General features: G+C 59.5%; 85 protein-coding genes, 12 pseudogenes and 1 riboswitch. Of the genes and pseudogenes, 29 read left to right on the plus strand and 68 right to left on the minus strand.

Annotated elements, in window-relative coordinates; all coding sequences use genetic code 11:
* The coding region (locus tag AC0L30_RS22395) for a transposase (RefSeq protein ID WP_473405241.1) at window positions 1-201 on the minus strand (201 nt) is incomplete at its 3' end.
* Window positions 202-300: 99 nt separating this feature from the next.
* Here AC0L30_RS22395 and AC0L30_RS22400 point away from each other — a divergent pair.
* Window positions 301-723: pseudogene (locus AC0L30_RS22400) on the plus strand (integrase core domain-containing protein); the annotation flags it as partial.
* A 504-nt stretch (window positions 724-1,227) separates the two neighbouring features.
* Here AC0L30_RS22400 and AC0L30_RS22405 read toward each other — a convergent pair.
* The 5 genes and pseudogenes from AC0L30_RS22405 to dctA all read right to left on the minus strand — a co-directional run bounded on the left by AC0L30_RS22405 (window position 1,228) and on the right by dctA (window position 6,070).
* The gene (locus AC0L30_RS22405; RefSeq protein WP_473309149.1) at window positions 1,228-1,617 is read right to left on the minus strand and encodes an IS4 family transposase; all 390 of its coding nucleotides are present in this window, start codon (window positions 1,615-1,617) and stop codon (window positions 1,228-1,230) included.
* Between the two features lie 14 nt (window positions 1,618-1,631).
* On the minus strand, window positions 1,632-2,642 hold the full coding sequence (locus tag AC0L30_RS22410) for an IS4 family transposase (protein ID WP_473309150.1): 1,011 nt from the start codon (window positions 2,640-2,642) through the stop codon (window positions 1,632-1,634).
* A 557-nt stretch (window positions 2,643-3,199) separates the two neighbouring features.
* The gene (locus AC0L30_RS22415; RefSeq protein ID WP_473309151.1) at window positions 3,200-3,610 is read right to left on the minus strand and encodes a hypothetical protein; all 411 of its coding nucleotides are present in this window, start codon (window positions 3,608-3,610) and stop codon (window positions 3,200-3,202) included.
* A gap of 636 nt (window positions 3,611-4,246) precedes the next feature.
* A pseudogene (locus AC0L30_RS22420) lies at window positions 4,247-4,414 on the minus strand (GntR family transcriptional regulator); the annotation flags it as partial.
* A 342-nt stretch (window positions 4,415-4,756) separates the two neighbouring features.
* Window positions 4,757-6,070 (minus strand): C4-dicarboxylate transporter DctA, encoded by a 1,314-nt coding sequence (gene dctA, locus AC0L30_RS22425; RefSeq protein ID WP_473309153.1) that lies wholly within the window; start codon window positions 6,068-6,070, stop codon window positions 4,757-4,759.
* A gap of 447 nt (window positions 6,071-6,517) precedes the next feature.
* Here dctA and AC0L30_RS22430 point away from each other — a divergent pair, with 447 nt between their 5' ends.
* A complete protein-coding gene (locus AC0L30_RS22430) occupies window positions 6,518-7,228 on the plus strand; it encodes a hypothetical protein (protein ID WP_473309154.1) in 711 nt (236 codons plus the stop codon).
* 175 nt (window positions 7,229-7,403) lie between these two features.
* Here the strand turns inward: AC0L30_RS22430 and AC0L30_RS22435 are convergent.
* The 4 genes and pseudogenes from AC0L30_RS22435 to AC0L30_RS22450 form a co-directional block, all read right to left on the minus strand.
* Window positions 7,404-7,823 (minus strand): annotated as a pseudogene (locus AC0L30_RS22435) (TlpA disulfide reductase family protein); the annotation flags it as partial.
* 5,104 nt (window positions 7,824-12,927) lie between these two features.
* Window positions 12,928-13,176 (minus strand): annotated as a pseudogene (locus AC0L30_RS22440) (tyrosine-type recombinase/integrase); the annotation flags it as partial.
* 77 nt (window positions 13,177-13,253) lie between these two features.
* Entirely contained in the window at window positions 13,254-13,508 is a 255-nt protein-coding gene (locus AC0L30_RS22445; RefSeq protein ID WP_473309152.1) for a hypothetical protein, read from the minus strand.
* 299 nt (window positions 13,509-13,807) lie between these two features.
* Entirely contained in the window at window positions 13,808-15,364 is a 1,557-nt protein-coding gene (locus AC0L30_RS22450; RefSeq protein WP_473358237.1) for an ISL3 family transposase, read from the minus strand.
* A 237-nt stretch (window positions 15,365-15,601) separates the two neighbouring features.
* On the opposite strand from AC0L30_RS22450, the gene AC0L30_RS22455 reads away from it, so the two are divergent.
* The gene (locus AC0L30_RS22455) at window positions 15,602-15,838 is read left to right on the plus strand and encodes a hypothetical protein (protein ID WP_473405242.1); all 237 of its coding nucleotides are present in this window, start codon (window positions 15,602-15,604) and stop codon (window positions 15,836-15,838) included.
* Between the two features lie 147 nt (window positions 15,839-15,985).
* Here AC0L30_RS22455 and AC0L30_RS22460 read toward each other — a convergent pair whose 3' ends face one another.
* Window positions 15,986-16,942 carry a response regulator gene (locus tag AC0L30_RS22460; RefSeq protein ID WP_473304830.1) on the minus strand — a complete coding sequence of 319 codons (957 nt, stop codon included), beginning with the start codon at window positions 16,940-16,942 and terminating at the stop codon, window positions 15,986-15,988.
* A 1,203-nt stretch (window positions 16,943-18,145) separates the two neighbouring features.
* On the opposite strand from AC0L30_RS22460, the gene AC0L30_RS22465 reads away from it, so the two are divergent.
* Both AC0L30_RS22465 and sugE read left to right on the plus strand, forming a co-directional pair.
* Entirely contained in the window at window positions 18,146-19,018 is an 873-nt protein-coding gene (locus tag AC0L30_RS22465; protein ID WP_473304832.1) for a radical SAM/SPASM domain-containing protein, read from the plus strand.
* Window positions 19,019-19,110: 92 nt separating this feature from the next.
* Window positions 19,111-19,425: a quaternary ammonium compound efflux SMR transporter SugE gene (gene sugE, locus AC0L30_RS22470; RefSeq protein WP_148744154.1), complete on the plus strand. Its 315-nt coding sequence runs from the start codon at window positions 19,111-19,113 to the stop codon at window positions 19,423-19,425.
* Window positions 19,426-20,082: 657 nt separating this feature from the next.
* Here sugE and AC0L30_RS22475 read toward each other — a convergent pair.
* From AC0L30_RS22475 to nifH, 10 genes and pseudogenes are all read right to left on the minus strand, one after another.
* A complete protein-coding gene (locus AC0L30_RS22475; RefSeq protein ID WP_473304835.1) occupies window positions 20,083-20,604 on the minus strand; it encodes a thermonuclease family protein in 522 nt (173 codons plus the stop codon).
* The gene (locus AC0L30_RS22480; protein WP_473405243.1) at window positions 20,592-21,794 is read right to left on the minus strand and encodes an energy-coupling factor ABC transporter permease; all 1,203 of its coding nucleotides are present in this window, start codon (window positions 21,792-21,794) and stop codon (window positions 20,592-20,594) included. The genes AC0L30_RS22475 and AC0L30_RS22480 overlap by 13 nt, the downstream gene beginning before the upstream one ends.
* Window positions 21,795-23,361: 1,567 nt before the next feature.
* A complete protein-coding gene (locus AC0L30_RS22485) occupies window positions 23,362-23,778 on the minus strand; it encodes a hypothetical protein (RefSeq protein ID WP_473405244.1) in 417 nt (138 codons plus the stop codon).
* Window positions 23,779-24,467: 689 nt separating this feature from the next.
* The gene (locus AC0L30_RS22490) at window positions 24,468-24,764 is read right to left on the minus strand and encodes a ferredoxin family protein (RefSeq protein WP_007600062.1); all 297 of its coding nucleotides are present in this window, start codon (window positions 24,762-24,764) and stop codon (window positions 24,468-24,470) included.
* 40 nt (window positions 24,765-24,804) lie between these two features.
* A complete protein-coding gene (locus AC0L30_RS22495) occupies window positions 24,805-26,112 on the minus strand; it encodes an FAD-binding protein (RefSeq protein ID WP_473304847.1) in 1,308 nt (435 codons plus the stop codon).
* A gap of 11 nt (window positions 26,113-26,123) precedes the next feature.
* Window positions 26,124-27,239 carry an electron transfer flavoprotein subunit alpha/FixB family protein gene (locus tag AC0L30_RS22500; RefSeq protein WP_473304850.1) on the minus strand — a complete coding sequence of 372 codons (1,116 nt, stop codon included), beginning with the start codon at window positions 27,237-27,239 and terminating at the stop codon, window positions 26,124-26,126.
* A 1,148-nt stretch (window positions 27,240-28,387) separates the two neighbouring features.
* Window positions 28,388-28,720 (minus strand): nitrogenase stabilizing/protective protein NifW, encoded by a 333-nt coding sequence (gene nifW, locus AC0L30_RS22505; protein ID WP_317245383.1) that lies wholly within the window; start codon window positions 28,718-28,720, stop codon window positions 28,388-28,390.
* A gap of 106 nt (window positions 28,721-28,826) precedes the next feature.
* Window positions 28,827-29,256 (minus strand): annotated as a pseudogene (locus AC0L30_RS22510) (homocitrate synthase/isopropylmalate synthase family protein); the annotation flags it as partial.
* A gap of 160 nt (window positions 29,257-29,416) precedes the next feature.
* Complete coding sequence (locus AC0L30_RS22515) at window positions 29,417-30,145, minus strand: nitrogen fixation protein NifQ (protein ID WP_473304855.1); 729 nt, start codon at window positions 30,143-30,145, stop codon at window positions 29,417-29,419.
* A gap of 66 nt (window positions 30,146-30,211) precedes the next feature.
* On the minus strand, window positions 30,212-31,102 hold the full coding sequence (nifH, locus tag AC0L30_RS22520; RefSeq protein WP_007600043.1) for a nitrogenase iron protein: 891 nt from the start codon (window positions 31,100-31,102) through the stop codon (window positions 30,212-30,214).
* Between the two features lie 531 nt (window positions 31,103-31,633).
* Here nifH and AC0L30_RS22525 point away from each other — a divergent pair.
* Complete coding sequence (locus AC0L30_RS22525) at window positions 31,634-32,188, plus strand: peroxiredoxin (RefSeq protein ID WP_456766229.1); 555 nt, start codon at window positions 31,634-31,636, stop codon at window positions 32,186-32,188.
* 1,703 nt (window positions 32,189-33,891) lie between these two features.
* On the opposite strand, the gene AC0L30_RS22530 is transcribed toward AC0L30_RS22525, so the two are convergent.
* The 10 genes from AC0L30_RS22530 to AC0L30_RS22575 all read right to left on the minus strand — a co-directional run bounded on the left by AC0L30_RS22530 (window position 33,892) and on the right by AC0L30_RS22575 (window position 39,940).
* On the minus strand, window positions 33,892-34,134 hold the full coding sequence (locus AC0L30_RS22530) for a hypothetical protein (protein ID WP_473405245.1): 243 nt from the start codon (window positions 34,132-34,134) through the stop codon (window positions 33,892-33,894).
* Window positions 34,135-34,166: 32 nt separating this feature from the next.
* On the minus strand, window positions 34,167-34,526 hold the full coding sequence (locus AC0L30_RS22535; RefSeq protein WP_456766230.1) for a DUF3024 domain-containing protein: 360 nt from the start codon (window positions 34,524-34,526) through the stop codon (window positions 34,167-34,169).
* Window positions 34,527-34,537: 11 nt separating this feature from the next.
* Window positions 34,538-34,777, minus strand: a complete 240-nt coding sequence (locus tag AC0L30_RS22540) for a nitrogen fixation protein NifZ (RefSeq protein WP_456766231.1) — start codon at window positions 34,775-34,777, stop codon at window positions 34,538-34,540.
* On the minus strand, window positions 34,774-35,094 hold the full coding sequence (locus AC0L30_RS22545) for a nitrogen fixation protein NifZ (RefSeq protein WP_007600033.1): 321 nt from the start codon (window positions 35,092-35,094) through the stop codon (window positions 34,774-34,776). The genes AC0L30_RS22540 and AC0L30_RS22545 overlap by 4 nt, the downstream gene beginning before the upstream one ends.
* Before the next feature lie 126 nt (window positions 35,095-35,220).
* Window positions 35,221-35,445 carry a 4Fe-4S binding protein gene (locus AC0L30_RS22550; RefSeq protein ID WP_007600032.1) on the minus strand — a complete coding sequence of 75 codons (225 nt, stop codon included), beginning with the start codon at window positions 35,443-35,445 and terminating at the stop codon, window positions 35,221-35,223.
* A gap of 15 nt (window positions 35,446-35,460) precedes the next feature.
* Window positions 35,461-37,014, minus strand: coding sequence for a nitrogenase cofactor biosynthesis protein NifB (gene nifB, locus AC0L30_RS22555; RefSeq protein ID WP_473304863.1), 1,554 nt, complete (start codon window positions 37,012-37,014; stop codon window positions 35,461-35,463).
* Between the two features lie 860 nt (window positions 37,015-37,874).
* Window positions 37,875-38,099, minus strand: coding sequence for a putative nitrogen fixation protein NifT (gene nifT, locus AC0L30_RS22560; protein ID WP_473304865.1), 225 nt, complete (start codon window positions 38,097-38,099; stop codon window positions 37,875-37,877).
* Window positions 38,096-39,307, minus strand: a complete 1,212-nt coding sequence (nifS, locus tag AC0L30_RS22565; protein ID WP_473304870.1) for a cysteine desulfurase NifS — start codon at window positions 39,305-39,307, stop codon at window positions 38,096-38,098. Before nifS ends, nifT begins: the two co-directional genes overlap by 4 nt.
* The gene (locus tag AC0L30_RS22570; protein ID WP_473304874.1) at window positions 39,308-39,580 is read right to left on the minus strand and encodes a NifU family protein; all 273 of its coding nucleotides are present in this window, start codon (window positions 39,578-39,580) and stop codon (window positions 39,308-39,310) included.
* A 39-nt stretch (window positions 39,581-39,619) separates the two neighbouring features.
* A complete protein-coding gene (locus AC0L30_RS22575) occupies window positions 39,620-39,940 on the minus strand; it encodes an iron-sulfur cluster assembly accessory protein (RefSeq protein ID WP_473265628.1) in 321 nt (106 codons plus the stop codon).
* Window positions 39,941-40,264: 324 nt separating this feature from the next.
* On the opposite strand from AC0L30_RS22575, the gene AC0L30_RS22580 reads away from it, so the two are divergent.
* Entirely contained in the window at window positions 40,265-40,855 is a 591-nt protein-coding gene (locus tag AC0L30_RS22580) for a hypothetical protein (RefSeq protein WP_473255564.1), read from the plus strand.
* Window positions 40,856-41,596: 741 nt separating this feature from the next.
* On the opposite strand, the pseudogene AC0L30_RS22585 reads toward AC0L30_RS22580, so the two are convergent.
* The 10 genes and pseudogenes from AC0L30_RS22585 to AC0L30_RS22630 all read right to left on the minus strand — a co-directional run.
* Window positions 41,597-42,460, minus strand: a pseudogene (locus tag AC0L30_RS22585) (aspartate-semialdehyde dehydrogenase); the annotation flags it as partial.
* A 1,131-nt stretch (window positions 42,461-43,591) separates the two neighbouring features.
* Window positions 43,592-43,876, minus strand: a complete 285-nt coding sequence (fdxB, locus tag AC0L30_RS22590) for a ferredoxin III, nif-specific (RefSeq protein WP_473255563.1) — start codon at window positions 43,874-43,876, stop codon at window positions 43,592-43,594.
* Between the two features lie 13 nt (window positions 43,877-43,889).
* On the minus strand, window positions 43,890-44,090 hold the full coding sequence (locus tag AC0L30_RS22595; protein ID WP_369726381.1) for a CCE_0567 family metalloprotein: 201 nt from the start codon (window positions 44,088-44,090) through the stop codon (window positions 43,890-43,892).
* Window positions 44,091-44,097: 7 nt separating this feature from the next.
* Window positions 44,098-44,568, minus strand: coding sequence for a NifX-associated nitrogen fixation protein (locus AC0L30_RS22600; RefSeq protein WP_473255562.1), 471 nt, complete (start codon window positions 44,566-44,568; stop codon window positions 44,098-44,100).
* A 10-nt stretch (window positions 44,569-44,578) separates the two neighbouring features.
* Window positions 44,579-44,974: a nitrogen fixation protein NifX gene (gene nifX, locus AC0L30_RS22605; protein ID WP_473304876.1), complete on the minus strand. Its 396-nt coding sequence runs from the start codon at window positions 44,972-44,974 to the stop codon at window positions 44,579-44,581.
* 22 nt (window positions 44,975-44,996) lie between these two features.
* Entirely contained in the window at window positions 44,997-46,379 is a 1,383-nt protein-coding gene (gene nifN, locus AC0L30_RS22610; RefSeq protein WP_473304878.1) for a nitrogenase iron-molybdenum cofactor biosynthesis protein NifN, read from the minus strand.
* A 5-nt stretch (window positions 46,380-46,384) separates the two neighbouring features.
* Window positions 46,385-48,028, minus strand: coding sequence for a nitrogenase iron-molybdenum cofactor biosynthesis protein NifE (gene nifE, locus AC0L30_RS22615; protein ID WP_473304880.1), 1,644 nt, complete (start codon window positions 48,026-48,028; stop codon window positions 46,385-46,387).
* A gap of 115 nt (window positions 48,029-48,143) precedes the next feature.
* Window positions 48,144-49,703, minus strand: a complete 1,560-nt coding sequence (gene nifK / locus AC0L30_RS22620) for a nitrogenase molybdenum-iron protein subunit beta (protein WP_473255578.1) — start codon at window positions 49,701-49,703, stop codon at window positions 48,144-48,146.
* An 81-nt stretch (window positions 49,704-49,784) separates the two neighbouring features.
* On the minus strand, window positions 49,785-51,287 hold the full coding sequence (gene nifD / locus AC0L30_RS22625) for a nitrogenase molybdenum-iron protein alpha chain (protein ID WP_473304883.1): 1,503 nt from the start codon (window positions 51,285-51,287) through the stop codon (window positions 49,785-49,787).
* Between the two features lie 2,686 nt (window positions 51,288-53,973).
* The gene (locus AC0L30_RS22630; RefSeq protein ID WP_473304885.1) at window positions 53,974-54,243 is read right to left on the minus strand and encodes a hypothetical protein; all 270 of its coding nucleotides are present in this window, start codon (window positions 54,241-54,243) and stop codon (window positions 53,974-53,976) included.
* 2,467 nt (window positions 54,244-56,710) lie between these two features.
* On the opposite strand from AC0L30_RS22630, the gene AC0L30_RS22635 reads away from it, so the two are divergent.
* On the plus strand, window positions 56,711-57,778 hold the full coding sequence (locus AC0L30_RS22635) for a cytochrome-c peroxidase (protein ID WP_473304887.1): 1,068 nt from the start codon (window positions 56,711-56,713) through the stop codon (window positions 57,776-57,778).
* An 818-nt stretch (window positions 57,779-58,596) separates the two neighbouring features.
* On the opposite strand, the gene metE is transcribed toward AC0L30_RS22635, so the two are convergent.
* From metE to AC0L30_RS22650, 3 genes are all read right to left on the minus strand, one after another.
* Entirely contained in the window at window positions 58,597-60,912 is a 2,316-nt protein-coding gene (gene metE / locus AC0L30_RS22640; protein ID WP_473304890.1) for a 5-methyltetrahydropteroyltriglutamate--homocysteine S-methyltransferase, read from the minus strand.
* Window positions 60,913-61,011: 99 nt separating this feature from the next.
* A riboswitch (cobalamin riboswitch) is annotated at window positions 61,012-61,211 on the minus strand.
* A 731-nt stretch (window positions 61,212-61,942) separates the two neighbouring features.
* Window positions 61,943-62,146, minus strand: a complete 204-nt coding sequence (locus AC0L30_RS22645) for a 4Fe-4S binding protein (protein WP_007600001.1) — start codon at window positions 62,144-62,146, stop codon at window positions 61,943-61,945.
* A gap of 583 nt (window positions 62,147-62,729) precedes the next feature.
* Window positions 62,730-63,944, minus strand: a complete 1,215-nt coding sequence (locus AC0L30_RS22650) for an EAL domain-containing response regulator (protein WP_473405246.1) — start codon at window positions 63,942-63,944, stop codon at window positions 62,730-62,732.
* A 619-nt stretch (window positions 63,945-64,563) separates the two neighbouring features.
* Here AC0L30_RS22650 and AC0L30_RS22655 point away from each other — a divergent pair.
* Entirely contained in the window at window positions 64,564-65,067 is a 504-nt protein-coding gene (locus AC0L30_RS22655; RefSeq protein WP_473304894.1) for a GNAT family N-acetyltransferase, read from the plus strand.
* A 516-nt stretch (window positions 65,068-65,583) separates the two neighbouring features.
* Here the strand turns inward: AC0L30_RS22655 and AC0L30_RS22660 are convergent.
* The 6 genes and pseudogenes from AC0L30_RS22660 to AC0L30_RS22685 all read right to left on the minus strand — a co-directional run bounded on the left by AC0L30_RS22660 (window position 65,584) and on the right by AC0L30_RS22685 (window position 71,251).
* Window positions 65,584-66,485 (minus strand): annotated as a pseudogene (locus tag AC0L30_RS22660) (SMP-30/gluconolactonase/LRE family protein).
* Complete coding sequence (locus AC0L30_RS22665) at window positions 66,448-67,275, minus strand: citryl-CoA lyase (RefSeq protein ID WP_473304897.1); 828 nt, start codon at window positions 67,273-67,275, stop codon at window positions 66,448-66,450. Before AC0L30_RS22665 ends, AC0L30_RS22660 begins: the two are co-directional and overlap by 38 nt.
* 55 nt (window positions 67,276-67,330) lie before the next feature.
* Entirely contained in the window at window positions 67,331-68,596 is a 1,266-nt protein-coding gene (locus tag AC0L30_RS22670) for a CaiB/BaiF CoA transferase family protein (protein ID WP_473304899.1), read from the minus strand.
* A 50-nt stretch (window positions 68,597-68,646) separates the two neighbouring features.
* Window positions 68,647-69,669 carry an ABC transporter substrate-binding protein gene (locus tag AC0L30_RS22675; RefSeq protein ID WP_219682854.1) on the minus strand — a complete coding sequence of 341 codons (1,023 nt, stop codon included), beginning with the start codon at window positions 69,667-69,669 and terminating at the stop codon, window positions 68,647-68,649.
* 33 nt (window positions 69,670-69,702) lie between these two features.
* Window positions 69,703-70,476, minus strand: coding sequence for an ABC transporter permease (locus AC0L30_RS22680; RefSeq protein WP_473304987.1), 774 nt, complete (start codon window positions 70,474-70,476; stop codon window positions 69,703-69,705).
* Window positions 70,460-71,251, minus strand: coding sequence for an ABC transporter ATP-binding protein (locus tag AC0L30_RS22685; RefSeq protein WP_473304901.1), 792 nt, complete (start codon window positions 71,249-71,251; stop codon window positions 70,460-70,462). The genes AC0L30_RS22680 and AC0L30_RS22685 overlap by 17 nt, the downstream gene beginning before the upstream one ends.
* 164 nt (window positions 71,252-71,415) lie before the next feature.
* Between AC0L30_RS22685 and AC0L30_RS22690 the strand changes: the two genes are divergently transcribed.
* The 3 genes and pseudogenes from AC0L30_RS22690 (at window position 71,416) to AC0L30_RS22700 (ending at window position 74,634) form a co-directional block, all read left to right on the plus strand.
* Window positions 71,416-72,105, plus strand: a complete 690-nt coding sequence (locus AC0L30_RS22690; RefSeq protein WP_473304903.1) for an IclR family transcriptional regulator — start codon at window positions 71,416-71,418, stop codon at window positions 72,103-72,105.
* Between the two features lie 427 nt (window positions 72,106-72,532).
* Entirely contained in the window at window positions 72,533-73,393 is an 861-nt protein-coding gene (locus tag AC0L30_RS22695) for a tyrosine-type recombinase/integrase (RefSeq protein ID WP_473405254.1), read from the plus strand.
* Window positions 73,394-73,449: 56 nt separating this feature from the next.
* Window positions 73,450-74,634 (plus strand): annotated as a pseudogene (locus AC0L30_RS22700) (IS91 family transposase).
* Window positions 74,635-75,246: 612 nt separating this feature from the next.
* Here AC0L30_RS22700 and AC0L30_RS22705 read toward each other — a convergent pair.
* Entirely contained in the window at window positions 75,247-75,552 is a 306-nt protein-coding gene (locus AC0L30_RS22705; RefSeq protein WP_007599988.1) for a hypothetical protein, read from the minus strand.
* Between the two features lie 415 nt (window positions 75,553-75,967).
* Here AC0L30_RS22705 and AC0L30_RS22710 point away from each other — a divergent pair, with 415 nt between their 5' ends.
* The 6 genes and pseudogenes from AC0L30_RS22710 to AC0L30_RS22735 all read left to right on the plus strand — a co-directional run bounded on the left by AC0L30_RS22710 (window position 75,968) and on the right by AC0L30_RS22735 (window position 83,906).
* The gene (locus AC0L30_RS22710; RefSeq protein WP_473304989.1) at window positions 75,968-76,174 is read left to right on the plus strand and encodes a cold-shock protein; all 207 of its coding nucleotides are present in this window, start codon (window positions 75,968-75,970) and stop codon (window positions 76,172-76,174) included.
* A gap of 1,213 nt (window positions 76,175-77,387) precedes the next feature.
* Window positions 77,388-77,694: pseudogene (locus AC0L30_RS22715) on the plus strand (transposase); the annotation flags it as partial.
* Window positions 77,695-78,574: 880 nt separating this feature from the next.
* A complete protein-coding gene (locus AC0L30_RS22720; RefSeq protein WP_007599985.1) occupies window positions 78,575-79,780 on the plus strand; it encodes an MFS transporter in 1,206 nt (401 codons plus the stop codon).
* Entirely contained in the window at window positions 79,773-80,165 is a 393-nt protein-coding gene (locus tag AC0L30_RS22725; protein ID WP_473304908.1) for a hypothetical protein, read from the plus strand. The genes AC0L30_RS22720 and AC0L30_RS22725 overlap by 8 nt, the downstream gene beginning before the upstream one ends.
* Window positions 80,166-81,350: 1,185 nt before the next feature.
* Window positions 81,351-82,406: a LysR family transcriptional regulator gene (locus tag AC0L30_RS22730; protein ID WP_456766253.1), complete on the plus strand. Its 1,056-nt coding sequence runs from the start codon at window positions 81,351-81,353 to the stop codon at window positions 82,404-82,406.
* Between the two features lie 99 nt (window positions 82,407-82,505).
* On the plus strand, window positions 82,506-83,906 hold the full coding sequence (locus AC0L30_RS22735; RefSeq protein ID WP_473405247.1) for an aspartate ammonia-lyase: 1,401 nt from the start codon (window positions 82,506-82,508) through the stop codon (window positions 83,904-83,906).
* Window positions 83,907-84,747: 841 nt separating this feature from the next.
* Here the strand turns inward: AC0L30_RS22735 and AC0L30_RS22740 are convergent.
* The gene (locus tag AC0L30_RS22740) at window positions 84,748-85,017 is read right to left on the minus strand and encodes a hypothetical protein (RefSeq protein WP_473405255.1); all 270 of its coding nucleotides are present in this window, start codon (window positions 85,015-85,017) and stop codon (window positions 84,748-84,750) included.
* On the opposite strand from AC0L30_RS22740, the pseudogene AC0L30_RS22745 reads away from it, so the two are divergent.
* A pseudogene (locus tag AC0L30_RS22745) lies at window positions 84,982-85,385 on the plus strand (IS630 family transposase); the annotation flags it as partial. The gene AC0L30_RS22740 and the pseudogene AC0L30_RS22745 sit on opposite strands and share 36 nt — an antisense overlap.
* Before the next feature lie 86 nt (window positions 85,386-85,471).
* Here the strand turns inward: AC0L30_RS22745 and AC0L30_RS22750 are convergent.
* Complete coding sequence (locus tag AC0L30_RS22750) at window positions 85,472-86,890, minus strand: MATE family efflux transporter (protein ID WP_473304914.1); 1,419 nt, start codon at window positions 86,888-86,890, stop codon at window positions 85,472-85,474.
* Window positions 86,891-87,596: 706 nt separating this feature from the next.
* Between AC0L30_RS22750 and queD the strand changes: the two genes are divergently transcribed.
* The gene (gene queD, locus AC0L30_RS22755; RefSeq protein WP_473304992.1) at window positions 87,597-87,956 is read left to right on the plus strand and encodes a 6-carboxytetrahydropterin synthase QueD; all 360 of its coding nucleotides are present in this window, start codon (window positions 87,597-87,599) and stop codon (window positions 87,954-87,956) included.
* A 1,374-nt stretch (window positions 87,957-89,330) separates the two neighbouring features.
* Here queD and AC0L30_RS22760 read toward each other — a convergent pair.
* Both AC0L30_RS22760 and AC0L30_RS22765 read right to left on the minus strand, forming a co-directional pair.
* Window positions 89,331-92,435, minus strand: coding sequence for an efflux RND transporter permease subunit (locus AC0L30_RS22760; protein WP_473304916.1), 3,105 nt, complete (start codon window positions 92,433-92,435; stop codon window positions 89,331-89,333).
* A gap of 588 nt (window positions 92,436-93,023) precedes the next feature.
* A complete protein-coding gene (locus tag AC0L30_RS22765; protein ID WP_473304920.1) occupies window positions 93,024-93,716 on the minus strand; it encodes an RNA-dependent RNA polymerase family protein in 693 nt (230 codons plus the stop codon).
* A gap of 195 nt (window positions 93,717-93,911) precedes the next feature.
* Between AC0L30_RS22765 and AC0L30_RS22770 the strand changes: the two are divergent.
* Window positions 93,912-94,072, plus strand: a pseudogene (locus AC0L30_RS22770) (IS256 family transposase); the annotation flags it as partial.
* A 736-nt stretch (window positions 94,073-94,808) separates the two neighbouring features.
* Complete coding sequence (locus tag AC0L30_RS22775; protein WP_473304922.1) at window positions 94,809-96,512, plus strand: recombinase family protein; 1,704 nt, start codon at window positions 94,809-94,811, stop codon at window positions 96,510-96,512.
* Here AC0L30_RS22775 and AC0L30_RS22780 read toward each other — a convergent pair.
* The 9 genes and pseudogenes from AC0L30_RS22780 to AC0L30_RS22820 all read right to left on the minus strand — a co-directional run.
* Window positions 96,494-96,583: pseudogene (locus AC0L30_RS22780) on the minus strand (4-hydroxybenzoyl-CoA thioesterase); the annotation flags it as partial. The gene AC0L30_RS22775 and the pseudogene AC0L30_RS22780 overlap by 19 nt on opposite strands.
* A complete protein-coding gene (locus AC0L30_RS22785; protein ID WP_007599975.1) occupies window positions 96,580-96,951 on the minus strand; it encodes a type II toxin-antitoxin system VapC family toxin in 372 nt (123 codons plus the stop codon). The pseudogene AC0L30_RS22780 and the gene AC0L30_RS22785, both read right to left, overlap by 4 nt.
* Complete coding sequence (locus tag AC0L30_RS22790; RefSeq protein ID WP_007599974.1) at window positions 96,948-97,139, minus strand: type II toxin-antitoxin system VapB family antitoxin; 192 nt, start codon at window positions 97,137-97,139, stop codon at window positions 96,948-96,950. Before AC0L30_RS22790 ends, AC0L30_RS22785 begins: the two co-directional genes overlap by 4 nt.
* Before the next feature lie 50 nt (window positions 97,140-97,189).
* A complete protein-coding gene (locus AC0L30_RS22795; RefSeq protein WP_219682863.1) occupies window positions 97,190-98,107 on the minus strand; it encodes a metallophosphoesterase in 918 nt (305 codons plus the stop codon).
* A 129-nt stretch (window positions 98,108-98,236) separates the two neighbouring features.
* The gene (gene ruvB, locus AC0L30_RS22800) at window positions 98,237-99,289 is read right to left on the minus strand and encodes a Holliday junction branch migration DNA helicase RuvB (protein WP_219682864.1); all 1,053 of its coding nucleotides are present in this window, start codon (window positions 99,287-99,289) and stop codon (window positions 98,237-98,239) included.
* Window positions 99,286-99,762 (minus strand): hypothetical protein, encoded by a 477-nt coding sequence (locus AC0L30_RS22805; RefSeq protein WP_245285969.1) that lies wholly within the window; start codon window positions 99,760-99,762, stop codon window positions 99,286-99,288. The genes ruvB and AC0L30_RS22805 overlap by 4 nt, the downstream gene beginning before the upstream one ends.
* A 50-nt stretch (window positions 99,763-99,812) precedes the next feature.
* Complete coding sequence (gene ruvA, locus AC0L30_RS22810; RefSeq protein WP_007599970.1) at window positions 99,813-100,430, minus strand: Holliday junction branch migration protein RuvA; 618 nt, start codon at window positions 100,428-100,430, stop codon at window positions 99,813-99,815.
* On the minus strand, window positions 100,427-100,954 hold the full coding sequence (gene ruvC, locus AC0L30_RS22815; protein ID WP_007599969.1) for a crossover junction endodeoxyribonuclease RuvC: 528 nt from the start codon (window positions 100,952-100,954) through the stop codon (window positions 100,427-100,429). The genes ruvA and ruvC overlap by 4 nt, the downstream gene beginning before the upstream one ends.
* A gap of 70 nt (window positions 100,955-101,024) precedes the next feature.
* Window positions 101,025-101,771 carry a YebC/PmpR family DNA-binding transcriptional regulator gene (locus AC0L30_RS22820; protein ID WP_007599968.1) on the minus strand — a complete coding sequence of 249 codons (747 nt, stop codon included), beginning with the start codon at window positions 101,769-101,771 and terminating at the stop codon, window positions 101,025-101,027.
* A 206-nt stretch (window positions 101,772-101,977) separates the two neighbouring features.
* On the opposite strand from AC0L30_RS22820, the gene AC0L30_RS22825 reads away from it, so the two are divergent.
* Together AC0L30_RS22825 and AC0L30_RS22830 are read left to right on the plus strand one after the other, a co-directional pair.
* Complete coding sequence (locus tag AC0L30_RS22825; protein WP_473405248.1) at window positions 101,978-103,726, plus strand: methyl-accepting chemotaxis protein; 1,749 nt, start codon at window positions 101,978-101,980, stop codon at window positions 103,724-103,726.
* 109 nt (window positions 103,727-103,835) lie between these two features.
* A complete protein-coding gene (locus AC0L30_RS22830) occupies window positions 103,836-105,260 on the plus strand; it encodes a methyl-accepting chemotaxis protein (protein ID WP_007599966.1) in 1,425 nt (474 codons plus the stop codon).
* Window positions 105,261-105,950: 690 nt separating this feature from the next.
* Here AC0L30_RS22830 and AC0L30_RS22835 read toward each other — a convergent pair.
* On the minus strand, window positions 105,951-106,199 hold the full coding sequence (locus tag AC0L30_RS22835) for a hypothetical protein (RefSeq protein ID WP_007599964.1): 249 nt from the start codon (window positions 106,197-106,199) through the stop codon (window positions 105,951-105,953).
* A gap of 107 nt (window positions 106,200-106,306) precedes the next feature.
* Complete coding sequence (locus AC0L30_RS22840; RefSeq protein ID WP_007599963.1) at window positions 106,307-106,570, minus strand: hypothetical protein; 264 nt, start codon at window positions 106,568-106,570, stop codon at window positions 106,307-106,309.
* 178 nt (window positions 106,571-106,748) lie between these two features.
* Between AC0L30_RS22840 and AC0L30_RS22845 the strand changes: the two genes are divergently transcribed.
* From AC0L30_RS22845 to AC0L30_RS22865, 5 genes are all read left to right on the plus strand, one after another.
* Entirely contained in the window at window positions 106,749-107,084 is a 336-nt protein-coding gene (locus tag AC0L30_RS22845) for a hypothetical protein (protein ID WP_245285968.1), read from the plus strand.
* 266 nt (window positions 107,085-107,350) lie between these two features.
* The gene (locus AC0L30_RS22850) at window positions 107,351-109,240 is read left to right on the plus strand and encodes a sensor histidine kinase (RefSeq protein ID WP_219682868.1); all 1,890 of its coding nucleotides are present in this window, start codon (window positions 107,351-107,353) and stop codon (window positions 109,238-109,240) included.
* Between the two features lie 448 nt (window positions 109,241-109,688).
* A complete protein-coding gene (locus AC0L30_RS22855) occupies window positions 109,689-110,153 on the plus strand; it encodes a (2Fe-2S)-binding protein (RefSeq protein ID WP_198288264.1) in 465 nt (154 codons plus the stop codon).
* A gap of 8 nt (window positions 110,154-110,161) precedes the next feature.
* Window positions 110,162-112,339 (plus strand): xanthine dehydrogenase family protein molybdopterin-binding subunit, encoded by a 2,178-nt coding sequence (locus AC0L30_RS22860; RefSeq protein WP_473405249.1) that lies wholly within the window; start codon window positions 110,162-110,164, stop codon window positions 112,337-112,339.
* Entirely contained in the window at window positions 112,336-113,679 is a 1,344-nt protein-coding gene (locus tag AC0L30_RS22865; RefSeq protein ID WP_473405250.1) for a c-type cytochrome, read from the plus strand. Before AC0L30_RS22860 ends, AC0L30_RS22865 begins: the two co-directional genes overlap by 4 nt.
* A 158-nt stretch (window positions 113,680-113,837) precedes the next feature.
* On the opposite strand, the gene AC0L30_RS22870 is transcribed toward AC0L30_RS22865, so the two are convergent.
* Both AC0L30_RS22870 and AC0L30_RS22875 read right to left on the minus strand, forming a co-directional pair.
* On the minus strand, window positions 113,838-114,662 hold the full coding sequence (locus AC0L30_RS22870) for a TIGR00282 family metallophosphoesterase (RefSeq protein WP_007599952.1): 825 nt from the start codon (window positions 114,660-114,662) through the stop codon (window positions 113,838-113,840).
* The gene (locus tag AC0L30_RS22875) at window positions 114,640-115,236 is read right to left on the minus strand and encodes a 5-formyltetrahydrofolate cyclo-ligase (protein WP_354159357.1); all 597 of its coding nucleotides are present in this window, start codon (window positions 115,234-115,236) and stop codon (window positions 114,640-114,642) included. Before AC0L30_RS22875 ends, AC0L30_RS22870 begins: the two co-directional genes overlap by 23 nt.
* Between the last annotated feature and the right edge of the window lie 107 nt (window positions 115,237-115,343).

Genomic DNA, 115,343 nt, shown 5'->3' on the forward strand with positions numbered 1-115,343 from the left:
CTTCAGCTTCCCGTTCTCTTCCTCAAGCTGACGCAGCCGCTTCATCTCCGAGGGCATCAAGCCTGCATACTTCTTCCGCCAGTTGTAGAAGGTTGCCTCGCTGATCCCGGCCTTGCGGCAGACCTCGGCCACCGCCGAGCCGTCTTCAGCCTGCTTCAGCACGAATGCAATCTGCGCCTCTGAAAACTTCGATGCCTTCATGGAATTCTCCTCTCCCCCTCAGGGGATCATAAGTGGAAAATTCCAGTTCAAACTGGCCTAATTTGGCGGGGGCACGTCAATCCCACGACGGAAGCCAGAATGATCGTGTCCGACCATGGCACCGAGTTCACAACGCCATGCTTGCTTGGAGCAAGGACGCGGCCATCGACTGGCACTTCATTACTCCCCGAAAGCTGATGCAGAACGGCTTCGCTGAAACGTTCGCCGGGGGCGGATGCGTGACGAGTTGCTCAACGAGCCCCTGTTCTTGTCGACGACGCCCGCACCAAGATTGCCAATTGGGTCGCCGACTACAATCTCCAGCCTCCCCACTCGTCGCTGATATACCTGACCTCCGCGGCCTACGCCGCCCACCTCACCGCAACGGATCATCGGCTGCGCAACCCGGACCAGCTCCGCCGATCGTCCGTTGCTCAACCCGCGCCACTTGGCGTACAAAACCCCGAGACTCTGACTGCCGCTGACCGAAAGTTCAGTGGCAGGTCACCTTGGCGTCAATGATGACGGCCCTCATCAAGCCATCGCGGTTGCCGCGCGCCCACTTCAGAATTTGCTCCGTTCACGCGTGAAAATGGGACTGCGCAATGAATCCATCACGCAAGAAACGGACTCGTCGTGCTCCAAGTAAACCCTACAGGCACGCCACTCGAGCCGGTTGGCTCCTACGTGGGTCCTCTAGAAGCGCGCGTATGCGCGCTGCGATCTTCCGTGCCTCCTGAGGCCCGGGGTCCAGCTTCACGCAATCGAGGATGTGTAGTACCGCCTGGGCCTCCTCAGCATTAAACGTCGCGACTTTTCCGATCTGCCAGGCTCAAAGACTGATCGGCCGCCCGGGCCTGATTGGCTGCAAGCACCGCAAGCGCCTGCGACCGCAGTGAGGTGATATGTCGCTCGAACGTGTGCATTCCGTTGGGCCTGCCAGGTGGCGCCGCAAGCGATAATGGCCAGCCCGTCCTCGAAGACTGAGGCTGCCCACCTTTGCTCCGTATCCGTCCGGTGAAGCTTTCAATTACCCACAAATTCTCCTCCGACCAAGGCGCCTAACGCGATGTCGGTGAGGCGCGACAGCCCGCGCCACATGACCGTGTTGCCAGGGGGCGGATCGCTGGCGCGGGCGAGATAACCGCCGAGCCGGGCGACCTTGATCAGATAGTGCGACAGCGTTTTCCGTCTTGCTTTTGGTCTGTCGTTCACGAGGCGATCGAGCACGCCGATTTCAGTCGCGGTCAATACGAGGGTTGGCGGTGCATCTGGGGCGGAACGGTTGAGCATCGTCATCCAGAAGACCCGCCAACTCAGGATGCAAAAAAGCGAGATCAGATTAGTTAGACGCTGGGCGGTCCAAAGCTTTGACTCCTCAGCTTTGCAGCCTGATTTGAGTATCTTGTGAAACACCTCTATCTTCCATCTCAAAGCATACCATTCGAGCTTCTCAATGGCGTCGGTGCGGGAGCTAACAGGTAGATCTGGATCAGCTTCCACTCAATTTTCTTTCTCTTCTTCGGCGCCACGCGCTCTTCGGCGTGGATTACCGTTAAGGTCAACGCGGGATAGCGCTTCTGTTTTCCGATCGGCGGCAGGACGCGAATCTTGCGATATCTGATCTCGAGGACGGCTTCATCAGGATCGCCGTTGTTGTCTCTGACGTGGATGCGATGCCGTCCTTTGACGGCGACTTCGTCCATTTCGTCAGCGATCGTGTGATCTCCATCCCCAGCCAAACGATCAACGCAAGTCCTGATCACGAAATGCGTTCCAGCTTCTCGAGCCGCGCAGAATAGCTCATAGATATCGCTCTCGCGATCACCGACATGGACGCATCGTCCCGGATCGCCCAACAGCTCCGTGGATTGCCGGACATTGTCCAGCCAGCGAATGCTCTCCTTCTTCTCGATGGGAACGCGCGTCGGATTAATCTTCTTCTTGAGCGCGGCGGTCCCTTTGAATTTCTTCCGGGTCCAGACTTTGACGGCGCTCAGTCCAAGCGGCAGCCCTTCAGTCGTCACCGCCAGGTTCGAGTGCATCAGGATGCCGCAAACCGTGTGCGATCTCAGGCGGCCCGCCTTGTCCCGGCCGCTGTTTATGCTCTTCGTGATTCCGATCGCGTCTGAGTTCTCTCTTTGATAGCTGAACTCGGTCGTATCATGGAGCACCAGAACCGGACCGCCGGCGGCAATCGAGCGCTCATGCGTCGATTGAAAGTGGCCAGCCAGAATGTCCGCTTCGCTGACCCGGTCGTTGGAGAAAAAACGATACGCAGCCTTGGTGTTGGCCCAGTCCTGGCACACCAGCGGAATACTTTCGCCCATGGCGCTCCCGATCTGCGCTACCAGTTTGCGGAGCCGCTTGTTCAGGCGCTCGTCGGCAAGGCTGCAGCCAGCGAGCTCGCGATCAAACCATGCATCGGCTTCTTCGTCCATTGGCACCGCCCCCTGCGAATCGGTGCCAGACAAGGAATCACGGCCGATTCCTGCGATGCAATGGTTTGTGCGCTCCCTCAGCCCGTTCGACTAAATGTGGGTAATTGAAAGCCGGTGAAGGCCGCCGTCTGGCCTTTTCCAGAGCGGTAGTTTGAATTTTTGCTGGCTTTTCGTGAACGTGGGCTCCAGAATCCTCCCATTTGAACTCCATTTCTTGGGGAAGGCTCTGCGTGAATGCAGAACGCAGCAGAGCCCGCGTACGTGAGCGAACAGCCGTTGTAACATCCTGCATCCAAATTCAAGATAGCCATTTACGGTGTAGGTCAAGGTCTATGCAGTGGGAAAGGCGGAATCAAAGAAATGTTAGCGGCCAAGCGGTTGTGAAAGCCTCGTCCGCCCCTCAACAAAAACCGCGCGCTGCTCGCTGCGATTGGCTTTCGGACGACGCTGAGCTCGCACCACCGAAGCGCATTTCCAAGTCGTTGCGGAAATTGCGGGCCGCTCCATTGTGCTCGAAAGCAGCGTGTAAAGCGCACGTTGCGGACCGACAGGAGCTGCTACGCGGCCTTGCTTTGGCCACCCTCGACCACGGTAAACCGGGCGCGCCGATCCGCCGGTGACGCCGGTTGCTCGCTCTGCCCGCCAACTTCCGCTATGTCTGATAGTGATGGATCTACTCGGACGGAGTCCGGCGCGGTCGCTTCCCCCGTCGATTCGATACCCCGCACCGTGGCTCTGGCGCTCTCTTCCATGATCTCAAGCGCAATCGCACCCTTCGCCGTCAACCGCCAGCCGAACGAATATCGCTGCACGAAACCGAGCGAGAAGATGTCCAGCGAAGGAAACGCGGCACCAAGGCGCTTGCTATACTCCGCCCAATCCGAGCCGCAGGTCGCGAGAAATGCGAGGTCGCGCTTAATGTCCGGAAGCCTAGCCAACCCGTTCGGGCAGCTGGCAAGCACCTTCATTATGGACGCTTGGAAATTCACAACCGCAACCCACACCAAAACAACAAGGCCATTCTGCCAGCGATGCACTGCCCAAAGCAACCACTTCCAAGTCGCTGTGCGGTTGATCCGGCTGTTTTTAGCTATCGGGTCGGGGTTTGCCCTGAATTCCCGGCGCCCGAAGGTCGAAGAGCGGTTTCTTCCATTCTCGTGAGCACCCGTCCAAGGATAACGATTCCTCAGGTTCCACAGGCCGACCGCTGGTCAAGGGTCGCATCGTGCCCAATGGCGATCGCAGTCCGAATGGTCGACTATCGATCCCGTTTTCGATTTGTTGATCAGGCGTTCAGCCGGATCGGCGCACGCTTAACTCTGAATGCCGCGGCTCCGTTTGCGGCGTCCTCGATAAGATCAGGGTTCGCAGCAGCTCATCATTTGATGACCGGCGTTGCTCGCGCGCCGCCTCGGCAGCAGTCCTTGAATCCCTCCGCAGGCCGCGTCCGCCCCAAGCTCGGCGTCTTGGAGAGTGGGGTGGGCTCGAACCACCAGCCTCCTATTCAAGAGAGAGGGCGCTCCAATTCCGCTTTGGCGATCCAAGCTAAGTTCCTAATGAGCTCTTTGTTGGCCGCAAAATGCTCCAGCTCCTGCCGTAACTTGTCAAATGTTCTCAGGCGCATCGCCGCTGTACTGTTTACCAAAGCGATCATCGATATAGCGCCTGAGTGCCGCAGCCGCGTTCAGCATATGGGCGCGCATCCGCCGCGCTGCCGTATCGCGGTCACCCTCCGCAATCACCTGCATGATGGCCTCATGCTCGTCTCGGAACGGCGAAGGCCCGATGTCGCAGTTCGTAAACTGATGGACTGTGACCTTCGCCACAGGGTTCTCCCGCTGCCTGATCCTCGGGTTTTGGTCTACGATGGGTTCGCCATGCATGACCATCACCCGATCGGGCGATCCTGGCTACTACGCCTAGATCATGCGTGATCTAAATGATGCTTATAAGGGAACGGTCGAGCCGGCTCGCTTTCGAAATCGAACGCTTAAGCGGAACCATTGGTCTGTGTGGCACTTTCGAATAAAACGAATGTCTCCACCGGATGGTCGCCTGCTACCAGTCAGGATTGAACGGTACGGCTTTGTTGGCCCGCGGCATTCGTCAGCGATCTAGGCTGAGCTCGCACATTTATTTAACTGCGCGTGTAGCGAAATATTATCGAGTTCGCCTTCCCACCAGGACACAAACACCGCGGCAATACCGTTCCCGATGATGTTGGTAAGCGCACGCACCTCGCTCATGAACTTATCGATCGAGAATACGATCGCAATGCCAGGGACAAGTTCAGGACTGACCACAGTCAAGGTCGCGGCCAGGGTGACAAAGCCGGCACCGGTAACACCGCTTGCGCCTTTCGAGGTGAGCATCGCCACAATGAGTATCGTGAGCTGCTGGCCGAAATTGAGATCGACCCCGAGCGCTTGCGCGATGAACAAAGTCGCCAACGTCATGTAAATGTTCGTCCCATCCAAATTGAAAGAGTATCCTGTCGGCACCACTAGGCCAACGACCGCCTTCGAACAGCCGAGCCGTTCCAGTTTTTCCATCAACTGCGGCAGCGCGCTTTCGGACGACGATGTTCCGAGCACGATCAGCAGCTCATCCTTGATATACCCGATGAACTTTAGAATAGAAAAGCCTACCAAGCGCGCGATCAGGCCAAGCACAATGATCACAAAGAGCCCGGCTGTCACATAAAACAGGGCAACCAATCCGAGGAGTTTACCGAGCGCGGACGGTCCGAATTCGCCGATAGTGTAGGCCATGGCGCCGAACGCCCCGATTGGCGCTGCCTTCATTACGATCCTAATGACTCCAAACACCGCTTGCGCAGCATCGTCAACCAGACCGCGCATCCGCTCCCCCCCCTCCCCCAGCGCCATGAGCGAGAACCCGAATAGGATGGCAAACAGTAGCACTTGGAGCACGTCACCTCGGGCCAAGGCGCCAACTACACTATCCGGAATGATATTGAGGAGGAACTCGACCGTCTTCTGCGCTTCCGCCGTCTTGACGTAGTTGGCTACGGCCGCGGCATCCCCCTTGGGAGCGAGCCCATGACCGACCTGAGCGAGATTGCCCATCACAAGACCCAGGATGAGCGCGAAGGTTGATACGATCTCGAAGTAAAGTAGAGCTTTGACGCCGACTCGGCCGACCTTTCGTGCATCCTGAACATGCGAAATTCCGGAGACAACAGTGCAGAAGATGATCGGCGCGATCACCATCTTGATCAGCTTGATAAACCCATCACCAAGCGCTTTGATCCAGCTACTCGTCCCCACAGCGGGCCATAGCCAGCCAACGAGAATGCCAATCAGGATCGCTATGAGTACCTGGACGTAAAGCACTTTGTACCAGGACCCAGATTTCCGGAACAGGGCGGCGGCTTTGGCAGAGCGGCGCTGGCGCTGATTGTACATCATGCTCGACCCGGCGCCGTGCTCGCAAAGAGGCTCATTGAAGGTACAGCTTCGCTCAGTGTTCCTTCACCGGCGGGCGCAGGGGAATCTGACGGCTCCGAACAGCACAGTCCGGAGCCACGGACTGGCGCCTCTCCCGAATCGGCTTGCCGTCCAAGCGGAACGAAGTTCTGAACCGCTTCCAACAGCAGCGATAGAAAGTTGAGAAAGCTTCCTTGAGAGCTGGAAAGCATCAGCGTCACCACCCATTTCTATCTTTTTAGTTGTTCGAAGATGCCATCCAGCATCTTCTAGGACGTCAATCTTAGCAGCCGCCGACCATCTTCACTTCAGCAGGCACTCTCGCCGCTATCGCGTCGGAGGGACCGTGACGGCCACATCGCCTTTATTGGCCATCCGACGCAGCTCGATTATGCCTTGCCCAAAGTTCTGAACGGATCCTGGGCAATGAGCGACGAAGCCAAAGCGCTGGATGCGGAAAGGATAAACACGGGCCGACGCAGAAAGCGTGAACTATCGCAGAAGAGAGCTCTGGTGGAGCCGATCTTTGCCAGACTTGAGCCCGCCATGAAGAGAAAGGATTGGTCGACAGCCCTTTCAGCTATCGAGGAGGCCCTCGCGGCGATGCCGGACGAGGTCACCTTCCGTGGGCTTCACGCGGAATTGTTGCTTCACAAGATACGCGACCTGGGGGCTGGCCTGCCGGTGTTGCGCCAATTAGTTCGCGACGCGATCGAGAAGAAGTCCGTGGTTTGGATGAGCGTCGCGATCCGCCAACTGTTCGACCCCGCGAAAGACTACTCCGATTTTCCACATGCGGAGCGCTTTGCCATGGGCAAGGAGCTCTCCGAACACATCGTGGCTGCGAATCCGCCCCGAGGCAGCGACGGCGCGAAGTTCCTGTCGTACGGGGCGGTCGCTCAGTACTATTACGAGACCGGTAAGAGGGACCGCGCGATCGAATTGGTCGAGGTGGCGCTGAGATGGCTGGATGCAGCGCCTGCCTCGGATCTAGCGAAACGGGACGTCGTGCAGTGCTCTCTCCAGGCTTTGGCGAGCTACAGGAGTGAGAAGCTCTCTTACGAGGAGTGCTGTTCAGCCCCGCAAAACACGGCTCTCGAAAAACCGGAATCGAGATCGCCAAGTGAGGCAGCGTGAGCAATGCTGCTTGGCATGTCTTTTCGGCCTCGTGGTTTTGCGATCGAAATCGAAGCCTCTTGGGAATGTCCGGGCATTCACATGAAGTGAGGACAGGAGCCGCGAGCCGGTGAACGCAGGCGAGGCCGCACCACCATAAGTTCTTTATGGCGAATGTTTCCTCAAGGTTGGTCGCGACGACGAATGACGTGGGAATCCCGACAGAAAAGCTTGGATCCAGCCAAAGCTTGTTCATTTCGCCGGCGTAGTCGAATGCGATCGCATAGTTCAGATTTGACAAGCTTTTTGTCAACCAGGCGTCCAAGCTGGCTCGCGCTTCATTTTCCGTCGAAGCTTGTTCGTGAGCCGCGATGCCCACCACCTCAACTCCGTTGTTCCTGTATTTGTCTTGCAGGACCACCAGATTTGGCATCGAGGCGATACATGGTCCGCACCACGTCGCCCAAAATTTGAGGATATATACTTTCCCACGTTCGAACTTTCTAACGGGCTGGCCGCGTAGCCAGTTCTCCACTTTGATCGAGGGGGCCCGCGAACCGACGCTCAGCAGGTTCGCCGCACCGACTTGACTTGCGCTCTCAGTCAGACTGGTCATTGCTCAAATTCGCTTTACCTGGCTCTGCGGAGAAAATAGCAAGTCGCATGCCAGCCAGCGCTCATTGAAATTACGCATTTTTTGTATCATTCCTGTCGAGCTTGCGACGCATGTCGCATATCCGACCAGCTGCTTGGAGCTTCTCAGGCAATCAGTCGGTCGGAGGTTCTTGACGCGCCTGTTGACCGACGAGGCGGGAAGTCAGGTAGCGCAAGGTCGAGTTCACCACTCCACGTCCTGATCGGCTTCCAGGATGACCATTTCGGCGCTCGGGATCACGACGTGAACTGACCTGCTTTGGCCCGTCGACTTGCGCTTGAGTGCGATCTGAAATTTCCAATAACTTTTTGAGCCAAGGGGGATTGAGAGATAGTGTCCTTCCTTTGCCGGCCATTGCTCGAGAATTCACCCCGTCCCGTACTGGACGAGGAAAGCCCACCCGAAATGCAGAAGTTGAGCACCTGCTCATTCCGATCGATGGCCGCGTAAACAAAAGCATCCGTAGGCGGCCCGATCCAGGAAGCGCTCAAGAGCCGCCTGGACGACGACGCTCTCGCGCATCCCCGGGCGGTCAGCAAAATGCTGTCTGAAACTTGAACCGCTATCTTTCTGGTCCGCGGAGCTTCGCTTGGGCTCAGCTGCGCGTCCACCTCAGCTTCATTCCGACTTGAGCTCGGTTTTTTGCGGCGCTCGGCGCCAATCTGCATACTCCAGCTTGCTTCTCTCTGCGAAAGCATGATGGAGCTGCTGGCGTCGATCGCGCCGCGCTTTCTCAACCACTTCTGCTTCCCACGGAGAGCAGTCTGAGTCGCGCACACGACGCAAATTAAGAATCGCGCACTGGTCAAAGCGCCGGGAAACTGTTGCTCCAATGCTTCGGTGTTGCAGATAATGGCTGCAGATGCAGGTGTTTTGAAGCGGCCTGGACGCGGCTTCGTATCAATGTCGACGCGGGGACGCGCGATTGTTGCATTGAAAGATAGCTATCCGAAGAACTCTCCTTCTCCGCGCGGCCTTCGGGATACGCCGACCAAACCTTCTCGCGTTAGCGGCTTGCAGGCGACGCCTGAGCGTCTGCAGTTGCCCGAATAGTGCGATGAGCTCCTCGACCCGTTCACGCAGAATAGCCGAATAGTTGTAAACCTGACCTCGATTACTCATTACTGCCTCGAACAATGACTATTGAAACAATATGCAGGCCGCAACGGGAAGAGTATGCAATCGGAGGTAGGACCATACAAGCCCCAAAAGACGGTAGCGTGAACTTGGAAGGTCCCAGACACCAGAGGGGTTGTCGCTGCGCGTTCCTTTCGCCTTGTGTTTCGAGTCAGCTCCGTTCGAAGGTTCAGTCGATTGACAAGGCTGCGGGGGCGATGCTGCAATACAAGAACGGGCACACGCGCCGGCACCGGTGTGGCGGTTACTTCCCTACTGATGGGTCTGGTGCTCGCTCAAGAGGCGTGCGAGGCTTGCCCAGCCCCGTGGTCCCGGAGGGAGCCTCGCCACCAGCTGTGGTGCTCCCAACCCGCTCAAACGTCGTGACGAATGCCGCGACTATCACGGCAATCGCGAACAACAGGATCACAGGGTCGGGATTCCGCTCAGTACTCATGAGCAACTCCACTCAGGCGGCCCGGCAGCTGAGCAGCGCCCCAAATAAGCCGCGCATCGCGGCGTATCAGCTTTCGGTCGAGAGCTTCGGGCCCAGCGCTCTCCAAATTATCACGTGCGCTTACAAACCGCGAAGTTTATTGCAGATTCAAAATATTTGTTGGTCAAACCGGGGCGTTTGGTTCAGATGGGTTAGCGCCCCGAACAAGCGGGTGCTCCCGCGAAGCATCATGCCATGTCGGCTGAGTGTCCTGAGCGCCATCGGGGCTGAGGAGCATGGGCAGGTTTGCTGTCGTAACCCGCCAGCGCTGACGGCGCTGCTTCGACGGTTATTGAGGCAACTGCGGTTCCTGGATCCGGAGGCGGCACCATCCACCGCCCGCGAGCAGCACCACGTTTGCGATTGAGGAAGGCCGCCGATCCGAACGGAAGCTAAATCGAACGAAGGCGTGCCGCCCGATGTTAGAGAGGAGCATCCGCCCGCAATGGATGCGAGTAGACTGGCCCCAGCACGAATCAGCCCAGCGGCTGTGGTCTTTGTATGCCGCTGGTGTAGGCCCTGTTGCCCCTCTTGCCGCAACAGGACGTCGCAGCACGCGGCTCGAGGCATTCGCCTCCCGAAAAGCCTATGCTTGGGGCCCGCCTGATGCTCAACAGGACCTCGGACGGCGTATCGTTTTGCACCGTCTTCAGCACCCCATAGATCGGACGTCGGTTCGAGACCGCTTGCCGGCCTGCTGCTCACTATCCTTCCGGCGCTCCAATCAAGCCCGGCGACAGTCCAGTCTGACCCTGCCGACTTGGCTACCATTCGGGATCGTCGAAGCTGCCATACTCCCGCACGATGTACTCCCGCGTGAAGCCTGGGTAGCGACCGCACTTGGTCGTTCGTTCAAGCTGTGTGCCGCCGAATGAGCTTGACGAATGAGCCCGGCATTTGCGCCGGGCTGATCGCCAGTATGGTTCAGGTGCTGAGCAACGAACGAAGTAGAGAAGACCTTCGTGGTCCGTCGGTTCGGATTCCGACGTTGCATGCCCACTCGACCGCTTCGCATGCATGTTGCTGCACCCTTGATTAGGTCAAGCTGCGAAATCCGCGCGGCAATGCCGCATCAAGTGGCATTCGAAACTGATGTGAAGCGTGAAGCGAAAGTAGTTCCGTTTTGATGCTCTGACGGAACCTAATTGGATGCCATCAAAGGGCAAATTTAGTTATGTCCGATAATCATGATGACTCCACCGCAATGATAAAAAATATGATTGGGGAAAACAGAAGCAGGGAGTTTTGCGATGGAAGCTATGCGCCGCTTTCGCGCGATGGCGTTGCTATGCCGACAAGCCGCCGCGCGTGATCCCGAGAGAAGCTGGAAGCTGCTCGCGGAGGCAGAGTACTGGGAGCATCTGGCGGCTACAGCTCTAGCCCACTAAGCGCACGAATTAGCGATTGCTCAAATGTCCTGTTTTATCGTGGCTCTTTAATCCAAATTATATTCCGGGGCAGGTAATGACCAATATTCGCGAGGGCTACAGCTGTGCTGTTCTGCACGCACGCCTCCAAACGCTCATCGCCGAGCTTAGAGAGGTGGAGAAGCTTCGATATAGGCTTCGAATCGTAGGGGCGAGAACAATCGGCAGAAGACGGCGGGCTGGAGCGGGCAGCAGAGCAAGAGCCGTTTGGAGACCATGCTAGATGAACCCGAGCATTGATCCGCACCAGCTCATGCACGGCCCGGGCTGGGGCCTTTCTTTGCCTGGTACACAGCCCCCGAGTCTACCTTCCCCTCAACAGCGCAACAGCACAACTTTCCGAAGCACGCGGCTCGAGCTTAAGACGGAGACGATACACCCAACGCCATTAGCAGCACGCCTAACCAGGACGGCGCCCAGCCGCTTCCCTTAACGTCCACCTTTGTGGCGCGCGCGCCGGCCGGCATAGCGGGAGGCACCCAGGCAGCGACCGCTTCGGTAGCCGCTGGCGCGCCCGCGAGGACCTTCTCCAACTCGACTTGCCACGGGACGGAATGATCAGGCGTGACCTGGCCGGGCGGAAGATCGGTGACGGGTGCCGCCGGCATCAGGACGTCGTGCCTGTACCGAAAACGGAAGCGCGCGCTCTGCAGTTAATCCTAAACGCATACATGGCGCTCCTGTTGCGACGACGCAGCCCGCACATTTCGCGCATTGGGAAACAGCGGGGGCAGCGGATCGCGCTCGTCCCTGTAACGAAAGTGTAAGTGAACCAAAGGCACACAACGGCGAGCGATACAAGATGGCGGGCCTACGGCGTAAAGAATGAGAAATAGCCGGGCACGGGGAGGCCAATCTCTTCCCAAAATCCTGGCCACCTATTCGCCTCGCCGGTGCAGCGGCAACCGGAGTTTGTGCACTCCATCCAGTCATAGATAGCCACGAGACGAGCTTGCCATTTGTACGCTGTCTTGGGCTGCAGGGTCACGGCTGTTGCCCCTACAAGTCGAGAGCAATCGTTTGGAAGACATCCTGCTACGGGAGACGGTATATTGGGTTGATACGTAAACTGTTCGTGCCCTTCTCTGATTTCGAATTCGACGATCCCCCTCGGCGGGCAAATATTGGGCGAAGGATCTGGATCGCCGCCTACTCGCAGAACTACTCGATTGGTCTTTGCGGTGCCCGCCCAAGGAATCTGTGTCCCATCATGGCTCATTTGCTCCACAGACACATTTTTCGGCTCGTGCCTTAAGAGGGTAATCCCGAAAAAAAATCTTTGCCGTTCAAGCAATTTGGGCGCATCCGCCGACCGGCGAGGTTGCTCGGCGAGAACCGGCCAGCAGCCAAGTGCGACTAGCGAGAGTAAGATTGCTATGGAAAACGGCTTAACGACAGCATGCCCTCGAAGCATTTTTTGATCCTTCTCGACAAATTGGATCGACAACAACTGAAGCTAGGAAAATCCACGGCCCAAAAGCCACGCCTATCCTATAACGATGATCGTGCGACAACCAATGGGTGTTTTTATCGCAGAGCAGCATCTGTTGCAGCGCTTTGAGGTTTCATCAATGTCAGCCGCTGGGGGCCGTGGCGTCAACGCGCTCTGTGAACGCTGACAGCAAACGACCACTATGAGTGCGGCCATCATTACTGTGACGCTGCGAGGGCAGCGGACAACGGCGGTCGCGTTGTCTTATTGTGCGGAAATTAGATGTGTGCGGGTCCAACCAGCCTCGCCCGAGGAAATGTAACAATCGGTAGAAATTTGGAAAGGGGGCGCGACGAGATGTCTACGCTAGTATGTGCTTATGAGCGACGAACCGAAGTTTGACCTGCTGCCCAGACCGCCTTCGTTCGCCGACGAAGCGGTAATCATTGTACAGGCGACTACAGGCCGATACTGTTCGAGTGGTACAAGTTCGTGGGCAGTTTGAACGTGGTCGTTGCCCACATACAACGCGAATCGCCCGCCTTCAGACCGATCCCTGACAAGCAACTCGTGGGCCTGCTGAAGCGGTGTGCTCGTCTTGCCGGTCGTCAGCACAATCGCGTCCTCGCCAACATGAGACCAGGACAAACGCAGCAAGTCGCCTAGGCGCAAGCCAGTATGCCCGGCCAGATCAACGGCGTGGGCGATTTCGGCAGAGCAGGCCTTCCAGATCCGCGCGACGTCAGAGTCTGTCCAGATGATCTCCGAACGATCGTTGTTGTAGAGGTGCTTAATGCCTTCACAGGGGTTGCCTGCGATCTTGCCGAGCTCGACGGCGTGCGCACCCGCGGGCTTCTAGCGCTGCGGCGCCAGCATTCACGCGCCGTCTGAGTGCTGGCTTACGCATCTGCTCACGCATTTCAGCAAACCATCTGAATGGTCGCATTTTGAAACAGAAGTTCTTGGCGGATAGCTTCGTGCGCAAGCCTGTGATCCCCGACAGTCCAGCCGCCGCTGGCAGGCACCAAATTGAACAGCGTGCCTGAGATTAGATTGAAGGATCTTGCGTCGGCGAAGGTCTTGGAGGTGATCTTTCGGCGATGAGGGAATCGGTCGGTCGACCTCAGCATCTTGACGGCTTCCCCAACCACATCTTCGAATACTAGCGAGATCATACCCGTTCCCCCAATCCGCGGTCGCCTGAACCGCATCCGCGGGCGGGTGTTTCCCGGTGGTAACGGTGATCTTGCCGGGTCGTGGTCGAGTAGCTCAGCCATTTGGCTTCGCCCTCACAGATCCGGGCAGGCGCACCCGGCTCTTCCCGAGGGTAACCCGCGTCATATCCGCGCCTGCGCCCAAGTGCGAGTGATGCGTGGAACGGGCAGACGGAAGCGTGCCGTCAGGGTCTCGAACTCCGACCAGCTGTCAATCGGCCTGTAAATTTGGCTCTGACGCAATTTTGGTGCAGCACTGGTCATGTGGCACCGATTAGCCGAGCCTGCAGCAAGTCGAGCTTGGCGCGTCCGTACATTTGGCGCTTCACCAGTTTAAGCTTGGTGATCTGGCCCTCGGTCTGTCCGTTGGACCAGGACGTTGTGATCGCTGCGCTGACGGCGGCCTTGTCCTTGATGACGCCGTTGGCGAAAGACATGACGAGGCTTGCGCGTGCCCGTTCCAACCATGGTTCGAGCTCTATGTGAGCCTTCTTGCGGATCATCGCATGGAAAGCGGCTATGATCTCTCGAGCTTCCACCAGAAGAGGAACGCCTTGCTCGATCGCCGCAATGGTGACGGTCTCTGACCTTGATAGTGTATCGCGGCCATTGGTCATCAGGCGGGCGATAGTTCTCGCGGACGGTACGCGCTGCAGGCTCTGAGCATCGGGCATTTCGGCACGCCGACGGCGTGTCGCCCATTCGGTAACGACTCGCACCGAGCCTCTAAATCCCTGCGCCTTGAGGCAACGCCACAGGTCGGCGCCATTACAATGACCAGCGGCCCACTGAACATCGAGCCATGGCAGGTAGTGCTCGAGCGAGCTCTCGCGCACCCTGAACACGTCGGATCGCTGACCTCGCAATACCCTGCGGATGAGGCCCCGGCTATGGCCGGTGAGCCGTACGATCTCCTTTATGGAGACGCCCGTCTCAGCCTGTTTGAGGATTGTCGCGTTGGTGTCTTCTCGCCGAAGATAACCCTCATATTGAATGCGCTCGGCGGCGGTCAATAAGTTGGGATTTATGGTGGCGGAGCCGACCGCGATGCGGACCTGGCGCATGGATTTGCGAACCGCATCCAGAAAGGCGTGGCTGGCGTTCTCCATGAGGTGCCAACGGTCGGCGACCTGGGTGGCGTGCGGGAGTGCCTTGGCCGCAGCAAGGGCGTAACCGCCGCCGCGGTCGCGCGCGACCACAGCGATCTGTGGTTGCCCCGCGAGCCAGGCCTGCGCAGTGGCTGGCTCTCTGTCGGGTAAGAGAGTGATCGGTCGTCGCCGCTCGAGGTCGCAGATGATAGTTCCATACCGCTGATTGCGCCGCCAGGCCCAATCGTCGATGCCGATAACGCTCGGCGCAGCAAAGGGTGGACACCCGCGCCTTCTAACCACCCGAAGCAACGTGTCGTTGCTCACGGGCAGCATAAGTCGACGGGCAAAACTCGCCGCTGGGCGGCCACCCAAGGCGAGGCCAAGGTGATGGACGATCAGATCGAGCCGGGTCGTTCGCCGCGCCCACGGTGCTAGAGCGCCGTCATCGAAGCGCTCGGTGAAAATACGCCGACCGCAGCGAGCAGTAACGCAGCGGAAGCGGCGCGCCACGACCACCAAGCGAACCTGCCGCCCCGCAAGCGGCAGATCGGTTAGGCGCCGCTGATATCGGCTATGGATCCGCCCAGAACTGGTCCCGCATCCGGGACAGAGACTCGTCCCGCTCGTGGGACGCACGGTGATCACGGTCGTAGCGCCATCACAAAAGGCGCTTTCCACGTCAAACCCGTGAGGGACCAGAGCCGACGGACGTAGGGCTCGCTGCATCATATTGATTCCTTTGTGAAACCAACACGAGCCGGCGCTTGAACTTCATCAAAAGTGAGTCAGAGCCAATATTGCAGGCCGAATGACAGTTCGAGGGGCCGACCGGCCAGGACGACACTGTATGCAACACCTTTTTTTCGGGGCTAGTGCCGCTCGAAAATATAGCTTTCGTTCTCGAGGATATGTCGAGCGATCTCACGACTGTTTGCCATCTTAAGCGCGGTGGGTGCCGGCCCGATGAAACCTGACTTCAAGCGACTGGGCGAGACGAAGAGGCTTTTAAGCGAAGCCAAGGATAACTCGAAAAGTGTCTGGCCGATTTGGAAAGAATCGGCTGACGCTCGCGAAAGCGAGGGCTCGAGGTGGTCGGCTGCCAGCCAGGCACCAGGCAAAACCACCTACTTCTTCGAATGGCAACGAGAGTGGTGGCACGTCGGCGACCTAAACTTTATACAAGAGGACGCCGCTTTCTGATCATACCTGAGGAGTCTCATGGTGCGGCTCGGATCTTCTTTGATGACGCCGAGAGGGAATATATCGGACCCAACTACAAGTGCCCGTTCATCGATCCGTATTGGGATCTTCAAAAATTGAAAACTACACTCAAGGCGCCACAGCAAACTAGAAGGAGGCCACTTCTTCAACGTCCAAGAGCTTGTAAATCCCCGTTCGCCCTTGGGGAACCAAGTCGATCATGTTGTTCAACTTGGCGCGAAGCCTTGGCACGAAGACGTCCAGTCGAACGTGCTTATCACCTTTCTCTCTACGCAGCACCTCGATGTTGAAGACTTCGCTATCGATAGCATGACCCTCCACCGCACAGAGATGGCGCAGGAAAATGTGTTCGGTTATCGAAAGCCGCTTGGAGATCCCCAAACGATCGGTAATCTGACGATCACCAATCGTGAACGTCCAATTCCCGATCCGAAACCTCCGGCCGGAATGCGATTGCTTGGAACGCCTCTCGGTATGCGTTCTTCGCCAGACCGACATTGCCCGGGGTGCGATTGCCATGAAGCCGTAGGATTTTTCGACGTAATCATCTGCTCCATACTCGATGAGAGGTGGCGCCTCCTCGTCAATCGGCAGATTAGAACATACGATGATGCCAGCATTCGTATTGTTGATTACAGCTTTCACGAAAGCTTTGCCCGTTTCCTTGTCGGTCGGCTTTCCCCAGTATTCCGAGATATCAAGGTCAAGGAAATACAAGTCGATATCATCTTTCTCGAGATATTGGCGAGCGCTTGCTACGTCGTTGACCCACTCTATCTTGCAATCAAGCTGCCCAATTTTCGTCAGGGGATTTTTTAACGCCGTTCCAATGCGATCTGCATCAGCCTTATCGTCATCGACGATTAGGATGCGGGGGGCGCGCATCACATCGGCCGGACCGGAAGGACTCTTGTCTGCGAGATCGGCAGGCTTTTTGGTCGAAGCCATCACTCGGTCAGCCGCCCCTGCATCAGCATCGACAACAGAAAGCACGGCACGATCGCGATCTCCGGCTTGTGCCCAGCGTGAAGCAAAACCGTGGAGAGCGTGATTACCGTCAAGAAGGCGATCAACATCTTCCAAGATGGCTCGTCCGCAGTCATAGCGACCTCCACAATTGGGGCACATAGCCCACATACCCTACATAACGCACAATTTCTTACCTGAGATTGGTAAACGAAACACTAAGCTGCCGGCGCATCGAGGACATGACCAAGCGGCAAGCGTGCGGCTATCGAAGTCGGTTGAGGATGTCGTCGTATGCGACACCGAGCGAGAAGCGCATCAAGGTCGGCAGGACGCTCGGAGTCGAAGCGAAATTTGCGCGTGCCACTCGAGTTTTGTCCGATGAACACCGCAATGGGGTTGTCGGTGAACTGATCCCCCGTGAAAGACGATGAGCGAACCGCGCCCGAGAAAACTGCTCATGGCGATACCCTAGATATAGGTGAAGTCGCCCGTGCCCTACTAGCGCTGCCGACTTGCTCCAGCGGTCTAGAAAAGTCGGAAGCCAGTAGGGCGGAACATTCGTACGCAAGGCCAGCGCGGCCCCACTCCTGTTCTGGACCCATCATCGAGAAGACGCCTCGCAAGTCCGACCGTAGCCCCGGCGCCCGGATATTTATCCAGCCGCCCTCCCGAGCATACGAAGAGCATGACGACGCCCGCTCCCTCGTATAGCGTTTCCAACTATTGAAATTCACGACTTGCTGCATGAAGTGGTGGTAAAGAATTCGCACTCGTGACTGCGGCAAAGTGCATTCCAGTCGGCACTTCGCTCGGCCGATCCCGATGCACGTCGATGATGATGACATGGCCGTTGGGGCGGCGGCAACGGCCTCACATTTCAAGGAAGGCTGCCATTCAACTCATTTCGAGAGAGCTTGAATCGTACATAGCGTCATATTGTACGCTTTCGATCGCAGTTGCGCCTCCGTGGTGCCATTGCGAAGACAGTTATCGCGGATGTGTCGGCTTATGGACAATACCGCCAATGGCATGAGTGATGCTTGTTGGAACAAGCGAGAGGTTAGATCGACGCCGTCGATGCATGTGCACTCGGCAGCCACCAGGTCCTGCTGGACTGGGGGCGCTAGGGTGAGTGAGCCGTCGGCGCTGTCTTCATCTATCGCGGCCGCGGCTTGCGACCGTGAAGTGTCGCGGTGATGGGCGACGAACCGAGGATGATGCATGAGCGAACCGACATGAGGGATGCAACGCGAGGGTACCCCCTCAAGATCTCCTTGTTCCCAATGGCGGAGCGCGGACGTGGATAATATACAATCGATGACTGCACAGGAGCTGCGCTCTGCAATTAGTGGCGGCAGGGTCTTGGAGGTAACCACGACAACGGGCTGTGTCGTCGGATGTTCTTATTGCCCGCAGGACAAGTTCGCCGAACGGCAAAGGGCTATATCCGACGTGAAGCATCTTTCTTTGCAAGATTTCAAGCGATGCCTGGCGCGCGTACCAGCAACTGTGGACATCAGCTTTTCCGGGTATTCGGAGCCTTGGCTCAATCCGGCTTGCACCGAAATGGTTGAGCATGCCTACGCGTGTGGCCATGGAATCCGGATTTTCACAACCCTCGTAGGAATGAATGGGCGGGATCTAAGACGCTTGCGTGCGTTGCAGTTCCGCGGTTTCCTGGTGCACGTTTTTGACGACGGCACGCATATGGACAGTGGTCTCGTCAGACGCAACTATGTCGATTTGATGCGCCAACTTGTTGATGCCGGCATTTCGTCACTGCTCTTCATAGTCATGGGCGAGGTGCATCCTGAACTACTCGACATAATACCTGACGAAGCGCTCGTTCGCTCGCGTCCCCCGCGCAGCAGGCCTGCGAGCGGCGAGCTTAGGATGGTTGAAGCACGACAGCCAATCCTTGGAGCGTTGAGATGTCCAGACGAACGGCAATATCGGAATGTTCTTCTGCCAAACGGCGACGTTACCTTCTGCTGCATGGATTTTGAGCGACGCCACGTTCTGGGCAACCTTCTCCGCGAGAGACACAAGGATCTCTTCGAAGGGGCGACATTTGGCAAGATTGCCAGTCGCATGAACGGCGCGGACGGTTTTCTGCTTTGTCGAACATGTGAATTCGCCGAGCCACTGAGGTCGGAATGCTCATCCTTGAGAGCAGTTGACCCTGACTGATCGAAACGAATCGGGAGCCCAGGCGAGGACGGCCTTGCCGCTCATCATCACATCAGCCGCGGGGACGACCCCGTCATGAACGGAGGGTCGCCATGGCCTGGAGCATTTTGTTGGTCGCCGGCCTCCTGGAAGTCGCCTGGGCAATTGGCCTCAAATACACCGAGGGCTTTACCAAGCTCGTTCCGTCCGTGCTCACGCTCGCGGCCATGGCGGGCAGCGTGATCCTGCTCGGCCTTGCTCTGAAGACGCTGCCCATTGGAACTGCCTATGCGGTCTGGACCGGCATCGGTGCAGTCGGCACTGCAGCGCTTGGCATCATCCTGTTCGGGGAGCCAGCCGCCGCGTTTCGCTTTGCCAGCATCGGACTGATCGTGGCCGGCATTGTCGGGCTGAAGCTCGTGTCCTGACGAAAACATCGAAGCATTGACCAACAGCAGGTCAGCGCCGCAACGATCGCAGAGACTGGCCGCCGTGTTTGTCGACCTGGGCGCGTTCCAGCGCACCGCCGAGGGGCGCGGCGCCGAGAAGGGAGCAGTGATGATGGCCGAAGAAAGTCGCCGTGAACGGGATGCCGATTCAGGCCCTCTGGGCCGAGACCTGTTGACCGCGAGCCTCAGTGTCGTAACGCGAACGCCCATGGTGAGGACGATACGCCCGTCGGCAATCGGCGTGCCCACGGCCATGGCGTCTGGCACGATGTAACACCCGGAGCGGCACAAACAATTCGCCACCGAACTCGCGAATACGAATAGAACAGTAATGGATCCCAGGTATGCCGCTGATGCTCCGGGGCGCCGGCCAAGAAAGGTCGCTTGCCCGAGTCATGCGATGTCTGCCCTACGGAGCTGCAGGGAGAAGATGCATCACAGAACGATATGATCGACAGAGCGTCTTCGTTTGCTCCGAACTGCTTCCGACCATCCCGCCCAAGAGTACGAGACCATCCTACTCGTTGAGCATGGTTGGGCGGCAGTGGTGAGCTTGACTCACTCCCGATCGAGCCAGCTCGCCCGTGACTGTCACCTCACGCGGAGCAACCGCGTATTCTGGTGTAGGGGTAGCCATCAAGGATGTGCGTTCGCGTCGTCAGAACAGCTGGCTGGTCGACCACCCAACCGAATGCACGCTCGATATAACCAAGGTACGGCAAAGCTGCCCGCCCATAAGCCCAGCCCGGCACGATCGGCCGCGCGTTGCGCAGCATAGTATCGTCCCCTGGAGTATTGCTTCCAATCGAGCACGAGACCGTTGCGCACCAACCATTCTCCAATATCGGTGCCACCAGCTGAACAGGTCGCTATCGTCCGTCCACACTCATCCTCCAGGACTGGAACGCAACTGACTTCGCGATCTTCAACGAAGCTTTCAAGATCGCGCGCGGCCCTGAGGCCACATTGATAGAGATTGCCCATGATATCTCGGCACATTTGGGTCTCATCCGGCGCGTCAATGCCCCAGAGTCGAACGCGTGTTCTGTTGATTTCAAGCGTGTCGGTGCTGATGACCTTTGCCGGCCCCGTCAGCCCGCCGGCCAGGACGATGCTGAACAGTGCGAGCATGGTCAACACCATGATCAATCCTGGCATGGCGATTTTCTTTGTCGGACCGCGACCATTCCCGATGAGCGCAGCAGAGCGCTGCCAAGTGGCCAAAGGCGCTCGATCGCAGTGCCCAGAAGGGTGCTAATGTTGAATAGGTAAGCTCGCTCGACAGATGAATGTCCCTGAATGAGCAGCGCAACACCTCCCTCGCGTCCAACCTCGCCCACGATGCTGTGTGACCCGCCTGCTGCGCTGACCGAATTAGGCCATTGTTCCACGTCATTGCGGCAGTCCGCCTCGACTGCAACGCGCGCCGGCAGGACGAAATCCGTCGTGCGCGTCCGCTGATTAGCGACGAAGCAGGCGCAGACGGCCAGCCGCAAGTCGGCGTGATAAGATTTCCCGGCCTTGTCCGAAATGAGCATAAGCTCGCCCGCCTTGCTGGCACCGATAGCGAGCACGCGCCGTGCGCGGTCGCTGCTCACGGCAACTATAAGGGAAAGCGTATGCATCGCTTGAGCAAAACGGGCGCTCCGACGAGCCGTCGTCGTTATCAACGGCAACATGCCTTCTACAGGCGGTTGGCGACAACTCCGCCCGCAGTCACGCCGCCCAACTTGTTTCGCGAGCGCCAACACAGCCAGGTCAACCTCTAGTTGGACCAGGGCCACAAGTGCGTAGGAAACCGCGAACCATGCGATGTTATAGAGATTGGCGGCGCCGAAGCCCGCGCCGTAGAGGGCCCAAAACGTGACGCAGACAACGATACCAGACTGATATGCACTCGAGAGGGCAGGCGCCTTGCTGTACTGCAGATCGCGATGCGCGGTGTTGGACGGGACGAGCCGATTGGCGAGCGCCTGGATCGCAAACAGCGGCACTAGAAGCGTCGTGGCATTCATACCAAATTGCGGCAGGTCGGCCGGAACAAAGAGTATGTTTTGCAGCAACAGGCCGAGCGCGAGACCAAACGCAGCCGCCGCCGCGCCGAACAACAGAAACAGCATCGAGCCGGGGACGAAGCGCACCTCGGAGACCCCAACCGCAACGTGCGGCAGGATCTCGAAGAACATGAACACAAGCGTCGCAGCGATGGCTTGCAGGGCAAATGACAGAGCGCCCCGCTCGCGCAAAGTCTCGACCAGAATCTTGGCGGCGACGCAGCACGTCGCAAGGCCTATCGCGTAGCTTAACACAAGCTTGGCGCCCGTTACTATTCCCGGTTCGATATGCATGGTCTCAGGTCCCTCTTGCCTTTGTACTCGGGCCTTGTGTGGTAGACCGCTCGAAACCGCATTTCAATTTCCGCACCTCGGTCCACCGCTAACGTCCTGCTTTCGCCATCTCGGACGGGTGTGCACTCAGCCTCCGCTCGGTCTGCGAGATTTCGATAGCAACAGCTATGCCAGCCCCGTCACCGCGCTTAAGCCTCTGATTGCGCCTTGAAACGTTCCGCCCCCGCAAGGCTCGCCGTGTGAGCTAGCTGACATACTCTGGATGAAATTGAACACACATGGGGACCCCGTCTTTGCTCAACCTGTGCCGTTTCGAACAATCGTTCTACCTCCCCTCTTGCATCGGAAATCCTGCGGCCGCCGGCGCGAAGAGACCCTTTGCACTTGAACTAGCCGAGCGCGGCCGACCGCGCGGGGGCCCAAGGGCATTCTCCAGCTGATCGGCGATGCGCTCCTGGTCCAGCAGCGTGTCGCGGGGAGCGCAGCCATTGCCGATAAGCCCGCGCACTCTGGGGTAAGCCGGAGCTGGAGCGGCTCTATTCGTGTCTGAAAGACGAATACGAATTGAAGGAGCGTCTTGAGATGCTCCAGCGCAAACTGCCGGCCATCTCCGGAACGGCCAACGCGCTGACGGGCATCATCGAGACACGGCGCTCGCTGCGTCTGGAGGGTTATAGTCGTGCTGATCGCGATAGAAGTTGCGATCGGATGCGGTCAGATTATTGCAGCAGCTCAGTGAAGTGCGGCTGAGTCACAGCACGCGAGGCGCTTTCCTGGCCTCTGAGCGGGCTTACGAACGTATCAGGCCCGGTAGTTGCGCGGAAACACGCTATTCGGCGCACGCAGCGGCGTGTTTTGACCAAGCCTTCGCCGTGCTCGTGCACGCGAGGTTCGACGAAATCCCTGTGCGGTTCGCGACCGAGCAAATAGGCGAGGCGACTTCCGGCGCAGTTCTCCGGAGATCGATCAACGATCATGCGTGTATGGCAGACGCGCGGCAGAGCGTCACCCCGACGATCCAGCGTGGCCCGAGAAGACCCTTTGTCAGGTTGCGGCGGACCGCAACTGAGCTTGTCCACTGTTGCCGAGTAGCTCGCGGAATACTTGCCTGGCCTTCCCCCGTCGTCCGCCGGCGCGCGGCCAGTGACGACCGGAAACAAGGACGGCCGATTTCACCAGAGCGCCTCGCTATGAGCGAACGCCTTTCGCCGCTTTGACACATTGCCGCGGCTCGCTCGACGTCACCTTCGGTGATTTCCCTTGCTTCGCTGTTAGCGAAAGGCTCCATGATCGACGAGCGCAGCGCACCCCGCGGGCTACAACTGAACATGAAAGCTCCGAACCGCGGTTCTCGGGTTCACGAACGCGACGGTCGCCGAGCTATACGCGCTCGGGACTGCAATGGAGCGTGCATGGCAGCTCCGCGTCAGCGATAAACGGATGACAAGGAACTGCGCCGCGAATTTCAAGCGATTTTGACCTCGCAAGCAGGCGCCGAGATATCCGACGTCCCTGTTGCCTGTAGACATTCCATCTGCAGGGATTGTCCTCAAAGCGCCCTCGCCACTCAGGTGCCGTCGGCAGCTTCCCTCAAATCCACTTCTGAACCGATCCCGTCATGGCGATGCTTAGCTGGCTCGTTCAGAAGGCCGGCGAGCCTGAGGCCTTCAAGGACTCCTTCGAGCCGCTGTTCGCGAACGATTGCGGCGAGCAGCGAAACGGCCTCCTCCCGATGGACGGTGAAGCCGACGTCAGGCGCTCGCTGAACCAAGAGGTCCAGCAAGGTCGGAAGTTCAGCAACATGGTCGCGTAAGGTCGAGACCACATCATTGGCGAGATAGGTCGCCAAATCCCCTTTCGCCGGCGGACCAAAGTCCAACTCGACCGCGGCGCGCTTCTCGATTGCCTCTCGTATCAACTCGCGCTGGCTTCGTGCATTCATCGAGAGCATGAACGCCGCGTCCGCGAGCTTCTCGCGCGGCAAGCTTCTCAGTTCGACTATGCGAGCCTGGATGTCGCCAACCGAACTCTCACGCCCTGCATCTGCTCGCCGCGCGTTAGCGGCTGCCCTGCTCTTTTGCACCCGAACCATCGTCATGCTCTCCGGCGGACGATATATCCCGGCGATACAGCGGAATGGAAGTGCAAAATTGTGTGGTGCATGCGCGCAGTCCGCCTGACGAACGCGGAACCGGCGGTCGCGCGAAGGACTCAGAATGCGCTATTTTCGTGATGCGCTCGTGCTTTTCTAGTCTACAAGGCGCGGGATGGCATGTTGTCGGGTCGGTGGCTACGGCCGAGCGAAGGCCTACTTCCAACATTCCGTCAGTAGGTGATAGGCAGCGAGGTGGTGGCGGCGGGCGGATCACCGCCAGCCTTCCAGGGAGGACGAAACCGGCCAGATATTCCGGAAGACAACCAGACTGTGGACCAGATCCGAGACGGACGACGTTGCGTTTGCACCCTTGCTTCGGATCCGCTCGCTTTGGCTATCTTCGGGAATATTATAGCGGAAACCGGAAACTGCGTTTGTCCACCATGCAAGGGCCCGCCGGGTAGATGGAAAGACTGGGACACCGGTTGAACGTGCCCGGGTTAACCCCGATTTCATGCGTGATCTCGTTGGATCGCGAGAACGACGCAGCCGCCGTGGCAGGGCCATCACCCGAAGTTTTAACCGAACTTGAATAGGACACCGTAACCGCCGCGTGGGTAACTCCACTCGATATCACCACTTTCTTCGCAGATCACCCTGCAGGTGCCGCATTCGATACACCCGTCGACTGTCACCTCAACATGACCTTTATCGCTGAGCTCGTAGCACCGTGCAGGGCAGGCCTTCAACATCGACAAGAGCCGCGAGGATGGCGTGGTGTGCGGACGCACCTTGATATGGGCACGGCCGGAATCGACAAGATAACGGTTGTAGAAAAGTTTATCCTCGACACGTTGGGATGGCTCGCTCGGCATTGTTTCTGGCTCCGTCGTTCGTCGTTGTCTTAGGTTTGGATCACCGCCAGGCCCGGGCAATGCGCAGGGCATCGCTAAACAGCCCACTCCAAGACCGCGCCTTGATGAACGAGCTCAGCATCAGCTTCTCTTTCTCGAGCTTTGGTATGCCGTCGACGCGCACGTAATCCTGCATCGCCTTGGAGAAGAGCTGCGGATATGTGAGAAAGAAGTTCTGCGAGTGGGTATGCATGAGTGCCGGCATATCCTTGTACTTCTTCAGGTCCTTGATCACGAAAGAATCAGTTAGCATTTTCTTGTAAAGTGAAAGATTTTTGGCCGTCATCGGATCTTTTCGCGATCTGATAAGGCAGATCGCTTCCGCCGCGATACGGCCCGACGTCATCGCCAAATTGGACCCCTCGCGATGGATGGCGTTGTTAAGCTGAGCGGCGTCTCCGACGACCACCCAGCCCTCCCCGCAAAGCTGCGGGATCGCCCTGTACCCACCTTCGGGGATCAAGTGCGCAGAATATTCCTTGACTTCCGAACCCTCGATGAGCGGCGCGACGGACGGGTGACGCTTGAAACCCTCGAGCAGGCCGTAAGGCGTCTCGCCGGTACGCTGGAAGTCGGCAACAAGACAGCCAATACCGAGCGAGATGCATTCCTTATTGGAATAGATGAAGCCCATACCGGTCATGCCGCGGGAGATGGTTCCTGCCGCTTCGATGACGAGCCCCTCGTCCCCTTTGAGATTGAAGCGAGCATCGATTGTCTCACGTGACAAAAAATGCATCTCCTTAACCGCGAGTGCGACCTTGTCCGGTTTCGGCCGCCCTCTTAAGCCCGCACCCGTCCCGAGCACTCCGTTCACCCCCTCGGCCAGCACGACAACATCTGCATGGATTTCACCCCCATCGCGGTCTGTGCGCACCCCGACGACCCTGCCATGGGAATCCTGGAGGAGCTCGGTCACCGTGGTCTCGCACAGCACCGTAGCGCCGGCCTCGCGGACCTTCTGGGAGAACCATTTATCGAACTGGGCACGGATGATGGTGTAGCGGTTCGGCTTCTCCTCGTTGAAATCATCGGATCGATAGTGAATCCCGGTGTGCGAACGCTCGTCCACGAACCAGAAGCGTTGCTCGACTAGATGCCGCTCAAGCGGGGCATCTTCTCGGAAATTCGGGATCAGCTTCTCCAGCATATCGGCATAAAGGATGGCCCCTTGCACGTTCTTCGACCCGGAATACTCGCCGCGTTCCAGCTGCAGCACTTTCAGACCCCGCTCGGCCATTGTAAGCGCCGCCGCGTTCCCGCCCATGCCAGCACCGACGACGATGGCGTCGAATCTTTCCTGAATCATAACAAGCTCCCCTAGCCAGCGATGCGGTCGTGCGAGTGCGGCGATAGCTGCGCGCGGAATGCAGAGGTCAATGCTGGCAATAGTCGAATGGCGTCGGTGACGATGCCGATATGGGCAAAGTCGAAGATCGGAGCGTTCTTGTCAGTGTTGATGGCAACGATGAGGTCGCCGCCCTCCACGCCGACGCGATGCTGGATAGCGCCAGAAATGCCGGCCGCGATATAGAGCTTTGGCCGGATGGTTTTCCCGGTCTGGCCGATTTGTCGGTCCGAGGTGGCCCAGCCCTTCTGGACCAGCGGCCGCGAGCAGCCATATTCGGCGCCAAGCACGTCCGCGAGCTGGTGTACCAGTTGGAAATTTTCAGGCGATCCCAGACCGAGCCCTCCAGCGACGACAACGTCGGCATAGGCAAGGTTGGACTTTGTAGAATCGCGGTCTGGCAGGAAGGACAGGACCTTTGTGACGATATCTTCTTCTACAAGCCCGAGCGGATGCGAGATGACGCGCGAGACGGCGCCTGTCACGCGCTCGGGCATCGGCATCACGCGCGGACGGACGGTTGCCATCTGTGGACGATAGTTGAGTGTGTAGATCGTGCACAACAGTGAGCCGCCAAACGTCGGCCGGGTCGCTGCAAGCGAGCCGTCGGCATCGACATCGAGCTCGGTGCAGTCGGCAGTTAGGCCGGTGAGCAGTGTGGTGGCCAATGAGCCGGCGAGATCACGGCCGAGTGTTGTTGCCCCTAGGAGTAGGATTTCCGGCTTGTAAGTGTTGACCAGCTCTGACAGGGCCTTGGTATAGGACTGGTTGCGATAATCGGCCAAGAGATTGTCCGCGACGATATAGGCGAGGTCGGCGCCGTAGCAGAACGATTCGGCGACCGCCTGCTGCGTTGTCTCCCCGACCGGGCCGATGACAACCGCGGCGAGGTCAACATTGAGCTTGTCGGCGAGCCGGCGGCCGGCCCCCATCAGCTCCCATGAGACGGGGTGCACAACCCCGCGTTCCTGCTCGATGAAAACCCAGACGTGCTTATACGGCTTAAATCGCTCGGGCAGTTCCCTCTTGGTCGCCGCGCGACCACCACCCGCGGCCGGAGCTGCACTTTTCGGTGCGGTGCTCATCATCTGTACTCCCATTCGCATTCAGTAGCGGCTCGCCAGCGGCGCATGCTCCGCCTCCAGGTTGGAATTTGCGCTTGAAGATTTCTTCAGTTAAGCGTCGGGCCGGATGCCGGCCGGCATCGCGTCAGCACGGCCTGGCAGCCGCGTGGGGCCGATACAACCGTTGCTGGACCTTGACGACGAGCCCGGAAGCACGCGCTTCCGGTTCGTTCCGGATGCGGCATTCTGGGACGACGGTTTGGTTCCCGGCACTCCTAAGGCACCGACCGGGCCGGTCAGGCGTGCCGATCGATTGGTCCTCCTCATCTTAGAGATGCAACCGAGGTGCAACAGATCAAGGACCTGCGAGGGGCTCGGCTGGTACGATTGTCGGCCGCGTCGTTGCCGGTGGAAGCGCGATCTCATTGCTCCGAGTGCGCTTGTTTCTTGCCGATCATAGCGACAGGCCCGCAACTCCTGGCGAGGACAGGAGGGGCGGCGCTCAAGGCGCCCGGTCAACAGCGCCGCACGGCCGGCGCTGTTGAGCAACGGCTCTCCGCGCGAAACCTCGGCCAGGGATCGGCCAACGGGGGCGCACGAATCAAACGCACCTTTCAGCTCAGCCAGGTATGCGACCATCGCTTTGGCGCCGCGACGCATTATGGTGCCGGCAGGCAGCGCGCGCGAACCTGCGCGGCGTCAAAAATAAAATCGATGCGAACCAAGACGTGCATGCGCTGCTCCAAACTAGCTGAGCATATGTCAGCAATTGTCGTACCAATTGCGCAGGCGATGAAAATTGGCCGCTATTTCAAATCTTACTGAAGAAGTAAGTCGGATTGGCGGCCTCTCACGAGGTCGAAACATTCGAGACCGTACTGACCCGTGTCCGGAATGCGACAGAACACACTCATCTGAACCTTGCTGAGTTTTCCGCGCAACATGTGCGGTCCCGCTGCCGGCGCATGATTGCAGGAGATAGGCACACCTGCGTACCAGCTCGAAAGGATGGAAATATCGGCGGCGAGTCGTGATTGGCCCCTAAGGAGCCGTGGTGATGAACTGCGGATCCGCGAGGCCGCAACTGCAGCTTTCCGCTCGAATTCGAAGCCATGGCTTGCTGTCAGGCTCTCGGGACCTTCACGGTCCAGAGCACGACATATAAGCTCAATTCACTCCAACAAATCGAGCTGGACCAATGCGGGATGCATGTTCGCTTGTGGTGCGGTCGCATCCTTCAGCACCTTGAATACGCGCTGTTCGATCGGGGAGGACGTGACGAAGTCGGCATAGGCGCGCTCAAGCGTGGTCTTGCAACGCGCGGTGATCTCAGGATCAGATGCACCAGTCAACTCCTCGCCTGCGAGATATTGGCCCATGCGACGCAGGATGTGAAGCCGCGCCACATCGACGATTTTCGCATCGTACTCGACGCCGAGCAGTGCAAAAAAATCCTCTGCCGCCGAGGCCTTGTTCAATCGCGCAAGGATCCCATCCGTCGTCATTCTCAACCTCCATCTCGATCCGCGCCCAGAAACGACCAGGCTGGAATGTTTCAACCGATCGCGCGACGCGCGTGGCTGATTCGCTGTTGACGAGCGAGCTCTCGTGAATGTCGCGCCAAATCGCCACCACCGTTTCCTGCGCAACCAGACCTTGGTGCTCGATGGCATGCTTGCGGACGGGCGCGGGGATGGTTTCGCTTTGCTCGGCGCCGAAAGAAAGTTGCACGATAGCAGCAAGGTAATCGCGGCGAACCCTGAATGCTTGCCGATCATAATCCGGGGGGAGCGCTCGAGCAGCCCCGGGTCTAGCCCTTCGTAGCTGCGCCAGGTCCTTTAACAGCCCGTGGACGTGGATGCCGGATTCATTGGTAAAGACATGCTCGTCGACCATCGCCTTGTTGAGCGGGACGGTACGGGACGCAGCGGCTGCAACGACGACCGCGACTTTTTCCCAGTTCGGATAGCAGCACGCCGGTATCAACGCAACAGAGCTGTCTGAGTGCGACGGCAACTTCCTTCAGCGGCGCGTTGTCGGCTCCGCCAGATATCAACCCGCGATCATCAGACGCCGCCTCGGCCCGTGGGTCGGGTACGCGCAATCGTTTGCCCCGGTCTGTTTTCACCCCATGCGACAGGTGGCCGAAAGCTCGTAGGATATACCCGCAATGGCGCCAAAGAGGGGTATCAATAATGAACTCAGCCTTTCAAGCTTGGGACGGCTTGGACGGTGTCATCAAGGCGGCGCAGATGATCCCGCCGACGTCCGGCCATCCGGCTCTCCCCGCTCTCTTCGCCGAAGCAAAGATCAAAATCATTGCATTCCGTGCAGACCGGCGTGGTACACATCACCAGGCCGTCATCTTCGCATAGCATGCGATAGAAGAAGCGCTTCCAGCGCATGTTCTTCGTATTGCGAGCCGCCAGCGGCCTGAAATGGCGCATGAGGACACGGGACAATTCATCCCGCTTCCGCAGACCGAGATCTTCCCACAAGTGATTAGGCTCCATGGCGCGCCGCGCGATCATCGTCGCGAGCCAGCCGCCAACCTCGCCATGAGTGGAACGTTGCGCAAGCAGGAGGTCGCGTACCATAACTGTCTCGTCAGGCGCCGGTAAGGCGGACTGATCGCGCCAGGTACAGCTCCTGACCGGGGTGGATGGGAAGTATTGCACCAACAGCGCATTGAGCTCCTGGTTGGTCAAGCCAGCCCGCTCGGGAAGTTGGCCGCCATCCATGGCTGATGTGGCCAGAATGCAAGCGAGCACATGGTGATCGAAGTCATCATTGTCGCTGATGTCGACTTCTGCCGGATGGCGCCCGGTCAGAAGCTGGTAGAGCTCACTCGCGTCGCGCTGCTCGGCGGCGTGAGCTACCGATACGCGAGATGAGATCGTGTCGGCTGTTTTTCCTTGTGTGCCGATCATAACTTTCGCACAGCTTCTGAGTGGACGATGTCGGCCTTCCCGGATCGAGAAGGCCGACAACATGAACTATGCCGAAATAGCGGCGAGCTCGGCAGCGGTCTTGCCGACCTGGCTCTCGTCGACGGGCTTGATGATGCCGTGCTCCATGAGCATATCTTCGAGCTCGTCCATGCTGATTGGCGTCGGGATAGCGCCTTGTCCGGCATTATTGTGGATCTTGGTCGCGAGATTGCGATAGTGATCCGCCTGCTTCGAGTCCGGCGCGTATTCCAGCACCGTCATTCGGCGCAGCTCCGCGTGCTGCACGACATTGTCGCGCGGCACGAAGTAGATCAGCCGGCTACCGAGCTTCTTGGCAAGAGCATCGGCAAGCTCCAGCTCCTTGTCGGTCTGCCGCTCGTTGCAGATCAGCCCGCCGAGACGCACGCCGCCGGAATTCGCATACTTCAGAATACCCTTGGAGATGTTGTTGGCGGCATACATCGCCATCATCTCGCCGGACATCACGATGTAGATTTCCTGTGCCTTATTCTCACGGATAGGCATCGCGAAGCCGCCGCAGACGACGTCGCCGAGCACGTCGTAAGAGACGTAGTCGATGTCCTCATAAGCGCCATTCTCTTCCAGAAAGTTGATGGACGTTATCACGCCCCGTCCGGCGCAGCCGACCCCCGGCTCCGGACCACCGGACTCGACGCATCGAATGTCCCTGTAGCCGAGCTTGATGACGTCCTCGATTTCGAGGTCCTCGACGCTGCCGGCATTCGCCGCCAGGCTCAGAATGGTGTCTTGCGCTTTGGCGTGCAGGATGAGGCGAGTCGAGTCCGCTTTGGGATCGCAGCCGACGATCAGAATCCTTTGGCCCAGCTCAGCAAGGGCCGCCAGCGTATTTTGCGACGTCGTCGATTTGCCGATGCCACCCTTGCCATAAAACGCGATTTGTCTCAGCGAAGACATGTTGCTCTCCATCAACCGATTGCTAATTTTTTCGCGCCGAATGCGCGAGCCTGTTTCTCTCGTAGAAACCATGGGCACACGAGTTTCGGGAAGGAGGCCATCGCTCGCCATCAGCGTCGGCGTGCCCTCAGCCCTCGCTCGTTGTTGCTCCATCCAGTTAGCAACTGGCGTGCCATTTCCTTCGCACCTGCATTAAGCCTCTGATCACCCTCGACTAACAGCGTGGCCTCGGACGCCGGCATGCTGTGGCGGACCGGACAGCCGCAAGGGCTCTGACAGAAACCCGACAAAGCCTCGGCGCTCGGATTCCACTGCGAGCGCCGGCCAAGGAGCACAAACGGGAAATCCCGCGCCTTACGCCCGAGACAATTGAGGAGACGACATGTTGCAGATCGGGCTCGAGGACATCGCCACCATCAAAGGCGAATGTTCCACGACGGGCATGGCGGGCACTTGCCGCCAGATCGGGTGGCATATTGCTTGCTCAGTCGTGGAACGATGTTCCGTGTGACCCGATGTTGTGAGGACAATATGCTTGGAATTGGAAGTAAGTTGCCGCCGTTCGACATCATAGGCGTGAAGCCCGGCTTTCACCTGCAGGAGGAGGATGGGCAAAGCGCTTTCGAGACGCTGACTGAGAGAAGTTTCCCCGGCAAATGGAAAGTCATCTTCTTTTACCCGAAGGATTTCACATTCGTCTGCCCGACCGAAATCGCCGAGTTTGCCCGCCTGACGAAGGATTTCGCCGGTCGCGACGCAATCGTGCTTGGTGGGTCGACCGATAACGAGTTTTGCAAGCTCGCCTGGCGGCGTGACCATAAGGACCTGCACCGTCTATCCATCTGGCAGTTTGCCGACACCAAGGGCGCACTGGTCGATGGCCTTGGAGTGCGCTCGCGTGATGGCATCGCACATCGCTATACCTTCATCGTCGATCCTGAGAACACGATCCAGCATGTCTATGCGACTAGCCTCAATGTCGGCCGCAGCCCCACCGACACGTTACGCGTTCTGGATGCGATACAGACTGATGAGCTCTGCCCTTGCAACCGCGAAATCGGCGGCGACACGCTTAAAATTGCCTGAGGCAACATATCGATCGTGCAGTTGGACGAGCGTTCCGGCCGCGGGACGTCAGACGCAATCGTTCTTCGATGATGTCAGGTGAGACGATGCTGCCGCAAACACTGCTAGCGCGTGCGACCCGCAATTCAGGTCTCTTTACCGGTCATGAACTCTGACGCCGCCGCCGCGATATTCGCGCGGCAGTCGCGGCGGCGATATCCACGGTCTCGATCACGACGATGAACAGCGTTCACGGCCGCTTCGCTCACCTCACATCATCCCGAACACAAGCGGATGCCAGCGCGGCTGCCCATGAACATACAAACGCTTGTACGCTTCTGCGCCTGCCGGACGCACATCTCCCGCCGGAGTTCCTTATACTTCGTCGTAGGCCGGACCGCGGTTCTCTTTTGTCTGCGGCTTACCGGCATGCAACTTCAAGGGGGCGATCCAGCGCCCACGGGGTCGGAAACAGGGTACCAATCTCTCCCGCTTGGGGCATTCTAGGTTTCAGTCGCCGCGCCTTGAGAAGGATGGACGCAGCGGCAGATGGCTTAGCCGCGAACGACGTGTGCCTGCCGTCGATCGACGCGCTCGCACAACGTATTTTCCGGGCCCGGCAAATCTATATTCAGCGCCTAAGCAGCACGTTGCGACGAGCGATTCGGTTGAGTCGCTGATTGAACACGACAATCGGTCGGGTTTAGGTCAAGTAACCGGATCGACGGAGAAGCCGGTCAGCTCGTTCGCCGCGCGACCTAACCGTCGGCGCCGAGCCTGAGACGACCAACTGGCCAGTAATCGCACGCCGCCTGACGATCTCGATCATCACACCGGTCGATTTCCGAAGCTTGATCCCATCTCAGCGCTGGTGACCCAAGCCAATCCCCAAGGTGGACGCTTTCTGCCTTAGGGAGCCTTCGGATCGCTTCATAAGCTTTGAAACCCTAACTACCGGGGTGCGGGCCCTTGAGTGCGCCTTGAGCAGCTTGACCTCGTCCTTACTATATTCTTTGCGCTTGGTGCTTTTTGCCACGTCATGTTCTCCGATTTCGCGTTGCACATTTATCTGCAGCGCCTTGTTTTTGAAAAACGACGCAACCGCTTCCCATTACCATATCAATGACCATCGGCAACTATTCAAGCGGGCTTTTATCTTCCAGATAAGAACATGAACTACACGCGAATTTGTTCTCTGTCCTTCTGTATCTTTATCCGCGTGACCAACCCGATTCCCGACGCGCGCCAGGCGGTTCAACATGGAAGCAAGCTATCGAGACAGGGATGCTCGATTCGGTCCTTCAAACAACAACTCGAAAGCGCTCGCTGGATCGGCCAGGACGATCGTTGTGCTCCCGCGCATGATGAACCGGCCTTCACGAGTGTACGGCGTTACCGCGCGAAGAATAAACGTCCTCTCATACCTGCTCGGTTCTGCGGACATCCTGCGACGGATGAGGTTTTCTTCGTCAGCTGACCGAGCACGGCTTGCTCTTCCTCATTTGACCGCCGCAGTGTTCTTGATCGAAGGGGCCACGTAGAGATAGCCAGGAAATTCCATCCTCAGCGAACAAGATGCGAGACCATCGCCTGCCCCGTGTCATGGACCCGATGAACGAGCGAGCGACCTGATCGTGATATTTCGCCAGGCCGGGCACGACGGCATGGCAAAAAACCCGCGGGCCTAGCGCCCTGTGAGCCTGGCACCGGCAGCGATTGCTTGATCATGACATGGCAGAGCGCTTGGCCAGCACAATGCCGCTGGCGCGCCGCGGATCATTCGTGATCTGCGCACATTGATCTCCGCGGTGGAGTGAATGCAGGTCGAACTGGCCAAACCGGCGGAACGGAGTGTGCGTCATGTCGGAGGCGTCGCAACAAATCCAGGCAAGATGTGGAAATTTCTGCCGGAGCGTCAGGCAGGGCTGAGAGCCTGTGTCAATAGCGGCGAGCGTCTGCTCAATCATGGTCAATTCACCTTCACACCATCCACAAATCCTCATCGCCAGAATAAACGTTCAGGATCGGCATTCAGAACCGTTGTCGCCAAGCCAAGCCGTTGATGGGTCGAATGCCACTCCCAGACGCCCTTACCGTGATCTTTGCGGAACAGCTGCCATGCCGCCCCAGTCCTGTCGTGGCGCAGCAGCGCGATCTCGACCAGGCCGCCCTCCGCATTGATATTGCCTGAGCAACACGGGCTCTCGACCAGATAGCCGCCAGGAACCGCAGTCACCTCTGGCGAGACATATCGGTAGCGCTCGCGCTTCGTGAGTGCGCGCACGATTCGCCATCGGTCGAGCTCGTTGGGATGTGCAGGCAAGCCGGAATGATGTCTTCTGATGATTGCCGCGTTCATTGCGCAACCTCCTAGACTGCAGAAATTTCTGCCTCGATGCAGCCAACCACCAACTGCTTGCCGAAGTCGACCATATAAATGAATAGGTTCGCGTCCGTATGGCGACCGATCTGGACGATCTCACCAACGTGCCCGACGCTGACTAGACACTCTTCCGGCGACGCGTCCGGAAAGGAACCGTCATTGAGCAGATCTATCGCCGCCTTGACACGTTGGCCTGACTGGTATCTTGGCAGTCTTGGTTCGATCATCGGGATGCCGCTCCTGGCAAGGAAGGCTCCTCGCCTTCGCGGCTTCGCCTGACTAGGTCGAGCTCCTTGCCTTTCATGCCGACGCGATAGCCGGAGCCGAGGAATTCGACCCCATAGATATAAAATTGTTGTAGGAACGTGCCGATCGAGACGACATAGCCAAGCTCACCTTTCTTGACCAGAACCTCACCAATCTCCTTGCCCACATAAGTGCCGTCGTTGCGGATGGTGCGGTTGGCCCGCACCTTGTCGCCATAGTCAAACAAGGGGGCGTCCGTCAGCTCGACGATCTCACTATCGCGGGCGATGTTGCTCATGCTGTCGTCCCCGTTCCACAGTTCGATACAACGTCTCGCACAGCCGCGGCCGCCGCCTGTCAATGCGGAGCATCAACCGCCCGAGTTTCTGAACCGCTAGTGTCGTCATGACATCCATCGTGGCCCTCAAGCAGGCTCCTGGTGACGCGGCAGCGCCGCGTCGAGCACGCATGTATTGTCAACGGGGCAAACCGCCACGCATTGTGGCTCGTCAAAGTAGCCGGCGCACTCGGTGCATTTCTCAGGATCAATCAGGAAAACGCCGGCTCGCTCGGAAATAGCGAGGTTCGGGCATTGCGTTTCGCACGCCGAACAGCCCGTGCATTGCGACGCGATGATCTTGAACGGCATTACTTGAACCCATCCTCAGGCGGCGGAAGTCAGCGCGTTGGAGCGGGCCGCTGCATCGACCCTTTCAACGTGATGGATCTTCCCCTCATTGACTTTATCGAGATAGAGTTTGAACCAGGCGGTGACCGAGCCATCGATGAACTCGCAGGCGTACCGATCGACCGGCTCTATGCCGGCCTTGATCAATTCGGCCTTCGGGCAGCCGCCGATCTTTGACACGAATATGGCGTGGCAATCCTTGATGGCGCCGATGGCCATTTCGAGCTTGCTGTCCTCGCCATGACCACCTTGGCAATAGGAATGGATTGCTCGATGACCAACGTATTTTGCGCCTGAAGTCGAGAGCTCGTAAATCTGGAACTCCTTGGCATGGCCGAAGTGCTGGTTGATCAATCCCGAGCCCTTGGTTGCAACCGCCACCAACACCTTGATTTCGCTGGACGCGCTGGCGAGCCGCGCAAGCGCGTCCTGCTTGGCCGCAAGCTTCGCGGTGCGCGCCTTCTCGACCTTAGCCTGATACTCCTTCCGGGCCTGCTCGTCGTATTTGATGTCCATCACCATGATTTTTTCCATTGTGAACTCCGCGCCACGGTCCTCCCCGAGCAGTCCGACGGCGTCGGCCCGGCACTGGCGACAGTGACGCATCATGTTCATCTCGCTTTCGCAGCTATCCTGCAATGCTGTCACTTCCTGTGCAGTCGGGCCGCGTTGCCCCCTGAGGCCGAAGACGGTCCCATGCTCCGGCGACGATATCAGCGGCATCACGTTATGCAGGAAGGCGCCGCGCGACTTCACGGCCTTGTTAACCTCGACCAGATGCTGATCGTTAATCCCGGGGATCATCACCGAGTTGACCTTGCACAGGACGCCGCGCGCGGTGAGCATCTCCAGCCCTTGGAGCTGTCGATTGCTGAGTATTCTTGCGGCTTCAATGCCGGTGCAGCGCTTATGGCCGTAAAAGATCCACGGATGGATCTTTGCACCAATTTCGGGATCGATCATGTTGATCGTGATCGTCACGTGGTCGACCTTGAGTCTCGCGATTGTGTCGACATGATCGGGTAGCGCAAGGCCGTTCGTCGAGAGGCACAGCTTGAGATCTGGCGCGAGCCTATTGACGAGCTCGAATGTCCTGAATGTCTTGTCCGGGTTCGCGAGCGGATCGCCAGGACCGGCAACACCGACCACGCTCATCTGAGGGATCGCGGAAGCGACCGCCAGCACCTTCTTGGCGGCCTGCATCGGCGTCAACTTTTCGCTGACAATGCCAGGACGGGATTCGTTGGCGCAATCGTACTTACGATTGCAGTAATTGCATTGGATATTGCAGGCGGGTGCGACGGCGACATGCATGCGGGCATAATGGTGGTGCGCCTCCTCGCTGTAACACGGATGGTTCTTCACCTTTTCCCAGATCTCAATTGGCAGATTGGCGATGCCAGCCTGAGATCCGCAGCTTGACTTACCGCTGCCACCGATCGTACCGCAGCCCTTGTGCGTCGCCATGACTTGCATGGTCTCGCTGATCTCGCCGCCGCAGGATACCTGGTGTTGCGCTGAAGTACTCATTGTTCCAATTCTCTTCGCAAGCCGAACCCTTTCGGCAAGCATCCCCAGAGTCTTTCTGGAAAGCCAAGAGCAACTGGCGTGCCATTCCTGCAGGATGAATTTAAAACTTCGCTTTCAAGTACTTAGCTAAGCCCTGGTCGATTGTTAGCTTTATCAATTCATGTTGGAAAGCTGACAAGGGTTGCGATCACAACAGCGCTGACACCATTGTTTTGAGGCCCGGCAGGCAGCTTCAGCTATGGCTTCGGCAAACGGCAGGCGGGTGGCGTCGTTTGAAAGTTGATCTTCCGTCAGAACGTGACGCCTAGGCAAAGCACAATCCGCAAAAGACGTCCGGGGCGCTTTGAAGGACAGGTTGATAAGGCGAGCCTAGAAGCAGAGAAAGCAGTCTTGTGACTGACCTATGCCATGGAAGATCACGCGGACCCCTGCGTGATGCTCCGGAAGGGCATTGTCAACCAGGTGAAGAGAAACGCCCGCTCGCCAGGGTCAGGGATCATCACGAAGGTTGATACTTCTGAGCCTGCGATCTGGGCCGGCGCGCGACTCAACCATTCAAAGCTGAACCTTATGGAGTCCAGCCATTGGCCTGACGCTGTTAAGACGCGCGGAATGCAACGAGCGGCCTGGCGGCCGCCGAAAAGGGGAGGTCGCGAAGGCCTCCCCACCAATGCCATCCCGCTGGCCGGATGCCTCGATGCTGCGCCCCGGCCAAGATACTGCCTTTGGCAGCGCGCGGCAGCACGATCTTGGTTCCGAACAAGGCTGCATGGGCTGTCGCGTTGACCGGTACGCGCTCACCGCGCCCGCCAAGACTTCCCTGGACATCCCAGTTTGACGACGTCCATAGACACGGAGTTTCATTTTTCGGTTGCTTCGCCGCCGCGCTTCTTGGCGTTTATGGTGATTGGTAGGGTGGTGTCGCTCGCCATCGGCGGTAGGTCGAGCACCCAGCCGTTTGCGATTTTAATCCAACCACCCCACAGCGTCTCGTGCTCCCAGCCGACGATCGGCTCCTCAAGATCTTTCTTGGGTACATAAATCGAAAGGCCTGTCTCAGGCGAACGACGAATCATGACCTTCATAGGGGCTCTGCAGGTTGCGAACTCTCGCCCGCACGCTCCTGACACGCACGCAACAGGGCTCTCTGTTCGGAAGTAATGTGCGCCAGGACTTGCAGCACACGATCGATCTCATCCAGCGCCGTCTCTCGCGAGAGCGAGAAGCGAACCGCACCGCGCAAAAACGCCGGCGCTACTCTCATCGCGCGCAGGACATGGGACGGCTCCATCGAGCCGCACGCGCAGGCTGAACCGAGTGAGGTGGCAATTCCGTCACGATTCAGGTGGTGGACGATGGCCTCCGCTTCGAGACGCTCGAAGGCAATGTTAGAGGTATTTGGCAGGCGGTTTTTGATATCACCAAGCACGATGCAACCGCCGAGCGCGAGAATGCCGCGCTCCAGCCGGTCGCGAAAGGCGCAAATCTGGATCTGATCTTGTATGAGGTGTGCCGCCGCGAGTTCCGCCGCCTTGCCGAGGCCAACAATGCCTGGGACGTTTTCGGTGCCAGCGCGGCGACGCCGCTCTTGCACGCCGCCGAAGATCAGCGGCCGGAACTTAATGTCCTTGCGCACATACAGCGCGCCGACGCCCTTCGGACCATGGAGCTTGTGGCCGGAGAGCGACAGCATATCGATGTCCGTCGTCTTCAGGTCAATGGGAATCCGCCCGACGGCCTGGACTGCATCGGTGTGAAAGAGCGCGCCGACTGAGCGCGCCATCTTGGCGAGGGACTTCACCGGAAAAATCGTACCGGTCTCATTATTGGCCCACATGATCGAGGCGACTGACGTACGCTCCGACAAGGCATTGCCATAACTCTCGATGTCCAATCGACCGCTTGCATCGACCGGAATGACATGGATCTTGATTCCTCGTCGGCCTAGCTCCTCGGCAAGAGACAGCACGGCCGAATGCTCAACGGCGGTTGTGACGATCTCGTCGCGTCCTTCCTGCACGGCGAGCGCGGACAGGATTGCAGTGTTGTCAGATTCCGTCGCGCCGGAGGTGAAAACGATCTCGTGATCGAATGCCGCGCCAATAAGAGCCTGCACATTTCGGCGCGCCTGCGTCAATGCGGGTGCAACCTCAATGCCGAATGCATGCCCGGACGACGCATTGCCGAATTGCCCAGAGAAGAATGGAAGCATTGCGGCGACCACCAAGGGATGTGCAGGGGTCGTGGCGTTATTGTCTAGGTAAATCGGCTGCACGGAGAGTTCGCTCTGCATTTAAGCCCTCACTTTGGCAGCTCCGGGCAGCGGGATCAGGCGGACACACTGTCCGAGCCGCTCGCTCAGGCCCGCCTGAATGGCCGCGAGCGTCGTGCCCGGAAGCTTGCATACCATGCAAGCGCCAGCGAGCCCGACCATGATCTTGTTGCCGTCTATTGCGACGAGCTCACAATGTCCCCGACTCTCATCGAGCACGGCGCGGACAATCCGCTCGCGATCGAAAGGCTCGATAGTCGAAGACGGCTTCGTCCGTTCAGCCTTCACGCCCATGTTCGATGCTCATTCCATTGCCAAGCGTACCAAGGCGACTCAGCTGAACGATTTGCCGCATGAACAGCTCGATTTGGCATTTGGGTTATCGAAGCGGAATCCTGATCCTTCGAGCGACACCACGAAATCGATCGTGGTGCCGTTGAGATGCGCCCGGCTCGCGTTGTCGACAAAGACTTTAATCCCGCCTTGCTCGAACACGGTCTCATCGGAGCTTGGCTCATGAGCAAGACCCATTTTATATGTGAATCCCTGGCAGCCGCCGCCTTCGATCATGATCCGTAAACCGCTTGCCGGCTGCGCAGTCGAGGAGATTGCGGCCTTCAGTGCGTTGATAGCGCTATCCGTTAGGTTGATCATCTCTGGCTCGTTCTCAGTTCTCTCGCAAAGCACAAATGGCAAATCCCATGCCAGTCGAGATGCAGGTGAAACCAGCTTCTGTTGCAGAGGCCCACCACTCGATTTGCGACCTGTCGGGTTCGCGACAGGCGGTTTTCCGGCAGCAGGATGTCATGCGTGCGAGGCCTCGTGATGGTGGCAGCAGGTATCCACGCAAATCGCGCCAAGCCGCCGTTTACGCTCTACGTCGCTGCAGACATCGCGGACGGCAAACAACTTGCAGGAAGGTAGGGGCACGTCGCATTGGGCGACCCGTGCACACCACAAATTGATGAGGAGGCTTCCATGACCTCGATCGACAACACCGCTCTTGGCCCGCTGGACAAGGAGGGGCGATTGCTGAATGCGGTGCTTAAGAGTGAAACAACGAAGTCGGGGCGATTTGGATTTCGAGGCGACATCGCGCTGAAGTTCCAAGCCCAGTTCGCCGACGAAAAACGACCACCGGATTATTCCATCGAACAAGTTCTTGCAATCGCACAAGAAGGCGAACCAGCCATCCCAGTCCTTGCCGGATATCTGCATTCTTTCGCTTATCTACCCGAGGCCGCGAAGGTGCTGGATGGCAGGCTGAGCCCCAACGGCAGCTATTTCATCTTCTGCAACAACATTGATCTGCTTGCGAAGTACCGCACTAAAATAGGCGACATCACCTTCCGCATTCTGCCTTGCAATGAATCAACCGTATGGAAGGAGATGATGGACCTCGCCGGCATCGACAAGAACGACCTCAAGAAGCTCGGTACCGCCGCGAGGCTCGATTACTTGCTCGATGCTGCCAAGGAAATCGATGGATCATACACGGAGATCTCATACGAGGACGGCCTAGCCAAAATGGAGCCGGTGAAGAACAGAAGCGAAAATCGCCCAGTCTGAGGCATCGCCTTAGACCCCTTTCTCGCCAGCTCGACAGTCCGCCGCAAAGTGATTCACTGCAAACGCGTCGCCTGCGGCGGGCTCTTTCAAACCTTGACGATGCACTTCCGGCCCAGCTTTTCGGGAAGATGACATGCCCACTCTGCTGGTCGTGTGTTGGCCAAGAGCACTGTCGTCATCACGCTGAGGCCGGCTCACCGCGACGGTCCGACTGAGCGGGTCTATCGTGATTAGGACATTCTCAGTTTGACCGGTTCATGGTCGCGGTCACACTTCAAAGGCCGATCGACGGTTTGTGGATTGGCTTTGGCGTTGCGCTCCAGGCCTTTGCCGGCCTGAGCGGCGCTGAGATGTCGCGCGAGGAGCGATCACTATGCTGATGTTCACGGAGGGGCCGCCGGTGATCCGGACATTCCGGGGCTGCGCGATGTCTGTGCTGCGGAAGCCGGCGGCATCCGCGACTGCAGCGACCACACGTGGATGCAGAACTCGCGCCGACCCGGAAGCGCGGTAGCGTACGTGCGAAATCGCCCGACAGAATCCGCCGCTGGGAGTGTGGAGGACGGAGTGGTCGCCAAAGGGGTGGAGGTGCTGCCAACTGTGTAGGAGTGCCCGAGTACCCGTCGCGGTAATCAGCAGCACCCGCGAGGTCGAGCAGGCGGGTGGATTTCCCGTCAGCCTCGGCTTCGGCCACCCAGGCCTAGACCTATCGTCTCGGCGTGCGCCTGATGACAGGCCCAGCAACAGCCCTGCGATCTGCATGGCGTTCAGCGCCGCGCCTTTGAGCAGTTGATCCGCCGCAACGAATATCGAGATCGGATGCCCTGAGGGATCGCTGAGGTCCTTGTGGATGCGGCCGACCAGAACATCACCCTGGCCAGCGGCGGCGATTGGTATCGGATCTCGTTTTGGTGCGGTCGGACGACCTTCACGCCGGGCGCTTGCGCCATGATCGGGCGCACATGCTGCTGGGTGATCGGCTTCTCGCATTCGAAGTTGATGGGCGCGCAGCACGGGTACGCGGATGCAGGTCACACCAGTCACGATTGTCCCGTCCTCGAAGATCTTGAAAGTTGGCTATTGAGATTGACACGCGTGAATTTCAGGAACCTCTTCCATCGCAGCGGCGCCGGCCCCGCTGGCGGCCCGGTAAGTTGCGCTTATCACGCGCTTGGTGCGGTTCTTCTGGTGGATTGGCCAAAGCAGCACCAGCGCGGTGATCGCGGCGCACTTCGGGTTGGCGATGATGCCCTTGCGGTCGCGGACGCGGGCCGCATTGATCTCGAGGATCACCAGTGGCAGGTTCGGATCCATTCGGAAAGCGGAGGAGTTGTCGATCACGACAGCGCCTGCCCTGACCGCGATCGGCGCGTCCGTTCTGGAGATGCCGTTGCCATCCGAGAACAGGGCGATGTCGTCAGCTCCTCGATCACGACGCCCTTACTCCAGAACGACATCGTCTTGCCGGCCGAGCGGGAGCTGGCCAGCGCTTCAGCCCGCCGGGGCGAAAGCCGCGTTTGTCCGTGGAGGCGTGAATTCGGCGCCCCCCGCGCCTGTGACCGCCGACAATCGCGAGCACGGGTCGTTACTCACATTTTCCTCCATTTCGGTTTGAGCATGATCTGGTTGGAAACCCGGATTCCACTCTTCCGGACCATGCTGTGCAGACAACAAAAAGGTGCAGGACCAGTGGCAGCGTGGCTTCGGTAGAGCTGGTGCGTTCAGTGGACGAGTAGGCGCGCATGCGTCCCCGGGCCCCAAAGGCCGTGGTGGTCTTGGTCGCGTTCGGTCGTCGTGAACATGACCGCTACTTGTGCGGTATGCTTCGCAAGAATTGATGTTGAGGAGTCACGGATCGGTGGCTTGAAGCATTCGAGATCGGACATTCTTAACTCCCCTTCAGCATTTTCTGAACCGGCCACCTCCTTCTTTTAAGAACAACAAGTTCTGTTCATTATGCTAGCCCAATAAAGCATGGGATCCACGTCGGCGGCGGCGCAACCGGTAGAAGACTGCCAGATCGAACCTCGACGCTGCATAAGTGAACGACAACACGCACCTTCCGCGTGCGGAACGCTTTACGATCGGCAGGGATGTTTCGGAACTATCCTCAATACTGGGCCGGCCTTCGGCGGCCTCAACTGCTCTTCTTATATGGTGGTAGACAGGCTACTCACGAGCATTTCTGCCGCACTGATGGGCGGTGACCTGCCCATTATTTGGCACGTAAGCGTTGCATCGATCAGTTCGACCCAGCGCTCCCGTGTTATGCGGGTTGCCTTGGACGTGCGGTTCCGGACAATCTCAAATAGGGTGGCCGCGTACTGGCTGCTCCAACCTGGCTCGGGGGATGGTGGAGCAGAGTTGACCAGCGTACTCAATACAGTGAGAACGACGTGAAACTATGCAGAATGTCGCAACCAAAGTCATCTAGCCCATCAACTCCTTGCGCCGTGGTTACTGGAGTCCGCGAGCACGAGACGGCGCGGTCGTGTCATTTGACCGATCCCTCCCAAGGACAGCCAACAGTCCATGTTCGGGCACGGTCAGCTCAGGAAAGCTGGGTTGGCTCCAACAGCGCAGGTTGGATGTCGCACGTTGGCGAATAGCAAATGAATCTCCGACTGGGCTTCGATATTGAACATCGCACCGTAGATGTCGTCGGCTCGATACCGGATCTCCCGACTTGCCTTCGTTTCTGACAAGGCAGTCCTATTCATAGCGGCGAAAGTCGCTTCAAGCCCGTGGCGCGTGCGTCTGACAGTTTGTTGGACACACCCGCGCGCAGGCGCTGCAGCCGATGCAAGCGCCTTCGTCATTCAACACCATGACCTTTTTTTCGAGCTCATCGTCCTCCTCATCGAGATCGATGATTTGGCCACCCTCGCTTAGCCCCTTCAGCGTCATGACCTCGCGGCCGCAAACCTTATAGCAGCGGCCGCAGCCGATGCACTTCTTGAGATCGATAGAAACCAGGTAATCCGGTTCCCAACTGCGGCCGTCGCGGGTCCTAAATGACATGGCTTGAGATCCGCTATGCTTTGTCTAGCGCTTGGAGATTTTGCCGCTTGCTTTCTAGCTCGCTGAAGGCAGCGTGGGCCTTCTGCGCCACACTCAGGATCGAGCACCAGTTGACCGGCAGCTCCTCGGAGAGGTCGTGGAGGTCCATCTTGGCTTGGGTCGCCTTCGCCGACAGCTTCTTTATTTCCGCTTTCAGCGCCTCAACATCGTTCATGCTTGCCTCAATAATTCGCCACTTCCGGGAACTTACGGATCATCTCAACGCCACTGTTGACGAATTTGTCGCCTTGATCAGCGAGATCAGAGAAATGGTCGAAACCAAAGCGATGCACGTCGCGCAGCTGCTTGCTCACAACAACGAGCCGACCGCCGATCAACACGATCCGACCGAACCCTTCGTTGTGCATCTTCAGCATTGGCGAGATCATCACTCCGGTCGCCTTCTCGATCGAGAGCGCAACCGCGTTAAAGAACAGCTCCAGCCGCCATGTCGTCTTGGGGTCCGGATTGCCGACAATAGGCAGCGCACGGCGCTTGTGCTTGTCGAGGACGTAGGGTTCGAGCAAATCGAGATCCTTCTTGCCCTCCCAGGCACCGTGGGAGTCCTGGGCGCGCCAGATCTTGACGAGCTCTTTCAGAAATGGCCGCTCCGCCGCCGCGGCGGCTGGAGTGACTTCGGACGTATCTCCCATCCTCGTTCCTTCAGGTTTCGAAATCCACTGTACGTTCCGGGTCTTTGGCGAGCAGCTTCCGCAGCCAGGGCGGCGGCGAGCCCTTCAGCACGGTTTCGAGTTTGACGCAAAGTTCGTCGATGGGCTCTGGTTGCAGCACCTTCATCGGATGGATCTTGCTCGCGACGACTCGTGCAGCACCCGAGCCGCCGATCGCCGCAACATAGAGGATTGCGCAGTCCCTGATCGCCTCCATCTTGGGCGCTAGCTTATCCTCATTGCCGTCTTCCGTGAGGTCACCACCGAACTGGATCGCCTCAATAAACCGATGCCCCTCCGGGCCGACCTCGTAGATCGCGATGTTCTTGGCCCAGCCGAAGTGCGCATCGACATGCTTCAAGTCCTGAGTGGCAAATGCAACTTTCATCCGCGTTGTTTTCTCTCCCTGCTCAATGCAACCCAGGCGAATCGACCTGCAGGCCAGAGTTGGTGAATCGCCAGCTGTCAGGCGTCGGCCGATGGTTAATCTCTCGGTCGTTTATGATGAGATTGGCGATATCAAAGATCAGGTCGCGCGTGCCGCGATAACCAACGATTGTGAGGTGCGCAGCCCCAAGGCGATCGAACATGGGAAAGCCTACCCGGAAGAATGGAACATTGAGTCGCGAAGCCGCCTGGCGACCATGTGAATGGGACATCAAGAGGTCGCAGTCACGCGACCTGGCAAGCTCTTCAAGATCCTCCAGATCGCCGATTAGGACGTCCTCGGTCCTGACCCGCTGCAGCACCGGTGAGTTCGTCGTCGTCACCGCAGCAGTGACCTGCGCCCCCATCTCGTCGAGTGAGCTGGAGAGATCAAATAACAAGTCCGGCTCGGCGCCGATCGCGAGCTTGCGGCCGCCGATATGGAAATGAGCATCCAGCATGGCGTCTGCCAGCTGTCCACGCTGCCGGCGATACTTCGAGGGTACTGACCGGCCGGTGATCTGGCTCAAGAACGCCATAAATTCGTCGCTTGGGATAAGGCCACAGAGCCGCTCGAATAGACGGAACGGCACGCCTGTCCGCACCTGCATGGTCTCGGCCGCACCGCGCATTTGCGCGCCGATCGCGATCGTCCAGGCCACCTGCCCCATGGTCGCAATTTCGTCCACTCCAATCCCCCCGATCGTAGTCGGCGTGAATTCGTCGGGGATGTGGCCGTCCAGCGAACCTGCAAGGTCCGGCAGGAAGGAGGGCTTGAGACCGAAATCCTCAAAGATCGTGCGAAGCTCGTCGAGGTCGCCGGGCGTGAGGTGGCAACCAGGTAGCACGTTAACGCGGGACGCATCGCGCGGTCTGGCTGCGTCGAACGGTGCCACAAGCACCTCGATCATCCGCGCCACCGTCTTCCCCCAGCCATCCTGAAAGGCATCCTTGAAATCCGGAGTCGAGACGTAGACAAGGGGGAGCTTTTCGAGCTGCGGGTGCTTCTGTCGGATCAACCGGATGAAGGCTTCGACGTCATCGCCGTTGGTTTCGGTGACCCCAGTTGAATTGATGCCAATGATTTCGGGCTCGGCGCGATTGTAGATGTTGAGGATCGCCTGTTCGAGATTCTCGTGGCCGCCGAGCACGGTTGCGACCTCGCTCACGGCAGTCGTCTGCATCGGCACGGCTTCATTGAAATGGCGCACGAACAGCGTCAGCCCAAAGGAGGCGCAACCTTGAGGGCCGTGCAAAAGCGGCATCGCGCCGCGCAACCCCATGAAGGCAAATGAGCCGCCGATCGGCTGGCTCATCTTGAGCGGATTGACCGAACAGGCTTTCTTCGAGGTAGTGACGATCGCCATGTCCCCTACTCCGCCGCCTGCAGTGCAGCCGGCTGGAGATCGGAAGGAATGTCCTTACAAGCAATGCAACGCCCGATGGAACTGGTGCAGGGCTTGTTGGGCTCGCCGAGCTTCGGGCCATGCGGCGCAATCGCGCTCTCACTCTCGCTGGCCTCAGCTTGATTGGAGAAAGTTATCGTCCTGACGCCGTTCCTGCTCGGGTCCCGAACTGGATCCGCGGCTTGCGCATACATCTGCGCAGCCGTCTTTGCCTGAAGCTTCCGGTCGAAATCATCCCATGGCGCGGCTTGGCGGAGCTGATCCCATATCGGATTGTAGAGGGCCTTCTCGATCTCCTCCATGAGCTTGAGAATCCCGACATAGCCCATATAGGCGTGGCAGCGCTCCTGGTTGATATCGAGCCAAGGCATCGCCGCCTTCAGTGCGACGAATTGCGACTTGCCGCCCGAGAGCATGATATCGGCTTTTGCGTCCTTGAGCATCTTGTAGATCTCGCGAGGCGACATGTCCTCGATCATATGGGCGTCCTGGCCCATTAATTCCTTGATACGTTCCTTGTCCTTAATGGTCGATTTCTTCACGGACGTGCCGACGATCTCGAGCCCGGCCTCCTGCAAAGCGGCCACCATCGACCAGGATTTCACACCGCCGGTGATGAGAACAACCCTCTTGCCGGCAAAGCGCGGCTTGAAACGTTCAATCGCAGCCCAGGCCTTGGTCTCTTCGCGTGCGATCAGGGCTTGCGTGCGTTCCATCAGCTCAGCCGGCGCACCACTCTCGATCAGCATGCGCGCGATCTGGCGGAGTGAATCGCTGGTATCCTCAATACCGTAGAAGGAGCCTTCAAAAAACGGGATGCCGTAGCGCTGCCTCATCTTGCGTGCGACGTTGATCATTGCCCTTGAGCAAACCATCATCGCGGCTTTGGCTCGGTGCGAATAAGCGACCTCGCGATACTTGCCGTCCCCCGAGATGCACGACAGGATCCGGATTCCGAGCTCATCGAGCAGGGGCTTGATCTGCCAAAGCTCGCCGGACAGATTGTATTCACCGATGATGTTGATATCATACGATGTCGTGTAATCCGGCTCTCCGGTACCGATGACGTGCTCCAGCAGTGCTTCGCCAGCAAGCTTGTTACCAAGGTTCTTCGACCCGACAAATCCCGGTGAATTGATGGGAATGACCGGCTTGCCGAATTTGGCGGAGGCCGCCTTGCAGACCATATCGATGTCGTCACCGATCATTGCGGGCACGCATGTCTGGTAGACGAAGATGGCCTGCGGGTCGTATTTCTCTGTGATCTCCTTGACTGCCCTGTACAGCCGCTTCTCGCCGCCAAAGACGATATCGGTCTCGCTCATGTCTGTGGTGAAGCTTCTGCGCCACAGATCGGAGCCGGACGAGACCGAACCACGATTGTCCCAGGAATTGCCCTCACAGGCGATTGGACCATGCACAAGATGGGCGACATCGGTGAAGGGCTGCAGCGCGACTTTGGCGCCATCGAAGGCACATCCGCCGGCGGCGCCGCCCGGCTTGAGCTGCTTGGTGCAACCATTCTTACGCTCGACCTTCGACTTGCTCGCGTTCCTGGCGCAGCCCGGTTCGTTAAAGACGTCCTGTATGGTCGTGGGAAGCGAAGTCATGGTGTCTCTCTCGGGGATGTCAACACACCGCAGACCACAAGGATGGCCGGCGGAGAACCTGTGATCCCCGCCGCAGCGCCGCTGTTTCTGCGGACGATGAGGCGGGGAGCTCGCCTTAGCGTATGATGTCGAAGCTGTAGTCTGTCTTGCCAACCGAGCTGGTCTTTCGATCGATCTCATCGAAGATCTTGTCGAGAATCTTGACCAGCACATTCATGCTCCCCTGATAGCCCCACACTGGATAACGATGGTGATGATGGCGATCGAAGATGGGAAAGCCGATGCGGATTAGCGGCGTTCCGGTGTCACGCTCGAGATACTTGCCGTAGGTGTTACCGATCAGGAAATCGACCGGCTCTGTGAACAGGAGCGATCGCATGTGCCAGAGATCCTTGCCTGGGAAGGCGCGGCAGTTTTTACCGAAGGGCGAGCTCGCGAACAGCGCCTGCATCTTCAGCTCCCACGCCTTACTCGCGTTCGTCGACAGCACGTGGATCGGCTCAGCGCCGAGCTCCAGCAGGAATGCGGCCAGGCCATAGCAGAGGTCTGGATCGCCATAGATCGCGAACTTCTTGCCGTGAACATGCGCGCTGGAGTCAGCCATTGCGTCTACCAGACGCCCACGCTCCTGCTCCAGTGCATTTGGAATTGCCTTGTTGGTGACACGCGACAGCGTCATCAGGAAATCGTCCGTGGCGCTGACGCCCAGCGGGTGATTGAAAGCGACGACCTCCTGATCGTGCGCCTTGATGAAGGACAACGTCTTCTCCGTGCAATATTGCTGCATGGAAATGGTTGCCTTGGCGTGGACTGCGTTCGCGGCATCCTTTAATGTAGTGCCCCCATCATACATGCGGAACTCGCCGTCCGTGGGGGTATCGAACACGTCACTGTTATCCGCGAGGATGGTGTAGCCGATGCCCATCAGCTCGAAGATACGCTTTATCTCACGGACATTTCCGACAGTGTAGCCGTCGAAGCCACCGATGAAGTTGATCGTGTTGTTCGCTTTGCGCTCGAGTTTTGGGGCCGTGCCGGCTTTGCCATCCCAGAAATGCTCGAGGATGCCCTTGAGCGTGTTGTCGTAGCCAGTAACGTGGCTGCCGACGAACGCAGGAGTGTGAGCGAATGGTACGTCGTAGTCCGCTGGGACTGAACCTTTTTCCTTTGATGTTTTGATGAAGGCATTGAGGTCGTCGCCGATGACTTCCGCCATGCAGGTCGTGGCGACCGCGATCATCTTCGGCTTGTACATGTTATAGCTGTTGGCAAGCCCGTCGGTAAGATTGTTAAGCCCGCCGAACACGGCCGCGTCTTCCGTCATGGACGAGGAGACGCACGAGGTCGGCTCCTTGAAGTGCCGTGACAGATGGCTGCGATAATACGCGACGCAGCCCTGTGAGCCGTGGACGAACGGCAGTGTGCGCTCAAACCCAAGGGCGGCGAACACCGCACCCAGCGGCTGGCAAGCCTTCGCCGGATTAACGGTTAGCGCCTCGCGGGCGAAGTTCTTCTCGCGGTACTCGGATGTCTTGGACCATTCTTTGATGCGATCGACGTCGGCGGGATCATGCGGATTCTCAAATAGCGCCTTCTTCTTGGCCAGCATCTGCTGGTATTCGTCTCCCCGGAAAAGCTCAGAGTGGTCGAGTATGTGTTCGGCGTTCTGTGTCATCATGGCACTCTTTGGGTTCTTGCGTTCGTTCTCCTGCCCTTCCCCTCCTCTGCGGAAAGAAACGGCCCGGGGTCGGCCTTCCTATTCCGCTGCCATGAGGCTCGGCTGCGGAGCGTCCTTCCAAGGCGCGGTGGTCTTCCCCCAGATCGGGGAGTTAATCGCCATGTCCATGTCGCGGGCGAAGATCGCGAAGCCGTCATAGCCGTGGTAAGGACCCGAGTAGTCCCAGGAATGCATTTGGCGGAACGGCACGCCCATTTTTTGGAAGACGTATTTTTCCTTGATACCGGAGCCGACCAGGTCTGGCCGGATCTTTTCGACGAAGCGCTCGAATTCGTAGCCGGTGACATCGTCGTAGATCAGCGTGCCATCTTTGACGTAGTGCTGGGCGGTGCGTTGGTAGTCATCGTTATGCCCGAACTCATAGCCCGTGCCGACAACATCCATGCCGAGGTCCTCATAGGCGCCGATGACGTGGCGAGGACGTAAGCCGCCGACGAACAGCATTACCGTCTTGCCTTCAAGCCGCGGCCGGTATTTCGCGGTCACAGCATCGACAAGCGGTTGATATTTCGCGATGACGCGTTCGGCGCCTTGCTTGATCTTGTCATCGAAGAAGCTTGCAATTTTTCGCAGCGACTCCGCGATTTTGGAAGGACCGAAGAAGTTGTACTCGCACCAGGGAATCCCGAATTTTTCCTCCATGTGCCGTGAGATGTAATTCATCGAGCGATAGCAATGCAGTATGTTGAGCTTTGCCTTCGGCGTCGCCTCCAATTCAGCGAGAGATCCATCCCCGGACCACTGGGCGATGACGCGTAGGCCCATTTCTTCCAGCAGGATTCGTGACGACCATGCGTCGCCGCCGATGTTGTAGTCGCCGATGATCGCAACATCATATGGCGTAGGTTCAAATTTAGGGCTGGTCTCTGGGGCGCTCTTGTCAAAGATCCAATCCCGAACGGCGTCGTTCGCGATGTGGTGGCCGAGCGATTGCGACACGCCACGGAAGCCCTCGCACCGCACAGGCACGATGGTTTTGCCGCCATATTCCTTCGACTTTTCTCGGGAGACCGCCTCGATATCGTCACCGATCAAGCCAATCGGACATTCGGACTGAATGGTGATGCCCCTGTTGAGAGGAAATAGCTCCTGGAGCTCATCGATGAGTTTCGTGACCTTTTTATCGCCGCCGAACACGATGTCCTTCTCCTGAAAATCGGAGGTGAACTGCAGTGTCACGAACGTGTCGATGCCGGTCGTCCCGACGTAGTAGTTGCGCCGCGAGCCCCACGAGTACTGACCGCAGCCGACCGGACCGTGGCTGATGTGGATCATGTCCTTGATGGGTCCCCAGACCACGCCCTTGGAGCCCGCATAGGCGCAGCCGCGGATGGTCATCACGCCGGGAATGGACTTGATATTCGACTTGACGCCACAATCCGACTTCCCCGCCTCGTGAACACTGAGATGCTTGGCGCGCCTTTTGGCGGTCTTCTCGGGGTAGACCGTCAACACCTCATCGATTAGCTGCTTGTTGCGCGCCTTGATCTCTCCAACGCTTTGGGTAGGTGCTCGGCTCATACAGGTTTCCTTTTCGATTGTGGTCTCAACAAGAAGCGACGCGTTTGCGGTAGACCGACGGATTTTCCGATCCGGCGTTCAGGTAAGCGTGCAATCTGCGTGGGCGGTCCTACCGATCGCAACTTCGCGACGTTCATGCAGCAGCGGTCGTTCACGATCTTGTAGCTCATCTCGGCTGAGCGGTTAGGAGCGCCATGTGTGACGCTGTCTATCGATGACCAAGACGCTTCTCGGTGAAGTCATGCCTGCTCTCCAGCGGTTGGTCATATCGGCTTCTTTATTCACTCGCGTGCGATCACGGGGCATGTCCCTGTGCATGGGATGCAAAGGACTAACAGCCGCCTCCTGTGCAGGGGTCTGCAACGAGTGTGCCAGCGCCGGTTGAATAGAAAAAGCAACGTTTATAGAGCTAGATAGCTGCCGGATGCGGATTGTTGTAAACCTGACCCTGTCTGCCACCAACAAGCGTAGCCGCAACGCCCTGTCTGAAACAAAACAATCGGTTACGCTCTCCACCAGCGGGGAGTCTGGCCGCGCCGACGTCACTCGGATGCGCAGCCTTGCTTCGTACGCGCCGATCCAGCGATCGCAAACACCATCCGTTCGAAGCGGATTTCAGCGCGGTTAGATGTGCCCATCGTGCTCGCGATCCCACCCCGAGCAAGAACGCATCGAGCGCTCCACCACCTGCTGCAGATGTCTCCACAAGAACTCAGTTGCCCAGCAGCAGTCCTCTTCCATTTCCGCATGGTCTCTCGCTCCGGCGTTCTTTTACTTGATACTGTGGAGAGGCGCGCTCGGAGGAGCGAACAGCTGACGCCGTGGAGAGCACGTAAGCTGATCAATTCCCAAGCAGCGCGGTAGCTTAAAATCCGCAAACGGTCACCTTGGGCTTGCCCGGATTTGAATTTGCCGGCTACGACACGGGGCGCTTCCGCATCAAACAATCTGCAGGTTTTTGCGTTCGGCGTAGTTCGACAAAGGGGAAGATCGGATTCTGGCGCGTCAGACAGTTTGAGCGGATTCACGGAAAGGCCAGCAGCTTCGCAAGTGTCGGCAGTCGAGATAGGGCAGGTCGAATGCGAACCACTGGTCGATTTCTCCTTTCTCGCTCCAGGACAGGATCGATTCCTTACGCTTACCTCCGTTGCGTGGTATATCAATCGCCATTGAAACCAGTTTTGCTAACGCGCTCCGCCAGCATTTTTGCAGAACAGCGTGCCGATGGTCCACTTGAACGGTATTTTTCTTGCCCAGGTAATTTATGGGAAAAAGGGCCAGATCTCGGAGCGAAGTGCTCAGGTGCGGATTTCACGCATTGCAACGTTTGTAAATTGGTGCATCACCACTGTTACGGCGGTAATAGCGCTTGGGTTCGTGGGACTTGCGCTCGAGGACATACCCATCACGGCGCTGTCGAATGCAAATCCTGAAATTATCCAGGTTGCCATTCTGAGGGTTTATATTTCGTGCTGGGCTTACGGGACCAAAAATCCAGGGTGGAATCTATGCGGACGACCCACAGGGAGGACGTGTCCGGACCGGATCAATTGCTGCTGTCGCCTTTCTCGCGGTTGTTTCAGTCATTTTGCGTCCTGAATGAGATGGAGGAGAAGTTCACGTTAGAACCGGCCATCGGGCGTGAGCGGTCCCGAAAGCCCAGGGGTCGGCGCCGGCGTTCTTCAAGATGATCAGCTTCGGCTTCCGTGACGGACCCTGTTCGTCGATGCCGCGCTTCGCGAGGAGTATGAACGGCTCCACTTCGAAAATCGACGCCGCCAAAGATCGGTTACTTGCCGCATTGAAGCTCGAGGGAGGACGAAGAAAGTATCGCCCAATCGCTCACCTTGAACATCACCGAGCACCGGCAGTTCGGGATCGGACTCATCGCTGCCATCGTCGCGCTTTCCGCTTTGATCAGCATGTCCGTTGGACTGGTTGGAATGATCCCACTTGGTACCTTCTGCCAACCATCATCGCCTTCTAGGTTCGGCTTCACTACGCCTGGGGCCATCCTGAACGTCGTCTTTGGCTTGACCGCGCTCAGCTAAATTGACTCTCCGTGACAGTCCCGATTGTCCTCGAAATCCGCATTGGACGCCATGTCACGGCATTCGGTACTTGGGCTGGCGAAGACTCCAGCCGGGATCCCGCTCTAACGATGTCTGCCCTCTGGATGGACGATGCCCGTCGTGCAAGCGGAGATCATCTCCTCCGAATCGATCGCTCTGCCTCGCGCGCCTTTCGCTTCTGTAGGGACGAGTTGGCTGCTGCACTAAACCGCCGCGTCGGTTCACGACCTAGCGTTCGACCCGTTAATCTTCCCTTTTGAGCTTCTCGCGCTCCTGCTGGAGCGCTTCGGTCTCTCGGGCGACCTCGCGTCCTTCGCCCAGTTGTTCCTGGAAACGCTGGCGGGTCTCGGCGAGAACAGCGGGGGCGAAGGATTCAGTCAGCCGAACCCCGATTGCCGATCGGGCACTGCAGGGTGAGTTCATGAGCGCTTTTGCCGCCGTATGGTTAGATATCACCCTTTCGGCAGCTCTTAGGCCCGAATAAACGTGATCCGGCCCCCTTCGCCACGCTTTGTGGCTTTACCTTTACTTCGACGTCCTGATCGAACGCCGCCAGCATGCGCAGCGGCTTTCCGTGAACTGCCCTCGAAGCAGCTTGGAGATGTTGGGCTGCTTCACGCCGACGAGCTTCGCGGCTTCGGTCTGAGTGATCCCCGCTCCGCCATCAACCGCTTCAGTTGTACAATGAGGGCTGCCTTGAGTTGGTACTCGTCGGCGTTCGGCAGGCGGTTGGCCGGCAACTTCTTCTTCGTGCTCATGATCGAGCTGCGTTTATTCCGTGTTGATAGCTTCCGTGTCGCGCAGGCGCTGCCATGCGAGGCCAGATCGTCCCATATGCGGATCGGCAGCCAAAAGAGCTGCTGATCGGACCGCGTGAAGGTCAATTTGAACGCTCTACCGCGCTCGAGTGCCTTCGGAGTTTTGGCTTAACCTGTTGCAGGTGTGCTCGTCTTGGGGGACGGCATATATTGGCCGGGGAGCACATATGTGTGTACTTAAGAGTATGGACAGTATTCCTGTGCGCGCGCCTGCGGAATTCAGCGTAAGACACGCGTCACTTCCATAGAAGAGATTCTGGCCAGTCTGTGAACTCCAACTCGAAGCTACGTAGGCCGGTGGGTTTTGTCGTGAATTTAAGGGTCTTCCCTGAAAGGTCGGCCAATGAACCAGATGCGAATGTGAAAACTGTCGTGCCGGAAGTTGCGACCCCAATGCCTTGCTCGCCTTCCATGCTAGAGAAGTCGGTCGCCTCGGAGAGTTGCCCAAGTGCAACTCCCTCCAGCGCGTGGTGAAATTCCATGGAGGCCAAGTATGTCCTTTTGTCAGCAGCCCACTCGCTGACCGACACTGCTGTGATCCCCGCGTCGGTCAAGAGACCACCTGCGATCCGGCAGCCATATTGAACGGTGAGAATAACCCGCTCATTCCGAACTCCGGCCGGCTCTCGATCGGCGGCAGTGATCGTGCACGCGTACCGCCTTGTTTCCGCAACCGCCCCCATACCTAGCCCGATCCACTCGAGAGCGGAACATAGTACAAAAGCGAGAGCGGGTCTTATCATTCGACTGCACCTGAACTGAAACATCGTTCTCTGCTCTGTACAATCTGACGCTACGGGCGATTCAAGCTCCTTCGATCGCTCTGCCGGATCAACGTTACTCAGGTGACTGCGGTGTCGCAGAAGCCAGGCGAGCGGTATCCCCCGGCAGTGCCCTTGGACGGGGCCGGACCGATTTCATTATCGGTGCGCAGCGGGCAGCACGTCGGTGAACCAAGGCTATGGGCCGAGCTTTTCAGGTCGGCGGCGGCCATGAGAGGCGCGACGGCCCGCGGCGCCGGAGCGCTACATTCCTGACCCAGGCGCAGGCGCTCTGTGAGCGGACGCTATTTAACGCGGAATGCTCCCGCGGCACAGGTCCCGAAATTTTGCTTCACAATCTCAATGTAAAAGGAAACGTGGCCGAGACGAGCCGTTCAAAGGCAGACTGCCGCTCAAGCAGACGCTCTTCGAGCATCTTACGCTGGAGATCATCTAGCTCGCTTTGAAGCCTTCTGCGACAACGCCAAATGTCATTCCGTACGGATCTGATCTCATTCAAGCGCTCGTCAATCGACCTCATCACGGATACCGTATCCAACTTGAACCAGCCATGGACAAGTGCTCAATCACGTTCTTCCTCGCTAACACGCCGATAAATCTCAGGACTTGGGCCATCTGCGGACTGATGTCACGGTCTCCTCCCAGCGTGTCCTCTTGTATCGGCATCATTCAACGCAAGAGCACGAAGTAGCGGTTGCTCCTGCAGAAGTTCAGCTTATTTTGCCCCAGCGCGCAGGATTTCAAAAGCTAGCAGCAGCCCGTGAGTGGGCCGACTAGGTAATCCAACCAACACCCGCCGGATCAGGGGTCAGGCTGGTCACCTGTCGAATTGGAGTAGCGATCAATCAGACGGTCGCACTGTCAAACTCTGGGCAGCCGCGCCTTTCAGAGTTGGGCACGGCAATTGCCATGCCAGCGAACCTCAGGTGGAATTGAATCAAGCCATGTTCGGTTCGGAGACTCGTCCTTTACGAACGAGCCGGGCTTCGCGGCGGCGGCGCGCCAGAGCGGCCGGGATATGAGTCGGAGAGGCTTCAGTCGGCAGGGCTCGGCGAAATCGTGAACGATGCGCACTGCCGGGCGCCTCGGCTCAGTGTCTCGCCCAGCTGCGTAGGTCTTGTTACCGCCGTTCCCGCGTGCGGCCGGCAAGCTGGCAAGCGAACCTCACCACAAAGGTATCTGCTATCACTCTAGCCGGGCCTGGCGCTTGTGGCATCTGTGACACTGAATGTAGTGATCAAACCAAGACATCCGACTTTGTTTGTTCGTCCGGACCCGTTCTACAACTAAATCAGCAACTTGCATCTCGGACGCAACTGGCATCGCAGTTGCTAATTGGCCAATGACACCGTGAGCGCTGAGCGCGGCCATTGGTGTAAGACGGATACATCAACTTTGCGGGAGCGTATTGGCCACCCAATCGCTCGATGGAGCACCGATGCGGCCACCGGACAGCTTACTACTTGCGCCACACTTGTTGTTGTCAGACCGACCATCAGGCCGAAGTTGAGGCGCTAGTCTGATCGACCAACAGAAAGGCCGCGATCTAAGCTCAAAGCGAACTCGCGAATCACATGAGCCCCTCAAGTCCGTGCGTGAACGCCGCGGCGAGCTCCTCAAAGTCGTACATTTTGATGCAGCCTCGCTTCGGAGGATCCGCTGCATGCTGCGCCGGACCGTCGAGGAACGCGTGGCATCGCTTTCGACTGTTTCCTTTCCTTGTTTAACAATCAGAACTAATGAGGCGGTGTATGAACATGTCGATCCCGGAGCTTCGGCTTGTCGCTGAAGCATCTATTTTCGCTATTGGGCTGCTGATGTCGTCAGGAGCTAACGCCGACGATGATCTGATGAGAAACGCCAAGCAGATCTTCCATCCAATCCCCTCGGTGATTCCTGCGGTAAAAAACAATCCGGTGACGCATGGAAAGGTCGAGCTTGGCAAGATGCTGTTCTTCGATCCGCGGCTATCGGCGAGCGGGATCATTAGCTGCAATACGTGCCACAATCTCGGCACCGGCGGAGTCGATGCCGGTCCGACCTCCGTTGGTCACGGCTGGAAGGTCGGCCTACGTCGGGCCCCAACCGTCTACAACGCAGTGTTCAATGTGGCGCAATTCTGGGACGGACGCGCCGCGGACCTCAAGGCGCAAGCCACCGGCCCGGTGCAGGCGAGTGCCGAAATGAATGCGACTCCGGATCATGTGCTCGGTATCTTGAACTCAATGCCCAGCTACGTCGCCTTGTTCAAGAACGCTTTTCCGAACGAAGCGAGATCGGTCACCTTTGAAAATTTTGCGAAGGCGATCGAGGCTTTTGAAGCGACTCTCATTACACCTGCGGCTCCATTCGATCAGTATCTGGAGGGCAATACACTTGCTCTCGATGATCAGCAGAAGTCAGGGTTGGCACTGTTTATGGCGAAGGGATGTTCCTCTTGCCACAATGGAATTAATCTCGGTGGGCAGGCCTACTTCCCGTTCGGCGTGATGAAAAAGCCGGACGCAAGCGTGCTTCCGGACGCCGATAAGGGCCGGTTCGCGGTTACCAGGGCGGCTGGCGACGAATATGTCTTCCGCGCTGCGCCATTGCGGAACGTCGCGTTGCGAGCCCCTTACTTCCATTCGGGCCAGGTTTGGAGCCTGAAGCAAGCTGTTGCCCTGATGAGTGAAATCCAGCTCGGCACCAAGCTTAGCGATAGGGAGGAAAACGACATTGTCTCATTTCTGAATTCGCTGACCGGTCGGCTGCCTAAGATCGAATATCCGATACTGCCGACGCGCACCAACACGACACCAAAGCCTTCAATAGACAGATAGCCTTAGCAGCACCGGCCTCATTCCCTGACGAAGAGCAACAGAGGCGACGCAAGAAACCGGCCTCCCCGCAATGACGTCTAAATGAATGATGCTGTGCTGTCACTCATCACCACGCATACATAAAAATGCCCGGCCTCGACGGGAGGCCGGGCAGAAGTCACGCAGGAGCGACGCTGCTTTCCGCATCGCACCAGCTTTCGTCGGTAGGGAGGACTACCGGCGACCGATTTACGGCGAGGGCACTCGCCGTCAAACAACAAGAAGCGGATATCGCTCCGCGCAACTTAGCGAGCCGCTTGCTTTCCACTCCTGTCGGAAAGTTCAAGACTTGCCACCACTTGCCAGCTGTCCGGTTGGCAAGGGGAGCCTTGATGGAGCTGGGATCCATCCCGCAGGCGGTTTGGCTGCCGTGTCCTGGAACTCAAGCGTCAGTTTGCCGTCACGCGGCACCATGTGGCAGCGCCCCAACGCCAGCAAATCTTCCCGAAGCCCGCGCCAACGCGCCAATTACGTATGAAATTCCGGAAGGGCGGTAAAATAGATTGTTGTGATGGGACGCATCCACGCGATGGATAAATGAAAAGATAGGGCCGTGGTTCGCGTCGAGCGGTAGTGAGTTGGAATATGTCACCTGATCGGTATGACCGGCATGCTGTCGTCCGCCGGATTCGAGCTTGTCGCCGGGTGTATGCGATCACCTCCGCCGAAGCAGACCGGCATTCGCAAGCGCTGGAAGGTTTAGGAAGCTCGCAAGATATCGCGACCTCCCAAAGCGCGTGCATCTTATTCACAATACGTTGGTGACGCGCTCCGTACGATCATGCCTCACCCCGCAACTCGCGTGCGGCGGCCACCATATTGACGAGCGCGGGACGCACCTCCTCCCATCTTCGAGTTTTCAGTCCGCAGTCGGGATTGATCCAGAGCTGCCGATCGGAAACCCGCTGCCGCGCCAACACAATCAGCTGCTTGATCTCGGCTGCTGCGGGAATGCGCGGTGAATGAATGTCATAGACGCCTGGCCCGATTTCATTAGGATATTTGTAGCTCTTGAAAGCGTCGAGCAATTCCATTTTGGAGCGCGACGCCTCGATTGAAATGACGTCGGCATCCATTGCTGCGATCGCATCGATGATTTCGTTGAACTCGGAATAGCACATGTGCGTATGGATCTGAGTTCCGTCAGCGACAGCGGAGGAGCAAACGCGGAAACTGTCCACTGCCCAATCGAGATAGTCCTTCCACTGCGATTTGCGCAGCGGCAATCCCTCCCGCAACGCAGCCTCGTCGATCTGGATCATGGTCGCTCCAGCCGCCTCAAGGTCGATGACTTCGTCTCGGATCGCGAGAGCGATCTGTCGGCATGTCTCGCTCCGCGGGATGTCGTCACGGACAAACGACCAGTTCAGGATCGTCACCGGTCCGGTCAGCATAGCCTTGACGGGTTTTTTGGTCAGAGACTGCGCATGTCGCCACCATTTAACGGTCATGGGCTTCGGGCGGGAGACATCTCCAAACAGGATAGGAGGGCGAACGCACCGCGAGCCATAAGACTGAACCCAGCCGTGCTTGGTGAATGCGAAACCCAACAGCTGCTCGCCAAAGTATTGAACCATGTCATTGCGCTCGAACTCACCGTGTACGAGCACGTCCAGGCCGATATCTTCCTGCCAATGCACGGTATGGGCTGTCTCCGCTTTCAGAAGCTGCTCGTACTGCGTGTCATTCAGCGCTCCCCGCGCATGAGCTGCACGCGCATTGCGGACGTCCGCCGTTTGCGGGAAGGATCCGATGGTTGTGGTTGGAAACATCGGCAATGCGAAGGCGACGCGCTGGACGTCGGCGCGCTGGGTGAACGCACTGCGACGGCGGCGCATGCTATCGTCGATCGCGGCCATTCGTCCGGCGACGTTCGCACTGTGGATCTTCGGCGATGTTTCGCGGGTGACGGATGCATCCTCTGAGAGCGTGAGTTCATCGGCCACGTCGGCAGCAAGGCCAGCCAGCGCTTTGCCCAATATCGAAAGTTCCTTGATCTTCTGCACTGAGAACGCCAACCACGTCTTCAGATTGGGATCGAGATCGATCTCTAGCTCAATGTCGGTCGGAACATGAAGCAGCGAGCAGGAGGGGGCAATCTGAACACGGTCCCTGCCCAGTTTTTTGACCATAGGAGCAAGTTGGTCGAGTAGCGCCGGCAGATTAGAGCGCCACACGTTGCGACCATCAACGACGCCGAGCGAGACCACGAGATCTCTACGGGCTCTGGCGACAATCGCGTCCAACTGGTCAGGTGCACGAACCAGGTCGACATGAAGCCCGGCAACGGGCAAGGCCAATACTGTTTCAAGATTGTCGCCGACAGCCCCGAAGTATGTGGCCAGCATGATTTTAAGGGCCGGCACGGCCTTAGCGAAATGAGCATAGGCCCGGCGGACAGCCGCCCGAGATGCTTTGTCGACGTCCATCACTAGGCATGGCTCGTCGAGCTGAACCCATTCAGCGCCGCGCGCGGCTAGTTCGCGGAGAACATCGACGTAGACGGGGAGGAGTCGATCAAGCAGCGACAGCGGATTGAATGCGGGATTTACGCTTTTGCCGAGCTTCAGGAAAGTGACTGGGCCCACTAGGACGGGCCGCGTCTGATAACCGAGGCTTCTTGCCTCCTCATATTCCTCGATCGGCTTCCGAGAGGCATACCTAAAGATCTGATCCTGGTGAAATTCCGGCACCATGTAGTGGTAGTTCGTATCGAACCACTTCGTCATCTCCTGTGCGGCTACGCCGGGCCCATGCTGAGCGTGACCACCGTCCTGAGCGCCACGCGCCATGGTGAAGTAGGTTTTGAGCGACACAGGACCTTCGGTCCAGCCGTAAACGTCGGGAATGGCGCCGACCATTAGGCTGGTATCGAGCACATGGTCGTAGAGCGAGAAGTCATTCGAAGGAATGACGGTCGCACCGCGGGATTTCTGCCGTGCCCAATTAGCGGCACGAAGTCCACTCCCCGCCTCGAGGAGCTCGGCTTCGCTGGACTTTCCCGCCCAGTAGCTCTCGAGCGCGAATTTGAGTTCGCGTCGTGGGCCGATGCGTGACGTCCCCAGTGTTGCAACGGGAAGCGAAAGGATAGACATAGCTTAGACCCCATGTTGGGGCAAAGGCCACGGCGGACGCAGACAGCGAACATCGCCTGAGCGACAACTGCTTGGCGCACACCGGGACGCCCCGCCCGTGGACGATATCTTGTCGAGGCAGGTCTCCTGGCTCACGGGTCGTTGCTGCTGTCCGGCCTTCCCGAAGCCGCATGGCGTCAGTGACTTCATTGGACAGCGGCTCGCCGCTTACAGTTGCGGGGGCAGCGCCGGCATTGCACCGGCTTCCCTCTTAGCTCCGGATCAAACGAAATCCGGAGACCGCGACGGCTTGAATTATGCGCACGAGGATCGATGCGTCAACCTACCGATTCTCGCTGCGATATTGCCCAAGCGATTACGAGCGCACTAGGCGGGCACGACGGTCTTGCTCGCGGCCTGGTGAACACGCCCGGATCTGTGGAGGCTCCGCTTGTGAAATGCATTCGCTCCTTGCTCGCGTAACGGTGAGCTCCACCACCGGAACGAACCCGGGCCGCTTTCGGTATCTGTGTGATCGCGAGGAGGCGGCTTTTTCCGTCGGCAACTTTTCGAACCTGCGCGTCAGGAAGGTGCGATCATCCTGGGCCGGCATCCGTTTGGCCACAGCCCATAAGGCTCCCTAGAAATTTCGAAAGCCGGATCGCTCCAGGACCGCACGGATGATCAGGTCGGCTCCTTGGTGTTCGGCGGGCCCGCGACCAGGCACGAGGTCGTCCGCCTCCGTGAGGTTGGTCAAGACGATCTTCTCGGTGCACTAGGTGTTCACGTGCTGAGCGACTTTTGCGCCGGCTTCGATGCGTCCGTGGCCGCTCGACGCCGGTCTGCCTCGCCTTGTCCTTGTTCGTGACAAATTCGACGGTGTCCTCCGACAGAGCCCTTTGAGGGGGTCCTCGGAGTCGCTCAGCGCCTTAAGCTCATAACGATGTTAATCGACCTCGATGCGCCCCATGCGGTCGTGGTCTCCTCAAGGCCCCACATCTACAACTTCGTTCGCGAAATCGAGCGATGAGGCCTTTTGGTCGCGGGCTGCCTATCCTGTCTTGGACGGGACACAGGTGTCAGGGACCGGACAGACCACCGCGCATTGCGGTGTGTCGCAATGGCCCTCGCACTCCGTACATTTTTTGGCATCGATAACGTAAATGTCGCGCTTCAGACTGATCGCCGCGTTGGGACACTCGAACTCACATGCGCCACAAACGGTGCATTGCGAAGCGACGATCTTGTAAGCCATGCCTTCCGACTCCTTAGGCGAGCGATGCCATGCGCGATCCCTTTCAAATGCCGTGCCAAACGCAGACGCGCTCAATGTTGGGCAATTTGCCCAATTCGGCTGTCCCGGGTCTGAGACCATGTTGCATCTGCGACAGCAACAGGTCGCTTCAATTTCAGGCTACGAGCCGTCTGGCCCTCTTGCGAGAGTCAGTCGCGACTTGACGCTGGAAGCGTCCGTCGGTTTGCTTGGCACGTCAGCGCGGGGGCAAGCGAGGCTGACGCTTCCTCAACCGGCGGCGACAAAAAACCGCCAGCGGACGCAGGTCTACGTCGGATCTCGGCAAACCTCCGGTCACACACCCCGACTGGAGGTTTGTGCAAGCCTCGCTCATGGCTGCAACGCTAGCTGCGCGGAGGACTCGCTGGAGGCTTGCCAAAACGGGCTTGTCGTATAACAAGCTTCGGAGGGAAACATGAAGTGGCGGCGGGACGAGCGACACTGGCCTTGCAGACCGACTGAATTGCACTCAGCCTCATGCCTGGTGCCGAGTAGGCATGGCGGTGCTCGTGAGCGTCACTTGGCCGCACTCAGCCACTCGCAACTATTTTGGACGAGCTGGAGCGGGGTTGAAAGATGACTGTGCAAATTGCTTCAGTGGCATGGCTTTTCCGAACAGATGGCCCTGCGCAAGGTCGAAGCCGAGTTCGGCCACAGCGATTAGGTCGGCCTGGCTCTCCACACCTTCGGCGACGGTGCGCACATTGTACTCTTTGGCTAGATCAACGATATGGCGGCACACCCTTCGCTTGAGGGGCCCATTCGCGCAGCCGCCTACGAACTGACGATCCACTTTCAATTTCACGAACGGGAATTTTGTCATCCCCATCAGCTGCGGCCAATTGGCACCGACATTGTCGATTGCAAGGCCAATGTTGTGAAAGCGAACCTCACGCGCAACCTCGACCAGGAGATCTAGGTTCTGGATCGCTTCAACGCTCTCGATTTCAATCGTCAAACCGCCGAAAGCGGCGTGCGACGGCATGCGCCGACAGAGATCGCGTACCGCCTGCGGGTCAATCAGGAATGCTGCCGGGAGATTGATGGAGAGATCGATCGAAGTTTGCTGCTCCAGAAGATACTGCCAATCCTTGATCGCGCGGTCGATCACGAACTGCGACAAGTTCCTAAAATGCGGATCGTGAGGTTCCGGGATGAAATAGGCCGGTGGAACAACGCCCCAGGTCGGGTGCCGCATTCGCACATGCGCCTCGGCGCCGCGGCGGCTAAGGGTACACGCGTCAAACTTCGGCTCATACCAGAGCTCAAGCCAGCCAGCGTGTAAGGCTTCTCCGACATGGACCGCGGGACGGGGCGCCGGCTCTCTTGGCAAGAGCATGCCGATCCGATCGCGCAACGTCTCGGCTGCAAACGGCGCCCTGAGCGGCGGCAGCATAGCAAGTCCATATTCACTACCGACCTGCTGCACTGCCGCCATGATGATCGACTCGCGCGCCCCGAACGCCAGCACTCGGCCTGCAAATTCTTCGCGTACCAGTATCTCGAGCAATCGTCCAGGCTCGATGCGGTCCGAGCCAATGCCGAGCAGGATCAGATCAGGGAACTCCGTGCGGAGTACGTGCGGCAACTCGTCAGCAGTCCTGCATTCGCTGATAACAAATCCCATATCCTCCAGCACATCCCGTAGAAAGGCGCGCAGATGCCGCTTGCCGACGGCCAGGCACGCCCGCGGCCGCACCTTACGTTGCCCGAAGATTACAGGTTTCCCTCCGACCAGTTCGGCCTGCCCATGTTCCATCGCAACCACTCCCGTTCAGTGACGGTGCCTTAAACGAGGAGAGAAGGTCGAAACAAGCTGTGCTTCCCGATATCTTTCTGATTGTTCGAGATAAGCTTAAGATAGTGCATTAGTGTGCAAAATCTTTCGCGATCTTGCTCAGACGATTTTATCGGGCGCACGCGTATGATACCTGTCGCGCTTCGCGCAAGTACGAGTGACGCACGCGAGGTGGGAATCTCTCCTTCGGACGCACCGAGCTGACGCTCTATGGCGCTGCGATCGTCGTGGCGCACGATTTATTGAAGCGAGTAATTCGTGAGCGACGATCGGCAATCACTCTTACGAATGTTTGATCGGGCATGACCGGCGTGTGCCGTGATATGTTTTCCAATAGAAGGCAGTCCATCATGAGTTCGCAGCTGCTCAAGCCGCAGTCGATTCTGAGAACGGCAATGGCTTGCAATTACCTCAGCTCTGTTGCGTATAGCGAGTGTGGACGTGCTGCTTCCTACCGAGCCTGATAGTTGCTCTCAATTGCGTTTTCTGTATCCTCCTGAGCATGAATTTCCTCCGGAGGGCTGGGTCGGGTGTTCGTGTTGGCGCTGAAGGGCAAGGTACGTCCAGCGCGGGCACGGCTTTGCGCAAGAGCGTGCCAGGAGATGAGAACGCGGTCGCAAAAGCGGTCGAAGAGCTACTTTCCGAGTTAGGTGGCCCCGGACCGGAGTTCAGCCTTCAAGGCGCGAAGCAGGCGGCGTTGCGCCTGATTCAGGATCCCGAACAGGGCTTCATTTTTGTCGTCGAGGAACAAGGCACCGGGCAGATTGTAGGGGTAGCTAGCATCTCGGCCGTACAGGCCGTGAGAGCAGCCGGAGCGTACGGCGTGCTTCAGGAGCTATGGATTTCTCGTGACTTCCGGAGCTCTGACTCCGGTCGGCATCTGCTCGAGGCGGTAGATTGGGAGGCGAAGCGACGCGGCTGGCACATGATTGAGGTTGCGTTGCCTCCGGATGGCTATCCGGCCCTAGAACGGGTACGCCACTTGTACGAGGAGAGGGGATATCGGGTTGGAGGATTGCGCGCGCAAGAGGCTCTGACAGTGGTACGACCTCTGCGCCACACACTTAAAGCGCTCCTGGGCTAGCGTGCTATCGGTAAAGTCCTTCACGCAGTCAATCCTGGGCTTGTTGCTTCTCAAAACGAACGCTTCACGCGTGCGTCGCGGCCGAGCATGATCGAGAACCTTTGACGCTGATGCGGTGCTGACTCCCACCGCGAGCGGTTACCTCTTCGGCCTTCTTGGCGAGAACGTTCGAAGATATCAGCGATCAATCATTCTGCATTGTGGGAAGCGATACCGCGACCCGCCCGACCAAAAGGCGACAGGTCGGCGGCGGCCCGTCGCGGGCGAAGCCCGACCAGCCTTACGAATCGTTCTTTTGCGCTTCCCATGCAGTGCGATTTACTGGCTCTGGTTTGAGATCACCCACACAAACGCCATCCATCCGTCACCAATTACATTCTCTCGGCAACTGGCCAGCCAGTCGTCTACCAGACTCATTTCCTGCATCTTGGTGCGGCGGACCGGCGCGTGAAAGGATTCCGCACAACCTTGCCACTCCTACTGGCGAATTTCGAGGAAGGTGCGCGAGATCAGCCATCACACTGATCCGGTAGAGGATTCCGTAATGAGCAATGTGCCGAGTGCCGCGTCCAATACGACATTCGTGCAGCTCCCCCCTGCGCAGGACTGGATGCAAGCGGACCGCTTCGCCGTTTGGCGCCAATACGAAAACGTGGCCGAGGGAATCATGCGCGACAAAGAGCCGCCCTTTTTTGATCGACCGTCAGTCCGTCAGGACCGCTCGTCGCGAAGAACCAGCTGAATCGTCCGACTTTCCCCACGCCATCACGCATCAGCGGTACGCGCCAGATGCTATTGTCGCGCGTCATTGCAACGAACAATACGGTCTCGTCCGGACTGAGCACCAGGCCATTCGGGCCCGGGCCATTAGAAATCAAGCAATGATCCGGCCGTCAGGGCACAGTCGAAATGCCCGGCCGGTCCGATCGTGCAATCCAGTCTGGCCCTGATCGGTGAAATAGATGTCGCCTTTGGTCGCGATACGCAGGTCGTTGCAGCCTCTGAAGGACTCGGAATTGCGGTGGCCCAGCGACGGTCGGATGGTCCCTCTCTGTGGATCGAGCTCCAGGAGACCGTTGATATAGTCGGACACGAGCACCCGGCCGTCCGGAGCAACCTTCAGACGTTCGGCCAGCCGTCGTATTCGATGATCAAAGACCAGACGCCCTCCGGTGAAATTCGGAAATGCGGCCGAAGGCGATGTCGACGACATAGAGATTCCCGGACTGGTCGAACGACGGTCCCTCGATGAAACCATCTACTGGATATGCCCCGCGGTTCGCGTCTGCCCATTCCGAAGAAACAGCCGGGCGACAAAACTCCGCCGGCATCGACGAGAACACGCTGGCCTCCATCAGCTTGGGCGGGTTTTCGAGATGCTCATGATACGCCTTCGAGCCTGCGACGCGGCTGGCCATCGTATTTGTAGCCGAACTGCTTGGGCATTGGGCCCTTGTTGCGATCGTTGCGCCCAGTTTGCTCCCAGGCGTGAGCCAGGATTCCGACCGCGCGCGACAAGCAGAAGACCCCCCGCGCGAGCGGAGAGGCGAAGCCCAGTTCGCCGTAAATGACCGCGGTCGCGCCATCGATGTTCATCGGAATGAGCTTGCTCTTGCGCTGTTGCATCACCCGCTCGATCGCGCGAGCGGCCTTGGCATAATCGCCGCCGACACTGCCCTCGTCAGCTGCGGCATCCACCAGCGCCAATAGCGGGGCCGCGCGCGGGTCGACTGGATGAAACCGGTGGCCGAAGCCCGGCAGATATTTGCTGCGGGTTGCGGTGAAATGGTCGATTGCAGCGCCAGCGGCCTGCTCGATCTCTCGCCCTTGGCGCCGTCGCAGCACATCCTCGTAGAGTTCGATAGCCTGCTCCCCTGCTCCGCCATGCACGTCATCGAGCGTGTTGATTGCCGAGGCCATTGCGCCATTCAGGGGCAGGCCGCAGCTCACCGCCATTTGGGCAATTGCAATGGAGGGCGCGTGCGGACCGTGGTCAACGGATCCAACCAGCGCAGCTTGCAGCAGCTGCTCCTGTGCTGGCGTCGGCAGATTGCCACGCAACATCAGCCAGATCATGGCGGGAAAGGAAACGCGGCCTATCAAATCTTCAATTGGATAACCCCGATAGGCGATGCGACCTGGCGCGATATCGCAAATGGAGGTTCGCCACCAACTGGCCGCTTGCTGTCTCAGTTCTTCTTCGCTCATTTCCAGTTCCGTCCTTTCAACCTGCCGATTGCCAACCGACGCAAGCCGTCGGATGTCATGATATCGGTCCGTCCGTGGCTACGCGGACGGACAGGAAATCAGCCTCTCCTTGCTTTGGCGTCCCGACGGCTCGGCTTGAGACCAGTTGCTCAACCTCCGCATACGAATAGCCGAGCCGCTGCAGCCATCGCTCAGTGTCTGCTCCGAGCGTCGCAGGTGGTGAAGGCAGCGAAAACTCCTCATCCAGCCGGAACCCCGGCCGCGTGATTCGTAACGGCTGCGCACCGTCTTGTTCTGGCGCCAAAGTCTCGACGAATCCGCGCTCAAGGACCTGTGGCTGCTGCAACACTTGCGAGACCGTCAGCACACGGCCGGCAGGGACACCAGCCAGATTCATTTTGGCCTCCCATTCCTCAGCGGGCTTGCAACTCAATGCCTTGTTCAACTCCGCGCTCAGCGCAGCGCGGTTGACCTTCCGCATCTCGCGTCCAGCAAAGCGTGGATCCGCCTTCAGGTCCGGTCGGTCGATCAGGTCGCATAGGGCTTGGTACTGCTTCTGCTCGTTGGCGGAAATGTTCAGCGGGCCCGTTGCGGTGCGAAACGTGCCGGAGGGAGCCGCGGTAAAGTTCTCGTTGCCGATGGGCTGCGGCTCGACCCCGGCGTTCAGGTGGTTGGAGACGACCCATCCCATCGCCGCAACGGTGGCCTCGAGCAGGGACACGTCGATGAACCGACCCCGTTGCCTATGCCGCTGGTCGACCAGAGCCGCGGCGATGGCAAACGCAGCAGTCAGTCCCGCAATCGTGTCCGAGATCGGAAAGCCCGTGCGCAGGGGAGCCGAGGCTATATCGCCGGTGACGCTCATGGCTCCGGAGAGACCCTGGACGATCTGGTCATAGGCCGGACGGGCGGACCACGGACCGCTCTGCCCAAAGCCAGAGATCGCGCAGTAGACCAGACGCGGGTTCAGCCTGACAAGCACATCAAAGCCGAGGCCAAGGCGTTCCATCACCTTCGGCCGGAAGTTTTCGAGCACCACGTCGGCTTCCTTGACCAGTCGCAAGAACACCTCGCGGCCCGCTTCCGATTTCAGGTCCAGTGCAATCGATTGCTTGCCGGCGTTCACGGCGACAAACGAGAGTCCCTGCAGGCGCTCCGCTCTTTGCGAATCCGCGCCGAGGCGCCGCGCCAGGTCGCCGCCGTTCGGATTTTCCACCTTAATGACCTCCGCGCCAAGGCGCGCAAGATGGTAACCGCAGAACGGACCCGCCAACACGTTTGACAGGTCGAGAACGCGGATACCGGTTAGCGGCAGAGACATCTGAAGAGCCTTCTTGTAGGTGATCCGATAGCGGGCGCTTAGTACGCAACTTATTTCAGTTGCTGCGCAGCACGTTCCGCGAATCGATTCGTGAAGGTCTTGATGAGGTCGATCTTTGCGGCTGCGATCTTCGGATCAAAGTCGCCTAGGACAGCCAGCGGGACCTTGGCCGCGTCGATGTCCATCTGACCGGTTGGCGAGAACAGCGCTTTCGACGCGTTGATGATCTCGATGTTCACCTCGCGATTGTCGGTCTTGTATGCAGGAGGCATCGCGTCGACGAGCTGCTCCGCCGAAACCGTGTTGATCCAGCGATGAGTTTTGAACAAGGCGTTGACGAGGCGCTGGACCGTTTCCGGATTTTTGTCGATGAAGGACTGCTGAAGGTAAAGGCACGCGGTCGGATAGATTCCGCCAAAGGCCTGCCTTGAGCCTTCGACCGTGCGCGCGTCGAACAGCGGTGTCGCACTCTTCTTGCGCGCGAGAAGGGTCGCAATCGGATCGAAATAGACGAGCGCGTCGATATTCTTGGCCTCGAGCGCCACCATGCCGGGTGCACCACTGCCAACCGCGATGATGCTTACATCGCGCGAGCCCAATCCCGATTTCTTGATGTAGTAGCGCGCCATGGTATCGGTCGAGGACCCCGGCGCCGTGATCCCGAGCTTCAGGCCCTTCAGACCGGCACCCGTCTTGACCTTGTCAGCGAGGTCGCCGCGGACACCGAGCAACACGCCGGGAATGTCATTGAGCAGGAACACGCAGGAAATTTGCTTGCCTTGGGCCTGCATCTGAATGGTGTGATCATAAAAGCCGACGGTCCCGTCCACCGAGCCGCCGATCAACGCCTGCAAAGCCTTCGAGCCACCGGCCTGGAAGTTCTCGACGGTCACGTCAACCCCTTCTTCCTTGAAGGCGCCCAGCTTCACGCCAAGTTCGAGAGGCATATAGTTGAGGATCTGTGACCCCACTGCGATCTTCAATTTTGTCTTCTCGGGCTCGGCGGCATAAGTCGAGATGACCGGGAATGCGGCTATCGCGATGACCAGCATCAGTCGTGGAAAAGCGTGCATGGGAAACTCCATGAGAATGGGAGAGCGGTACAATCAGGCTTCGTGGGCAGGTGCGGGCCGCCAGACCAGGAGCCGTTTTTCCGCGCCGTCGACAATGGCATCGAGAGCAACGACGAAGGCGGAGAGGACGATGATTCCTGCGAACACTCCGGTCGCGTCGAGGACGCCCTCGGCCTGCGCAATCAGGTGCCCCAATCCCGCGGACGAACCGAGATATTCGGCGACCACTGCTCCCATCACAGCCATGCCGACCGACACCCGCAGGCTCGACAGGATCCACGTGGTGGCGGACGGTAGGTAGACATGGCGCAGCAGGGAGGACTTCGATGCACGTAGCAGGCGCGCATTCGCGAGCACGACCGGATTGACCTCGCGAACGCCCTGAAAGGTGTTGAAAAAAGCGACGAAGAGAACCAGCGTCACGCCCAGCGCGACCTTGGAGGTGAGGCCCAATCCGAACCAGATGACAAAAATGGGCCCCAGCAAGATGCGCGGGATCGCATTGAACATCTTGATGAAGGGCTGAAGGACCTCGGCCGCAAACGGGCTTAAGCCCAACCAGATACCAAGCGCCGTGCCGATCCCGATACCAGCCAGGAAAGACAGGACCGTCTCCAGCAGTGTTATGCTGACATCGGTCCAGAAGTCGGCCGTTGACATCCACTCTCCGATCCTTGCGATGAGTGTCGACGGGGCCGGAAAGAAGAACGGGTCGATCAATCCGGCCCGCACGCCCAATTCCCAGATCAGGATCAGCCCAAGCACGATGGCGAACTGCGTGAGAGCGACCTTACCCCTGCGTGGCATAGCTTTTCTCCACTTCGGCGCCGAGCAGCGACCAGATTTCACGGTAAAGCGCGACGAACTCGTCGGTGGTCTGTAGCGCCGAGAGGTCGCGGGGACGAGGCAGCGTGATCCTGACATCGCCAACCATGCGGCTCGCGGGACCGGCAGACATCACAACGACGCGGTCCGCCAGCGTGATCGCCTCATCGAGGTCATGGGTGATGAAAACCAGTGAGCGCCGGTCCGCCTGCCAGAGGTCGAGCAGGATACGGTGCATGAGGCGACGGGTGTGAACGTCCAGCGCTGAGAAAGGCTCATCCATCAGGACGATCTTCGGCTGCATGATCAGGGTCTGCGTCATGGTGACCCGCTTGCGCTGGCCGCCGGACAATTGGTGCGGATAGCGCTCCTCGAACCCTTTCAAGCCAACCTTGGCGAGCCAGGGCCGCGCCTGCTCGCGCGCTTTCGCGATCGAGCTTCCCTGAAACACCAGCCCGAGGCCGACATTGTCCTGGGCTGTTTTCCAGGGCAGCAGCCCTTCCTGTTGCAGCATGTAGCCGGACTGACCGTTCAGGCCCCTAAGCGATTTGCCGAAAATGCGAACCTCGCCGGCGGCCGGCTTCAGCAGTCCGGTGACAGTATTGAGAATGGTCGATTTTCCGCAGCCCGTCGGCCCGACCACTGCAACGAATTCGGTTTCGCCGACCTGGAGGTTCATGCTTTTCACGGCGGTGAAGTCGCCGAAGCGAATCATCACGTCGCGCAGATCGACGGCAAGTGCCGGCTGCCCTTCCATTGTTTCGCTCCGCAGAACCTGTTCTAAGCCTCAAAACAGGTAACTGGCGCTACATCCGGAGTCAATTGCATTCTGAAACATAGAACCCAGATGAGCATTGAATACTGGACTTTCTATCCATTCCGGATATCTGTTCTGCACGACAGAACACGAGGACTGTATCAATGGCAAAGACAGGGGTTGATGCGGTCGGGCGCGCCCTGGCGATCCTCAAGGCCTTCGGCGCTGAGCGCGCAGCCCTGACGCTGACCGAGATTGCCGAGGCGACCGACTTCTACAAGAGCACGATCCTTCGCCTTGCCGCATCCCTGGAAGCGGACGGATTCCTGGTGCGGGGGACCGACCGGCTATTTCGACCCGGACCGGAGCTATGGCGCCTTGGGGCGCTCTATCAGCGTGGGCTGGACCTCGGTGACCTGATCAGACCCTCGCTCCATCGTCTGGTCGAAGCAACCGGAGAGACCGCATCCTTCTACATCGCGGAGGGCGACGAGCGCATTTGCCTTTATCGCGTTAATTCTCCGCGTTCCGTCCGGCATCACCTCGAAGAAGGACAACGATTGCCGATTGATCGCGGCGCTGCGGGCCGCGTTCTTACCGCTTACCGCGATTTTGCATTAGCTGATGGAAAGAAGATCAGAGATCGTGGCTTCTACGTCTCGATCGGCGAGCGTGATCCTGAGGTTGCGGCCGCAGCGGTGCCCGTAATCGATGTCTATGGCAAATTGCGGGGCGCGCTCTCAGTCTCCGCCATTCGCACTCGCTTTGATGCAGATGCTCGGAAATCTGCCGTTGAAGTGCTGAAGTCCGAGGCTAAAGCGCTGATTGGTTTGCTGCCTGCAAGTGAGCGCTGAGCTACAATGGCAGCGTTCTGTTTATAACGCACAGCTCAGCGGGTGCCGCAATGGCCTCTCCTGAGCGTAGCGCGCATTTCTCGCATTGTTGAGGCCTGCAGATCATCCTCGATCTCGACGCCACCCATCCCTACACGGACATCAGGAGGGAGGCTTCTTCAAGGCTATTACGCTGCTCGTGTGATGTGTGCTGGTGCGCGTGTTCTGGAGCGTCATGGCCTGACGGCCAAGCTGCGGCGCGCCGACATCGATGCAAGCGCGGTTAGGACGTTTCGCGGATTGTGCGACCTAAAGCCGGATGGGGTTAGACCGAATCGATTTGGGATTGAACGAAGCCGCTGTCGCGGCGTGCGTGGCGAGGTGGCGTAGATCGCCTCCTGGCTGAGAGGATGTGGGTGTTGGAGCCCCCCTAAGACAGGGTATTGAGATCGCCCATTTGAGCCCTCTTCGCCGCCGCATGATCGAGGACATGACAGTCCGCAATCTGTCGCCGGCGACGCAGCGATCCTACATCAGCGCGGTTTCGAAGTTCAGCCGCTATTTCGGCCGATCGCCTGACCGGTTGGAACTGGAAGACGTCCGCGCCTTCCAGGTGCATCTGGTCTCGACCGGCATCTCATGGCCGGCGCTGAACCAGATCGTCTGTGCGCTCCGGTTTTTCTACGGCGTCACGCTCGGCGAGGCACTCATCCCGGAGCGTATTCCCTATGCGCGAGAACCGCGCAAGCTGCCGGTCGTGCTCAGCGCCAACGAAGTGGTTCAGTTCCTCGAGGCCGTGTCCAGCCTGAAGAGCCGCGCCGCGCTCACCACGGCCTATGCGGCCGGACTCAGGGCCTCCGAAGTCGCGGGACTGCGGATCGAAGACATCGATAGCGCCCGCGGCGTCATCCAGGTGCGCCACGGCAAGGGCGCGAAGGATCGCAACGTGATGCTGTCGCCCCAGTTGCTGGGCATCCTGCGCACCTACTGGCGGCTCGCCCGGCCGCGGCTTTATCTGTTCCCTGGTCGTGACGAAGATCATCCGATCGATCAGACCGTGTTGCACGCAGCCTGCCGCTCGGCGGTGAAGGCTGCGGGCCTGACCAAGCGCGTCACGCTGCACACGCTGCGCCACAGCTTCGCGACACATCTTCTGGAGAACGGAATCGACATCCGGATCATCCAGGTTCTGCTCGGCCACAATAATCCGTCGTCGACGGCGCGCTACACGCAGGTCGCCACCCATACGATCCGGGCGCCCCAGAGCCCGCTCGACCGCCTGTCGCTGGAGGTGACGCCACCGGCATGACAACGGCTCCGGGATCCGGCTTATGACCCCCCGACGTCCGCCCGCACCGACCCACCATCGACATTGCCGATATCTTGCGCCGGCATGGCGACGACTATCGTCGTGACCATGCCGGTCATCACGGTCGCGTCGAGCGGCGGGTGATGAGCGCCATTGTTGGGTGCCGAACCGAGGCGCTCGGCGGCCACGTCGAGGCCGCAATGACTGCGGCATGACGCGGATCGCCTGTAATTCCTGCCGGAATCGGCATTGTCCGAGGTGTCAGGGGCCAGCCCGAGCCGCGTGCCTTGCCGCGCGAGAAGCCGACCTGCTGCCGGTTCCCTACTTCCACGTCGTCTTTACGCTTCCTGCACCGATCGCCGCGATTGCTTTCCAAAACAAGGCGGTCGTCTATGCCATCCTGTTTAAGGCCGCCGCCGAGGCGATCACCGACGCTTGCTGCCAATCCGCGCCGGCTCGGCGCGGAGATCGGCAGCGTCGCGGTCCTGCACACCTGTGGACGAGCGCTAACGCATCATCCCCACATTCACTGTGTCGTGCCGGGCGGCGGCCCGTCACCTGATGGAACACGCTGGATCGCCAGCCGACCGAACTTCTTCCTGGCTGTCAAACCGCTGTCCCGGCTCTTTCGCTGGCTTTTTCTCAAACGCCTGATCGGGGCCTTCAACGCCGCCGCCTTGCGCTTCTTCGGCGATCTTGCTTCTCTTGCCGAACTCGACGCTTTCGCTGGTCGCATCAAAGCCATGCAGCGCGTCAACTGGGTTGCTTACGCCAAGCGGCCCTTCGGCGGACCCGCACAGGTGCTGGCCTATCTCGGCCGCTATACCCATCGCGTCGCGATCGCCAACAGCCGGCTCGTCGCACCCGACAACGATCATGTTGCCTTCACATGGAAGGATTACCGCCAGGACGGCGCGACAAAGATCATGAAGCTCAAGCCCGACGAGTTCACTCGCCGCTTCCTGCTTCATACGCTGCCCGACGGTTTCCATCGCATCCGCCACTTCGGCTTCATGGCCAACCAATCGCGCTGCCAAGCTCGCCCTTTGCCGCGAACTTCTCGATCATGAGACAGCCCCAACGACAGCCAGCCGCCGCCTGTGGATTCGGAAGCTCAAACCTGGGCCGAAGTTCCTGCCTGTCCGGATTGTGGTGGCGTCATGCGCATCATTGAGCGCTTTCGACACAGCTTCAGACGCTCCAGCCCTCGAACATCACCGTTCCGATGCGACACATCGTGAGCCAAGTCATGCCGTGCACGACGATCATCATTCGTCATTTCGCTCCCAGCGTCTCGATCATGGCGGACGATTTCGACTCCGTGCTTTCACACTGCGCGACAACAACGGTCCCATGCAGCAAAATGCCTATCGCGATCTCCAGTGAAGCGCGTCTGATCTCAACTCTTCCCCGATGCGCACATCTCGTGTCTCTGCCTCACGCGCCGAGCCAGCAGATCGGGCCTTCCGATCTCGAACGTGCTGCATGCTCTGGTCCTCGTCTTCGGCCAGAACGAACTTCAAACTGGATTAAGCCCGAGGGGCAGGGTCAACACCCACGCCTTCCTCGGCGGTGCAAAATCCATGCGCCAGATTCGTGTTGGCGTCGGCGGCGCCACTACGACGATCGCGTGGTTGCCCCCCAGCGCATCCAGTACGAGGGCAACCTATGGCGTGAGGACACCACGCGGCAATCCTCAGCGCGCGACAATCCTCAGATGGGCTGTGACGGGCGTCTCTTGGAGACTCGTACGACTCTCACGGCTACTCGCCGTTCCCAGCCGGTGGTCGGCCGCAGTCGACTCTTCTGGCGCGTGGCGGATTGTTAGCAAAGTTGCGCGACTGTCCGACGGCCTACATCTGTTCGTCGGAGCCGTGGCCTCTCGCGAGATCCCGTGTCCGTTGCATCGTGCGGGAAAAATATTCGTCGCGCTCGCGGCGCACGCGCTCTTGATGCGCTCTGAAATTCGCAACTCGTTTGCTGATGTGCTCTCGCTCGGAGGTGTCCCAGCTCAACCGCGGGGGAGAATCGGGTGGGGAAGCTTTTGCGATTGGCGCGATGGGTGCTATCAGCTTTGGAATAGGCGCTACGCTCCGTGCGCGTTCTACGAGTGCCGCGGATTGTTGAACCAGCGCCTCCAGTTCCTTCTTCCAGTTCATCTTCCATGTTCTCCGAACAGTCATGGGAGCATGCTAATTTGGTGCGGCACGCTCGTCCAGCTACCCCTTTTGGTAGTTGCGAGGCCGCTGCTTGTCCGCAAAATAGTGGCCGATGAGCCATTTGGGCCGATGAAATTCGCGGCTTCCCTGCTAGGAGACCCCACCCACGTGACCTTCGTCACCCAAGTGACGCAACAGGATGGAAGATCAGAACGATGCGACCTGGGTCAGACCCGTCGGCTGTGCCTGGCCTCTGGCATGAAAGCATGATCGCCCAGGCTCGCCATACTCGAACTCCTCAAGCGAACTACGCTGACGCCGAAGCAGCGGAGATTGTGCGTCAATGCGCGAATCGGTGCCGCCCGAATGGTCCGACCAGAACTACTCTACAGTATTGCTCAAATGGGAGACGGGAGTGGCGAGGGGTGTTGTGAAATGGTTTAACGCGACGAAGGGTTTCGGCTTCATTCAGCCGGATGGGAGCGGCCAAGATGTCTTTGTACACATAAGCGCCCTGGAGCGCGCTGGCCTCTCTGACCTGCGGGAAGGGCAGGCAGTCTCTTACGAGCTTAAAGTCGACCCGAGGCGTGCTAAAAGCGGTGCGGAAAATCTGCGTTTCTGATTTCATGTCGTAGGCGTCTGGCCTCAGCCCCCCCGCCCATGTCTGGCGCTTACCTCGGAACGACCCCAGCCGCTTTAAGCACTGGGGTCGTTTCATTTCTCGCCAATTTTCGACGTTTCGCGGGTCCGAATACAAGAGAACGTAGATAGCGATGCTCGCTAGCGCGTCGCCTCTTTGTCCCGTTTGGTAGACGGGTAACAGTCGGTCCGCCCGCTCGTCATAGCGCGATTTGAAGCGCGCTCGCGAGCGGCTTATTGGTCGGAAGGTCATCCTCGCCCATCATCCTGGACTGGAGGTGATGGCGCGGGCGCTGATCAAACCCGATACCGTGCTGCGACGCGAGTTCAACAGTGTGGACCAACGAAGGGATGGGAAAGCTAAGCAAGGACTCTCGAGCGGTTCGAGAGGGCTACGAAATCAGGCTATTGCTGCGCGAGCTCCCTTCGCCGGACGTTGGATCCGGTAAAGGTCGCCAGCCTCGAGGGCTCACAACCAGGCAATTCGTAGATTGTGGGCAGGCTCGTCAACGCACTCCATCAGGAGCCTTCGGGGATCTCGGGGAGCACGACGCCGCACCTGCGGCCGCGTTTGTGCATGCGCTCGCCGCGCTCTTGGCTCCGCCACACGGCTGGCGCGTACGCTGAAGCTGCAACCGCGTAGCCGCCCTTCAAGTGCTGGATGATCCTCGCCGAGAAATGATAGCTCGTCACGCAGCGGCGATGATCGTTTACCTTTACATCAATAATTGTCGGGGCAGGGCTGGATTGAATTTACCTTAATTGGGCGGGGCCATCTTTGGTTGAGTGCTCGTCCGGTCGCCACGCCATTATGGGATCGCTCTCCGCCCTAGAGCCTCTCGTCCTGAGGTTGGCAATCCTCTTGGCGCAGCGAACCGGCTAGAACTGACAATCGAACTTTGAGATGCACGAAGGCAATGCCGAACTCACCTATCGGAATTCCAAGGGGATTTTGCTGAGCCGGGACATTTCGGGCGTCCACCACCGATCCGCGCCCCTCGTAGCCTAATCTATTAACCGCGGAACGCTTCCGTCCATCATTAGGACTTCGCACGGACCAACATACGGCCCGTTGGCATCGCGCGTTGAAGCCCACTTGAGGATTCAAAGCCGGAGCGGCTGCTAGCATCAATGCTAAAGCTCGATCCGTCCTCCTAATTTAACAGCGCATGCGACGGCACCTTGAAACATCGCACTTCCGATCGGCATCAAGCGTCGGCGCCTATCTGGGTCTTACGCCTCGACGCAACCACTCTGGCGAAACCGGGCAAAATATCACGATGGGGCGACCGTCTTCTCCCAACCTACCTGTACGAGGCGGCGATCGTCCTGCTTCATCGAACGAAGAAATGGTCCTCTCTTAAGGCCTGGGGCATGAAGCTCGCTAAGCGGATTGGCATGCGAAAGGCAAAGGTCGCCATCGCGCGCAAACTCGCCATCCTTCTTCACTGTATCTGGGTCTACGGCACATCGTTCGACTGGGGCCAGGGGAAGGAAGCCTGATCCGATCTTGTAGAGTTCCTGGTCCGGTCTGCCGGGCTGGCGATGTCCCGCTGGGAGGGTGTTGTGGCGACCTCGGTCAATCAGGTGGTGGCGGCTCGTTCGCACTCCGCTGCAAACGTTGAGGCGCCCGACCCCGACATCATCATGAGGCGCTGCGCGACCTCGGAAAGGACCATGATCCGAGCGAAGACCTCAACCAGCCCCGGCGATCCAATGCACGTATCAGCCGGCCCGCGCCGTCTCCGCAATCCGGACCAGCTCCGACGGCGCGAGCACTACCACCGTGCCGCGGGCGAGTTCAGAAATGTAAGCTTGACAACAAACCGCGATTAAAGGGCCGATTGACACCCAGGGCGCGCGTACGCACCGAGGCAATGGCGGCTCCCCGGAGATCATGATCCGCGAGCGCCCTGCTAAAGCTGCCGAAGCAGTGCCGGGACATTGTGAGTGAGACCTCCTCCTCGGTGTTGGCAGCTCAGCAATCTGCAGGCCGTCCGTGCGCATGAAAGGCATCACGATTCTATTGCACCGTTCGTTTGGCGCGGTTGGCGAAGCGCAGCGCCTGGTGGCGAGCGACGCAGCTCTTCGAGTAAGGTCAGGCCCTCCTTCACGATGCCGGCCGGAACGACAGTCCCACTCAGGACGCCAGTCGGAGGACACCGAGTGCCGTTTGTCGTGTGTCAACTATCAACTCTCGCAGTTGATGGAGAGAACGACCCATGCAACCGTAACGATCGGATACCACCGATGCAGGTCGATCAACATTCGGAGAGACGCCCATGCCATGCGGCGCCACGTCCATGGATGAAAAATGCGTACAAGCAGCGGCTGATCATCGACAAATGAAACGGGCGGATCCTTCGTACAGTGATGTTTAATAATGACGAGTGACGGCACAGAATCTTCGCTCCGCATCTGGCTCGCCGTCATCGTGCTAGGCATCGCCTCGTTTCACATCGTCTTGGCAGAGATAGCACCTATCGGGCTGTTGTCTCAGATTGCTCGCGACCTCGGACGAGATCAGGCAGCGGTCGGGCTCACGGTGGCCCTCTATGCCTGGATCGGTGCTGCCAGCGCTCTGTTGTCGCCCGTTCTGCTTCAGAAGTTTCCTCGCAAGCCGCTAGTCATCGCCTTAACTATTATCCTTTCCGCAACAACGTTTGCGGCGACGATGTCTCACACTTTCGAAGGGTTGTTGCTGGCACGCACGGTGGGCGCTGTCGTTCACGGTTTCTATTGGGCCATGGCGGCTGTGGTTGCGTCTAAGATTGCGCCGTCCCGCAGTATGGGTGTTGCGACGGCAATCGTATTCGGCGGGATCTCGATGGCGACCGTTGTTGGCGTGCCGCTCGCGAACTTCGTCGGTCAGGTGAGCGGATGGCGTGCAGCGTTCAGATTGATTGGCGCCATCGGACTGATCACCTCAGCCCTGATGGTGGCAGTTCTTCCGAAAATGCAGGCCGGGACGCCAGCGGGATGGAGAGAGCTTGGATCAGTCTGCCGCAGGCATGACCTGTTGGGGATCTATGCCGTAACGACATTCATGGCGGCGGCGCATTTCGGGGCGTACACATTTATAGAACCATTCCTCAACGAGATTCCAAATGTTGCCCAAGTCATGATTGGCGCGCTGTTGTTCGGCTTTGGCGGAGCAGGATTCCTGGGGAACATCTTGGCGGGCGTCCTCATCGACCGCTTCATGAAACCCATCATCACTGCGGGGCTGCTTGCTCTGTGTCTGGCGCTCGTTGGCCTTGGATGGTTTGGTCCCCAGTTGGGGACAGGCCGGGTCCTTGTCTTGCTGGTCATCTGGGGCGCGGCCGTCGCGGCGCTGTTCGCGGGACTCCAGACCTGGATCCTGCGCGCCGCCGGTTCGACAGTGATGACTGCTGCCGCGATGCACTCGGCGGTCATCAATTCGGCCATCGGCTTCGGAGCCGTCCTTGGCGCCCAGGTGTTGACTGTAGCCGGCCCATCAGGAGTGATGCTGGCAGCTGGTATGGTCGTCATCATCCCTCTGCTGATAGTTCTCCCGCAAGCGGCCCCAGAGGGTGATCTAAAAAAGGGGGCGTTGCTTGATGGATAACGCCGCAGCCGTGCGCACGGCGCGGATCGCCGCGTGCCCTACCGCGAATGTCGCACGAAACCTTCCGCTGGTGCGCGAGCGTTGGACCAAAATGTTCGTGCAGCCCGGCGGACCGGTCGAAGGGGGTGAAACACCACGCCAGGCCTTGCCCGAGAACTCGTTGAGGAACTCGGCATCGAAGTTTCTGGCGATGTACGCGAACATCTCGGGCGATTGCGCCGTTGCGGCATTGCGAGGAGCATTCGGTCGAGCGGTCTACCGCACTGCGGGACACTTTTGCATTCTTTCCACACAACAATGTCTGTGTCCTGAGATTACCCCGCATTCTAGCATCATAATTGACGCTACCCGACAGACGGGCAAGCTCGCCTTCTTCATCCCGTGAGCGTCCTCACGCTGGCGTGTGACGCGCTTCTCGATGATCGGTCCTATCGCGCTCAACCGAAGGCGCTCTTTGCTGGCTCTTCCGAGGCGCTGCCGAGCAGCTGAGCCATCATCGCCTTCCTGCGCGGAAGAGCAAGCTGATGACGTCTACTTGCGTGCTTTCCTGATTGAGCGCTCACCAGCATCACAATGGCACTCCAACCAGCGACTTCGATCAATTGCGTCCTTAGACCCACTGGGATCTCAAAGCCATGGTCTAGAACTGGGCTTACTGTCAATGAACTCGCATGATGGTGCCGAAGACGAGACGCAAGATCGGCGCGGCCTCTAGATCAAGTTTACGCTCTTGAGCGCATTGTGGCAGGTGGCTTCACTCCTTTCGGGATGGCCGTCGCATTGGATCATCGGCCGGTGGTCGGACGTGTCCTGCGGATACCCATATCCGCGAACTCGCAGGCACTTACACATCGATGCCCGCGTCGGCCAAAACCACAGGCTCAAGAGGGAGCTCATGCGCGGCGGCCATCGCGTCAACTTCTGACCTCGTGGACAAAGGCGGCGCACTCATCGTTGACAAGAGAGAGGCGCGGCTACGTCCATGATCCAATAGGTGCGTGCACGAAAATCGAGCTGTTCCAGGAGCTCCTAAAATCGGGCTGCAGGGCGGAGGACTCAAAACTGCGGACCGCAGAGCGGCTCGCTAGTTTGATGGCGGTCGTCTGCCCTCTCAGCTGGCGCGTCCTCTGGCTCATCATGCTCAATCGTACGGCCCGGACGCATCACCGAAGATCGCCTCCACGGACACCGAGATCGTATTGCCCGATGAACTCATCAAGGACGTCGGCATTCGACGAGGTCGCCTTGGAACCCCGCATTCTACTTGACCGAACTTGCACAATTGGGTGGCGACCTGGCCAGGGCCGCCGATCCGCCACCCGGAAATGTTGTCATTTGGCGCGGACTCTCCAGACACACCGGATCGAACTCTGCGCCGAAATTGGAGCGGTTGGAAATGTCGATAAATGAAGTGTCATCGAACAGTTCCACCGCTGCGGCTTTGGAATCGGCTGTTTGCGCAGTAAGCGCGAGTTTCCGGTGCGCCAACCTGTCGAGTAGATTGACTCGCCGCAACTGAGAAAACGGACTAGTGGCACACCCGATAAAAATCCATTAGCGTAGGCTTCCTATGTTTAGTTTGCCTGATTTGCGTGTACTGGAAGTCGCGGCCGTCGTCATCGAAGAGGGCAGCATGAGCGCGGCCGGCCTCAGACTTGGCATCACTCAATCGGCCGTTTCACAAGCGATGAAGCGCGCGGAGGCGCATATTGGCGCATCCCTCGTCCGTCGCGATCGTCGTCCCCTTGGGCCCACGGAGGCGGGGCAAGCTCTGCTCACCCACATGCGCGAGATAACCCTGCGCGTCGGACGAGCTGTCGAGGAAATGCGGGCCGCCGCAGCGCGTCCCGAACGCGAGGACCTTCGGCTCGGGATGATCGACACGTTCGCGTCCACAGTGGGACCACTGTTGGTCCGCAGCCTCATGGCGGGTTCAATCGCGCTTCGCGTGAGCGCGTATTCGGGGCTGGTACCCGCGCACGCCGAGGCATTGATGCGCAACGAGATCGATGCAGCTGTCACATCGGATCCAATGGAGGGCGTTGACGAAGTTACCCGCTTACCCCTATTGCGCGAGCCATTCCTCCTGGTAGCACCGATTGCCTGGGCGGATACTCTTCGCGATCGTCCACTGGACGACCTACTACTCGAGCACCGACTTATCCGCTACACCGCGCGTTCGCACATGGGAACGCAAATTGAACGTCATCTCCGGCGTCTAAGGATAGAGCATCCGCAGACGATGTCGTTCGACACGTCGGACTCGCTGCTCTCGATGGTCGCCAATGGCATGGGCGTGGCGATTACAACACCCCTGTGCATATTGCAGGCTGCCGTCCATCGACCGGCGCTCGAAGTCATGCCATTGCCGGCGACCGGCCTCTCGCGCACGATCGCGTTGGTGACTAAGCAAGGCGGATTAGGCACGTTGGCTGCGCGAATAGCGGATGATACTTGTGTGCTCCTGCGGAACTGGACCTTGCCCCAGATCGCGGCTCAAATTCCCTGGATGGCTCGTTCCGTCGGCAGCATCGTGTTGGATCCGCTCGCTCACGAGGACGCCGCCTGCCGGTGCGTTGCGGGTGGCTCCACCCGGACTCTCGACGAACAGTATAACCCTAATTAATCATACTTATTAGCCTTCATAACATCTCCGATCTTAGCTTTAACTCTCACCCGTCTTCGGAGAGAGTTGTTTGCGTAACGTCCGAACCCGGGATCAGAGATGTCAGCGACTCGCACCGAAATAGACAGTCTAGGAACGCGCGAGCTGCCGCTGCGCGCCCTGTACGGCTTGGCCTCCCTGCGTGGGAGCGAGAACTTCGACATCTCACTCCAGAAGCTCGGTGATCAGCCGGCACTTCTTCGGGCACTAGCGCGCATCAAGCGCGCTGCCGCGGCGGCGAACCGTGAGCTCGGAGCCCTCGACGCCAAAGTAGCAGGAGCACTAATCGCAGCTGCGGACGAGGTCATTGCTGGTAAACACGATGGGCAGTTTATCATCGGTTTGCTCGAAGGCTCCGGCGGTACATCGATCAACATGAACATGAACGAGGTTCTGGCGAACCGGGCCCTGCAAATTGTCGGTGAAAAGCCCGGTCGGTACGACGTGATCCATCCAAATGATCACGTGAACCTATGCCAGTCGACGAACGATGTGCTGCCCTCGGCGCTCAAGTTGGCGGCGCACGAAAAGTCCGGCGATCTGGTGGGTGCGCTGGACCAGGTGGCGGCCGCTCTTTCGGAGCGGGCCATTGTATTCGCTGACGTATTGCGCGTCGGCCGCACATGCATGCAGGCCGCCCAGCCGATGACGCTCGGTCAGGCGTTCGGCGGTTACGCATCAGCGATCAAGCGGCTCTCCTTGAAGCTGTCCGTGGCGCGCCAGGAATTGATGGTGCTTCCCCTCGGAGGCACTGCGATTGGCACCGGGCTCGGAGCAGTGCCGGGCTATCGCCGTGCCGTTTATGGACATCTTGCGGCAATCTTGGGCCACGCGGTACGCCCAGGCGACGACATGTTCGATGCCATGCAGAACGCCGACGCCTTCGCACGCGTGTCGTCGGAAATCCGCATCGCAGCAGAGGTAATGGCGAAAATCGCCTCTGACCTGATCATCCTTTCCTCTGGGCCAAATACGGGGCTTGGCGAATTGCGGTTGCCCGCTCTCCAGCCCGGTTCTTCGATCATGCCAGGTAAACTCAATCCAGTCCTGCCGATGATGATCCAGCAAGTTGCGTTCGCTATCGTGGGCAACGACGCCGCAGTATCTCTCTCAGCGTTGAGCGGCCAACTCGAAATCAATCACTTCGAGCCAGTCATCGCCTCGCGCCTCTTCGATTCGATCGAGCTTTTGACGCGATCGGCCAGAATATTTGCCGACCAATGCATCTCGGGGATCCGGGCAGACCGGGAACGGTCGCTCAGCAACTTGATGCAATCTTCGGCTCTTGCGACCGTGTTCGTACCGCGCCTTGGTTATGAACAGGTATCGACACTTGTGCTTACAGCCGCTGAGCAAATGCGGCCCTTCATCGAAATCGCGATCGACCGCGGACTTCTGAACCGTAGCGCGGTTTTGCAGATGCTGCACGAGAGCACCCGTTATCGCGAGAATGCCGCATGAGCCGCGATTCTGCACTTGCCCTTGTACGCGAAGGGCTCACGAGCATGCCGCGAGTCGATGCACAACGCCAGAGGATCAACCTACGAAGGTCATGCCACAGCCAACTCGCCATCGCCCTGTCTCCAACCCGATGCGGCGGATGAGACGATGCGCCGCGATCGAGAGGCCGCTTGTCCATAGGTCAGTGCTCCGGCCTCTCTTCAAGTCGTGCTTATACGGACGCGCCTGGCCGTAGTGCCAGGGGCAGTGATCGGCAAAGTCAGCAAACACGTAAGACATCGTCGATAACGTATTCTAACCATTCGCGTGGGGCCGTCCTGGCCTCCGCCAATCTTCACATCCTGTTCGGCCGGTAGCCCGATCAAGATGTGCAAGTTCTCCGATAGCTGGTTACGGCCTGATTCACCTGATGATACATTCACGAGGCGTGATCGAGTCCCGCAGGTTCGAACACTGGCCCAACATTTTTTCGTTCGTTCGCTGCCGTATTCAAGACGGCACTGAGGCACGCGAAATCCATCCGATGCCGAGAGGCAGCTGCGCGCGTCAGAATCTCATCCGTCGTATCGACTGGGCCCAGCTGAAGTTTCCCCACTCCCAGACGTTGTTTATGTCGTATGCGACATTCGGTTTGAGTATAAGGTAAGGTCAATCAAGATGCTCTGGCTGTAGGCCTTGTTGATGACCGTGCCAGTGTTTACCTGGTTTGTAGCAAAAGTTAGCATCACCTTTTGTATTGGCGCCATTGCATTTAGCTGCTTGCCATAGAGTAGCAAAGCGCAAAGGGGGTTCGCATTTCCACTCACCAATTCGGAAACACCGCATGTTACTGGTGTGACAGTCAGCTCTCGATTGAGATCACCCCCGCTTCACGGCCGACCACATTGCCACTGCCTTGGGGCGCTTCGACTTCCAGCCTTTGGCCGATATCAATGCCGTAAGAGCTGACGCCCTTAATTTGGCCGTTAGGGCGCGCAATCGGACCGCCAAGCAGTTTGGAGTGGCGATCAGCACGGCGATCGGCTGGATGAAGCGGGTCGATGAGACCGGCAGCGTTGCTCGGGGCCAGATGGGTTGGAAAACCATTACCTTTCTGGCGGCCCTGCGCCATGACCGGATCGATGCGCCATGGTTCATCGAGGGACCAATCACGGCGTGAGCTTCCGGATCTATGTGGAGAAGGTTCTCCTGCCGACCCTTCGGCCCGGCGACATCGTCGTCCCGGACAATCTCGGCAGCCACAAAAGCAAAGCCGTGCGCCAGCTCATCCGCTTCGCCGGAGCAAAGCTCTTCTTCCTGCCAAAATACTCACCCGACCTGAACCCCATCGAACAAGTCTTTGCCAAACTCAAGCATCTGCTCCGCAAGGCAGCCGCACGAACCGTCGATGCGGTCTGCGCCGCCATCGGCGAACTCCTTTATGCATTTACACCCGAAGAATGCGCCAACTACCTCAAAAACTCAGGCCATCGAAGCTAGTCCCATCACGCTTTAACGGCGAGCCTCCCAGGAGGCTAGCGCCCAATGATCTGTGCCTCGATCATATCCGTTCTCAGCTCAACCCGCTATCCCGATCGCTCTTGAGGACCGTGCCGGAGCGCTCGTCTGAGCTCGCCGAACTGGTTGAACATGACGATGAGAGCGATTATTCCGGCGCCAAGCTCTGCGAGCGCTTGACTGGCTAACAGTCCGTTAAAACCCGCTACCAGCGGGAATAACAGTACGGCCGGTATGAAGAGATACCCCTGCCTGGCCAAGGACACAATTGCACTGAGGCGCGCTCTCCCAAATGACTGAAGCATTGCCGTCACGAAACTCTGCACCCCAAACAGTCCAAAGAAGAGATGGAACACGATGCAGGTCGAGACGGCAATTTCGGTGACGTACTCGTTATCGCTAAATAGGCTCACTAAAGGCCTCGCAAAAATCACAACGCCCGCAGAATACAGCACCGAGAATGCGATCGTCACGAAGAGCATGAACTTCGCAGCCCTCAATATATGAGCATAGTCGCGTGCGCCCCAACCGAAACCCAGGATAGCTTGAGCGCCAATACAGAACCCGGTGATAGGCAGTGCGCCGACCATCAAGATACGCACAGCTATTCCAACCGCGGCGATGGAATCGTCGCCGAACGGCGCAGCAGCTCCGTACAAGAGCATAACGGCAAGAGCAGATAAGATACTCGTCATTGTCGCCGGCGCGCCTACCAACGCGATCTGTCTGATGCGATCTGCTCGCAATGATATGTGAGATATCCTGACGAGAACCGTCCCGCCAAGCTTCGTAAAAAACGCGATATACAGTCCGACAGCAGAGATCTGAGACACCAGCGTTGCGAGGGCTGCGCCTCGCACGCCAAGGTCAAGTGAAAATATGAAGACGGGATCAAGCACAGCGTTCAGGATAAACGCGGTCATCATCACCCACATGCTAAATCGTGTATAGCCTTCGGCTCTTACAATGAACCCGCTGACGGTATTTAGTAGCATCGGGGTGTACCCCAACAAAACCGTTCCCGCGTAGTCGAGCGCCACGGGCATGATGGTTGGGGTTGCTCCGAGCGTTGCAAATATCCCTGGCAGATTTGGAAGCAGAGTGAGGGTGACTATGATACCGATCGGAGCGGCGAGCGCGAGTGCCGTGCTTGCGCCTCGACTCGCTTCTAGGTACTCACGAGCGCCCAGATGACGAGATATGAACGACGCTGCCCCAACACCGATTCCCTGTCCGGCTGCGGCGAGCAGGACCACGATCGGCAAGGTCATGCTAACAGCTGCGATCGCCTGGGCGCCTAGGGCGCCAACAATGATCGCGTTGACGACCTGCTGCAGCGCATGGATCGATAATCCAACAACAGACGGAATGGCGAGCCGCAGGATAAGACTCAAGAGATTCTGGTCCGATAGATCGACGTGCTGTTTTTTCTTTGGCATCACATTGCGCTTGCTGTCGAGGGCGAATTCTGTATTCGGTCCATTCACGGGCGAGTGAACTTTTCCAAATTCGACGATGGCGTACTCAGCGCAATCCTCTCTGGATCTGCTCTGGCACGCCGTGATCGGCTGGATAGGTTGACGTTTTCAAAGCTGATTTTTGCCTGGGCATACGCCTCCCGTCAGTTGTAGCGAATACTGACTGAGGTGTTCGAGGGTAGCCCCCAGGTTCTGCTAGTCATATTGTGCCGTTCCGCCCTTTGGTTGAGCATCGTGCCGGTTGCGTTCACTTCTCGGGATGATGATCGGCGGGGAAACGCGGCCAGACCCTAGAGCCTCAAGTTGGTTTTGGCATCTACCGGATCTTGTAGTAGACGCTCCATCATCTGCATGGCACAAGCAATGAACGTGCTCAGAACCACTGTGGTGGTTCGATGATGTCCTGCAATCTTTACACGATATCGGGTTCCTCAGCGCGATCGAGACGAACGGCAGGCTGCCGGCCCCGGCCAGCGTAGTGACTGGATTTGCGTCAGTAAATCGCGCCGCGCTGGCCGTCACTCGCGGACACGAACTGAAAATTCGTGTGGCCGCAACCGGCAGCCTGCCAGACCGGTTCGATGAGCGTGGCTTGAACAATTTCTGCTTCGATCGAAAGACCGCCCTGACGCCGTCGAGCGGCGGGCTATCTCGTACTGCCTGGCTCAGCCGAAATGGCGGCTCAGCGTGCAGTCCCACAAACACTCGGCATCACATGAAGATATCCCAAGCATTTAAGTTCGAGGCAGCGCACCGACTTCCAAACGTCCCGCAGACACATCGCTGTCATCGGGTGCATGGTCATTCCTATCGCGTCGAGGTCGTGCTGAACGGGGCCGTCGATCCGCACACCGGATTCGTAATGGATTTCTTCAACATGGAGGAAGCGTTTGGCCTTATAAAAAAGCTCGATCACCATTGCCTGAACGACGTCCCGGGACTGGAAAATCCGACGGCGGAAAATATCGCCATCTGGATCTGGGAGCACGCGAAACCGCGCCTCGCCCAACTCTCGAGCGTGAGGGTGTACGAGACGACGGATAGTTGGGCGGAATATGACGGGCCCGATCGCTGAATTCAGCGCTGATTTAGGAGTGTGTCGATGCGGCGCGCCTGTCGTTCTTCGGCTCAGAAGCGGACTTGCTCGATCTGCGATTCGGCTCTTCATCCGCCACGCCCGCGGCCAGATTTCCGCGCTCACAGAAGAGCCCTTGGATCCGACCGGAGCGCCCGGTTTGGCTATGCGGACACCCATCACGTGACCGCATTCGAAAAGCTTCCGGCCAAACGATTCGGAATCCCGCGTTGTGCTAACCGCGGAACGATCTGAGGGATTCGTCCTCAGGAGCGAATTCGATGCTGATTGTACCGGCGAGACGACCCGCCATTCCGGACGCTGCGGCTGGGCGACTTGGTGCTGCAGCAGGTCGGCGCTAGCCGCCAATGCGAGGAGCACGGGTTGATGCAAGATCGCGCAAGCCCGCATGTGCGCGAGCGTGCCATAGACATCGCCGTCAATACCCCCCGCTCGACACTTCGAGGGGCGAAGCCTCAATTGAAGCTGGCGAGGTGCCGGACTCGAGCGTCCGCGCTGACTGGTCACGGATGCATCCCTTGGCCGACTGGTTATTTCCACCCAACCAATAGCTGCGGACGTAAACCGGGCGAACAGCTGTCCACAGGAACCGATGCCTCGCCCCGCCGCATCCGATAGAGTGCAGTCAGGCCCGCACCGACCGCGGGTTCATCCCGGGAGCCTCCGATCCCCAAACCTTAGCCGAAATGGCGGCCGCGCTCGAGTAATCGCCGGACTATCGCGTCTTGGCCGGCTCGTTTCGCGCCCAAAATTGGCGGGGATTGAATTTCTTGGCAACTATCTAAGCCTGCAGCAAATCAGCGGTCTCTTTTCAGACAGCAATTGCAGCGCGGTCAGGAAGTGAATAATTCTCCACCAAGAACCAATTGAAAAATGGGTACGCCACCCATTCGGGGAACATGGATTCTGTCCCTGTCCCGGGCGACATCAATCCTGCGAGTTATGCTGCCGTGATGTCCGGCAAATCACGTGGCGGTGGCCTGCTCGGTCAGGTAACAACAGCATCCGCCTGTCGGAGCAGAAACGGATCCGCGACGCGCTCTTCGCCGAACACATGATTCCCCCCAAGCTTCGCACCACCGGCTTGAAGCTCCGGACGCGCAAGGGACCGTGAAACCCTCCCAGGCATCCGTCGCTCACCACATCTGCACAATGAAGCGGCCGTATTTGGTCGCGATGTAGTCCTTCACCTCGGGCAAGCAGTAGATCGAGACGAAGCGCAGCAGCCGCGGATCATCCTTCCTGTCCGCCGCCATGAACTGCAGGCACCCAGTGCGATCAAGTTACCGCGGTCGGCGAGCAGCGCCGCTACGCTAACGGCGCGATCGAGCAAACCCGAGTTGATCGTTAGGATCATCGCTTGGCCAGGTGGGCATCGGATGCTCGGATGAAGGCGAGCTCGGCGGCGTTCTGGACGTGATCGGAACTCGCGTCGGCGCGGTGATCCGACGCGATCGCGACATAGAGCGCCGGCAGCACGAAAAGCGTGAACAGCGTGCCGATGGACATGCCCGCGACGACCACGAGCCCGATCGAGAAGCGGCTCGCGGCGCCAGCACCAGTTGCGGTCAACAAAGGTAAGAGGCCCGTGACCATCGCCGCGGTGGTCATCAAGATTGGGCGGAGGCGGACGCGCGCCGCCATCTCGATGGCCGAGCGGGAATCGAGTCTCTCCTTGAGCTGCAGCTGATTGGCGAACTGGACCATCAGAATACCGTGCTTGGATATCAGCCCAGCCAATGTCAACAGTCCGATTTGGGTGTAGATGTTCATCGTCGCCAAGCCAAAGAATAGCGGGATTAAGGCGCCGGCGATTGCCATGGGAACGCTGAACATGATGATGAGGGGATCGCGCAGACTTTCGAACTGCGCCGCAAGCACCAAGAAAATGACGATGAGTGCAAACGCAAAGGTGATGACTAGTTTGTTACCCTCCTGCACATATTGACGGGCGTCCCCGAGGAAGTCGTGACTGAACTCTGCGGGCAGTTTCATTGCCTCGACGTCGAGGAAGTCCACAGCCTGACCGATCGTGACGCCGGGCATCGGTACGGCTTGGAAGGTCGCGGAGTTGAGCTGGTTGTAGTGGGTGAGTGCGTTCGGATTGGTCGCAGTCTCGATGGAGACCACGGTCGATAGCGGCAGCATCGAGCCCGCCGCTGTCTTGACATAATAGCTCCCAAGTGATTCCGGCGTCAGGCGTTTCTCGCGCGGCACCTGCGGGATCACTTCGTAGGAGCGGCCCTGCAGGTTGAAGCGATTGACGTAGTTTCCGCCAAGGAGGGTCGCGAGCGCGCTACCGACGTTCTGCATGGTGATGCCAAGGTCGCTCGCCTTGGATCGATCGACCTTGATTCGCACCCCCGGCTGGTTGAACTCAAGGTCAGAGTCGCTGACCATGAACAGACCGCTCTTGCGCGCGGCATCCTTCAGCTCCGACATCTGCTCGTAGATGTACTGGAAACCGAGCGTCGACTTGATCACCATCTGCACTGGTAAGCCGCCCGAACCGCCCGGAAGCGGCGGCAAGCTAAAGGCAAATGCGTTGATGCCTTCCAGTTTGGACAGCTCGGCCTGGACCAGCGATTTCAGCGCGATCGATGAGCGCTTGCGCTCGGCCCAAGGCTTAAGCAACATCCCGGCCATGCCGCCCTGCGGACCGCTGATGCCGTTGAGCACGAAGCGAAAATCCGTCTCGGGAAACTTCTGGAGTGCCTTGTCGAGCTTGGCGCCGTAATAATCCAGGTAATCAATATTGGCGTATTTCGGCGCTTTTGTCAGTGCGAATACGATGCCCTGATCCTCCTCGGGTGCGAGTTCCTTGGAAGTGTGCATATACAGAAAGGCGACGAGGCCCAGCATGGTCAGCGCAAACAGCCCGGTAATCGGGCGATAGTCGAGCGAGCGGTCGAGCTTGCGGCCGTACCAGCGCGTCATGGCGCTGAACACACGATTCACAAACTTTGCAAACCGCCCCTCTTCAGCGCTCTTCAGGAAGACCGCGCACATCATGGGCGACAGCGTCAACGCGATCACGCCCGACACGATCACCGAACCCGCCAGTGTAAACGCGAATTCGCGGAACAGCGCGCCGGTGAGGCCGCCGAGAAAGCCGATGGGCGCGTACACGGCGGCCAACGTAATCGTCATGGAGAGGACGGGGCCGACGATCTCGCCCGCGCCGTTCGTAGCGGCCTGCGCGGGCGACGCACCTTCTTCCATATGGCGATGAACGTTCTCCACCACGACAATTGCGTCATCAACCACAAGGCCGATCGCAAGCACCATCGCAAGGAGGGTCAGCAGATTGAATGAGAACCCCAGCGCCAGCATCATACTGCAGACGCCAATAATGGACAGCGGAATGGTGACGACCGGAATGATGACAGACCGTAAGGAGGCCAGGAACAGGAAGATCACCAACACCACGATCGCGACCGCCTCAAGGAGCGTCTTCTCCACCTCGTCTATCGATGATTGGATGAACTTGGTGGAGTCGTAGGCCACTTCCATCTTCAGCGATGGCGGCAGGCTGCGCTTCATTTCTGGAAGCAGTGCCCGAACGCCTCGCGCTATGTTCAGTGGATTACCTTCTGGGCTCGCCTGCACGGCGACGAAGATAGCGTGTTCGCCGTTCATCGCGACGCTGGCGTTTGTGCTCTGCGCCGCAAGCTCGACTGTCGCGATGTCCTCCATGCGCACAAAGCCGCCGTCATTGGCTTTGACGATCATGCGCTTGAATTCATCAACACTCCGCAGATCAGTGTTTACCGTGACGTCGGAGAGAGTGAAATAGCCCTTAGTCTGGCCGGCCGCAGCCTGGAAGTTGTTGGCCGCGATTGCAGCCGAAACATCAGCTGGCGACACGCCGTGGCCCGCCATTCTCGCCGGATCGAGCCATAACCGCATCGCAAAACTCTGGCCGCCGAGGATGTCTGCCGCTGCGACGCCGTCTACAGTTGACATAATCGGTTGCACCACGCGCGAGAGATAGTCGGAGATCGCGCTGGCCGTCAGTTCTTCGCTGGAGAAGGCGATATACATGACAGCTGTGGTCTGACCGGCAGATTTGGTGACGACCGGATCGTTCGATTCCTTAGGGATTAAATATTTGACCGAGTTGACCTTGGAGAGCACTTCAGTGAGCGCCTCGTTGGGCTCGAAATTGAGCTTGATATAGACCTGGATCGTCGAGGCACCGAGCACCGAGGAGGACGTAATGTAATCAACGCCTTCGGCCGAAGCGAGCGCTTGCTCAAGGGGCGTGGTGATGAACCCCTGGATCATGTCGGCGGAGGCGCCAGGATAAGAGGTTGTGATATTGACGACCGTGTTGGTCAGCTTAGGATACTGCCGGATTCGCAAAACGGTGGCCGCACCAATGCCGGTCAGCAGGATCAGGAGACTGACGACGATAGACAATATCGGACGTTTGATGAAGAGCTCGGTAAATGCCATCGCGATGCTCGCATTCAAGAGACTGACGGAAATTCGCCAGTAAGCCAGGCTACAGCAACAGTCATCAACGCGGCGACTGTGGCTAGGGGCACCTTCTCAGGGTAGAGTCCCATGTTTCTCTTAAGCTAGCAACCGCCCCGGGGGGGCCGGCTCGAACCAGTAGAGCTGAGCCTCTGGGCAAAGCCGCAGACAATGTAAAGAGTCAGCTCCGTCGTAGCAGCCGATGTCCAAGATCACTGGGTCTTGCTTCTGGAGGGAGCACACAATGTGCTGATGGACCTCCAACGCGGAAGTGGGCTGACGTATTTCCATTTAACCTCGTCCCACGCCTCAATGGCAGCAATGCCTTGCAGCACACTTATCAACTCAGCTTAGGATTTCGCGCCGCCCCACCCTTCGGACGGTCCAGCTTCGACGCTGAAACTACAGACAAGCCGACGGGCAGCTCAACTCTACAGAGGTAAGCGGGGGATATAGAACGGGTTGCATAACCTATACCAACGTTTGTCGACGAGCGACGCCCGCATGAGCCGCGCGAGACTTGTGATGTTGCTCGAGAGCACAGGCGTTTCCCTTCGGTCTTGTGCTTCACGATGAACCGGCCATCTCGGGTCCGCCCGCAAAGTAAGTGAACCCCAGGAAGGCGAAGGTCTCGGCCACCGCTCGCTGCGCGGCTGACGCGGGAGGCCGCGAACCGCGCCAAACTCGATCAACCGGGTTTTGTCCGCATGGAGCGCCGGCCAGTCGCGCATTGAGGGCCAAGAGCATTTCCTGGGCATCTGCCTTGCTCTCGAAGCCGATGACGAAGTCGTGCGCAAAGCGCACGGTCACAACGCGACCGCGTGCATGGCGACCGCTCCAGTGGTCGACCCAGCGATCGAGGAGGTAATGCAGGAAGATGTTAGAAAGGAGCGGACTGATCCTGCCCTTTGCGGCGTGTGTCTTGCTTCTCGCCGCTCTCACGAACGCCAGCTCGCAGCCGCATCTCGATGAGCTGCAGGATACGAGGATCGGCAATCCTGTGCGCCACCATCCGCAGCAGCCACTCGTGGTCGACCGAATCGAAGACACTGGATATGTCATGAAAGCCGGATCGAGGGCATCAAGCTCCATCTGAGGATCCCGCCCCGGCCGGAAGCCGTAGGAGAACCCGAGGAATTCGAGCTCATAGGCGGCGCTCAACACCTCGGCCACCGCGCTTTGGACGATCTTGTCCTCTAGCGGCCGGCACACCGAGAGGCCGCCTACCCCCGTCGGGTTGGGGATGTAGACGCGCCGCACCGGCTGTAGCCGGTAGGGACAGTGTGGACCCGTGCGCAGAGATCGCGGATTGGTCCGTGAGCCCCTCTTCGTACTTTGCCTCCCTTATCCCATCGACCTCCGCGCCGGCCTGCGGGCTTTTGTCGTCGAAACGCCCGAAGCAGAGCGTCTTTCTCGATGTGGTGCAGCAAGGCTGTGAACCGGTTTGGACATATGGTCGGCATGTTCCCCAACGAGGAGGCCATGGTTCGCCTCATTGGAGCGGTCCTGCTCGAACAGAACGACAATGGGCCGTCCAGCGCGCCCGTTACATGACGCTAGAAACCATCGCGCCTTTGAGCGATGATTCGAGCGTCAGCCTTCCGGCCGCCAGCTGACCGGCCCGGCCCTCTTGCCGGCGAACCGGTTGCCCGAGCGCCAGTTACAGCATGCTGAGGAACACGAGTATTTCTGACAGTGCTTTTCGCGCCCTACTGCGGAGCTCACGAAGACGCGATTGCTGGCTCTTGGAGCCTCGACGCAAGATCAGTCAAGCGGAATAAGAAAAGACCCAATCATCGAAGGGTCCTTGGGGTCGGACCACCGCGTCTGGGCTGAACGTTACAGTTCGCCGGGGCTCTGCGGCAGCCACTACAATATGTGGGGAACCGAGGACGGCTCCTACGCACCGGGCACCCGCACCCGCACCCGCACCCGATAACAAACTTACGCCGCCGCCAGTATTTTTACTCCGCTTTGCTTAGCATTTCTGCTCTGGACTACGCGCCTCATCGCCAGGAATGCCCTCACGCACGCTGCGGCACTTGACGAATTTCATTTTCATTCGACGCTGCCGAAGCCAGCATGAGGGACGCGTTGCGAGTAATCGCTGCGGCTTGGCCGTAGCGCAGCGCGGAAATTTACGCTAGCTTCCGCTCGCGAGTTTGCAAATGCCTACCCGCATCCGATCTTTCCGAAGACAACGAGCGACCATTCGACCGCTTGCCCCCTCCCATCCTCAGAGCTGGGATAATCCGGACAATGAGGAAATCTGGTTTGAGTTGGCGCGCTCCATCGGCCGTCAGATCGCACGGGATGAAAATCATGGCTCGGGGCAGCCGATAGAGGACCGGCATGACGACACCGTCATCGAAGAAAACGGCCGTAATATACGCGCGCTATTCGAGCGACATGCAAAAGGCGAGCTCGATTGACGGTCAGCTGTTACTCTGCCGCAAGGTCGCATTGCGCAACAACCTCGATGTCGTCGGCGAGTTTGTGGATGCCGCAAAATCTGGTCTTACCGAAGGTGCGCGGGACGGCTATCAGCGCTTGCTCAACGGTGTGCGAAGCCGGCAGTTTGACGTAGTCGTCGTTGAGCATTTCGACCGCTTGTCGCGCGATCCCGCAACCATCCAGCGTCTCAAGCAGGTTTTCGAGTTCAACGGCGTTGAGCTGATGGATCAGAAAGGAGTCTACGCGACCGCCACTGACATTAGCATCGCAAGTCTGTACAACACGATTTACAAGCCGCAGCTCGCCGAAAAGGTTCGGCGCGGCCATGACAACGCTGTTGCGAACGGAAGAATTCCGGGCTCATACGCCTATGGTTATCGGCCAAGGCCGGGCGCGCCCGGCGAGCGCGTAATCGATGAGAACGAAGCAAAGATTGTGCTCCGCATCTTCAAAGAATATGCAGCGGGCCGCTCGACCCGAACTATCGCCGCTGACCTCACCCGCGAAGGCGTGCCCTCACCAGGGGCAACTCGTCACAAGAACAAGGCGGGTCGCACCACCTGGAACCATCAGTGCATCACAGGCGGTCGGCATGGTCGCGGCATTATCGGCAACGAACTCTACATCGGCGAGATACATTGGAACGTTCGCTCGACAATTCTTAACCCAGAGACGCAGAAGAAACAGAAGCGCCGCAATCCAGCTGAACGCCACATTATCGTCAAAAAGCCAGAGCTGCGGATCGTTCCGCAAGGGCTCTGGGATCTAGCGCAGAAGGTTCGTAGGGTGCGCGCGGTGTCTATGTTCGGACCGACTGGCCAGCCGCGGCGTCGCGCCGTGAGTCCGCGCAACAATGAGCACCCGCTTGCCGGTGTGCTCCGGTGTGGCGTCTGCATTGGCCATATGCGAATCGCTCAATCCTCGCGTAACGGTGCGCCGCGCGCGGCATGCGCGAGCGCGCATCAGCGGGGCACCTGCGAGCACACCCGTAGCTTTGATATGGACGTTCTGCTCGAGGATGCCTCCGAAAAAATCCAGGTGAAATTGCTTTCGCCGAAAGCCATTGAAGAGGCGATGCGTTCTTGGAAGGAGGAGCGCAAAAACGATCGGAACAATGGCAGCGAACACAATAAGCTAGAGCGTCGACGCCGCGTATTGACTACCGAGATCGAACGCCTCTCTTATGCCATCGCAAATAGCCGCCGCAAGCCGGACGAATTGCTCAAGCGGATCGATGAGTGCGACCTGGAGCGGGAAAGCGTTGAAGAGCGCTTGCGGCTGCTGGGCGGTGGCGGCGAAAATATAGTTGGCTTCGATCGCCCGAAATTCAGTGACCGATACTCCTCGGAGGTTAGAAGGCTTATCACCGCGCTCAAAACCAATCCGAAGGCGATCGAAACTCGCATTGCCTTCCGCAACTTGATTGAATGCATAGTAGTGCATCCGGTTCGCAAGCGGATGCCCTACGAATATACGCCCTACCTGAATAGCTCCGCGCTTTACGGAAGGAACCTTTTTCCCGAAAACCGCAGCAAGGAGCGAGAGATCAGCACGTTTGCATACTACGACAATGGCAAGTCAGGGAAATCCGTGTCCTCGTAATAGACGCGGACCTGCATGCGGTGGCGGCCGTCGCGGATCTCGCCGTCGAGATGAGACATCGGCGTACTCATTGGATATCGGCAGCCAATTTCAACGACCGAGCTGCCGCAAGCAATCGCTTGTCACGTGTCCAGATTGTTGCCTCGACTGTCAACATCGTCGATGCGAGCAAGTGGGCATCGACACACCCAATGCCCAATCCGGACAACTTTCGCTTAACGATAAACTCTAAGACTTCGCTATTGCTGGCGATCGTCGCCTTAGGGAGGAGGTTCAGTTCATCAAGCATGTCAGAAGCCTTCGACACGCGCCCCAGGAGCAATTCGCCGATCACGAACGGATGAATAACGATGTCACCGTGATCGAGGAGGCCAGCAAGCCGTCCATCCGTGCGGCGGAAGTGGTCGATCCAGATCGACGTGTCCGCCAGGACTTTCACTTGGGCCGGCGGCGCGGCGGAGCCTTGGCGTTGGGTTCGGTACCTCCCATCCGCGCGAGACGGCGTGCGGCCTCCCGTTCAACGAAGGCTATCAAGGCTTCCCTAACGACGGCTGCCTTTTCGCTGACGCCAGCAAATTCCTGCGCCTTGGCAAAAAGCTCGTCGTCTATCGCGATAGTCGTTCTCATGGGGCACCTCTACATCGAATATAGCATCATTTGATGCAGAATTCCATGCCTTAGATCACCACCGGCCCCCGCCCCAGCGTCACCTCGACGATTTCCGGCGGCACGCCGACGCGGACCGGCATAAGGCTGCAACCGAGGCCGCCGGAAACGATGAGGTCGCATTTGAGCCGGAAGTGACCATAGGCGAGCCGCAGGCCATGCTGCCGCGAAACTGCCGGCGACCAGCCGAGCAGGCGGATCTGGCCGCCATGGGTGTGGCCGGACAGTTGCAGCGCGACGCGGGCGGGCACGCGCGGCGCGATATTGGGCTCATGCGCGAGCAGGATGATCGGCGCATCGTCGGTGGCCTTGGCAAGCGTCGCGTCGAGATCGTCAGCGCCGAAGCGCCCCGTGCTCCGGAAGCGGCGCGCCGGCAGAAAGGCGAGCTGATCGCCGAGGCCAGCGAGCCAGAACGCGCGGCCGTCCTTGGCGAGCCGCACGACGTCGTTCTCGTAGACAGGAATGCCGGCCGCCTCCAGCGCGCGATGCGCGACCGTCGGCCCGTGCCCCACCTGCTGCACGGTCCTGTCCGCCCAATAATCATGATTGCCCATGACGGCATGGACGCCGAGCGGCGCTTTCAGACCGGCCAGCACCTTGGCCCATTCGTTCGCCGGAATGATGCGCGTGACCTGGTGCAAGCCGGCGACATAGTCGCCGAGCAGCACGATGATATCCGCGTTCAGTGCGTTGGTGCGCTCGACGATGGAATCGATCCGCTCCAGTGACATCCAGGGATCGCAGGCATGGATGTCGGCGATCACGGCGATCTTCAGCGGAAAGTCCGCGGGCCATTGCCGCGGCGTCGGATGATAGCGGGTGACACGAAGCCGCAGGACCGGCTCGACGCCGACGCCATAGGCCGCGGTCGATACGCCGAGGGCGGACAGGCCGCCGATGGAACGGAAGAAATGACGGCGCGTGATCATGGCAGCCCGATCGTGATGCGGCTTCTTGATGCGATCCTATTGGAGCGGAAATGGGGTGGGTTTGTGCAGACCCTCTGCACGAGATCACCGGAAATTCATGACGGCGCGAGCAGTCTGCAGTTGCGTAGATCAGTCGTCGCTCTCGTCGGTGCCGAACAGGCCGATCTGTGCCGCCGCATCGCGCGAGGGCTCGCTGATGCCGAGATGGCGGAAGGCGTGCGAGGTGAGCAGGCGGCCGCGCGGGGTCCGCTGCAGATAGCCACACTGGATCAGATAAGGCTCGATGATGTCTTCGATCGCATCGCGCGGCTCCGACAGAGCGGCGGCCATCGTCTCGACGCCGACCGGACCGCCGCCATAGTTCTGCGCGATGGTCGTGAGGTAACGGCGGTCCATGGCATCGAGGCCGGCGGCGTCAACCTCGAGCGCGCTCAGCGCGTGGTCGGCAATCTTGCGATCGATCCTGTCGGCATCGGCCGCCGAAGCAAAATCGCGCACGCGGCGTAACAGCCGGCCGGCGATACGCGGCGTGCCACGCGCGCGGCGCGCGATCTCGTTGGCGCCATCCACGCTCATGCCGACGTTGAGCACGCGGGCGCCCCGGGTGACGATGCTTTCCAGCTCCTCGATGGTGTAGAAATTGAGCCGGACCGGAATGCCGAAACGATCGCGCAAGGGATTGGTGAGCAGGCCGGCCCGGGTGGTGGCGCCGACGAGAGTGAATTTCGACAGCTCGATCTTCACCGAACGCGCCGCCGGGCCCTCGCCGATGATGAGGTCGAGCTGGAAATCCTCCATCGCGGGATAAAGCACTTCTTCCACTGCCGGGCTCAGGCGATGGATCTCGTCGATGAAGAGCACATCGCGCTCTTCGAGATTGGTGAGGAGTGCTGCGAGATCGCCGGCCTTGGCGATCACCGGGCCTGACGTGGCGCGAAAGCCGACGCCGAGCTCCTTGGCCACGATCTGCGCCAGCGTGGTCTTGCCGAGGCCCGGCGGGCCGACGAACAGCACGTGATCCAGCGCCTCGCCGCGCTTGCGCGCCGCCTCGATGAAGATGGACAGATTCTTGCGCGCCTGCTGCTGGCCGACGAAGTCGGACAGCGATTGCGGGCGCAGCGCAGTGTCGCCGACATCATCGCTGCGGCGCTCGGGCGTGACCATGCGGGGAGGCGTGCTCATGCGGGCAGGATAACACGGTGCAGCGGTTTCGCGAGCCACCAGCACAGGCTCGCCGGGATGACAGCGACGACGGCGAGCATGGCGGAAAGCTTCAGCGCCTCAGGCGCGGAACGGACACTCGGCAAGATCACCGCCGAGGTTTCGGAGGGCACAACGAACATGCCAAACCCGACGAACCCGGCGGCGGCCACGGCCGCGGCGAGCCACGCCATCCAGATCATGTTGAGGTCGGCGTAGACCGCGGCAAGCGCGAAGATCAAGCCGGCGGCGACTGCGGGAAGGAACGAGGCGAGAACCGTGGCGATGGCCAGCAGCACGATCGCGATCGAAACCAGGGTGCGCAGTGCTTCCAGCTCGACGAGCGCAAGAAACATCTGCAGCACCGCGGCCCCGAGCGTGGTCACCATCACCGAAACCAGCGCGGCGACCGTCAGCGGCCCCACAATGGAGAAGATCACGACGATACCGGCCACGCGCGAAAGGCGACGAAAAAGACCGGCGACGGGATTGGCGCGAGCCGCACTCACTTCGACAGCTCCTTCAGGCCCAGCCGGATGAGCTGCGCAGTCTCGGCGCTCTCGCCCGCGCTGCGCGAGGCCGATGCGATCGCGGCCGCAGCCTGCGGCTGGCCGTAGCCGAGATTGACCAGTGCGGAGATCGCATCCGCGACCGGCCGCGGGGCGCGCTGGTCATCGACAGCGCCGGCGAGGTGCACGACCGCCGGATCGACATTGGAGAAGGCCGGCGCCTTGTCCTTCAATTCGGTGACGATGCGCTCGGCGACCTTGGGACCGACACCGGGCGTGCGCGTCACCGCAGCCTTGTCACGCAACGCGATCGCGTTGGCGAGATCGGACGGCTGTAGCGTGCCGAGCACGGCGAGCGCGACCTTGGCGCCGACGCCCTGCACGGTCTGGAGCAGGCGAAACCACTCGCGCTCCTGGTCGCTGCGGAAGCCGAACAGTTTGATCTGATCCTCGCGAACATAGGTCTCGATCGACAGCACGGCGGCCTCGCCCGGCGAGGGCAGATGCTGCAGCGTGCGCGTCGAGCAATGCACCTGATAACCGACACCGCCAACATCAAGGATGACGAAATCCTCGCCGTAGGAATCGATCAGGCCCTTGAGCTTGCCGATCATAAGCCTGCCACCTTCAGCCGCAGCGCGGTGCTCTGGCGATGATGGGCGTGGGTGATGGCGATGGCGAGCGCGTCGGCGGCGTCCGCGGACGGCGGATCGGCCTTCGGCAGCAAAATCTTGAGCATCATCGCGATCTGCTGCTTGTCGGCGTGGCCGGCGCCGACCACCGTCTTTTTCACCTGGTTCGGCGCGTATTCGGCAACACTGATGCCGAACATCGCGGGCGCGAGCATGGCGACGCCGCGGGCCTGGCCGAGCTTCAGCGTCGCGACGCCGTCCTTGTTGACGAAAGTCTGCTCGACCGCGGCCTCCATCGGCTTGTGACCGGACAGGACGGCGGCGAGCCCCTCATGGATCGCGAGCAGCCGGCTCGCCAACGGCAAATCGTCCGGCGGTTCTACCGAGCCACAGGCGACATAGATCAGGCGGTTGCCCTCAGCCTCGATCACGCCCCAACCGGTACGGCGCAAGCCAGGGTCGATGCCGATGATGCGAACGGGGCCACGAATCGGGAGCGTCGTCATGAGCCAGTGATAGCGGCTGGCTGCCGTGGGGGAAACAGAAACAGAACGGAAGTAACAGGGGAAGTGGCCCCTACCCGCCCATCTTCGCCAGCAGCGCGTCCGACACCTCGAAATTGGCGTAGACGTGCTGGACGTCGTCGTGCTCGTTCAGCAGGTCTATCAGCTTGAGCAGCTTCTCGCCGGTCTCGTCGTCGACCGCGACCGTGTTCTGCGGCTTCCAGATTAGCGCGGCCTTGCGCGGCTCGCCGAACTTGGCCTCCAGCGCCTTGGCGACGTCGCGATAGCCTTCGGTCGAGGCGTAGATCTCGTGGCCGCCTTCGCTCGAGATCACGTCGTCGGCGCCGGCCTCGATCGCGGCATCCAGCACGGCATCGTCGGAGGCGACGCTGCGGTCGTATTCGACGATGCCGGTGCGATCGAACATGAAGGACACCGAGCCGGTTTCACCGAGATTGCCGCCGGACTTGGTGAAGAAGGAGCGGATGTCGGAAGCCGCGCGGTTACGGTTGTCGGTCAGCGCCTCGACGATAACGGCAACGCCGCCGGGGCCGTAACCCTCGTAGCGGATTTCGTCGTAATTCTCGCCGTCATTGCCGAGCGCCTTCTTGACGGCGCGCTCGATATTGTCCTTCGGCATGTTCTCCTGGCGCGCCGCGGTGATGGCCGCACGCAGGCGCGGGTTCATGTTGGGGTCGGGCGTCCCCAGCTTGGCCGCGACGGTGATTTCCCGCGCCAGCTTGCCGAACAGTTTCGACTTCTGGGCATCCTGCCGCCCCTTGCGGTGCATGATGTTCTTGAATTGGGAATGTCCGGCCATGCGTGATCTTCTCTAGGGGAATCGTGCGCCAAGGTGAGCGTGGGAAGCGCGGCCTTATAGGCCGCCACCCCACTGGAAAGAAAGAGGCTCTACGACTTTAAGGTAACACCGTACGGGCCCGTGCCTAGATGTCAGGCATCGTTAACCCTGATTTCATTCCAGCTTGCGAAAATAGCGCCCGACCGTCCCCCGACAAGAGAGAGCTGATGGCGTTCGGACTATTTCGGAAGCGTCTGCCGGACATGGCTGCAACTGCGGCCGCCCCGCAGGCTGCGCAGCCGGCGGCCCATTCCGAGTCTGCCGTGGCCGTCGAAAGCGATTCGGCCAAAGAAATCCTGGAACTGCTGGAACTCGAGCTGGGCGCGATGATTCGCCAGCTCGAGCGCGCCGCCAATTCGGTGGCCGGCGGTGCCGAGGCGACCGCCACGACGCTTGCCGCCATTCGCGACCGTACCGACGCCCTGACCGGCCGGACCAACGCCGCGCAATCGAACGCCTCCACCTTCGCCCATGCCGCCGACAAATTCACCCAGTCGGCGCTGGGCATCGGGGCCCAGGTTCGCGAGGCCGGCAAGCTCGCCGACGAGGCCAGCGCCGCGGCACAGGAAGCCCGCGCCAATGTCGACCGCTTGCGCGAATCCTCGGCCGCCATCGGCAACGTCGTCAATCTGATCGCACAGATCGCACGGCAGACGACGCTGCTCGCGCTCAACTCGACCATCGAGGCCGCGCGCGCGGGCGCTGCGGGAAGAGGCTTTGCGGTCGTCGCCACCGAGGTCAAGGCACTCGCGGTGCAGACCCAGGGCGCGACGGAGGAGATCACCAAAAAGATCGACGCGCTGCAGCGCGACGCCGCCGGCTCCGCGGATGCGGTGCACCGCATCTCGCAGGCGATCGAGGCCATCCGCCCGGTCTTCGAGACCGTCAACGGCGCGGTCGCCGAACAGAACGCCACCACCAGCGAAGTCTTCGGCAACGCGACAAGCGCATCGGAGTTCATCATCTCGGTCGGCGAAAGCGCGGCCGAGATCGATGCCGCGACCAAGGCGGCCGAGAGCCACGGCGAGAACGTCGCCAGCGCAGGCAAGGCCGTGACCGCCTTCGCACAGAAATTGAAATCGCGCTGCGCCGTGCTGCTGCGCCAGAGCGAGCACGACGACCGCCGCAAGACCGAACGGCTGCCCTGCCATCTCAAGCTCGAAACCGCCCGCGGGGTGCTGCCGGTCTACGAGATAGCGATGGACGGCGTGCTGATCGGCGGCGCGGACGCGGGCCGCCTTGCATCGCAAGCCATGATCGAAGGCACCCTCGAAGGCGTCGGCGCCTGCCGCCTGCGCGTGGTCGAGCAATCCAAGGCCGGCGCCCGCGCGCACTTCGTCCATCCCGATGCCGCGCTCAGCGAGAAGATCGAGGACCGGCTCTGGTCGATCCACGAAGAAAACACCGAGTTCGTCACCCGCGCCATGGAGGCGGGTAACGCGCTGACCGCGATCTTCGAGCAGGCGGTTGCCCGCGGCGAGGTGAAGATCGAGGACCTCTTCGACACTGACTACGCCGAAATCGCCGGAACCAATCCGCAGCAGTACCGCACCAAATATCTCGACTGGGCCGACCGCGCGCTGCCGGCGTTCCAGGAAGCCTTTTTGGCAAAGGACCCGCGCCTTGCGTTCTGCGCCATGGTCGATCGCAACGGGTTCCTGCCGGTGCACAACAGAATCTACTCGCATCCGCAGCGGCCGGGCGATGCCGCCTGGAACACGGCCAATAGCCGCAACCGGCGGATGTTCAACGATCCGGCGGGGTTGGCCGCCGCGCGCAACCTGCGCTCGTATCTGGTGCAGAGCTATGCGCGCGACATGGGCAACGGCAATACGGTGATGATGCGCGAGATCGACGTTCCGATCCGCGTGCAGGGCCGGCACTGGGGCGGATTCAGGACGGCCTACAAGCTCTAGTGCGCGCTCAGGCAAGACGCCAACGCGCGAATCACCTCTTAAGACCGGAATTGGAATGGGAATGCCGCGGAGAGCCGGCGAACGGCTCTGACTGGAGGACTCTCAAGACATGTCCGTCGTACAACTTGCAGTACTGGACACCGGCTCCAACCGAACACTTTCCGAACGGCTGATCGATCAGCTCGCCGACCGCATCGGCGGCCTCGGCGTGGAACTCGCTGACATCGCCGGCAACGTCCAGGAAGTCGCAAGCCGCGTCGCGAACCAGTCGGAGCGGTTCCATCACCTCCAGGAAACCGCCGAGACGATGGTCTCGGCCAATCACGACATCGCCAATGCGTCACAGGCGGTGCAAACGACCACATCAGCGGCGGTCGGCGAGATCGCGCAGTCGCGTGGCGCGGTCGATGCCGCGGTCAGCCACATCTCCGAGCTCGTCGCGGCGGTGGAGCGGATCGAGGCGCGGCTCAGCGCCGTCGGCTCCGCGCTGGCACAAGTGGCAAAAGTGTCCGGCTCGATCGAGGCGATCGCGAAGCAGACCAATCTGCTCGCGCTCAACGCCACCATCGAGGCGGCACGCGCCGGCAATGCCGGCCGCGGCTTCGCGGTGGTCGCAAGCGAGGTCAAGAACCTCGCGGAAGCCACCCGCCAGGCCACACACCAGATCTCCGACACCGTGCGCGATCTCGACGGCCAGATCGAAGGCCTGATCGGCGAGAGCAGCGATGCCTCGCAGCGCGCGAAGACGGCCGGCGAAGGCGCCCAGCGGATCTCCGGCATCATCTCGCGGGTCCAGCAGGGCTTCGCCTCCGTGGAAGCGGAGATCGGCAGCGTCACGCGCGCCGCGACCTCCAATCTCGGACATTGCGACACCGTCATCAGCGAGCTCAACGAGCTCGCCAAGGGCGTCGACCTCTCCTCGCGCGATCTCAAGAACGCCGATCAGCGCGTGACCAAACTGCTCGACACGTCCGAAGGCCTGATCGCGCTGATCGCCGACAGCGGCGTCGAGACGTCGGATGCGCCGCTGATCCGCATCGTGGTCGAGACCGCCAAGCGGATCTCCGACGAGTTCGAAGCCGCCATCGGCCGCGGCGAGATCACGCTCGACCAGTTCATGGACGAGAATTACCGGGAAATCCCCGGCACCGATCCCAAGCAGTACAACACTGGCTATGTCGACTTCACCGACCGCGTGCTGCCCGCGATCCAGGATCCGATTCAGAAGTCCGATCCCCGCATCGTGTTCTGCGTCGCCTGGGCCAAGGGCGGCTATCTGCCAACGCACAACCCGAACTACCGTCTGCCGCAGGGCAAGGATCCGGTCTGGAATAATGCCAATTGCCGCAACCGCCGCCTGTTCACCGATCGCGCGGTGCAGAAGGTCGCAGCCAACACCAAGCCGTTCCTGCTGCAGACCTATCGCCGCGACATGGGCGGCGGTCAGTTCGTGCTGATGAAGGACCTGTCCTCACCGATCATGATCCACGGCAAGCACTGGGGCGCCTTCCGGATGGGCTTTCGGCAGAGCTGAGGACCGCTCCAGCGGCCCTTGGGTCAAAAAAACCTGAAAAACAACCCCATGCACAGTAGCCGGGGCGAGCGGAATCAATGGCTTAAGTGCCCGATAAATCCGTGGGCTTAGGCGCTCGTAAAGTGGTTGCGCCGTCGGGCAAAACAGGTGCATACTGCTATTATTCCGAAATCTTCAGCCCCTCTTCTCCCCTTCCGAGAGAAGCCGATTTCGATAGGCCGCGCGCTGTACGGCCTTCCGGGCCTACGCTGAGGTGGCCCGGTAGCTGTGCTTGGCAATGAACGGACTACTTCTTTTGCTCGGTGGTCGTCGTGGCGGCCGGGGTGCCGTCGCGAGCGTCCCGTCGCTCGTCGCGTCCCGTACGCCGTGCTTGCCGCCGCTCCGTGCGGCCGGCGCGGCGCTCCTGCCGCCGCTCTGTTCGCCCGCTGCGCCGCTCCTGGCGGCGTTCCGTACCCGACTTAGGCGCGTCCACTGGCGGCGTAGTAGGCGCGGCGGCTGGCGCGGTGGTTTGAGCAACAGCCTCTGAGGCCGCAAAAATTGAGGACGAAGCCACAAGCCCAAACACCCCTGCGTATCCAAGGAAAGTGAGTGCGTTGCGACGACAGACCTGTTTCGGCTCCGAACGTTCATTCATGTTCAGGCTCCCGGTTGCTGCCCCGTCAGAGCATGTCACCAGCGTCCGTGGCCTAGCTATTGATCTGGATCAACTTGTTTCGGTGCTTCAAGCCACGTTGGGATTTCGGTCGATGGGATCGACACTCTCGGAAAGTGAGGGATGATAGTCCCTGCAGTGACGATCAGTCCGTCGTTGAATTTGGTGCGCGCAAAATCCTTAGCTGCTGCTTCGCTTTCAAACGTGTTCGTTAGACGCGGATGTCGCCGCCTTGACAGTGTGCCGTCCGGCGGCACTTCAAAAGTGACATACCAAGTGTGTTTCATGCCCTAATGCCGCCCCGGCGGTACTAGTGACTATCCCCGCCAGACCAAGAAAAGCCGCCACCGGGACGAAACGATGACGGCTTCTTGCTGGCTTGCGAAACCGGCCTTTACCGCCCGGCTCCAACGCGGTTGACGCCACCATTCGCATTGCCACCGGCGTTATGACGGACTGCGGCGCGCGCCACCGGGCGCGGCCTGAGCACGACGCCTGCCCGGGCAACGCAACCCGCGGGATATTCTACGTACTGGCAGTAAATCACAGCCTTGGCTGGGGTTGGACTAAGCGACAGGGTTGCAAGCCCAAGCAGGCCGCTGGCGGCAATGCCCGCGACCGTCGCTGACTTGATCGAAAGAAGCTTCCTCGGATGCATGGCGGACCTCCCTCTTCGCACTTGCGTCACCGAAAGGTGACGGAAGCCGCCTCAGGTGCGGCTGAACATAGCGTAGGCGTGGCAGTGCGCGGGTTCGATTGATCTACATCAAGCCCACGCGCACAGGGAGCCGCAATCTCGCGAGCGGGGCTCAATGAATTCATGGAAGGGTTCCATCATGCTCCGCTATATTCTCGCTCCTCTTGCCGCTTTCGTTTTGCTCATCGTCTGCTTGATCCCCGATGACGCCGAGGCTCGGCGCGGCGGAGGTGCCTATCGGGGCGGCGGCGGTTACCGCGGCGGTGCGGTCGCAGTTCGAGGACCGCGGGGCGGCGGCGCTGTTGCAGTGCGCGGCGCAGGCTACCGTGGCTACGGCTATCGTGGCGGCTATCGCGGCTACGGCTATCGAGGCTACGGTGTAGGAGCGGCAGCGGTCGGCGCGGCTGCCCTTGGCACTGCTGCGTACCGCCGCAGTTGCTACGATGCTTACGGGAACTATATTTGCGCCTATTAATCCGTGGCGACGCGGCGATAGCGCAACTTGGCCCTCTGTGCGCGCAAGCAAGCGCTGGCGGTGACCGTCCGACGATGGCGACCCTGCGCCATCGGTCTGCAGGTACTCTGGACGACGTGGCGTATCGCGGGGACCGCGCGACGCCCCGCTATGAAATCTTGCGGACTGTTCGTGTCAGAATTGCCCCGTAGTTTCCCTTGTCTCCGGTTGTTGATAATCTGATCGAGCGGATACGGTACTCCACTTGGATCGGGGCTCGGAGTGCGATGCTTTTCTGGCTGCCTCACTCATGGCGAACCTGTCGCGTGCGGAGATTCACCGCTGCGTTGACCGTCGCATTTTTGATCGCGACGACAGGCCAAAGTCATGCAGCTGATCCAGCGCCCAAACGTGTTCTGATGCTGCATTCGTTCGGCCTTCGGTTCAAGCCCTGGACCGTTTATGCAGAGGCCATTCGATCCGAAATAAGTCGGCGCAGCAACGTGGAGTTTCAGGACCACTCGCTTGTGGTTGCTCGCCTGAGTAACGACAAATCAGATGGTCCGTTCGTCGAATATCTTCACGCCCTTAATGCCCAGCACCCGCCCGATCTAATCATGTCCATTGGCGCCCCAGCCGCCAATTTTGTCCAGCGACACCGAAAAGAGCTTTTCCCAAATACGCCGATGGTCTTGACGGCTGTGGAGCGGCGGCGCGTGGCCTTCGATAAATTGGGCGAAAATGACACAGTGGTAGGGTCGACCAACAACACCATCGAGTTCTTCGAAAATATTCTGAGTGTTTTGCCTCTAACAACCACGATTGCAGTCGTAATTGGAGCATCTCCAAGCGAAACGTATTGGCTGGAAGAGACGCGCCGACGAACCGCGCCGCTGGCCGGGCGAGTACAAATTCGATACTACAATGAACTTTCATTTGAAGAAATTCAGAAGGACGCAGCGACCCTCCCGCCACATAGTGCGATCTTCTGGCTCTTGCTGAATGTTGACGCCGCGGGCGTGGCGTATGAGGGGCCCGGCGCGTTACTCCAACTTTCCAAGGTGGCCAACGCGCCGATCTTTACTCACGACCAATCTTTTTTTGGAGACGGCATCGTCGGTGGCCCCATGCATTCCGTGATTGAGCAAAGCACCAAAGCCGCCAAGGTCGCGCTTCGCATCCTCAATGGCGAAAAGATCGCCGACATCAAGCCATCATTCGTTGACGTTGCATCTCCCATATTCGACTGGCGACAAATGCAGCGGTGGGGAATTGCCGAGCGCAATCTGCCGCCCGGTAGCGCCGTCTACTTCCGGGAGCCCACGTTGTGGGAGCGATATTGGTGGCAAATCACATTCACTATCGCGCTTGTCCTCGCGCAAGCGGGACTGATCGCGCTTTTGTTATTTGAACATCGTCGTCGGCAATTCGCCGAAGTACAGTCGCGACAGCGCATGACTGAACTGGCTCACGTTAATCGCTTCGCGACCGCTGGTGAACTGACCGCCTCGATTGCTCACGAGATCAACCAGCCGCTGGGGTCTATTCTGACGAACGCTGAAACCGCAGCCGCGATCCTGCAATCGCAGCGTCCCGATATCGCTGCACTTTCCGATGTTGTTGAACTCAGGGAAATTGTGAACGATATTTTACAGGATGACCGGCGCGCCACCGAGGTCATTCGCAGGATGCGCAGCCTCCTAAAGAAGGCGCCGTTCGAATTGAAGCAACTGGACCTCAACGAGGTAGTGCAAGAGACGGTCAGATTTCTTTCGGCGCTAACCGTCAGCCGAAAATTCGAAATGGTCAACGTGATCACGTCCGATGCGCTACCGATCCTCGGCGACCGCATTCAGCTTCAACAAGTCATTTTGAACCTTGTGCTGAACGGGGTCGAGGCTATGAAGGACACGTCTCACGAAAGCCGCACTATCAGCATCCGGACTGCGCGCGCCGATCAGTTTGCCGAGCTATCCGTATCAGATCGCGGACCCGGCATTCCAGAAGACAAATTGAAACAGGTTTTCGAGCCGTTTTACACCAGCAAAGCGGAAGGCATGGGCATGGGCTTGTCCATTGCGCGCACCATTATCGAAGCGCACAACGGATTCATATCAGCGAGTAATCGGGAGCACGGCGGTGCCTCGTTCACGATCAGGCTCCCCTTTGTCGGTTGATCCACAACGGCGCCCATACGCGGACAGAGACCCCTCACCCGAGTGAGCCTGCGTCTACCGGCGTCGCTGTCCTCTCTCACAAGGGGAGAGGGCACAACAATGGGTTGCTGCAATTGATCGCGTCAGAAGTCCGCGTCGCCGTCTGACTTCCACAATCGCACGACTTTCGTCATCGCATGATTTTGCGCATTCGCACGATCATCTGCGGCGATCAACGGCGCATGTGAAGCAAAAGCGTCAAAACATGACGATTATCATATCAATTAGCCCAAAATCACTGCAGTGATCGCCGCACAAATTCGTGAACGTCATGGCCTGACCCGCTCGCTGCGCAAATATGCATTGCCGGAAATGTCGACGCTTCATCGTTTCGCATCGATATGATTATTGTGCGCGCAAATTCGCTGACTAGATCGCCGTAAGCGATCGCGCGAGCAAGGGGATGCATATGGCAACTGTTCTCACCATCAATGGCGAAACGAAATCGTTCGACGCGCCACCTGACATGCCGCTGCTGTGGGTCCTGCGTGACGTCCTTGGGATGACGGGCACCAAGTTCGGCTGCGGCATCGCTCAGTGCGGCGCCTGCACGGTGCACGTCGATGGCAAGGCAGTACGCTCCTGCGTCTTGCCGATCAGCGCGGTCGCGAACCGCGCCATCACCACGATCGAGCATGTCGGCAGCACACCGGCCGGCGCAAAGGTGCAGAAGGCCTGGCTCGATGCCGAAGTGATCCAGTGCGGCTATTGCCAGTCCGGTCAGATCATGGCGGCCGCGGCACTGCTGGCGGCAACGCCCAGCCCTGATGATTCCGACATCGACGCAGCGATGGCCGGCAACATCTGTCGCTGCGGCACCTATGTGCGCATCCGCGAGGCCATCAAGCTGGCCGCCTCCGGCCGGCAGTCGTGAGGTCCGCCATGATCACCGACAAGACTCTTCCTGACGTTTCCCGCCGTGCGCTTCTGACCGGCGGTCTCGCCACCGGCTTCCTGCTCGCCTTCCACCTGCCGCTGCGCGCCGCCGTCAACGAGCCGGAGCAGCCGAAGGACACCACCGACGGCAAGTTCGCGCCGAACGCCTTTATCCGAATCGAGGAGACTGGCCGCACCGTGCTCCTGATGCCGCAGGTCGAGATGGGCCAGGGCGTCTATACCTCGATCTCGATGATCCTGGCCGAAGAGCTCGATGCCGATTGGGCAAAGGTCGCGGTGCTGCACGCGCCGCCCAACGACCAGCTCTACGCCAATCCCGCCTTTGGCCTGCAGGCGACCGGCGGTTCGACCTCGATCCGTGCCTGGTGGAAACCCTTGCGCTCGGCCGGCGCCAGCGCGCGAGCGATGCTGGTGCAGGCCGCAGCGGCGCAATGGCAGGTCGAGCCCGCAAGCTGCACGACGTCGAAAGGCGAGGTCGTGCATGCCGCAAGTGGCCGCAAGCTCGGCTATGGCGAACTGGCACTGGCTGCACAGGGCCAGTCGCCGCCGAAAGACGTGCCGCTTAGGGATCCCAAGGATTTCGTGATCATCGGCCAGCCCTTGAAGCGGCTCGACACGCCGGACAAGGTCAACGGCAAGGCCGTGTACGGCATCGACGCGATCCTGCCCGGCATGAAGATCGCCGCGATAGCCAATTGCCCGGTCTTTGGCGGCAAGGTCGGCAAGGTCGACGACAGCGCGGCGGTGAAAATCCCGGGGGTGCGCAAGGTCGTGGTGCTCGAGGACACGGTCGCCGTGATCGGCGATCACATGTGGGCCGCGAAGAAAGGCCTCGATGCGCTCAAGATCGAGTGGAACGAGGGACCGAACGCGAAGCTCAGCACAAAGGATATCTGGCAGCATCTGCGCGCCGCCAGCGAGAAGGACGGCGTGGTCGCGAAATCGGTCGGCGACATCGCCAAGGGGCTCGCAAGCGGCGACAGGTTCGAGGCGAGCTTCGAACTGCCGTTCCTTGCGCATGCCTCGATGGAGCCGATCAACGCCACCGTTCACGTCAGGCCTGAAGCCTGCGAGATCTGGACCGGCACGCAGATCATGACGCGCGTGCAGTCGGAGGCGGCGAAGGCCGCGGGCCTCCCGGTCGACAAGGTGATCGTCAACCAGCATCTGCTCGGTGGCGGCTTCGGCCGCAAGCTCGAGCCGGACATGGTGGTGGCCGCCGTGAAGATCGCAAAACAGGTCGACTATCCCGTGAAGGTGATATGGACCCGTGAGGAGGACATCCAGCACGACGTCTACCGCCCGGTCTATCGCGACCAGGTCACGGCATCGCTGGTCGACGGCAAGGTCGCAGCGTGGAAGTACAAGGTCGCCGGCTCAGCCGTGCTGGCGCGCTGGCTGCCGCCGGCGTTCCAGAAGGGTATCGACATCGACGCGGTCGATGCCGCCGTGGATGCGCCCTACGACTTCGCCAACTTCCATGTCGAATATGTCCGCGCCGAACCGCCGGCGGTGCCCACCGGCTTCTGGCGCGGCGTCGGTCCGAACAACAACGTGTTCGCGGTCGAATGCGCGATGGACGAGCTGGCGCGCAAGGCCGGCAAGGATCCGGTCGAATTCCGCCGCTCGATGCTGACGAAGAATCCGCGCATGCTCGCGGTGCTCAATCTCGCCGCCGAGAAATCCGGCTGGGGCCAACCGCTGCCCCCGCGCGTCGGTCGCGGCGTCTGCGTGCAGCCGTCGTTTGCGAGCTTCCTCGCCACCGTGGTCGAAGCGGAGATCGACGATATCGGCGAGATCGTGCTCCGCCGCATCGTCTCGGTGGTGGACACCGGCATCGCGGTCAATCCTGACACGGTGAAAGCGCAGATCGAGGGCGGCCTGGTGTTCGGCCTCACCGCCGCGCTCTACGGCGAGATCACCATCGAGAAGGGCCGCGTGCAGCAGTCGAATTTCCACGACTATCGCATGATGCGCATCAACGAGATGCCGAAGATCGAGGTCGTCGTGGTCAAGAGCGGCGAGGCGCCCGGCGGCATCGGCGAGGCCGGCGTCAATGCCGGACCGCCGGCGCTGCGCAACGCCATTTACGCGGCAACCGGCGTCGCGCTGCGGCGCCTGCCGATCGATCGGAAACTGCTGGCTGCGGGGAAAAAGGCATGAGCGGCAAGATGCGTATCCTCACTGGCATCGTCGTGATCGCAACTGTCGTGGCGGCGCTCGGCGTCTGGTTCATCCGCGGGCCCGGTCCGCTCGACTTCGCCGGCGGCCCCAAGGTGGCGCTGGCGGATTACCGCGCCGGCAAGCCGGCCGGCGTGCCGGCGAAGTTCGAGAAGGCGAGCTTGGTCGAACGCGGCGAATATCTCGCAAAGGCGGCCGACTGCATGGTGTGCCACACCAAGCCCGGCGAGAAGGACTATTCCGGCGGGCTCGGTTTCAAGCTGCCGTTCGGCACGCTCTATTCCACCAACATCACGCCGGACAAGGACACCGGCATCGGCAATTACAGCGACCAGGATTTTCTCAACGCCGTCCAGCGCGGCAAGCGCCATGATGGCGCCCGGCTCTATCCGGCGATGCCCTACACGTCCTACACCTATATGACAGACGAGGACGTGCTGGCGGTGAAGGCCTATCTGTTCAGCCTGCCGGCGGTGCGCGCGAAGCCGGCGGAGAACACGCTGTCGTTCCCGTTCAATCAGCGCTGGGCGATGATCTTTTGGTCGGCCGTGTTCAATCCCGACACGCGCTTTGCGCCTGATACGTCGAAGAGCCCGGAGTGGAATCGCGGCGCGTATCTCGTGGAGGCGCTGGCACATTGCGGCGAATGCCATACGCCGCGCAATCTCGGCTTTGCGCTGGACAACAGCAAGAAATTTGCAGGCGCGATCACGGCCGGCTGGCGCGCCTTCAACATCTCCTCCGACAAGGCCACTGGTCTCGGCAGCTGGCGCGACGAGGACCTGATCTCCTATCTGTCGCTCGGCCATGCGCCGCGCCACGGCTCGGCGTCGGGTCCGATGGGTGAAGCGGTCGACCACAGTTTCAGCCAGTTCGCGCCTGAGGACATAAGCAGCATCGTCGCTTATTTGCGCAGCGTGCCGCCGCAGCCCTCGCCCGACCTGCCCGCAACCATCGCACCCATTGCGCCCGCCTCGCACAAGGACGGCGTTACGGCGGACGCGCGCGGCAAGAAAATGTTCGCCAGCGCCTGCGCCAGCTGTCACGGCTGGAGCGGCGAGAGCCCGGTCTCGCCGATGGCGACGCTGACCGGCACCTGGGCCGTCAACGACCCCGCCGCCACCAACGTGGCGCAGATTGTGCTGTCCGGCACCAAGCGCCACACGCCCGACGGCGCGCTGTCGATGCCGGCGTTCGGTGAGGCGTATAGCGACGACGAGATCGCGGCGGTGGCGAACTATGTCACGGCGCGGTTCGGGACGAAGGGGTCCAAGCTGACCGCGAAGGATGTGGCGGGGTTGAGGGAGCAGACGGCGGAGTAGGCCCCATTGTCGTCCTGGCGAAAGCCAGGACCCATTACCCCAACTGTCTGTTTGGCGCGATGCCCTTGACCGCGAGCCTGCCCATTACCACGGCCGGTGGTAATGGGTCCTGGCTTTCGCCAGGACGACACTGAGTGTGTGGTGAGCTACGCGAGAACTCAGCTCAACCAGAATTTCGGCGTCGCCGGCTCCAGCCGGCCGCCCGCGCGCACCGGGGCAATCCGCAGTGCGAGCCCTGTCGCGTCATCGGTCTCCACGGCGACGCCGCTGAGCGTCGCCGCGCCCGCCGCCGGCTCGAAGCGGCCTGACGGGATTCCGGAGGTGAACCTCCGCAGCGGCTCTTCCTTCTGCATGCCGATGATGGAATCGTAGTCGCCGGTCATGCCGGCATCGGTCATGTAGGCGGTGCCGCCTGACAGGATCTGGTGGTCGGCGGTCGGCACATGGGTGTGGGTGCCGACGACGAGGCTGGCGCGGCCGTCGCAGAAGAAGCCGATGCCCTGCTTCTCGCTGCTCGCCTCGCAATGGAAGTCGACGACGATGGCGTCCGCAGCGATGCCGAGCGGACAGGCGCCGAGCTCGCGCTCCAGCGCTGCGAAGGGATCGTCGAACGGGGTCATGAAGACGCGGCCCAAAGCGTTGACGACGAGCGCATGCTTGCCGTTCTTGGTCTCGACCAATGCGGCGCCGCGGCCGGGCGTGCCGCGCGGATAGTTCGCCGGCCGCACCAAACGCTCGGCGCGCTCGATGAATACGAGTGCTTCGCGCTGGTCCCATGAGTGATTGCCGAGCGTCACCGCGTCGGCGCCGGCATCGAGAAACTCCTGATAGATCGCTTCCGTGATGCCGAAGCCGCCGGCGGAATTCTCGCCGTTGACGACGACGAAATCGAGCGACCAGTCCTTGACCATGCCGGGCAGATATTCGGCGATGGCATTGCGCCCGGCACGGCCGACGACATCACCCACGAAGAGAATGCGCAACTTCAGAACTCCGGAAATCGAATACGTCGGATTCCGTTAGCACATAATCCAGCGCGACGTCGTGGGATAGTGCCGGAACCGCCTTGATCTCCTGCGCTGCAAAAGCGAGCCCGATGCCGACGATGGTCTTGGCTTTTCGCAGATGCGCGAAGGTGTGGTCGTAGTGCCCCGCGCCATAACCGATGCGATGGCCGAGACGATCGAAGGCAGCGAGCGGCGTCAGCATGATGTCGGGAATGACTTCAGCGGCCCCAGGCGACGGCTCGGGAATGCCGAGCGGGCCGAGCATCAGGCGATCGTTCGGATTGAAGATGCGGAAGATCAGCGACTGGCCGCGCGCGGTGACGCAAGGCAGCGCGAGCCTGGCACCCTGCTCTGCGAGCGTCTTCAGTAGCGGCATCGGATCGATCTCGCTGCGGATCGGCGAATAGCCTGATACGATGCTGCCAGGCAGGAGCTGGAACGGCAGCCCGCGCTTGGCGAGATTGGCGGCGGCGGCGGTGCGTTTCTTTTCGCTCAGCGCATCGCGCGCCGCGAGGGCTTTGGCACGGAGTTCGGCTTTGGTGTTGGTCATGCGCGTTTGCTCCGAAGGCGAAGTCTTGCTCCGCTGTCATCGCCCGCCTTGTGCGCCCTTGCGCACTGGGGCGGGCGATCCAGTATTCCAGAGACGCCAGTAATCAA

The organism is Bradyrhizobium sp. MI1.11 (genome assembly GCF_055811255.1).

Excerpts from the sequence above, each read along its gene's own strand:
- AC0L30_RS22410 (WP_473309150.1), bottom strand. The coding sequence starts at position 2,642 with ATGGACGAAGAAGCCGATGCATGGTTTGATCGCGAGCTCGCTGGCTGC.
- AC0L30_RS22415 (WP_473309151.1), bottom strand. The coding sequence starts at position 3,610 with ATGAAGGTGCTTGCCAGCTGCCCGAACGGGTTGGCTAGGCTTCCGGAC.
- dctA (WP_473309153.1), bottom strand. The coding sequence starts at position 6,070 with ATGTACAATCAGCGCCAGCGCCGCTCTGCCAAAGCCGCCGCCCTGTTC.
- AC0L30_RS22430 (WP_473309154.1), top strand. The coding sequence starts at position 6,518 with ATGAGCGACGAAGCCAAAGCGCTGGATGCGGAAAGGATAAACACGGGC.
- AC0L30_RS22445 (WP_473309152.1), bottom strand. The coding sequence starts at position 13,508 with ATGATCTCGCTAGTATTCGAAGATGTGGTTGGGGAAGCCGTCAAGATG.
- AC0L30_RS22450 (WP_473358237.1), bottom strand. The coding sequence starts at position 15,364 with ATGCAGCGAGCCCTACGTCCGTCGGCTCTGGTCCCTCACGGGTTTGAC.
- AC0L30_RS22455 (WP_473405242.1), top strand. The coding sequence starts at position 15,602 with ATGAAACCTGACTTCAAGCGACTGGGCGAGACGAAGAGGCTTTTAAGC.
- AC0L30_RS22465 (WP_473304832.1), top strand. The coding sequence starts at position 18,146 with ATGACTGCACAGGAGCTGCGCTCTGCAATTAGTGGCGGCAGGGTCTTG.
- sugE (WP_148744154.1), top strand. The coding sequence starts at position 19,111 with ATGGCCTGGAGCATTTTGTTGGTCGCCGGCCTCCTGGAAGTCGCCTGG.
- AC0L30_RS22475 (WP_473304835.1), bottom strand. The coding sequence starts at position 20,604 with ATGCCAGGATTGATCATGGTGTTGACCATGCTCGCACTGTTCAGCATC.
- AC0L30_RS22480 (WP_473405243.1), bottom strand. The coding sequence starts at position 21,794 with ATGCATATCGAACCGGGAATAGTAACGGGCGCCAAGCTTGTGTTAAGC.
- AC0L30_RS22490 (WP_007600062.1), bottom strand. The coding sequence starts at position 24,764 with ATGCCGAGCGAGCCATCCCAACGTGTCGAGGATAAACTTTTCTACAAC.
- AC0L30_RS22495 (WP_473304847.1), bottom strand. The coding sequence starts at position 26,112 with ATGATTCAGGAAAGATTCGACGCCATCGTCGTCGGTGCTGGCATGGGC.
- AC0L30_RS22500 (WP_473304850.1), bottom strand. The coding sequence starts at position 27,239 with ATGATGAGCACCGCACCGAAAAGTGCAGCTCCGGCCGCGGGTGGTGGT.
- nifW (WP_317245383.1), bottom strand. The coding sequence starts at position 28,720 with ATGACGACGGATGGGATCCTTGCGCGATTGAACAAGGCCTCGGCGGCA.
- AC0L30_RS22515 (WP_473304855.1), bottom strand. The coding sequence starts at position 30,145 with ATGATCGGCACACAAGGAAAAACAGCCGACACGATCTCATCTCGCGTA.
- nifH (WP_007600043.1), bottom strand. The coding sequence starts at position 31,102 with ATGTCTTCGCTGAGACAAATCGCGTTTTATGGCAAGGGTGGCATCGGC.
- AC0L30_RS22525 (WP_456766229.1), top strand. The coding sequence starts at position 31,634 with ATGCTTGGAATTGGAAGTAAGTTGCCGCCGTTCGACATCATAGGCGTG.
- AC0L30_RS22530 (WP_473405245.1), bottom strand. The coding sequence starts at position 34,134 with ATGATTGAGCAGACGCTCGCCGCTATTGACACAGGCTCTCAGCCCTGC.
- AC0L30_RS22535 (WP_456766230.1), bottom strand. The coding sequence starts at position 34,526 with ATGAACGCGGCAATCATCAGAAGACATCATTCCGGCTTGCCTGCACAT.
- AC0L30_RS22540 (WP_456766231.1), bottom strand. The coding sequence starts at position 34,777 with ATGATCGAACCAAGACTGCCAAGATACCAGTCAGGCCAACGTGTCAAG.
- AC0L30_RS22545 (WP_007600033.1), bottom strand. The coding sequence starts at position 35,094 with ATGAGCAACATCGCCCGCGATAGTGAGATCGTCGAGCTGACGGACGCC.
- AC0L30_RS22550 (WP_007600032.1), bottom strand. The coding sequence starts at position 35,445 with ATGCCGTTCAAGATCATCGCGTCGCAATGCACGGGCTGTTCGGCGTGC.
- nifB (WP_473304863.1), bottom strand. The coding sequence starts at position 37,014 with ATGAGTACTTCAGCGCAACACCAGGTATCCTGCGGCGGCGAGATCAGC.
- nifT (WP_473304865.1), bottom strand. The coding sequence starts at position 38,099 with ATGAAGGTCATGATTCGTCGTTCGCCTGAGACAGGCCTTTCGATTTAT.
- nifS (WP_473304870.1), bottom strand. The coding sequence starts at position 39,307 with ATGCAGAGCGAACTCTCCGTGCAGCCGATTTACCTAGACAATAACGCC.
- AC0L30_RS22570 (WP_473304874.1), bottom strand. The coding sequence starts at position 39,580 with ATGGGCGTGAAGGCTGAACGGACGAAGCCGTCTTCGACTATCGAGCCT.
- AC0L30_RS22575 (WP_473265628.1), bottom strand. The coding sequence starts at position 39,940 with ATGATCAACCTAACGGATAGCGCTATCAACGCACTGAAGGCCGCAATC.
- AC0L30_RS22580 (WP_473255564.1), top strand. The coding sequence starts at position 40,265 with ATGACCTCGATCGACAACACCGCTCTTGGCCCGCTGGACAAGGAGGGG.
- fdxB (WP_473255563.1), bottom strand. The coding sequence starts at position 43,876 with ATGTCATTTAGGACCCGCGACGGCCGCAGTTGGGAACCGGATTACCTG.
- AC0L30_RS22595 (WP_369726381.1), bottom strand. The coding sequence starts at position 44,090 with ATGAACGATGTTGAGGCGCTGAAAGCGGAAATAAAGAAGCTGTCGGCG.
- AC0L30_RS22600 (WP_473255562.1), bottom strand. The coding sequence starts at position 44,568 with ATGGGAGATACGTCCGAAGTCACTCCAGCCGCCGCGGCGGCGGAGCGG.
- nifX (WP_473304876.1), bottom strand. The coding sequence starts at position 44,974 with ATGAAAGTTGCATTTGCCACTCAGGACTTGAAGCATGTCGATGCGCAC.
- nifN (WP_473304878.1), bottom strand. The coding sequence starts at position 46,379 with ATGGCGATCGTCACTACCTCGAAGAAAGCCTGTTCGGTCAATCCGCTC.
- nifE (WP_473304880.1), bottom strand. The coding sequence starts at position 48,028 with ATGACTTCGCTTCCCACGACCATACAGGACGTCTTTAACGAACCGGGC.
- nifK (WP_473255578.1), bottom strand. The coding sequence starts at position 49,703 with ATGACACAGAACGCCGAACACATACTCGACCACTCTGAGCTTTTCCGG.
- nifD (WP_473304883.1), bottom strand. The coding sequence starts at position 51,287 with ATGAGCCGAGCACCTACCCAAAGCGTTGGAGAGATCAAGGCGCGCAAC.
- AC0L30_RS22635 (WP_473304887.1), top strand. The coding sequence starts at position 56,711 with ATGAACATGTCGATCCCGGAGCTTCGGCTTGTCGCTGAAGCATCTATT.
- metE (WP_473304890.1), bottom strand. The coding sequence starts at position 60,912 with ATGTCTATCCTTTCGCTTCCCGTTGCAACACTGGGGACGTCACGCATC.
- AC0L30_RS22645 (WP_007600001.1), bottom strand. The coding sequence starts at position 62,146 with ATGGCTTACAAGATCGTCGCTTCGCAATGCACCGTTTGTGGCGCATGT.
- AC0L30_RS22650 (WP_473405246.1), bottom strand. The coding sequence starts at position 63,944 with ATGGAACATGGGCAGGCCGAACTGGTCGGAGGGAAACCTGTAATCTTC.
- AC0L30_RS22665 (WP_473304897.1), bottom strand. The coding sequence starts at position 67,275 with ATGAGCGAAGAAGAACTGAGACAGCAAGCGGCCAGTTGGTGGCGAACC.
- AC0L30_RS22670 (WP_473304899.1), bottom strand. The coding sequence starts at position 68,596 with ATGTCTCTGCCGCTAACCGGTATCCGCGTTCTCGACCTGTCAAACGTG.
- AC0L30_RS22675 (WP_219682854.1), bottom strand. The coding sequence starts at position 69,669 with ATGCACGCTTTTCCACGACTGATGCTGGTCATCGCGATAGCCGCATTC.
- AC0L30_RS22680 (WP_473304987.1), bottom strand. The coding sequence starts at position 70,476 with ATGCCACGCAGGGGTAAGGTCGCTCTCACGCAGTTCGCCATCGTGCTT.
- AC0L30_RS22685 (WP_473304901.1), bottom strand. The coding sequence starts at position 71,251 with ATGGAAGGGCAGCCGGCACTTGCCGTCGATCTGCGCGACGTGATGATT.
- AC0L30_RS22690 (WP_473304903.1), top strand. The coding sequence starts at position 71,416 with ATGGCAAAGACAGGGGTTGATGCGGTCGGGCGCGCCCTGGCGATCCTC.
- AC0L30_RS22705 (WP_007599988.1), bottom strand. The coding sequence starts at position 75,552 with ATGAACTGGAAGAAGGAACTGGAGGCGCTGGTTCAACAATCCGCGGCA.
- AC0L30_RS22720 (WP_007599985.1), top strand. The coding sequence starts at position 78,575 with ATGACGAGTGACGGCACAGAATCTTCGCTCCGCATCTGGCTCGCCGTC.
- AC0L30_RS22725 (WP_473304908.1), top strand. The coding sequence starts at position 79,773 with ATGGATAACGCCGCAGCCGTGCGCACGGCGCGGATCGCCGCGTGCCCT.
- AC0L30_RS22730 (WP_456766253.1), top strand. The coding sequence starts at position 81,351 with ATGTTTAGTTTGCCTGATTTGCGTGTACTGGAAGTCGCGGCCGTCGTC.
- AC0L30_RS22735 (WP_473405247.1), top strand. The coding sequence starts at position 82,506 with ATGTCAGCGACTCGCACCGAAATAGACAGTCTAGGAACGCGCGAGCTG.
- AC0L30_RS22740 (WP_473405255.1), bottom strand. The coding sequence starts at position 85,017 with ATGGCGCAGGGCCGCCAGAAAGGTAATGGTTTTCCAACCCATCTGGCC.
- queD (WP_473304992.1), top strand. The coding sequence starts at position 87,597 with ATGAAGATATCCCAAGCATTTAAGTTCGAGGCAGCGCACCGACTTCCA.
- AC0L30_RS22760 (WP_473304916.1), bottom strand. The coding sequence starts at position 92,435 with ATGGCATTTACCGAGCTCTTCATCAAACGTCCGATATTGTCTATCGTC.
- AC0L30_RS22775 (WP_473304922.1), top strand. The coding sequence starts at position 94,809 with ATGACGACACCGTCATCGAAGAAAACGGCCGTAATATACGCGCGCTAT.
- AC0L30_RS22790 (WP_007599974.1), bottom strand. The coding sequence starts at position 97,139 with ATGAGAACGACTATCGCGATAGACGACGAGCTTTTTGCCAAGGCGCAG.
- AC0L30_RS22795 (WP_219682863.1), bottom strand. The coding sequence starts at position 98,107 with ATGATCACGCGCCGTCATTTCTTCCGTTCCATCGGCGGCCTGTCCGCC.
- ruvB (WP_219682864.1), bottom strand. The coding sequence starts at position 99,289 with ATGAGCACGCCTCCCCGCATGGTCACGCCCGAGCGCCGCAGCGATGAT.
- ruvA (WP_007599970.1), bottom strand. The coding sequence starts at position 100,430 with ATGATCGGCAAGCTCAAGGGCCTGATCGATTCCTACGGCGAGGATTTC.
- ruvC (WP_007599969.1), bottom strand. The coding sequence starts at position 100,954 with ATGACGACGCTCCCGATTCGTGGCCCCGTTCGCATCATCGGCATCGAC.
- AC0L30_RS22820 (WP_007599968.1), bottom strand. The coding sequence starts at position 101,771 with ATGGCCGGACATTCCCAATTCAAGAACATCATGCACCGCAAGGGGCGG.
- AC0L30_RS22825 (WP_473405248.1), top strand. The coding sequence starts at position 101,978 with ATGGCGTTCGGACTATTTCGGAAGCGTCTGCCGGACATGGCTGCAACT.
- AC0L30_RS22830 (WP_007599966.1), top strand. The coding sequence starts at position 103,836 with ATGTCCGTCGTACAACTTGCAGTACTGGACACCGGCTCCAACCGAACA.
- AC0L30_RS22835 (WP_007599964.1), bottom strand. The coding sequence starts at position 106,199 with ATGAAACACACTTGGTATGTCACTTTTGAAGTGCCGCCGGACGGCACA.
- AC0L30_RS22840 (WP_007599963.1), bottom strand. The coding sequence starts at position 106,570 with ATGCATCCGAGGAAGCTTCTTTCGATCAAGTCAGCGACGGTCGCGGGC.
- AC0L30_RS22845 (WP_245285968.1), top strand. The coding sequence starts at position 106,749 with ATGCTCCGCTATATTCTCGCTCCTCTTGCCGCTTTCGTTTTGCTCATC.
- AC0L30_RS22850 (WP_219682868.1), top strand. The coding sequence starts at position 107,351 with ATGCTTTTCTGGCTGCCTCACTCATGGCGAACCTGTCGCGTGCGGAGA.
- AC0L30_RS22855 (WP_198288264.1), top strand. The coding sequence starts at position 109,689 with ATGGCAACTGTTCTCACCATCAATGGCGAAACGAAATCGTTCGACGCG.
- AC0L30_RS22860 (WP_473405249.1), top strand. The coding sequence starts at position 110,162 with ATGATCACCGACAAGACTCTTCCTGACGTTTCCCGCCGTGCGCTTCTG.
- AC0L30_RS22865 (WP_473405250.1), top strand. The coding sequence starts at position 112,336 with ATGAGCGGCAAGATGCGTATCCTCACTGGCATCGTCGTGATCGCAACT.
- AC0L30_RS22875 (WP_354159357.1), bottom strand. The coding sequence starts at position 115,236 with ATGACCAACACCAAAGCCGAACTCCGTGCCAAAGCCCTCGCGGCGCGC.